This window comes from Streptomyces sp. NPDC026246, assembly GCF_055567995.1.
This window is the reverse complement of record NZ_JBVHPJ010000001.1, coordinates 837801-934119: the sequence shown is the minus strand read 5'-3', so window position 1 is coordinate 934119 and position 96319 is coordinate 837801. Positions and strand designations below refer to the sequence as shown.

At 73.9% G+C, this 96319-nt stretch carries 91 protein-coding genes, 2 pseudogenes and 1 riboswitch (1 of these 94 running past the window's edge); of the genes and pseudogenes, 48 read left to right on the top strand and 45 right to left on the bottom strand.

What is annotated here, in order from left to right:
• Both ACZ4M5_RS04085 and ACZ4M5_RS04080 read left to right on the top strand, forming a co-directional pair.
• On the top strand, positions 1–990 hold a 990-nt coding region (locus ACZ4M5_RS04085; protein WP_467732800.1), incomplete at its 5' end, for a cbb3-type cytochrome c oxidase subunit I.
• Complete coding sequence (locus tag ACZ4M5_RS04080) at positions 987–1346, top strand: hypothetical protein (protein WP_467732798.1); 360 nt, start codon at positions 987–989, stop codon at positions 1344–1346. The genes ACZ4M5_RS04085 and ACZ4M5_RS04080, both read left to right, overlap by 4 nt.
• A gap of 212 nt (positions 1347–1558) precedes the next feature.
• Here ACZ4M5_RS04080 and ACZ4M5_RS04075 read toward each other — a convergent pair whose 3' ends face one another.
• Positions 1559–2218 (bottom strand): TetR/AcrR family transcriptional regulator, encoded by a 660-nt coding sequence (locus ACZ4M5_RS04075; RefSeq protein ID WP_467732796.1) that lies wholly within the window; start codon positions 2216–2218, stop codon positions 1559–1561.
• Between the two features lie 145 nt (positions 2219–2363).
• On the opposite strand from ACZ4M5_RS04075, the gene ACZ4M5_RS04070 reads away from it, so the two are divergent.
• Positions 2364–3617: a YncE family protein gene (locus ACZ4M5_RS04070; RefSeq protein ID WP_467732794.1), complete on the top strand. Its 1254-nt coding sequence runs from the start codon at positions 2364–2366 to the stop codon at positions 3615–3617.
• A 305-nt stretch (positions 3618–3922) separates the two neighbouring features.
• Here the strand turns inward: ACZ4M5_RS04070 and ACZ4M5_RS04065 are convergent.
• A pseudogene (locus tag ACZ4M5_RS04065) lies at positions 3923–4117 on the bottom strand (GTP-binding protein); the annotation flags it as partial.
• A gap of 91 nt (positions 4118–4208) precedes the next feature.
• On the opposite strand from ACZ4M5_RS04065, the gene ACZ4M5_RS04060 reads away from it, so the two are divergent.
• Positions 4209–5315: an XdhC family protein gene (locus ACZ4M5_RS04060; protein WP_467732792.1), complete on the top strand. Its 1107-nt coding sequence runs from the start codon at positions 4209–4211 to the stop codon at positions 5313–5315.
• A gap of 54 nt (positions 5316–5369) precedes the next feature.
• Here the strand turns inward: ACZ4M5_RS04060 and ACZ4M5_RS04055 are convergent, their stop codons facing one another.
• From ACZ4M5_RS04055 to ACZ4M5_RS04030, 6 genes and pseudogenes are all read right to left on the bottom strand, one after another.
• On the bottom strand, positions 5370–5903 hold the full coding sequence (locus tag ACZ4M5_RS04055; protein WP_467732790.1) for a metallophosphoesterase family protein: 534 nt from the start codon (positions 5901–5903) through the stop codon (positions 5370–5372).
• A 106-nt stretch (positions 5904–6009) separates the two neighbouring features.
• Positions 6010–6813: a class I SAM-dependent methyltransferase gene (locus tag ACZ4M5_RS04050; RefSeq protein ID WP_467732788.1), complete on the bottom strand. Its 804-nt coding sequence runs from the start codon at positions 6811–6813 to the stop codon at positions 6010–6012.
• Positions 6800–7687 (bottom strand): dTDP-4-dehydrorhamnose reductase, encoded by an 888-nt coding sequence (gene rfbD, locus ACZ4M5_RS04045; protein WP_467732786.1) that lies wholly within the window; start codon positions 7685–7687, stop codon positions 6800–6802. Before rfbD ends, ACZ4M5_RS04050 begins: the two co-directional genes overlap by 14 nt.
• 137 nt (positions 7688–7824) lie before the next feature.
• A pseudogene (locus ACZ4M5_RS04040) lies at positions 7825–7911 on the bottom strand (sugar phosphate nucleotidyltransferase); the annotation flags it as partial.
• Positions 7912–8014: 103 nt separating this feature from the next.
• Positions 8015–8197, bottom strand: coding sequence for a hypothetical protein (locus ACZ4M5_RS04035; RefSeq protein WP_467732874.1), 183 nt, complete (start codon positions 8195–8197; stop codon positions 8015–8017).
• A 193-nt stretch (positions 8198–8390) separates the two neighbouring features.
• On the bottom strand, positions 8391–9326 hold the full coding sequence (locus tag ACZ4M5_RS04030) for a LysR family transcriptional regulator (RefSeq protein ID WP_467732784.1): 936 nt from the start codon (positions 9324–9326) through the stop codon (positions 8391–8393).
• Positions 9327–9477: 151 nt separating this feature from the next.
• Between ACZ4M5_RS04030 and ACZ4M5_RS04025 the strand changes: the two genes are divergently transcribed.
• Positions 9478–10173, top strand: coding sequence for a type 1 glutamine amidotransferase domain-containing protein (locus tag ACZ4M5_RS04025; RefSeq protein ID WP_467732782.1), 696 nt, complete (start codon positions 9478–9480; stop codon positions 10171–10173).
• An 18-nt stretch (positions 10174–10191) separates the two neighbouring features.
• Here ACZ4M5_RS04025 and ACZ4M5_RS04020 read toward each other — a convergent pair whose 3' ends face one another.
• Entirely contained in the window at positions 10192–12651 is a 2460-nt protein-coding gene (locus ACZ4M5_RS04020; RefSeq protein ID WP_467732780.1) for a SpoIIE family protein phosphatase, read from the bottom strand.
• Between the two features lie 224 nt (positions 12652–12875).
• Here ACZ4M5_RS04020 and ACZ4M5_RS04015 point away from each other — a divergent pair, with 224 nt between their 5' ends.
• The gene (locus ACZ4M5_RS04015; protein WP_467732778.1) at positions 12876–15032 is read left to right on the top strand and encodes a PP2C family protein-serine/threonine phosphatase; all 2157 of its coding nucleotides are present in this window, start codon (positions 12876–12878) and stop codon (positions 15030–15032) included.
• Positions 15033–15143: 111 nt separating this feature from the next.
• Here ACZ4M5_RS04015 and ACZ4M5_RS04010 read toward each other — a convergent pair whose 3' ends face one another.
• Positions 15144–16472 (bottom strand): S1 family peptidase, encoded by a 1329-nt coding sequence (locus ACZ4M5_RS04010; RefSeq protein WP_467732776.1) that lies wholly within the window; start codon positions 16470–16472, stop codon positions 15144–15146.
• A 651-nt stretch (positions 16473–17123) separates the two neighbouring features.
• On the opposite strand from ACZ4M5_RS04010, the gene ACZ4M5_RS04005 reads away from it, so the two are divergent.
• The 4 genes from ACZ4M5_RS04005 to ACZ4M5_RS03990 all read left to right on the top strand — a co-directional run bounded on the left by ACZ4M5_RS04005 (position 17124) and on the right by ACZ4M5_RS03990 (position 23315).
• Positions 17124–17339 carry a type A2 lantipeptide gene (locus tag ACZ4M5_RS04005; RefSeq protein WP_467732774.1) on the top strand — a complete coding sequence of 72 codons (216 nt, stop codon included), beginning with the start codon at positions 17124–17126 and terminating at the stop codon, positions 17337–17339.
• Between the two features lie 117 nt (positions 17340–17456).
• Positions 17457–18263, top strand: a complete 807-nt coding sequence (locus tag ACZ4M5_RS04000; RefSeq protein ID WP_467732772.1) for a hypothetical protein — start codon at positions 17457–17459, stop codon at positions 18261–18263.
• The gene (locus tag ACZ4M5_RS03995) at positions 18260–20488 is read left to right on the top strand and encodes an NHLP family bacteriocin export ABC transporter peptidase/permease/ATPase subunit (RefSeq protein ID WP_467732770.1); all 2229 of its coding nucleotides are present in this window, start codon (positions 18260–18262) and stop codon (positions 20486–20488) included. Before ACZ4M5_RS04000 ends, ACZ4M5_RS03995 begins: the two co-directional genes overlap by 4 nt.
• A 1-nt stretch (position 20489) precedes the next feature.
• Positions 20490–23315 carry an NHLP bacteriocin export ABC transporter permease/ATPase subunit gene (locus ACZ4M5_RS03990; RefSeq protein ID WP_467732768.1) on the top strand — a complete coding sequence of 942 codons (2826 nt, stop codon included), beginning with the start codon at positions 20490–20492 and terminating at the stop codon, positions 23313–23315.
• 14 nt (positions 23316–23329) lie between these two features.
• Here the strand turns inward: ACZ4M5_RS03990 and ACZ4M5_RS03985 are convergent, their stop codons facing one another.
• Complete coding sequence (locus ACZ4M5_RS03985; RefSeq protein ID WP_467732766.1) at positions 23330–23857, bottom strand: SRPBCC family protein; 528 nt, start codon at positions 23855–23857, stop codon at positions 23330–23332.
• Between the two features lie 6 nt (positions 23858–23863).
• Positions 23864–24205 (bottom strand): ArsR/SmtB family transcription factor, encoded by a 342-nt coding sequence (locus tag ACZ4M5_RS03980; RefSeq protein WP_467732764.1) that lies wholly within the window; start codon positions 24203–24205, stop codon positions 23864–23866.
• A 103-nt stretch (positions 24206–24308) separates the two neighbouring features.
• On the opposite strand from ACZ4M5_RS03980, the gene ACZ4M5_RS03975 reads away from it, so the two are divergent.
• The 5 genes from ACZ4M5_RS03975 (at position 24309) to ACZ4M5_RS03955 (ending at position 27740) form a co-directional block, all read left to right on the top strand.
• Positions 24309–25316 carry a Ppx/GppA family phosphatase gene (locus tag ACZ4M5_RS03975; RefSeq protein WP_467732762.1) on the top strand — a complete coding sequence of 336 codons (1008 nt, stop codon included), beginning with the start codon at positions 24309–24311 and terminating at the stop codon, positions 25314–25316.
• 31 nt (positions 25317–25347) lie between these two features.
• Positions 25348–25536 (top strand): hypothetical protein, encoded by a 189-nt coding sequence (locus tag ACZ4M5_RS03970; protein ID WP_467732760.1) that lies wholly within the window; start codon positions 25348–25350, stop codon positions 25534–25536.
• Between the two features lie 334 nt (positions 25537–25870).
• Positions 25871–26878: an iron-containing redox enzyme family protein gene (locus tag ACZ4M5_RS03965; RefSeq protein ID WP_467732758.1), complete on the top strand. Its 1008-nt coding sequence runs from the start codon at positions 25871–25873 to the stop codon at positions 26876–26878.
• Positions 26879–26899: 21 nt separating this feature from the next.
• Positions 26900–27553 (top strand): HemK2/MTQ2 family protein methyltransferase, encoded by a 654-nt coding sequence (locus ACZ4M5_RS03960; RefSeq protein ID WP_467732756.1) that lies wholly within the window; start codon positions 26900–26902, stop codon positions 27551–27553.
• Positions 27534–27740 carry a CDGSH iron-sulfur domain-containing protein gene (locus tag ACZ4M5_RS03955; RefSeq protein ID WP_467732754.1) on the top strand — a complete coding sequence of 69 codons (207 nt, stop codon included), beginning with the start codon at positions 27534–27536 and terminating at the stop codon, positions 27738–27740. The genes ACZ4M5_RS03960 and ACZ4M5_RS03955 overlap by 20 nt, the downstream gene beginning before the upstream one ends.
• A 157-nt stretch (positions 27741–27897) precedes the next feature.
• Here the strand turns inward: ACZ4M5_RS03955 and ACZ4M5_RS03950 are convergent, their stop codons facing one another.
• Positions 27898–28332: a protease inhibitor gene (locus ACZ4M5_RS03950; RefSeq protein WP_467732752.1), complete on the bottom strand. Its 435-nt coding sequence runs from the start codon at positions 28330–28332 to the stop codon at positions 27898–27900.
• A gap of 424 nt (positions 28333–28756) precedes the next feature.
• Between ACZ4M5_RS03950 and ACZ4M5_RS03945 the strand changes: the two genes are divergently transcribed.
• A complete protein-coding gene (locus ACZ4M5_RS03945; RefSeq protein ID WP_467732750.1) occupies positions 28757–29926 on the top strand; it encodes a lactate 2-monooxygenase in 1170 nt (389 codons plus the stop codon).
• 76 nt (positions 29927–30002) lie between these two features.
• On the opposite strand, the gene ACZ4M5_RS03940 is transcribed toward ACZ4M5_RS03945, so the two are convergent.
• The 3 genes from ACZ4M5_RS03940 to ACZ4M5_RS03930 form a co-directional block, all read right to left on the bottom strand.
• Positions 30003–31619: an RICIN domain-containing protein gene (locus ACZ4M5_RS03940; RefSeq protein WP_467732748.1), complete on the bottom strand. Its 1617-nt coding sequence runs from the start codon at positions 31617–31619 to the stop codon at positions 30003–30005.
• Positions 31620–31956: 337 nt separating this feature from the next.
• A complete protein-coding gene (locus ACZ4M5_RS03935; protein ID WP_467732746.1) occupies positions 31957–32334 on the bottom strand; it encodes a toxin Doc in 378 nt (125 codons plus the stop codon).
• A 3-nt stretch (positions 32335–32337) separates the two neighbouring features.
• Positions 32338–32583, bottom strand: a complete 246-nt coding sequence (locus tag ACZ4M5_RS03930; RefSeq protein ID WP_333933272.1) for a hypothetical protein — start codon at positions 32581–32583, stop codon at positions 32338–32340.
• Between the two features lie 197 nt (positions 32584–32780).
• Between ACZ4M5_RS03930 and ACZ4M5_RS03925 the strand changes: the two genes are divergently transcribed.
• Positions 32781–33713, top strand: a complete 933-nt coding sequence (locus ACZ4M5_RS03925) for a sigma-70 family RNA polymerase sigma factor (RefSeq protein WP_467732744.1) — start codon at positions 32781–32783, stop codon at positions 33711–33713.
• 97 nt (positions 33714–33810) lie between these two features.
• Here the strand turns inward: ACZ4M5_RS03925 and ACZ4M5_RS03920 are convergent, their stop codons facing one another.
• Positions 33811–34602 (bottom strand): alpha/beta fold hydrolase, encoded by a 792-nt coding sequence (locus ACZ4M5_RS03920; RefSeq protein WP_467732742.1) that lies wholly within the window; start codon positions 34600–34602, stop codon positions 33811–33813.
• Between the two features lie 64 nt (positions 34603–34666).
• A complete protein-coding gene (locus ACZ4M5_RS03915) occupies positions 34667–36922 on the bottom strand; it encodes a glycoside hydrolase family 9 protein (protein ID WP_467732740.1) in 2256 nt (751 codons plus the stop codon).
• A gap of 260 nt (positions 36923–37182) precedes the next feature.
• Here ACZ4M5_RS03915 and ACZ4M5_RS03910 point away from each other — a divergent pair, with 260 nt between their 5' ends.
• Positions 37183–39570 carry a SpoIIE family protein phosphatase gene (locus tag ACZ4M5_RS03910; RefSeq protein WP_467732738.1) on the top strand — a complete coding sequence of 796 codons (2388 nt, stop codon included), beginning with the start codon at positions 37183–37185 and terminating at the stop codon, positions 39568–39570.
• Between the two features lie 474 nt (positions 39571–40044).
• Positions 40045–41274: an SLC13 family permease gene (locus ACZ4M5_RS03905; protein ID WP_467732736.1), complete on the top strand. Its 1230-nt coding sequence runs from the start codon at positions 40045–40047 to the stop codon at positions 41272–41274.
• Positions 41275–41337: 63 nt separating this feature from the next.
• Here the strand turns inward: ACZ4M5_RS03905 and ACZ4M5_RS03900 are convergent, their stop codons facing one another.
• The 3 genes from ACZ4M5_RS03900 to ACZ4M5_RS03890 are packed head-to-tail and all read right to left on the bottom strand — an operon-like array spanning position 41338 to position 43789.
• Complete coding sequence (locus ACZ4M5_RS03900; protein WP_467732734.1) at positions 41338–42342, bottom strand: RICIN domain-containing protein; 1005 nt, start codon at positions 42340–42342, stop codon at positions 41338–41340.
• Between the two features lie 30 nt (positions 42343–42372).
• Positions 42373–42579 (bottom strand): ferredoxin, encoded by a 207-nt coding sequence (locus ACZ4M5_RS03895; RefSeq protein WP_467732732.1) that lies wholly within the window; start codon positions 42577–42579, stop codon positions 42373–42375.
• Positions 42580–42592: 13 nt separating this feature from the next.
• Positions 42593–43789: a cytochrome P450 gene (locus tag ACZ4M5_RS03890; protein WP_467732730.1), complete on the bottom strand. Its 1197-nt coding sequence runs from the start codon at positions 43787–43789 to the stop codon at positions 42593–42595.
• 350 nt (positions 43790–44139) lie between these two features.
• On the opposite strand from ACZ4M5_RS03890, the gene ACZ4M5_RS03885 reads away from it, so the two are divergent.
• Together ACZ4M5_RS03885 and ACZ4M5_RS03880 are read left to right on the top strand one after the other, a co-directional pair.
• Entirely contained in the window at positions 44140–44772 is a 633-nt protein-coding gene (locus ACZ4M5_RS03885; protein WP_467732728.1) for a LysE family transporter, read from the top strand.
• A gap of 105 nt (positions 44773–44877) precedes the next feature.
• Entirely contained in the window at positions 44878–45327 is a 450-nt protein-coding gene (locus tag ACZ4M5_RS03880; protein WP_467732726.1) for a nitroreductase family deazaflavin-dependent oxidoreductase, read from the top strand.
• Between the two features lie 123 nt (positions 45328–45450).
• Here the strand turns inward: ACZ4M5_RS03880 and ACZ4M5_RS03875 are convergent, their stop codons facing one another.
• Positions 45451–46371, bottom strand: coding sequence for a cation diffusion facilitator family transporter (locus tag ACZ4M5_RS03875; RefSeq protein ID WP_467732724.1), 921 nt, complete (start codon positions 46369–46371; stop codon positions 45451–45453).
• A gap of 140 nt (positions 46372–46511) precedes the next feature.
• On the opposite strand from ACZ4M5_RS03875, the gene ACZ4M5_RS03870 reads away from it, so the two are divergent.
• Positions 46512–47543, top strand: coding sequence for a glutathione S-transferase family protein (locus ACZ4M5_RS03870; protein WP_467732722.1), 1032 nt, complete (start codon positions 46512–46514; stop codon positions 47541–47543).
• A gap of 107 nt (positions 47544–47650) precedes the next feature.
• Complete coding sequence (locus ACZ4M5_RS03865; RefSeq protein ID WP_467732720.1) at positions 47651–47947, top strand: DUF4235 domain-containing protein; 297 nt, start codon at positions 47651–47653, stop codon at positions 47945–47947.
• 131 nt (positions 47948–48078) lie between these two features.
• Here the strand turns inward: ACZ4M5_RS03865 and ACZ4M5_RS03860 are convergent, their stop codons facing one another.
• Both ACZ4M5_RS03860 and ACZ4M5_RS03855 read right to left on the bottom strand, forming a co-directional pair.
• Positions 48079–48471 carry a VOC family protein gene (locus ACZ4M5_RS03860; protein WP_369192811.1) on the bottom strand — a complete coding sequence of 131 codons (393 nt, stop codon included), beginning with the start codon at positions 48469–48471 and terminating at the stop codon, positions 48079–48081.
• An 88-nt stretch (positions 48472–48559) separates the two neighbouring features.
• Positions 48560–49510 (bottom strand): GlxA family transcriptional regulator, encoded by a 951-nt coding sequence (locus ACZ4M5_RS03855; RefSeq protein WP_467732717.1) that lies wholly within the window; start codon positions 49508–49510, stop codon positions 48560–48562.
• A 71-nt stretch (positions 49511–49581) separates the two neighbouring features.
• Between ACZ4M5_RS03855 and ACZ4M5_RS03850 the strand changes: the two genes are divergently transcribed.
• The 4 genes from ACZ4M5_RS03850 (at position 49582) to ACZ4M5_RS03835 (ending at position 52715) form a co-directional block, all read left to right on the top strand.
• Positions 49582–50532, top strand: coding sequence for an NADP-dependent oxidoreductase (locus ACZ4M5_RS03850; protein WP_467732715.1), 951 nt, complete (start codon positions 49582–49584; stop codon positions 50530–50532).
• Positions 50533–50795: 263 nt separating this feature from the next.
• Positions 50796–51176, top strand: coding sequence for an anti-sigma factor antagonist (locus ACZ4M5_RS03845; protein ID WP_467732713.1), 381 nt, complete (start codon positions 50796–50798; stop codon positions 51174–51176).
• A gap of 93 nt (positions 51177–51269) precedes the next feature.
• Positions 51270–51932, top strand: a complete 663-nt coding sequence (locus ACZ4M5_RS03840) for a DUF4230 domain-containing protein (protein WP_467732711.1) — start codon at positions 51270–51272, stop codon at positions 51930–51932.
• 237 nt (positions 51933–52169) lie between these two features.
• Complete coding sequence (locus tag ACZ4M5_RS03835; RefSeq protein ID WP_467732709.1) at positions 52170–52715, top strand: VanZ family protein; 546 nt, start codon at positions 52170–52172, stop codon at positions 52713–52715.
• A gap of 27 nt (positions 52716–52742) precedes the next feature.
• Here ACZ4M5_RS03835 and ACZ4M5_RS03830 read toward each other — a convergent pair whose 3' ends face one another.
• Genes ACZ4M5_RS03830 through ACZ4M5_RS03820 form a run of 3 tightly spaced genes read right to left on the bottom strand, consistent with a single transcriptional unit; the run spans position 52743 to position 54858 of the window.
• Positions 52743–52979 (bottom strand): hypothetical protein, encoded by a 237-nt coding sequence (locus tag ACZ4M5_RS03830; protein WP_467732707.1) that lies wholly within the window; start codon positions 52977–52979, stop codon positions 52743–52745.
• A 41-nt stretch (positions 52980–53020) separates the two neighbouring features.
• On the bottom strand, positions 53021–54037 hold the full coding sequence (locus tag ACZ4M5_RS03825) for a DNA topoisomerase IB (protein ID WP_467732705.1): 1017 nt from the start codon (positions 54035–54037) through the stop codon (positions 53021–53023).
• A gap of 11 nt (positions 54038–54048) precedes the next feature.
• Positions 54049–54858 carry an SDR family oxidoreductase gene (locus tag ACZ4M5_RS03820; protein WP_467732703.1) on the bottom strand — a complete coding sequence of 270 codons (810 nt, stop codon included), beginning with the start codon at positions 54856–54858 and terminating at the stop codon, positions 54049–54051.
• Positions 54859–54982: 124 nt separating this feature from the next.
• On the opposite strand from ACZ4M5_RS03820, the gene ACZ4M5_RS03815 reads away from it, so the two are divergent.
• The 4 genes from ACZ4M5_RS03815 (at position 54983) to ACZ4M5_RS03800 (ending at position 59387) form a co-directional block, all read left to right on the top strand.
• A complete protein-coding gene (locus ACZ4M5_RS03815; protein WP_467732701.1) occupies positions 54983–56011 on the top strand; it encodes a PHP domain-containing protein in 1029 nt (342 codons plus the stop codon).
• Positions 56012–56049: 38 nt separating this feature from the next.
• Positions 56050–56706: an HAD family hydrolase gene (locus tag ACZ4M5_RS03810; RefSeq protein ID WP_467732699.1), complete on the top strand. Its 657-nt coding sequence runs from the start codon at positions 56050–56052 to the stop codon at positions 56704–56706.
• A gap of 250 nt (positions 56707–56956) precedes the next feature.
• Positions 56957–58057, top strand: coding sequence for an FUSC family protein (locus tag ACZ4M5_RS03805; RefSeq protein ID WP_467732870.1), 1101 nt, complete (start codon positions 56957–56959; stop codon positions 58055–58057).
• A 301-nt stretch (positions 58058–58358) separates the two neighbouring features.
• Positions 58359–59387 carry an SDR family oxidoreductase gene (locus tag ACZ4M5_RS03800; RefSeq protein WP_467732697.1) on the top strand — a complete coding sequence of 343 codons (1029 nt, stop codon included), beginning with the start codon at positions 58359–58361 and terminating at the stop codon, positions 59385–59387.
• A gap of 150 nt (positions 59388–59537) precedes the next feature.
• On the opposite strand, the gene ACZ4M5_RS03795 is transcribed toward ACZ4M5_RS03800, so the two are convergent.
• From ACZ4M5_RS03795 to ACZ4M5_RS03785, 3 genes are all read right to left on the bottom strand, one after another.
• Positions 59538–59837: a hypothetical protein gene (locus ACZ4M5_RS03795; RefSeq protein WP_467732695.1), complete on the bottom strand. Its 300-nt coding sequence runs from the start codon at positions 59835–59837 to the stop codon at positions 59538–59540.
• A gap of 94 nt (positions 59838–59931) precedes the next feature.
• Positions 59932–61221: an ROK family protein gene (locus ACZ4M5_RS03790; RefSeq protein WP_467732693.1), complete on the bottom strand. Its 1290-nt coding sequence runs from the start codon at positions 61219–61221 to the stop codon at positions 59932–59934.
• Between the two features lie 154 nt (positions 61222–61375).
• Positions 61376–64555: a cytochrome P450 gene (locus ACZ4M5_RS03785; RefSeq protein ID WP_467732691.1), complete on the bottom strand. Its 3180-nt coding sequence runs from the start codon at positions 64553–64555 to the stop codon at positions 61376–61378.
• Between the two features lie 152 nt (positions 64556–64707).
• Here ACZ4M5_RS03785 and ACZ4M5_RS03780 point away from each other — a divergent pair, with 152 nt between their 5' ends.
• From ACZ4M5_RS03780 to ACZ4M5_RS03760, 5 genes are all read left to right on the top strand, one after another.
• Complete coding sequence (locus tag ACZ4M5_RS03780; protein ID WP_467732689.1) at positions 64708–65385, top strand: helix-turn-helix transcriptional regulator; 678 nt, start codon at positions 64708–64710, stop codon at positions 65383–65385.
• Positions 65386–65489: 104 nt separating this feature from the next.
• Positions 65490–65984 carry an FBP domain-containing protein gene (locus ACZ4M5_RS03775; protein ID WP_467732687.1) on the top strand — a complete coding sequence of 165 codons (495 nt, stop codon included), beginning with the start codon at positions 65490–65492 and terminating at the stop codon, positions 65982–65984.
• 98 nt (positions 65985–66082) lie between these two features.
• On the top strand, positions 66083–67339 hold the full coding sequence (locus tag ACZ4M5_RS03770; RefSeq protein WP_467732685.1) for an FUSC family protein: 1257 nt from the start codon (positions 66083–66085) through the stop codon (positions 67337–67339).
• A 45-nt stretch (positions 67340–67384) separates the two neighbouring features.
• Entirely contained in the window at positions 67385–68521 is a 1137-nt protein-coding gene (locus tag ACZ4M5_RS03765; RefSeq protein WP_467732683.1) for a hypothetical protein, read from the top strand.
• 412 nt (positions 68522–68933) lie between these two features.
• Positions 68934–70127, top strand: a complete 1194-nt coding sequence (locus ACZ4M5_RS03760) for a lactonase family protein (protein WP_467732868.1) — start codon at positions 68934–68936, stop codon at positions 70125–70127.
• Here ACZ4M5_RS03760 and ACZ4M5_RS03755 read toward each other — a convergent pair.
• Both ACZ4M5_RS03755 and ACZ4M5_RS03750 read right to left on the bottom strand, forming a co-directional pair.
• A complete protein-coding gene (locus ACZ4M5_RS03755; RefSeq protein WP_467732681.1) occupies positions 70095–70823 on the bottom strand; it encodes a DUF2470 domain-containing protein in 729 nt (242 codons plus the stop codon). The genes ACZ4M5_RS03760 and ACZ4M5_RS03755 overlap by 33 nt on opposite strands.
• A gap of 83 nt (positions 70824–70906) precedes the next feature.
• Positions 70907–71515 (bottom strand): TetR/AcrR family transcriptional regulator, encoded by a 609-nt coding sequence (locus tag ACZ4M5_RS03750; RefSeq protein WP_467732679.1) that lies wholly within the window; start codon positions 71513–71515, stop codon positions 70907–70909.
• Positions 71516–71624: 109 nt separating this feature from the next.
• On the opposite strand from ACZ4M5_RS03750, the gene ACZ4M5_RS03745 reads away from it, so the two are divergent.
• Positions 71625–73121, top strand: a complete 1497-nt coding sequence (locus ACZ4M5_RS03745) for a cytochrome P450 (protein ID WP_467732677.1) — start codon at positions 71625–71627, stop codon at positions 73119–73121.
• Here the strand turns inward: ACZ4M5_RS03745 and ACZ4M5_RS03740 are convergent.
• The 4 genes from ACZ4M5_RS03740 to ACZ4M5_RS03725 are packed head-to-tail and all read right to left on the bottom strand — an operon-like array spanning position 73083 to position 77000.
• A complete protein-coding gene (locus tag ACZ4M5_RS03740) occupies positions 73083–73925 on the bottom strand; it encodes a pentapeptide repeat-containing protein (RefSeq protein WP_467732675.1) in 843 nt (280 codons plus the stop codon). The genes ACZ4M5_RS03745 and ACZ4M5_RS03740 overlap by 39 nt on opposite strands.
• A 13-nt stretch (positions 73926–73938) precedes the next feature.
• A complete protein-coding gene (locus tag ACZ4M5_RS03735; protein ID WP_467732673.1) occupies positions 73939–74895 on the bottom strand; it encodes a sigma-70 family RNA polymerase sigma factor in 957 nt (318 codons plus the stop codon).
• Positions 74896–74914: 19 nt separating this feature from the next.
• On the bottom strand, positions 74915–75649 hold the full coding sequence (locus ACZ4M5_RS03730) for a PIG-L deacetylase family protein (RefSeq protein ID WP_467732671.1): 735 nt from the start codon (positions 75647–75649) through the stop codon (positions 74915–74917).
• A 49-nt stretch (positions 75650–75698) separates the two neighbouring features.
• Positions 75699–77000 (bottom strand): alpha/beta fold hydrolase, encoded by a 1302-nt coding sequence (locus ACZ4M5_RS03725; RefSeq protein WP_467732669.1) that lies wholly within the window; start codon positions 76998–77000, stop codon positions 75699–75701.
• 508 nt (positions 77001–77508) lie between these two features.
• Here ACZ4M5_RS03725 and ACZ4M5_RS03720 point away from each other — a divergent pair.
• Genes ACZ4M5_RS03720 through ACZ4M5_RS03710 form a run of 3 tightly spaced genes read left to right on the top strand, consistent with a single transcriptional unit; the run spans position 77509 to position 80371 of the window.
• Complete coding sequence (locus tag ACZ4M5_RS03720; protein WP_467732667.1) at positions 77509–78264, top strand: (Fe-S)-binding protein; 756 nt, start codon at positions 77509–77511, stop codon at positions 78262–78264.
• Positions 78261–79739 carry a LutB/LldF family L-lactate oxidation iron-sulfur protein gene (locus ACZ4M5_RS03715; RefSeq protein WP_467732665.1) on the top strand — a complete coding sequence of 493 codons (1479 nt, stop codon included), beginning with the start codon at positions 78261–78263 and terminating at the stop codon, positions 79737–79739. Before ACZ4M5_RS03720 ends, ACZ4M5_RS03715 begins: the two co-directional genes overlap by 4 nt.
• A complete protein-coding gene (locus ACZ4M5_RS03710) occupies positions 79736–80371 on the top strand; it encodes a LutC/YkgG family protein (protein ID WP_467732663.1) in 636 nt (211 codons plus the stop codon). Before ACZ4M5_RS03715 ends, ACZ4M5_RS03710 begins: the two co-directional genes overlap by 4 nt.
• Before the next feature lie 18 nt (positions 80372–80389).
• Here ACZ4M5_RS03710 and ACZ4M5_RS03705 read toward each other — a convergent pair whose 3' ends face one another.
• Entirely contained in the window at positions 80390–81184 is a 795-nt protein-coding gene (locus ACZ4M5_RS03705; protein ID WP_467732661.1) for an SDR family NAD(P)-dependent oxidoreductase, read from the bottom strand.
• A gap of 157 nt (positions 81185–81341) precedes the next feature.
• On the opposite strand from ACZ4M5_RS03705, the gene ACZ4M5_RS03700 reads away from it, so the two are divergent.
• The gene (locus ACZ4M5_RS03700) at positions 81342–82127 is read left to right on the top strand and encodes an ABC transporter ATP-binding protein (RefSeq protein ID WP_467732659.1); all 786 of its coding nucleotides are present in this window, start codon (positions 81342–81344) and stop codon (positions 82125–82127) included.
• Positions 82128–82130: 3 nt separating this feature from the next.
• Entirely contained in the window at positions 82131–83441 is a 1311-nt protein-coding gene (locus ACZ4M5_RS03695) for an FtsX-like permease family protein (protein ID WP_467732657.1), read from the top strand.
• A gap of 38 nt (positions 83442–83479) precedes the next feature.
• On the opposite strand, the gene ACZ4M5_RS03690 is transcribed toward ACZ4M5_RS03695, so the two are convergent.
• Positions 83480–84055: a TetR/AcrR family transcriptional regulator gene (locus ACZ4M5_RS03690; protein WP_467732655.1), complete on the bottom strand. Its 576-nt coding sequence runs from the start codon at positions 84053–84055 to the stop codon at positions 83480–83482.
• 140 nt (positions 84056–84195) lie between these two features.
• Here ACZ4M5_RS03690 and ACZ4M5_RS03685 point away from each other — a divergent pair, with 140 nt between their 5' ends.
• Both ACZ4M5_RS03685 and ACZ4M5_RS03680 read left to right on the top strand, forming a co-directional pair.
• A complete protein-coding gene (locus tag ACZ4M5_RS03685; RefSeq protein WP_467732653.1) occupies positions 84196–85053 on the top strand; it encodes an AAA family ATPase in 858 nt (285 codons plus the stop codon).
• Positions 85050–86408 (top strand): vWA domain-containing protein, encoded by a 1359-nt coding sequence (locus ACZ4M5_RS03680; protein ID WP_467732651.1) that lies wholly within the window; start codon positions 85050–85052, stop codon positions 86406–86408. The genes ACZ4M5_RS03685 and ACZ4M5_RS03680 overlap by 4 nt, the downstream gene beginning before the upstream one ends.
• On the opposite strand, the gene ACZ4M5_RS03675 is transcribed toward ACZ4M5_RS03680, so the two are convergent.
• The 7 genes from ACZ4M5_RS03675 to ACZ4M5_RS03645 form a co-directional block, all read right to left on the bottom strand.
• Positions 86409–87110 carry an SDR family oxidoreductase gene (locus ACZ4M5_RS03675; RefSeq protein ID WP_467732649.1) on the bottom strand — a complete coding sequence of 234 codons (702 nt, stop codon included), beginning with the start codon at positions 87108–87110 and terminating at the stop codon, positions 86409–86411.
• A 157-nt stretch (positions 87111–87267) separates the two neighbouring features.
• Positions 87268–87627 (bottom strand): cupin domain-containing protein, encoded by a 360-nt coding sequence (locus tag ACZ4M5_RS03670; protein ID WP_398107621.1) that lies wholly within the window; start codon positions 87625–87627, stop codon positions 87268–87270.
• A gap of 61 nt (positions 87628–87688) precedes the next feature.
• Positions 87689–88672: a pyridoxal-phosphate dependent enzyme gene (locus ACZ4M5_RS03665; RefSeq protein ID WP_467732647.1), complete on the bottom strand. Its 984-nt coding sequence runs from the start codon at positions 88670–88672 to the stop codon at positions 87689–87691.
• Positions 88669–89346 (bottom strand): helix-turn-helix transcriptional regulator, encoded by a 678-nt coding sequence (locus ACZ4M5_RS03660; protein ID WP_467732645.1) that lies wholly within the window; start codon positions 89344–89346, stop codon positions 88669–88671. The genes ACZ4M5_RS03665 and ACZ4M5_RS03660 overlap by 4 nt, the downstream gene beginning before the upstream one ends.
• Before the next feature lie 131 nt (positions 89347–89477).
• Positions 89478–90092 (bottom strand): sigma-70 family RNA polymerase sigma factor, encoded by a 615-nt coding sequence (locus tag ACZ4M5_RS03655; RefSeq protein WP_467732643.1) that lies wholly within the window; start codon positions 90090–90092, stop codon positions 89478–89480.
• Positions 90093–90305: 213 nt separating this feature from the next.
• Positions 90306–90995 carry a hypothetical protein gene (locus ACZ4M5_RS03650; protein ID WP_467732641.1) on the bottom strand — a complete coding sequence of 230 codons (690 nt, stop codon included), beginning with the start codon at positions 90993–90995 and terminating at the stop codon, positions 90306–90308.
• Between the two features lie 164 nt (positions 90996–91159).
• Positions 91160–91681, bottom strand: a complete 522-nt coding sequence (locus ACZ4M5_RS03645; protein WP_467732639.1) for a DUF4396 domain-containing protein — start codon at positions 91679–91681, stop codon at positions 91160–91162.
• A gap of 76 nt (positions 91682–91757) precedes the next feature.
• Here ACZ4M5_RS03645 and ACZ4M5_RS03640 point away from each other — a divergent pair, with 76 nt between their 5' ends.
• The 4 genes from ACZ4M5_RS03640 to ACZ4M5_RS03625 all read left to right on the top strand — a co-directional run.
• On the top strand, positions 91758–92564 hold the full coding sequence (locus ACZ4M5_RS03640; protein WP_467732866.1) for an SDR family NAD(P)-dependent oxidoreductase: 807 nt from the start codon (positions 91758–91760) through the stop codon (positions 92562–92564).
• 137 nt (positions 92565–92701) lie between these two features.
• Complete coding sequence (locus ACZ4M5_RS03635; RefSeq protein ID WP_467732637.1) at positions 92702–93517, top strand: VOC family protein; 816 nt, start codon at positions 92702–92704, stop codon at positions 93515–93517.
• A gap of 383 nt (positions 93518–93900) precedes the next feature.
• Positions 93901–95349 (top strand): serine/threonine-protein kinase, encoded by a 1449-nt coding sequence (locus ACZ4M5_RS03630; RefSeq protein WP_467732635.1) that lies wholly within the window; start codon positions 93901–93903, stop codon positions 95347–95349.
• A gap of 104 nt (positions 95350–95453) precedes the next feature.
• Positions 95454–95638: riboswitch (cobalamin riboswitch) on the top strand.
• 30 nt (positions 95639–95668) lie between these two features.
• On the top strand, positions 95669–96319 hold the 5' portion of the coding sequence (locus ACZ4M5_RS03625; protein WP_467732633.1) for an energy-coupling factor ABC transporter permease. The gene runs 51 nt beyond the window's last position; only the first 651 of its 702 coding nucleotides appear in the window; its start codon is at positions 95669–95671; the stop codon falls past the right edge of the window.

The following is a 96319-nucleotide window of genomic DNA, read 5'->3' as shown; positions in this document are numbered from 1 at the left end:
GCGCTGGAGGCGGACCGCAAGTTCGGCGCCCACATCTTCGACTCGGCCAACGGCGGAGCGTTGTTGTGGCAGCACTTGTTCTGGTTCTTCGGGCACCCAGAGGTGTACATCATCGCGTTGCCGTTCTTCGGCATCATCAGTGAGGTCATCCCGGTCTTCTCCCGCAAGCCGATGTTCGGCTACACGGGTCTGATCGGCGCGACCATCGCGATCGCGGGTCTGTCCGTGACGGTGTGGGCCCACCACATGTACGTCACCGGTGGTGTGCTGCTGCCGTTCTTCTCCTTCATGACGTTCCTCATCGCCGTCCCCACCGGCGTGAAGTTCTTCAACTGGATCGGCACCATGTGGCGCGGGAGCCTGTCGTTCGAGACGCCGATGCTGTGGGCGACCGGCTTCCTGGTCACGTTCGTGTTCGGCGGGCTCACCGGTGTGCTGCTCGCGTCGCCGCCCCTCGACTTCCACGTCTCCGACTCGTACTTCGTGGTCGCGCACTTCCACTACGTGGTCTTCGGGACGGTCGTGTTCGCGATGTTCTCCGGCTTCCACTTCTGGTGGCCCAAGTTCACGGGCAAAATGCTGGACGAGCGCCTGGGCAAGATCACCTTCTGGACGCTGTTCACCGGCTTCCACGGCACGTTCCTGGTCCAGCACTGGCTGGGTGCCGAGGGCATGCAGCGCCGGATCCCCGACTACCTCGCCGTCGAGGGCCTGACGACCCTCAACATGGTGTCGAGCGCCTTCTCGTTCCTGCTGGGCCTGTCCCTGCTGCCGTTCTTCTACAACGTCTGGAAGACCGCCAAGTACGGCAGGCCCGTCGGCGTCGACGACCCGTGGGGCTACGGACGCTCCCTGGAGTGGGCCACCTCCTGCCCGCCGCCGCGGCACAACTTCCTCGCCCTGCCCAAGATCCGCAGCGAATCCCCGGCGTTCGACCTGCACCGGCCGGAGGTCGCGGCCGAGGCCGGACGGGAGCTGACGCTCCGGTGACCGCGCGGGACGGCACCCCGCCGGACCTGCGGGCGTTCCACAACGACGTCCAGGGTCATCTGCTCGCCGCCGCCGCGCACCGGGAGGCACGCACGGCCGCCGCCAGGTGCGCCGCGACCCTCGACTGGCTGACCACGGCGCAACGAGCGGAGGTGGAACGGTGGTTCGCACAGGAGCATCTGGCGCTCACCCGCGCCTCGTGGCAGCGCACGGCCCGCCGCGGCGAGGAACTGCGGGCCGAGTACGAGGCCGTCTACCGCGCACTTCGCACGCGGCTCCTGGCCGGTCTGCTGCTCGCCGGAGCCCTGGTGGCCGGGGTCGGCTTCGTGCTGCTGCGGGCGGGTGGGCCGCACTGACACGGGCGATACCACGGCAGTGGCAACCCGCGTCGGCACTGCGGGCATCGTGTCCGCACCCGGACCACCCCGGCGTTCGGAACAGCCGGTCCGCCGCGCTCGGCCGGTCATGCCGGGGCGGCCCCGGGCGGCGGGGACCAGGGGGCGGGCCCGGCTGGCCGAAGCGGGGTGCGCCCGGGTAGCCGGGGCGGGTCCGGAGAATGGGTACCGTCTCAGCCACGCCCCTCCCACCCCGGTGGCCTGAGGATGGCCAGGAGCTGGCGCACCAGTTCGTCGACGACCTCGTCCAGGGTCGCGTCGACCCAGCCGGCGCTCCAGTCGTGCAGCAGGCCGTTGACGCTGCCGATGAAGGCCGTCGCCGCCAGCCGGTAGTCGCGGGGCGCCGCCTCGCCGCGGGCGGCCGCCGCGTCGGCCTCGGCGCAGATGAGGTCCACCCAGCCCGCCCGGCGGGCCAGCCGCTGTTCCTCCAGGCGCCGGCTGACGCCGATGATCTCCACGAACGTGATGCGGATCCGGCGCGGGTCGGCGGTGACGCTGCGCGCGTAGGCCCGGAAGATCGCCGTGACCCGCTCGGTGAGCGGCAGGTCCGCCGCACCCGCTGCCGCCTCCAGCACCGCCGCCTCCGCCCAGCCGTTGACCTGCAGGTGGAGTGCGGCGAGCACGTCCTCCAGGGTGTGGAACTCCTCGTAGAACTGACGGGTCGACAGTCCGGCCGCCTCGCTCAGCGCGGCGACTGTGGCGGCCCGGTAGCCGGGGGCGCCGCCGAAGAGCTGGAGCGCGGCGTCGAGGAACCGCCGGCGCCGCTCCGCCTGCCGTTCCGCGGCCGTCCTGCCGCCGTAACGGCCCGTCGGCGCTTTGAGTCTGCCCGGCACCCCGCTCTCCCTTCGTGGCCCGCTCACGATTTTGTCGTGTACGCGGTCTTGTGGAGAAGGCCGCCCCCTCCTTACTTTGCAGTAAGTTCACTGTGAAAGCGCGTGTGTTCAGATTCCTCACCCCACCGCAGAGGAGGGATCAGCCATGTCCGTCTCCCGACGACGGCACCTGTGCTCCCTGACCGCCGCCCTGGCCCTGACGGCCGCCGTTCCCGCGACCGCCGCGGCGGCGCCCCCGAGTTCGCCCGCCGCACTGCGCGAGGTGATGTTCGTGGGCAACAACTGGGACGGCACCGCCGATGTCATCGCGTCCAGTGGTGACTTCGGGAAGATCGGCCGGATCGACGTCGTCCCCGACAAGGAACAGCGGATGGCGGAGATCAACGCCAACCCCATCAAGTGGATCTACTTCATGGCGATCCGCAACAGCGTCGGCGAGGGGCACGACCAGTTCGTCGACGACATGTACTCCACCCCGGACGGCACGGCGATGGTGGTCTCCCGGCCGAGCTTCGCCGACGTCGTCTCCATCGACCTCGCCTCGGGTCGCATCAACTGGCGCTTCCCTGTGTCGGGTTACCGCTCCGACCACATGGCGGTCTCCCCCGACGGCAGGCGCGTCGCGGTGTCGGCGTCGACGTCCAACACGGTGCACGTCCTGGACATCGTCTCCGGCAGGGAGCTGGGCAGGTTCGCCACCGGCGACAAGCCGCACGAGAACATCTTCACCCAGGACGGCAAGTACATCTACAACATGGCGATCGGCGACGTGAACACCCAGACCGACGCCCCGTGGCTGGACTGGACGAAGGGCGACCGCCGCATCACCGTCGTCGACGCGACCACGTACAAGCAGGTCAAGGTCATCGACATGCGCCCGCAGCTGGACGCGCTCGGGCTGAAGGACTTCTCCGATGCGGTCCGGCCCGCCGTCTTCTCGCCGGACGAGTCCAAGCTGTACTTCCAGGTGTCGTTCTTCAACGGCTTCTTCGAGTACGACGTCGCCACCGGGAAGATCACCCGCACGAAGACCCTGCCGGAGAACCCCGCGACGAGCGACGACCGCACCACGTTCGTCAACGACTCGCGCCACCACGGCATCTCGATGAGTCCCGACGGCAGCAAGCTGTGCGTGGCCGGCACGATGGACGACTACGCCACGGTCATCGACCGGACGACGCTCCAGGAGGGCCCGCTGATCACCGCCGCCAAGCCCTACTGGGCCACGGTCAGCGGCGACGGCAAGTCCTGCGTGGTGTCGGAGAGCGGCACCGACCAGGTCACGGCCATCGACTTCGCCACCGGCAAGAAGGTCGTGTCCGTGCCGGTCGGCGACCATCCCCAGCGGGTGCGGCTCGCCCGTGTCCCGGCCGACTGGACGGGCCCCGGGGCCGGTTGACCGCTTCCGCCGTCTGTCGGTCACCAGCGGGGTGCGGCACCCGGACGTCCCGCACGGTGAGCGGCAGGCGGCGGCCGGCACCGCCGGCCGCCGGCGGGGTGGGGCATGCCTGCCCCGCTCGGGGACCGTGCCGTGCGCGGCGCCAGGCGCTGTGCACCGGGTGCGGGGACCACGACCGTCTCCAACGTCGGCGGGGCGAGGACGTGCTCTTACTCCTTGCCCGTTTCGCCGACCGGGTCGCCGATGCCGATGCCGGTCAGGCCGGTGACGCGGGCGATCTGCCCGGCGTCGACACGGTCCGCGCGGGTGCCGAGGCCGGTGACGGAGCCGAGGACGGTGATGCCGCGACGGCGCTCCGGCGCGAGGGTGTCGGTGCGGGTGCTGCCGTCGTCGACGCTGCCGATCCGGTCGATGACCCCGGCCGAATGGAGCAGCCGCTCGGTCGGGCTGGTCTCACCGGCGTCGGCATGGGCGAGGATGCCGAGGTCGAGCAAGGGCACGAAGCGTCATGTCCTTCGAGACGCTCCCGCGGGGCATCGGATTTGGTCGCCGCGGGGGTACCCGGGGGGCGGCCGAGGAGAGGAGCGGTTCGTGCGTGACGTGCTGCCGGTGCTCGGCCGCTGGTACGCGGCCGGGATCCCGTTCGGTCTGGCGACGGTCGTCGAGGTCAGCCGCAGCGCACCGCGCGAGGCGGGAGCCGCGATGGCGGTCGGGCCGGACGACGAGGTCGTGGGCAGCGTGTCCGGTGGCTGCGTCGAGGGCGCGGTGTTCGAGCTGGTGCGGGAGGCGGTGGCGGACGGTGAGGCCCGGCTGGAGACGTTCGGCTACAGCGACGAGGACGCCTTCGCCGTCGGGCTGACCTGCGGCGGCGAGATCACCGTGCTGGTGCGTCCCGTCACGCCCGCGCTGGACTCGGCCCTCGGCACGGTCGCGGACTGCGTCACGGCCGGCGAGCCGGTGACGCTGGCGACGGTCACCGGGGGGCCGGCGCGACGGGGTGCGACCCTCGCCGTCCGGCCCGGCTCGGTCTCGGGCACGCTCGGCGCGAGCGGGCTGGACGCGGCCGTGACCGCCGACGCCCGCGGTGAACTGGCCCTGGGCGCGGGCGGTCTGCGGCACTACGGGCCCCAGGGGCAGCGCCGCGAGGACTCCGTCGGGGTCTTCCTGCAGTCCTTCGCGCCGCCGCCGCGCATGCTGGTCTTCGGTGCGATCGACTACGCCGCGGCCGTGGCGCGGATCGGCCTGTTCCTCGGCTACCGCGTCACCGTCTGCGACGCCCGCCCGGTCTTCGCCACGCCCCGGCGCTTCCCCGAAGGGGTCGAGGTGGTCGCCGAGTGGCCGCACCGGTACCTGCGCGCCACGGACACCGACGAGCGCACGGTGGTCTGCGTCCTCACCCACGACCCCAAGTTCGACGTGCCGCTGCTGACCGAGGCGCTGCGCCGGCCGGCCGCGTACATCGGGGCCATGGGCAGCCGCCGTACCCATGCCGAGCGGGCGGAGCGGCTGGCCGCGGCGGGGCTGACACGGCGGGAGCTGGCGCGGCTGCGCTCACCGGTCGGGCTGGACCTCGGGGCGCGTACGCCGGAGGAGGTCGCGGTGTCCGTCGCCGCGGAGATCGTGGCGGTGCGCTGGGGCGGCAGCGGCGCTCCGCTCAGTGCGACACGGGGCGCCGTGCATCCGCCGGTCGACGGCTGAACCCACCGCACCGCCTCGGGCAGCAGCTCGCGGGTTCGTGTTCGTGGGGACGGTTCACTTCCCGCGGCCGAGCCGCGGCCGGTCCGGGGTGCGGGGCGGCAGGCGGTGGAGTTCCACCTCGCCGAGCCGGCCGTCGGCGACGGCGGCGGTCATGTACGTGCAGTGCGGCTGCCGGCGGCGGTCCGTCGGCGAGCCCGGATTGAGCAGGCGCAGACCGGAGGGGGCCGTGGTGTCCCAGGGAATGTGGCTGTGGCCGAACACCAGCACGTCGATGCCGGGGAACCGGGCGGCGCAGCGGGCCTCCCGCCCCTGCTTGGCACCGGTCTCGTGGATCACCCCGAAGCGCACCCCGCCGAGCTGCGCGTACGCCACCTCGGGCAGCCGCGCGCGCAACTCCGGGCCGTCGTTGTTGCCGTACACCGCGACGAGCCGCCGGCAGCGGTCCTCCAGCAGGTCGAGGGTGTCCGCGTCGACCCAGTCCCCGGCATGGAACACGACGTCGGCCCGCGGCAGTTCGTCCAGCAGGGCGGCGGGCAGCGCTTTGGCCCGCTTGGGCAGATGGGTGTCGGACATGAGCAGCAGACGCACGTCCTCAGCGTACGGCCGCCGCTGGAAGTCCGCCGGGGGCACGGCGTCCGGACGCACCACAGGCCCGGGCGCGTACGGCGTCCGGGCCTGTGGCGTGTCGGTGCGGTCAGCGGCTGACGCCGACCTGCTCCAGCGAGCGGCGCAGCGGCTCCCAGCCGATCCTGCGCGGCAGGCCGCGGTTACGGGCCTGGGTGAGCGGACCCCAGAAGCCCGCCTCCAGCAGGGCCTCGGGGCGTACGGCACCGGCCCGCTCCAGGATCGCCTCGGGCACCTTCTGCGGGTCGGGCACCTTGTACTCGGCCATGATCTCGTCGTACTTGTCGTGCAGCACCCGGTTGGCCGGGTCGGCGCCGAAGACGAGGAGCTGTCCGGTGGGGGCGGTGTCCACCAGGACGGTGACCAGGTCGGGGCGGTAGCGCGCCAGCACCTCGGTGATCTTGTAGACGTCGCCCGTCCAGGCGTCGGTGTGCCGGTCCCGGGCCGCCTCGTCGACGCTGCGCGGCAGCATGTCGTCCAGGACGATCACGCTCGACCAGTCGGAGTGCTTCTCGACGTTCATGAAGTCGCGCAGCGCGAACTCGAAGAGGTGCATGCCGTCGATGAAGGACAGGTCGAGCGTGGTGCGGCGCCAGTAGCCGATCGGGCTGCGGCCGCGGCGCAGGTTGCGCAGTGGGTGGCGGCCGCCCTTGAGGTGCTGCAGCGGGTTGTCCCGCGCGAAGAAGTCGTCGCTGGTGGCCTTCACCAGGTGGACGTCGCAGCGCAGTTCCGAGACGACCTTGAAGGCGGGGTCGATCGCGATGCTGGGCACGCGGGACAGCGTCAGGCTGCGCCCGTCGTTGACGCCGATCTCCAGGTAGTTCCGGTTGGCGCTGACCTTGTGCAGTTCCCGGAGGAACTCATGGCGTTTCACGAGGGAGACCTTCCTTGCGGATACGGGGCAGTGCTTCGTGCAGGGCGGCGCGCCAGTCGCGCGGCCGGGGCAGGCCGATCTCCGGCCACCGGCGGTGTGCGAGGGCGCTGTACGCCGGGCGGGGCGCGGGCCGCGGGAAGGCCGCGCTGCTCGTGGGGCGCACCCGGTCGGGGTCGGCGCCGATGAGGGAGAACACCTCGCGGGCCAGCTCGTACCAGCTGGCCTCGCCGCGGTTCGTGGCGTGGAAGACGCCGTGCCCGCCGGTCGCGAGCCGGGGGCCGAGGTCGGCGATCCGCTCGGCCACGTCGGCGCTCCAGGTGGGCTGGCCGCGCTGGTCGTCGACGACGTCGAGGGTGTCGCGGCGTGACTCCAGCTCGATCATGGTCCGGACGAAGTTGCGGCCGTGGGCGCCGTAGAGCCAGGCGGTGCGCACCACCGCGCTCGCGCCGGGCAGTTCCTCCAGCACCGCCTGCTCCCCGGCCAGTTTGGTGCGGCCGTAGGCGGTGCGCGGGCCCGTCGGGTGGTCCTCCGGGTAGGGGGTGGTGCGGGCCACCCCGGAGAAGACGTAGTCCGTGGAGACGTGGATCAGGCGCGCGCCGTGCGCGGCGCAGGCCCGGGCCAGCAGCCGCGGGCCGTCACCGTTGATCTCCCGCGCCCGCGCCTCGGCGGTCTCGGCGTCGTCGACGGCCGTGTACGCGGCGCAGTTCACGACCACGCCGGGGCCGTGCTCGCGCACCGTGGCGTCGACGGCGCGAGGGTTCGTGATGTCGAGGGCGGCGCGGTCGAGCGCGGTCACCGTCCCTCCGCGCCGGGTCAGTTCCTCGACGACGTCGCGGCCGAGCATGCCGCCCGCGCCGGTGACCAGCCACCTCATGCGTGTCCTCGGGCGCCGCGCCGCTTCAGCGGCTCCCCGCAGGCCCGTTCGTCCCGGCACCGGGCGACGGTCTGGGTGAGGCGGGTGGTGAAGTCGCGGCGCGCCCGCGCTCGTCGGGGGGCGCCGAGGGTACCGGTGGACACCGGCAGGAGCTGTCCGGCCGACGTGTGGGTGATCGGCCTCAGCCGTGCACCTGCGCCACCGGACAGCACGAGAGCCTTCATTGGGCTCACCTTAGTCGCGATCCGGCGGTTGTGAACATCACTTCGGCGGGTTGCCGACGTGCGGAGTTGCCCGGATCGTCACCGTGCGTTCGTCCGGTGGGGGTCAGTCCTCACCCCGGACTATGTTCCCTTCCGGCCCGGCGTGGGCCGCTCCTGCCGTGGCCCGGTCCTCGACGGCCGGCAGGCAGGTGCGCACCGGGCTCTTGCCGTGCAGGCGGCGTGCCGTCGACCAGCCGGTCTCAGGGTGGCGGGCGGCGGGTTTTTCGGGGAGGTCCATGGACGTCACGGCTCATCATCTTCCTTCTGTTTCCGCTCTCCTTCGGGTGTCCGGTGACGAACCGGGCAAACACGGGCGGTCCCCCTGCCCGCTCCCGGGGACGGGTCGCCGCTCCGACTGCCGTGCGGTGTCCGGCCGTTGGCTCGGTTCGCTCCCCGCCCCTCCGCCGCCGGCTCATCCGTGTCGGGGTGAGCCCGCCTCCTCACCAGTCACGGGCCGCTGCCAGCAGCCGGTCGCGGACGAGGACCACGTGCGGGTTGTCGGGGGTCCCGGGCCGCTGAACGAGGAAGCCGGTGTTGATCGGCACGTCCTCGGGGGCGTCGAGCAGGACGAGTGCGCCGGAGTCCAGCTCGGCCGCGCACAGGTAGCGCGGCAGCACACTGAAGCCGGCTCCCGCGGCGACCAGCGCGAGGACGGCCCGCAGGTCGGGCGCGGAGACGGCCGCGCGCCCGTTCAGACGGCGGCCGAAGACGTGCCGCCAGTAGCGCCGCACGATCGGCAGGTCCTCGGCGTACGCGATGAGCGGCACGTCGTGGAGGGCCGCGGGCCCCTCGGCGGCCAGGCGCTCGCGGACCCGGCCGGCCCACACGGGCGCGGCGACCAGGACGAACTCCTCGTCCGTCAGCGGCACCGCGGACAGGGTGCGGCCGCGCGGCCGGGCGGTGGAGACGACGAGGTCGTGGCGTCCGGCGCGCAGCTCCTCCAGGAGCGGTTCCGTCAGGCCCGTGGTGACGCGCAGCCGCACGCCGTCGGTGACGAGCGGGGCCAGGGCCGGCAGGGCGCGGGTGGCCAGCAGTTCGGCGGGGCCGGCCAGGTGGACCGGCTCGGCGGTCGCCTCGCGTCGCCGCCCGTGACCGGTCGCCTCGGCGAGCGCGTCGAGCGGGGCGGCGACACGGGCCGCGAGTTCGTGGGCGACCGCGGTGGGGGCGACGCCGCGGTGCAGGCGTTCGAACAGCTCCCGGCGGGTCTGCCGCTCCAGCGAGCGGATCTGGGTGGTGACGGTCGGCTGGGACAGGCCGAGCAGCTGTCCCGCGGCCGTGAAGGAACCGGACCGGTAGACGGCCAGGAAGGTCCGCAGGAGGTTGAGGTCGGGCTGGGCGGGCGCACCGGCGGAGCCGACGGGGTCGAGAGGCTTCACGAGAGCCGACGGTACCGCTCGGTGCCATGAAAATTCCTATGGCAGGTATGGAAAGTTCCATTGGAAGGCTGGGGGTTCGCGGTCCTACGGTCGTCAGTGTCCGAGTCATCGCCGCGGTGTCCGACCGCGGCTCGTATCCCTGGAGTCCCCCATGTCGAAGATCCTCTTCGTCGTCACCGGCGCCGACACCTGGACCCTGGCCGACGGCACCGCCCACCCGACCGGCTTCTGGGCCGAGGAGGTCGTCGCGCCCTACGAGGCGTTCCGGGACGCCGGCCACGAGGTCGTCGTGGCCACACCCGGTGGCGTCGTGCCCACCGTCGACCGCGCGTCGCTCGCCCCGGAGGTGAACGGCGGCCGGGAGAACGCCGACCGGATCGCCGCGGCGCTCGCGTCCTTCTCCGGGCTGCGCCACCCCGTGCGGCTGGAGGACGTCCGGGTGGAGGAGTTCGCGGCCGTCTTCTACCCCGGCGGCCACGGCCCGATGGAGGACCTGGCCGTGAACAGCGACTCGGGGCGGCTGCTCGCCCGGGCCCTGGAAGCGGGGATGCCGCTCGGCGTGGTCTGCCACGGACCGGCCGCGCTGCTGGCCGCCGTCGGGCCCGACGGGGCGAACGCGTTCGCCGGACACGAGGTCGCGGCGTTCACCAACGCCGAGGAGATCCAGGGCGGTCTGGCCGACCGTGCGCCCTGGCTGCTCCAGGACCGCCTCACCGAGGCCGGCGTGCTCGTCCGCGCCGGTGAGCCCTGGGCGCCGCACGTGGTCACCGACGGCAACCTGGTCACCGGCCAGAACCCGGCGTCCTCCGCGCCGCTGGCGCAGGAGCTGCTGAAGCGGCTGGGCTGATCCGCGGGCCGGGCGCGCTCAGCGGCCCAGCGGCAGCTCCGCCCACACCTGCTTGCCGCCGCTGACCGGCAGCGTCCCCCAGGTGGCCGACAACGACTCGACGAGCAGGATCCCGCGGCCGCCGGTGGCCTCCCAGCCGATGCTCCTCGGCCGTACCGGGGTGCGCGGGGAGGCGTCGGCGACGGCGATGCGCAGGCGGTCGTCGATCAGGGTGAGGTCCATGCGGACCTGCCCGTCCGTGTGCACCAGGGCGTTGGTGACGAGTTCGGAGACCACGAGGAGGGCGGCGTCGTAGTCCTCGGTGACGCCCCAGGAGCGCAGCGTGCGCCGGGCGAAGCGGCGGGCGTGCCCGACCGCCTGGGGCACCCGCCAGACCGTCCAGCTCTCCCGCAGCGGGCGCAGGTCCATGCCGTCGTAGCGCAGCAGGAGCAGGGCCACGTCGTCGCTGCGCGGGGCGTTGCCGAGGAGGGCGTCGGCGACGAGTCCCAGGTCGGTGGGGTCGGTGCCGGCGAACTGCGCCGCCAGGTGGGCCATGCCCTCGTCGATGTCCGACTCGGGCGTCTCCACCAGCCCGTCCGTGGCCAGGGCGATGAGCGTGCCGGGCTGGAGGCGGAGCGGGCTCATCGGGTACTCGGCCTGGGTGATCACGCCGAGCGGTGGGCCGCCCTCGGCCTCCGCGATCTCGGTGCGGCCGTCCGGCTGGCGGAGCACGGGCGGCAGGTGCCCGGCGCGCACGCACCAGGCGGCGCCCTCCTCCAGGTCGAGGTCGACGTAGCAGCAGGTGGCGAACAGCTCGCTCTCCATGTCCATCAGCAGCCGGTTGGCGTGCCCGACCACCACGTCCGGCGGGTGCCCCTCGACGGCGTAGGCGCGCAGTGCCGTGCGCATCTGGCCCATGAGCGTCGCCGCCCCGGCGCTGTGCCCCTGGACGTCGCCGATGACGAGGGCGACGTGGTGGTCGGGGAGCGGGATGACGTCGTACCAGTCGCCGCCCAGTTCCAGCCCTGCCGTGCTGGGCAGGTAGCGGGCGACGGCCACCGCACCGGGCAGCCGGGGCAGGCGGCGGGGAAGCAGCTGGCGCTGCAGCATGCCGACCAGTTCGTGCTCGGCGTCGAAGGCCCGGGCCCGCATCAGGGCCTGCCCGGCGAGTCCGGCGCAGGCGGTGAGCAGGGCGCGTTCGTCGGAGCCGAAGTCGTGCGGGGTGTCCCAGCCGATCAGGCAGGCGCCGGCCATGCGGTTCCCGGCGGGCAGCGGCAGGACGGCGAGGCCGCCGGGACCGACCTCGGCAAGCGAGGGCTCGAGGGGGCTGCCCGCGGGCCAGCTGCGGGCCCGGCCCTCGCGCAGCGCGGCGGCCAGGGTCGGCATGGAACGCACGGGCGCGTCGGGCCACTCGCCGCGCCACTCCGTGCGCCACACCTCGGGCCAGGCCTCGGGTTCGGGCGGGTCGAGGACGGTGACGACCAGCCGGTCGCCCTCCAGCTCGGCGAGCGCGATCCGGTCGGCCCGCAGCGGGCGGCGCAACGCGGCGACCACGGCCCGGCCGACGTCGCGGACGGTGACGGCGGTGGCCAGGGCGGCGGCGAGGCGCTGGACGCGGGCCACGTCGGTGACGTCGGAGCGCAGCGTGGACACGTCCGCGACGGTGCCGACGAGCCGGGCGGGACGGCCGTCCCCGCCGGGCACCAGGCGCCCGCGCAGCCGCAGCCACTTCGGCGGCCCGGTGGGCTGGAGCACCCGGAACTCCAGCTCCCGGTCGCCGATGGACATGTGGTCGGCCTCCACGACCGACATCAGCGACGGAAGGTCCTCCGGCACGGCCAGCCCGAGCAGGGTCTCCACCCGGCCGTCGAACGCGGCGGGGTCCAGTCCGAACAGGGCGAGCAGATCGTCCCCGACGCGGACGCGTCCGCTGTCCATGGCGAGGCTGAACGCGCCCGGCGGCAGCTCCGCGCCCTCGGCGGGGGCCGTCGGGGCGGTGAGGCCGACCGCGTCCGCGACCCGCTCCAGGCAGGCCCGGTCCTCGGCGTCGAACCCGCCGGCGTGTTCGGTCACGGCGAGCAGGCAGCCGCCCTCGTCGGCGCCGGAGGCCGGCAGCGGCAGGGCGAGGAGGTGGAAGTCCCCGGAGGCCACGCGCCGCGCCTCGGCGTGGCCGGCCAGGTCCACCGGGTCCAGCACGACCGGCCGTCCCGTGCGATGTGCCTCGGCGACCGGGGACCGTCCGGCGCGCGGATAGCTGTCGCGCAGTCCGTACAGGGTCCGCGGCGCTCCGGCCGACTCCACCAGGCACAGCAGTTCGCCCTCGTTGCCGGGGGCGTACACGGTGGCGAGAACCGCACCCGCGTAGACCAGGGCCTGTTCGAGGACGCGACGCACCCGTTCGGGTGACTCCTGATCGGCCGCGATCGCCTGAAGGGCACCTTCGACACGCGAGGTTCGCGTTCCGCGTTCTGGGGCGCCCTGACTGACCACGTTGGCCATTACAGCGCTTATGAGACCCCTGCGCAGCCCCTGTGGGCGGTCCGTGGAAGGGCGTCGCGGACGCCGCCGCCGGGGGGCACCGGACACGTCGTCGCGCCGGGTGCGCGGCAGGAGGGTCTCGGGTGGGCCGCGAGCCGGGGCCGGCGCGGCACGGTTCGTCGTGCGGGACGGCCCGCCAGGGGGCAGATTTGTTCTGGGCCCGGCCGCCAGGCCGGTGCGAGGAGGTGGTCGGCGTGTCCGACGGTGAGGCGTCCCCGCAGGCGCCGGCAACCGCCAGGATGCCGGTCGGACGCCCCCTGCTGTCGCTCGCGCTGGCCTCGATGATGGACGAGGTGCACGCCCACTCCGGCGCGGTCTACCTGCTCGCACGGGACCAGCCGGTGCTGGAGATGGCGGTGATGGCCGGTCTGCCCCGGGCGTTCGCCGCACCCTGGGAGCGGGTGGGGCTGAGCGCGCCCATCCCGGTGGCCGACGCGGCCCGCGAGCGGCGTCTGGTCTGGGTGGGCGGCGAGGAGGAGATGGCCCGCCGCTACCCCCGCATCGCCATGGTCCTGCCCTACCCGTTCGCGCTGGCGGCCGTGCCGATCGCCACCGACTCCACCGTCTACGGCGCGGTGTTCGTGACCTGGCCGGGGGCGCACCCGCCGCAGCTGTCCGACCACGAGCGCGACCATCTGACGGCGGCGTGCGGCCGGCTGGCCGTACGGCTGCAGCGGGCCGCCGAGCACAGCGTCCCGCCGCACCCCGAGACGGATCTGGTGGCCGCTCCCCTGGTGGGCGGCATGGCGGGCTCGCTGGGCACGGTCGAGGCGGCCCGGATGGTCGGCCGGCTGCCCTACGGCCTGGTCTCCCTGGACCTGCACGGCCGGATCGGCTTCGTCAACGCGGCGGCGGCCGAGCTGCTGAACGTCCCCGTCAGCCGGTTGCTGGGCACCCAGTTGTGGGCGTCGGTGCCCTGGCTCAACGACCCGGTGTACGAGGACCGTTACCGGGCCGCCCTGATGAGCCAGCACAGCACCTCGTTCGTGGCGCTGCGCCCGCCCGGCGAATGGCTGTCCTTCCGGCTCCACCCGAGCACCACCGGTCTGAGCGTACGCATCACCCGGTCCCGGGCCGTGTCCGAGATGAACCGCACGGTGCCGCCGCCGGAGGGGACGCCCTCCCGGCTGGTCACCATCTCTCAGGTGCTGAACCTGGCGGGCGCGCTCACCGAGGCGGTCGGGGTGCAGGACGTGGTGCAGCTGGTCGCCGACGAGATCGCCCCGGCCGTCGGCAGCCAGGCCCTGGTGCTGCTGGGGTCGCGGGCGAACCGGATGCAGGTGCTCGGGCACCGCGGGTATCCGGACGCGCACGTGGTGGAACGGTTCGACGGCCTGCCCCTGACCGAGTCGACGCCCGGCACCCAGGTGCTGCGGACCGGCGTGCCCGCCTTCTTCGAGTCGCAGGAGCAGCTGGAGCGCCTGTACCCGGCGCGCCACGCCACTCCGGACGGATTCGCGGCGTGGGCCTACCTGCCGCTGATCGCGCAGGGCCGGCCCGTGGGGACCTGTGTGCTCTCCTACGCCGAGCCGCACCCCTTCCCGACCGAGGAACGGGCGATCATGACCAGCCTGGCCGGGCTGATCGCCCAGGCGCTGGAGCGCGCGCTGCTCTACGACGCCAAGCACCGGCTCGCGCACGGCCTGCAGGAGGCGCTGCTGCCGCACTCGCTGCCCGCGCTGCCCGGCATCGAGGCCACCGGCCGCTACCTGCCGGCCACCCGGGGCATGGAGATCGGCGGTGACTTCTACGACCTCGTGGGCAGCCAGGGCCTGGCCGCGGCGGTGATCGGCGACGTGCAGGGCCACAACGTCACCGCGGCCGGGCTGATGGGGCAGGTGCGTACCGCGGTGCGCGCGTACACCACCGTCGGCCAGGCGCCCGAGGAGGTCATGCGCAGCACCAACCAGCTGCTGCTGGACCTGGGTTCCGACCTGTTCGCCAGCTGCCTGTACCTGCGGCTCGACCCGGCGCACGGCCGTGCGGTGATGTCCCGGGCCGGGCACCCGCCGCCGCTGCTGAGACGCCCGGACGGCCGGGTGCGCGTCCTGGACCTGGCCGGCGGCCCGCTCCTCGGCATCGACGCCTCCGCGGTGTACCCGACGACGGAGGTCGCCCTGCCGCCCGGCTCGCTGCTCGTCCTCTACACCGACGGGCTGGTGGAGTCGCCCGGCACGGACTTCGAGGACGCCCTGGCGGACCTGGGCAGGCGGCTGACCGAGGCGGGGGACCTGCCGCTGGACGAACTGGCCGACCGTCTCGTGCGCGAGGTCCGGCACGAGGTGGACGGCGACGAACGCCTCGACGACATCGCCGTGTTGCTGATCAGGGCGGTCGGCTAGGGACGGCCCCGCCACGTCCGGGCCGGAACGCCGACGGGCCGGTCCGGTCGCCGCCGTGGGAAGGGGGCGGGTCCGGACCGGCCGTGCGGGAGGGGTGGGGGTGGGCGGCGTTTACCGGGACTCGGTCAGCTCGGAGTGGTCTCCGGCCCCCCGGCCCGCGTCCTGACCCGCGCCGGCCTCCTGGCCCGCGCCCGCCTCCTGACCGGCACCGGCGTCGTTCCCGGCGCCCGCCTCCTCGCCTGCTCCGGCTTCCTGGCCGGTACCGGCCTCGTCACCGGCCTCGTCACCGGCGCCCGCGTCGCCGCCCGCTCCGGCACCGCCGCCCGCACCGAGGGTCGCGCCGACCGCCTCCAGGGCGGTGGTCACCGGCTGGAAGAACGTCTCGCCGCCCGCCGTGCAGTCGCCGCTGCCGCCGGAGGTCAGGCCGATGGCGAGACCGTCCTGGGTGAACAGCGAGCCGCCGCTGTCGCCGGGCTCGGCGCACACGTCGGTCTGGATGAGCCCGGTGACGGTGCCCTCGGGGTAGTTCACCGTGGCGTCGAGACCGAGGACCTGGCCGTCGTTGAGCCCGGTGGTGCTGCCCATCCGGAACACCTGCTGGCCCACGGTCGCCTCGGCGGCCCCGCTGATCTGGACGGTCTGGTTCCCCGTGTCGACCTCGCTGGGCGCCTGGGTCGCCGGGTCGTCGTACTTCACGAGTGCGAAGTCGCCGTTGCCCGGGAAGGTCGACTGGTCGACCGTGGCGATCGGTGCGCCGCCCTGTGTGTCGGACCACTCGTTGCCGCCGAGCGTGCAGTGACCGGCCGTCAGGAAGGCCGGGGATCCGTCGCCCGCGGTGACGTTGAAGCCGAGGGAGCAGCGCGAGCCGCCGGCGAAGATGGCGTCGCCGCCGGAGACGAACGGCTTGAAGGTGCCGGAGGACTTCTTCAGGGTCGCCATGCCGGCGCCGAGGCCGCGCACGGTGGACTCCAGCCGGTTCCACTTGGCACCGGTCACGGTGCTGTCGGCGGTCACGAGGAGCTTGTTGGTGCGCGGGTCGATCGACCACGAGGTGCCCGCGATGGTCGCCTCGGACTTGAGCGTCGACGCCCCGTCCTTCAGCTCGGACCAGCTGTTGTCCACCTCGCGGACCTGCGCGCCGGCGGCCTTGGCCTGCACGATCACGTTGTTGTCGTCGCCCGGTACGACGTTGACGACGAGCTGCCGGCTGTCGCCGTCGTAGTAGGAGCCGCCGAACGCCTCTCCGAGGAGACCGGACAGCTGCGCGGCGAGTTCCGAGGCGTCGCCCGCCTTCAGGGTCCTGGGCGCGGCCGCCGCGTCGCCGGACGAACCGTCCTGCGAGGCGTTGGCGTTGGGGAGCAGGATCGCTGCCGCGCCGAGCGCCACCACGCTGCCCGCCGCTATCGCGGCCTTGCGCTTCGGGATTCGCTTGTGACTCAAACTTCTCTCCTCCTGGGGGACGGAGCGGTGCCGCCGTCCGGCAGCGTCTTGGGGGCGCCTGGATGGCTGTTGGTACGCAGCGGCCGCGCGGGGCGTTCAATCCCGATTGCAAGTGGTCCCCTCGGCCCCGGAATCGGCCGGCTCTCCCGTCGTGACGGCCTTTCAGCGGACCGCGCCGCCACCCCGCCGCGCGGCACGACGGTCCGTGCCCGTCCGGCAACGCTGTGTCGTGAAAGCTAAGTTGAATCCCGGCTTCCGCGAATCTGCACATCGCATGCTCAACCCGGTCACCGTGCGCCGGGTTGTCCACAGGCGGGATGGGGCGCTCACGCCTTTGGGGCGGGAGTGCCGGATTCGCCGTCGCACGGCGCAAGGGCCGGAATGCGCCGATGCCGTGGGGCATGTGAAGAAGTCGCCGTCGAGCCGTGCACGGATCTGCACGGGCGAGAGCCTCCGGTCCACAAGTTGCCTGGTGAGGCGGTTGATTGATTGGAAGCCCGCGCCTGCGGCGTGCTTTGATCCATCGCACCGCGGGGGCCGCGGAGGGCGTCCGGAAACGTGCGCCCGGCACTCGTGGTCGCGGCCGTCGTCTGTCCCCAGAGGGGGCCGCTCCCCCCTTGATGAGTTATCCATACGAAGGGAAGTTCCATCATGAACTCCACCCCCCAGGTTGAGACCGTCGAGATCGCCGACGCCGAGCTCGACGCCGTTTCCGGCGGCCTGTCCGTGAACGCCGTGAACACCGTCACCGACACGGTGAACGGCATCGCTCCGGTCGCCGGCCTCATCGACACGGCCGTCGGCACCGTCGAGGGCGTCACCGGCCTGAACACGGCCCCGGTCACCAACCTGGTCGCCGGTCTCTGATCGAGCCCCAGTGCCGTTGACTCCCGGAGCCGCAGCCGGCGGTTCCGGGATCTTCGGCTGCCGTGACCGCCCCCGTCACGGCCGCCAGTACCTCTTCTACGGGTGAGGGAAGTTCCCTTGCAGTTCCGCCAACAGGCCCTCGCCAAGCTCCAGTCGCCGGAGGAACTCGACCTGCCGGTGCGTTTCGCACGCCCGCAGGGCTGGCTCGTGCTGTCCGTGACGCTGGTGGTGATGGCCGCCGCCGCGGTGTGGGCGGTGACCGGGTCGGTGGCCTCCACCGTGTCCGCGCCCGCCGTGCTCACGCACGGGCAGGGCAGTTACGTCCTGCAGAGCCCCGTCACGGGGCAGGTCACCCAGGTGCTCACCGAGCAGGGCCGGCGGCTGCCCGCCCGCTCCCCCGTGCTCAAGGTCCGTACCGCACAAGGGGAGGCCGTGGTGCGCACCCTCGACGCCGGGCGGGTCTCGGCGCTCGCCGCGACCGCCGGGCAGATCATCCGCACCGGCGCGGACGTCGCCGCCGTGGAGAAGGTCGCCCACTCCTCGGACCCGCTCAGCGCGACCGTGTACGTCCCCGCCCAGAACGCCGCGTCCATCCCCGACGGCGCCGCCGTCGACCTCACCGTGCAGTCGGTGCCGACCCAGGAGTACGGCGTGCTGCGCGGCCACGTGAAGTCGGTGGACCGCTCGGCGCAGTCCCCCCAGCAGATCGCCGCGTTCCTCGGTGACAGCCGGCTCGGCGAGCAGCTCAGCGAGAAGGGCAGGCCGGTGGCCGTCACGGTGACGCTGGACAGGTCGTCCGCCACGAAGAGCGGCTACCGGTGGTCCTCCGCCGACGGGCCGCCCTTCCGGCTGGAGTCCATGACGCAGGCCTCCGCCTCGATCCGGTTGAGCGACCAGCGTCCCGTCGACTGGCTGCTGCCGTGAGCGCGACCGCACAGCGCAGGAAGGGCGGCGGGCGCCGCGCCGCGCCGCCCGCGCGCAAGGTGCCGAAGGCCGCGGCGAGGACCGTCCGCACCCCTACCGTGCTCCAGATGGAGGCCGTCGAGTGCGGCGCCGCCTCGCTGGCGATGGTGCTCGGCCACTACGGCAAGCACGTACCGCTGGAGGAACTGCGCATCGCCTGCGGTGTCTCCCGCGACGGCTCGCGCGCCAGCAACCTGCTGAAGGCGGCCCGTTCCTACGGCCTGACCGCCAAGGGCATGCAGATGGACCTGGCCGCCCTCGCCGAGGTGACCGCGCCCGCCGTCCTGTTCTGGGAGTTCAACCACTACGTCGTCTACGACGGCATGGGCCGGCGCTTCGGCCGCCGCGGCGTGTACATCAACGACCCCGGCAAGGGCCGCCGGTTCGTCCCCATGGAGGACTTCGACGGGAGTTTCACCGGCGTCGTGCTGGTGATGGAGCCCGGTGAGGGCTTCACCCGGGGCGGGCGCAGGCCCGGGGTCCTGGGCGCGATGCCGGCCCGGCTGCGCGGTACCGCGGGCACCCTGCCGGCCGCCGTGCTGGCGAGTCTGCTGCTGGTGGCGGTCGGCGCCGCCGTGCCCGCGCTCAGCCGCACCTACATCGACGAGTTCCTGATCGGCGGCAAGACCTCGCTGCTCGGGGTGCTGTTCACGTCGATGACGGCGTGCGTGCTGCTGACCGTGGTGCTGACCTGGTTGCAGCAGGCCAATCTGCTGCACGGCCGGATCATCTCCTCCACGCTCTCCAGCGCCCGCTTCCTGCGCCATCTGCTGCGGCTGCCGGTGACGTTCTTCTCCCAGCGCAGCCCGGCCGACCTGGTGCAGCGGCTGCAGTCCAACGACGCCGTGGCCGAGACCCTGTCCCGTGACCTGGCGGCGGCGGGCGTCGACGCGATCGTCGTCGTGCTGTACGCGGTCCTGCTGTACACCTACGACCCGCAGCTGACGTTCGTCGGCATCGGCGTGGCCCTGCTGAACATCGTCGCCATGCGGGTCGTCGTACGGCTGCGCGCCACCCGCACCGCGAAGCTGCGCGCCGACACGGCCCGGCTCACCAACACCGCCTACACCGGGCTCCAGCTCATCGAGACGATGAAGGCCACCGGCGGCGAGGACGGCTACTTCCGCAAGTGGGCCGGGCAGCACGCGACCACGCTGGAGGAGCAGCAGCGGCTGGGGGTGCCGAGCGCCTGGCTGGGCGTGGTCGCGCCGACGCTCGCCACCCTGAACAGCGCGCTGATCCTCTGGATCGGCGGCATGCGCGCCGTCGAGGGCCACATCTCGGTCGGCCTGCTGGTCGCCTTCCAGGCGCTGGTCACGCGCTTCACCGCGCCGCTGACCCGGCTGAACGGCGTGGCGGGCCGTATCCAGGACTTCGCCGCCGACGTGGCCCGGCTGAAGGACGTGGAGAACTTCCAGGCCGACCCGCTCTACGGGCGGCCCGGCGCGGGCGAGTCGACGCGGCGGCTGCAGGGCCATGTGGAGCTGGAGAACATCACCTTCGGCTACAGCCCGCTCGACAAGCCGCTGCTGAGCGGCTTCGACCTGACCGTCGGACCCGGGCAGCAGGTGGCGCTGGTCGGCGGCTCGGGCTCCGGCAAGTCCACGGTGTCCCGGCTGATCTCCGGGCTGTACGCGCCGTGGGAGGGCGTGATCCGCATCGACGGGCAGCGCATCGAGGACATCCCCCGCGGGGCGTTGGCCGCGTCCGTCTCCTTCGTCGACCAGGACGTGTTCCTGTTCGAGGGCACGGTCCGCGACAACGTGGCGCTGTGGGACCCGTCCGTCCCGGACGAGGCGGTGGAGGACGCGCTGCGCGACGCCGCCCTGGACGACGTGGTCGCACGCCGCCCGGGCGGCATCCACAGCAGGGTCGAGCAGGACGGGCGGAACTTCTCCGGCGGGCAGCGCCAGCGTCTGGAGATCGCGCGGGCGCTGGTGCGCCGCCCGAGCATCCTGGTGCTCGACGAGGTGACGAGCGCGCTGGACGCGGAGACCGAGCTGGTCGTGATGGACAACCTGCGCCGGCGCGGCTGCGCCTGCGTGGTGATCGCGCACCGGCTCAGCACCGTGCGCGACAGCGACGAGATCGTCGTCCTGGAGCACGGCACGGTCGTGGAGCGGGGACGGCACGAGGACCTGGTGGCGCGCGGCGGCGCCTACGCGGCACTGGTCAGGGAGCGGTGAGATGACGGCCGTTCACGAAGGGCACCACGGCGACCTGGTGCTGGGTGCGTTCGGGCAGCTGGGTTCGCGCGTCGACTGCGCCGGGTTCACCCGCCTGGACCTCGAGGGCCCGCAGGTGCTGTGGCTGGTCGTGTCCGGGGAGCTGGACCTGTTCGCGGTCGACGCCGGGCAGCAGGGCCACTGGCACCACCTCGGACGGCTGGAGGCCGGGTCGCTGGTGCTCGGACCGGTGGCGGGCCCGCAGCACACGCTGGTGGCCCGGCCGCTGCGGGACTGCGTGGTGCACCGCATCGGCCTGCGCGAGCTGTACCAGCCGGCGAACACCGCGACCTGGTCCTACGACGAGTACGGCACCCCGCAGTACGTGCCGCCGACGACGAGTCCGCTGGAGTACGCGCTGGCCCTCGGGGTCGGCCGCAGTCTGTCGATCCTCTTCCAGGCGCCGATGGCCACCGAGCGGGCCGCCGCGCCCACCGACGACGACGTGTTCTGGATGCAGGTCCCGCCGGGCAGCGTGCAGTACGGCTCCCTGTACGGGGCCGAGGCGGCGGCGGGCCTGCTGATGGACCCCGCGTTGTGGCAGTCCATGGTGGACCAGCAGTACCGGCTGCTGACCACGCTCGACCGCTGGATCGAGCAGCTGGAGCGCACCCACGAGACCCGCACCGCCGAGGGCATCAAGGCCGGTGAGGCGGTGCGCGCCGAGGCCGACCGGACCCTGCTCGCGTCCATCGGCGGGCGCTCCGCCCGGACGCCCACCGCCGCGGACGCCGACGCGACGTACGCGGCGTGCAGGCTGGTCGGGCGGGCGGCGGGCATCCCCCTCACCGAGCCCACCCAGAAGGGAACGGGCGGGGACCGCCTCGACCCGGTGGAGCAGATCGCCCTGGCCTCCCGCGTCCGCACCCGGGCGGTGCGGCTGGACGGCCGCTGGTGGCGGGACGACGTGGGGCCGCTGGTCGGCCGGCGGGCCCTGTCGGGTGCGCCGGTGGCACTGCTGTGGCGGCGCGGCGGCTACGTGGCGGTGCACCCGTCGACGGGCCGTGAGACGCCGGTCGAGAAGGCCAACGCCGACGAGTTCGAGCCGCGGGCGGTGATGTTCTACCGTCCCCTGCCCGAGCGGGGGCTCGGGCCGCTGGGGCTGCTGCGGTTCTGCGTGCGGGGCATGCGCGGTGATCTGACGGCCCTGCTGCTCAGCGGCCTGGTCACGGTGGCGATCGGGGCGCTGGTGCCCCTCGCCACGGGCAAGGTGCTCGGCGAGTTCGTGCCGAGGGCGCAGACCGGGCTGATCGTGCAGGTGTGTCTGGCGGTGATGCTGAGCAGCGTGGTCGCCGCCGCCTTCATGCTGCTGCAGAACCTGACCATCCTGCGGCTGGAGGGCCGGATCGAGGCCACGCTCCAGCCGGCCGTGTGGGACCGGTTGCTGAGGCTGCCGACGACGTTCTTCACCGAACGCTCCACGGGCGAACTGGCCAGCGCGGCCATGGGCATCAGCGCCATCCGCAGACTGCTGGCGGGCGTCGGGCCGACCGTCGCCCAGTCGGTGACGGTCGGGGCGATGAACCTGGGGCTGCTGTTCTGGTTCAGCGTGCCCATGGCGATGGCCGCGATCGGCGTGCTCGTCGTCGTCGCGGCCGTGTTCCTGGGGCTGGGGCTGTGGCAGGTGCGCTGGCAGCGGCGGCTGGTGGTGCTGTCGAACAAGCTGAACAACCAGGCGTTCCAGACCCTGCGGGGCCTGCCCAAGCTGCGGGTGGCGGCGGCGGAGAACTACGCCTACGCCGCGTGGGCGTCCCAGTTCGCGCGCAGCCGGGAACTCCAGCAGAAGGTGGGCCGGATCAAGAACGTCACCTCGGTGCTGGGCGCGGTGTACCTGCCGCTGTGCACCCTGCTGATGTTCATGCTGCTGGCCGGTCCGGCCCGCGGCTCGATGTCGGCGGCGGCGTTCCTGACGTTCAACACCTCGGTGACGATGCTGCTGACCTCCGTGACCCAGCTGACCGGCGCGTTCGTCTCCGCGGTGGCGGCGCTGCCGCTGTTCGAGGAGATCAGGCCGGTGCTGGACGCCACACCCGAGGTGCGGGCAGCGAGCACCCGGCCGGGTCCGCTGACCGGCGCGATCGAGGCCCGGCGGGTGTCCTTCCGGTACACGGACGACGGTCCGCTGGTGCTGGACGAGGTGTCGTTCGAGGCGCGGCCGGGCGAGTTCGTGGCGATCGTCGGCCCGAGTGGCTGCGGCAAGTCGACCCTGCTTCGCCTGCTGATCGGTTTCGACCGTCCCGTGTCCGGCAGTGTGCTGTACGACGGTCAGGACCTGGCGGCTCTGGATCAGTCGGCGGTGCGCCGCCAGTGCGGTGTGGTGCTGCAGCACGCGCAGCCGTTCACCGGCTCGATCCTGGACGTCATCTGCGGCACCGAGGCGTACACGCCGGAGGAGGCGATGGCGGCGGCCGAGATGGCGGGCCTGGCCGAGGACATCAAGCGGATGCCGATGGGCCTGCACACCATCGTCTCCGGCAGCGGAGCGGTCTCCGGCGGCCAGCGCCAGCGGCTGATGATCGCCCAGGCGCTGATCCGCCGGCCGCGCATCCTGTTCTTCGACGAGGCGACCAGCGCCCTCGACAACGAGACGCAGCGCACCGTCATCGAGAGCACCAAAGCCCTCAACGCCACGCGCGTCGTCATCGCGCACCGGCTGTCCACCGTGCTGGACGCCGACCGGGTGGTGGTGATGGAGGACGGCAAGGTCGTCCAGCAGGGCCCGCCCGCACAGCTGCTCGCCGAGACCGGCGGCCGGCTGCACGAGCTGGTGCGCCGCCAGATGGCGTGACGTCTCAGTCCTGTTCAGTCCTGCCCGGGGACCGGGGCGCCGGACGGGAGCCCGGCGGCGACGTACGCCTCGTAGAGCCCCTTCCATGGTGCCTCGGCCCCGGCGTGGGGCCCGGGGTGGTCCTCGCCGCGGGCCCGGGCGTCCAGTGCGGCCAGGCAGAGCTCCCAGCCCGCGCCGTTGCGGGCGGCGGTGTCCTCGGCCATGAGGACGTTCGTGAGGGTGAAGCGGGTGCGCCCGTCCTGTGCCGCCTCCAGGTCGAAGTGCACCTCGTCCCCGCTCCACTCGAACGACAGGTGCCGGGGCGGGTCCACGGCGATCACCCGGCCCGTGGAGTCCGCCAGGTGCGGATCGCCGCTGAAGGTCACGGCGCCCCCGGGACGCAGCTCGATCTCGGCGCGGGAGGGGAACCAGCGCTCCAGCTCGTCCGGGTCGGTGACGAACGCCCAGACAAGCTCGACGGGGTGGTCGTAGAGGCGGGTGAAGCGGACGGCGGGGCGCCCGTCGTCCAGAGTCAGGTAGGTACCGGTCACGTCGGCGGTCATGGTGGATCAGTCCTTCGGTGCGGGCGGCCCGGACGGCCGGTCCGCCCGGTCGAGGCGGCGGCCCAGGGCGTCGAGGCTCTCGTTCCAGAGCTTGCGGTAGGGGGCGAGCCAGGCGTCGAGCGCGGCGATGGGGGCCGGGTCCAGGGCGTGGACCCGGCGCTGCGCGTCCTGCCGCACCCGGACCAGGCCCGCATCGCGCAGCACCCTCAGGTGCTTGGAGGCGCTGGGCTGGCTCAGTCCGCACCGCTCGGCGATCTCCCCGACGGGCCGGGGCCCCTCCAGGAGCAGCGCGACGATGGCCCGCCGGTGGGGATCGGCGAGCGCGGTCCACAGGGCGGCGTCGGACATGGCACCGACTATGCCTCGCCGGTTATATGCCAGTCAAGGAATACAAGAGGGCTCGGCGAGGGTGACCCTGTTGGCACGCCCGGTAAGTGGGTACCCACCGGCCATGCGGATCAGCGTGGTGGACGTGGGATCGAACACGGTCAGACTCATGGTCGCGGACGCGGTGGGCGGAGTCCCGCTGCCCGTGCACACCGCCAAGTGGCGGCTGAGGCTGTCCGAGCAGGTCCCGCACGGGGGAGCCATCCCGGAGCAGGCCGTGGAGTCGCTGGTCGACGCGGTCGCCGAGGCCGGCCGGACCGCCGCCCGCTGGGGCGCGGGCGGGCCGCCGGCCTTCGCCACCGCCGTGGTGCGCAACGCGCCGAACCGGCAGGAGGTGCTGCACGCCGTGCGGTCCCGGACCGGTGTCGACCTGTGCACCCTGCCCGGCGAGGTCGAGGCCGAGCTGACGTTCCTCGGGGCGCGGCGGTGGATGGGCTGGCGGTCGGGGCCGCTCGCCCTGCTCGACATCGGTGGCGGCACCCTGGAGGTCGCCTTCGGGCGCGGCCGGCTCCCCGACTTCGTGGCGTCCCTGCCCCTGGGCGCGCGGCGGCTCACCCACGACTTCTTCGAGGACGAGGATCCGCCGTCGCCCGAGCGGGTGCGCCGGTTGCGCCGCAAGGTCCGCCACGAGCTGCGGGACGTGGCGGCCCGGATCCGCTGGGAGGGCCCGCGCACCGCGGTCGCCACCTCCCGCACCTTCCAGCAGCTGGGACGGTTGTGCGGCGCGGCCCCCGGCCGCCGGGGCCCGTTCGTCGACCGGGAGCTGAGCCGCGCGCAGCTGCGCGAGGCCATCGGCCGGCTGGCCGCCCTGCCCGCCGCCGAGCGGGCCGCCCTGCCCGGCATCTCCGCGCCGCGGGCCGCCCAGAGTCTGGCCGGCGCGGTCGTGGGGCACACGGCGATGAAGCTGAGCGGCATCAAGTCCGTGACGGTGTGCCCCTGGGCGATCCGCGAGGGCGTGCTGCTGCGGCACATCGAGGACGGGCCGTCCTGGTGGGCCGAGGTGGCACGGCGGGAGGAGGCACCGGCTCCCGCCGAGGCGGTGCCGCTGCGCATCGCCACCGCCTCGCAGTGAACGACGGAGAACGACGCAGAAAGGAGAACCCGTGTCCCACGACAAGCACGGCGACAGCTCGGGCGAGAAGCCCGAGACGGCACTCGAAGAGGTCATGAGCGAGATCGAGGACGCCGAGACGCGCACGCACGACGACGCCCGGCAGCGGCGCCACCGGGGCGAGGCCGGCGAGGCCATCACCCCGAACGCCCGCGCCCAGGAGGAGTCCGAGGGCGACTGAGCGGGATCACGGGCCCGGGCCCGGGCCGGCCGGACGCATCCGTCCGGACCGACCCGGGCCCGCGCGTGTCCGCGGGCACGGCGAGCAGGCGATCGGCGGACGTCCGCCGCTGCGCGCGGCCAGCCGGGGGCCGGGCGTGAGGCCGGTACTGCCGCTGCGGCGGACCGCCGGAAACGGGGCGCGAGCGGCACCGCCGCCCCAGGAGCCCGCCCGACCGCGGCCGGCTGCCCCCGTCGGCATCCACCGGGGCCGTGAACGCCGCGTCGGAGCCCCGGGACCGTGGGCGGGCCCGCGCCGCGGGTGACCTTGGGCCCCGGGCGGGTACCCGGAGGCCATGGAGCACGAAGGACCACGACTGCCCACCCCACGCGGCCCCCTGAGCCGGGGTGTCGAGGCATATCTGCGGGGCGCCGGCCGGCTGCCCCGCCTGGAGGAGGTCGCCCGCGCCGAGGTGTACGGCGACGACCTCCAGCTCGCCCTCTATCTGTGCTACGAGCTGCACTACCGCGGGTTCGCGGCCGTGCCGCCCGAGCGCGAGTGGGACCCGGACCTGCTGCGCGTCCGCGCGGCGATGGAGCACCGGTTCCTGTCCGCGCTGCGCTCCGACGCCCAGGTGCACGACAGCGTCGACGACGCCCTGGCCCCTCTCCTGGTCGAGCCGGTCGACGGCAAGGGCGTCAGCCACTTCCTGCGCGACGAGGGCGAACTGTGGCACCTGCGCGAGTACGCGGCCCAGCGCTCCCTGTACCACCTGAAGGAGGCCGACCCGCACGCCTGGGTGCTGCCGAGGCTGTGGGGCCGGGCGAAGGCGGCGATGGCCGCCGTCGAGTTCGACGAGTGGGGCGGCGGCCGCGCGGACCGCGTCCACGCCCGCCTGTTCGCGGACCTGATGACGGACCTCGGCCTGGACACCACCTACGGCCGCTACCTCGGTGCCGCCTCCGCCGAGGCCCTGGTCACGGTGAACATGATGTCCCTGTTCGGCCTGCACCGCAGCCTGCGGGGCGCCCTCGTGGGCCACTTCGCGGCGGTCGAGATCACCTCCTCCCCCGGCTCGCGACGGCTCGCCGAGGCCATGCGCCGGGCAGGCGCCGGATCGGCCGCCCAGCACTTCTACGACGAGCACGTGGAGGCCGACGCGGTACACGAGCAGATCGTGCGGCACGACGTCATCGGCGGGCTGCTGGAGCAGGAGCCGTACCTGGCCGCGGACATCGCCTTCGGCATCGACGCCACCGAGTTCGTCGAGGAACGCTTCGGCGCCCGCCTGCTGTCCCACTGGCGCGACTCACGCTCGTCACTGCGGGAACCGCTGGCCCGGGAAGTGACTCATATCTCCTGAGCAGGGGGGTACTCGGCGCCCGTGATTGCACTGGTACCCCCGGGCGTGTACGCCCCGCAGGAGGACACCGAGCTGCTGGCCGGTGCCCTGTCCGACGAGCCGCTCCTCGAGGGGGCGGAAGTCCTCGACGTGGGCACCGGATCCGGTGCCCTGGCCCTGGAGGCCGCACGCCGGGGCGGCCGTGTGACCGCCGTCGACGTGTCCTGGAGCGCCGTGTGGGCGGCCCGGCTGAACGCCAGGCTGGCCGGCCTCACGGTCCGCATCCGCCACGGCAACCTGTTCGACCCCGTGCGCGGACAGACCTTCGACCTCGTCCTGGCCAATCCGCCGTACGTGCCGGCGCCGCACGGCCATCACGCCCCGCGGGGCGCGGCCCGGGCCTGGGACGCGGGCGGCGACGGGCGGCTGGTCGTGGACCGGATCTGCCGGGAGGTGCCCGGACTGCTGCGACCGGGCGGGGTGCTGCTGCTGGTGCAGTCGGCGCTCGCCGACCCGGACCTCACGGTCGCGCAACTGCGCGCGGCCGGACTGAAGGCCGCGGTGACCCGCCGGCAGCGGATCGCCTTCGGCCCCGTGCTGCGCGGCCGGGAGCGCTGGCTGCGCGAGTGCGGCCTGCTGTCCGACGCGGAGAACGACGAAGAGCTGGTGGTGGTCCGTGCCGAACTCCCCGTCTGACCGGCCCGAGGCCCCGCGCCGGGTCTCGATCCAGCGCAAGGGGCCGCTGCTGATGGAAGGTCCCGTGGAGGTGGAGCTGGAGGACGGCACCGTCGTGTCCTCGGACCGCTTCCGCGTCGCCCTGTGCACCTGCCGCCGCAGCCGCCGCTACCCGTGGTGCGACACGAGCCACCGCGACCGGGCCTGACGCACCGGCCCGGGAAGAGTCCGGAGGCCGGCGGGCGGCCCCACTCCGCCCGCCGGCCTCCTTGTACGAGATCGCGGTTCCCGTGACAGCGGCCCGGCTCCCCAGCCACGGTCCGCTGCGCTTCACGGGGAGAACGCGATCCCGGTCCATGGGTCTCCTAGAAGGAGAAGACACCCGTTCCGAAGGCGTTCTTCATGCAGTCGTTGGAGAACGTGCGCTCGTACGAGACGCGCTTGCCCTGCCAGACGCCGTCGACGGTGACGACCACCGGGTCGTACTGCTTGGTGCACATGACGCCCTCCTTCGCGCTGAGGGCGTCGAAGTTGCCGCTCACGCCCTGCAGTTCCGCACAGGCGGGGCCGGCGGCCGGGTGGGTGCCCGAGGGCCTCGGGGCACATGTCAAAGTGACCGCGCGTTCCGGGGTGGTGGCGATCGCGCTCTGTCCGTGGCCGACCGTGAGAACCAGGGCCGAGGGGGCGTAGAGCGCGGTGGGGGCCTGACCCGGGTCGGCGAGCGCGGCCCCGGAGAGGGGTCCGCAGACGGCGGTGGCCGTCAGTCCGAGAGTCATGGCCCAGCGCGCGGGGGTCCGCATTGTGTGCATCCTTCCGCTCGATTACAACGTGTGCCGACCCGTGCTCGGATGGTGCCCGGAGCGGCGAGCGCGAGTCTGCCGAGTCCGCCGCCGAAACACACATCGACCCCACGGGTTTCAGTAACATTGCGTATTGAAGCAGTGGCGTGAAGTTACGGAATCTGCACGTGCGAAGCCCGTAACTGCGCGGTCCCCAGTGGTCCGAAGCGGCCAGATGGCTGATTTACCTGCGCTCCGCAATAGGCCGGAAACATTCCGATTCCGCTCTCTCGTGGCCACTTTGCAACCGCTTGCGTTCATGCTCCCGACGCCCGACCGCCATCGGCGGGCACAGGTGATCACCACCGATCCTCCGGCCGCATACCGCTCGGTATCCTCGGCCCGGCGGTCTCGACGAGGAGACGACGAGAAGGCGGGGCGTGACGTGGGCAAGCACTGGGCGGACTTCCAGTACGAGATCTACCTGAACGGCATGACGGGCGCCGTACCCCGGCTGCCCACGGACCTGACGCGCCTGGAGGAGCTGACCGAGCAGCGGCTCGGGCGCGGCCCGGTCGGCTACGTGGCGGGCTGCGCGGGCGACGGCAGCACGGCCCGGGCGAACCGGGCCGCCCTGGAGCGCCGCCGGATCGTGCCGCGCATGCTGCGGGACGTGCACGAGCGGGACCTGTCGGTGCAGGTGCTCGGCCGGGCCCTGCCCGCCCCGCTGGCGCTGGCCCCGGTCGGCGTGCTGTCGATCATGCACCCGGAGGCGGAGACCGCAGCGGCCCTGGCCGCCGCCGCGCAGGGCGTGCCGTACATCCTGTCCTCGGCGTCCAGCACCCCCATGGAACAGGTCGCCGAGGCGATGGGCGACGCCGAGCGGTGGTTCCAGCTGTACTGGCCGAAGGATCCGGAGGTCACCCGCAGCTTCCTCGGCCGCGCGAAGGCCTGCGGGTTCAGCGTGCTGGTCGTCACCCTGGACACCCCGCTGCTGTCCTGGCGCCCCCGCGACCTGGACCAGGCGTACCTGCCGTTCCTGCACGGCGTCGGCACGGCCAACTACTTCTCCGATCCGGCCTTCCGGGCGGGACTGGCCAAGCCGGTGCACGAGGACCCGAACGCGGCGGTGATGCACTTCGTCGGCATGTTCTCCGACCCGGCCAAGACCTGGCCCGATCTGGCGTTCCTCCGGGAGAACTGGGACGGCCCGATCGTGCTGAAGGGCGTGCTGCACCCGGACGACGCGCGGCGCGCCGCCGACGCCGGCATGGACGGCGTGGTCGTCTCCAACCACGGCGGACGTCAGGTGGCGGGCTCGGTCGCCGCTGCCGACGCCCTGGAGCGGGTCGCCGAAGCCGTCGGCGACCGGCTCACCGTGCTGTTCGACAGCGGCATCCGCACCGGTGACGACGTCTTCAAGGCCCTCGCCCTGGGCGCCCGGGCCGTGCTGCTGGGCCGCCCGTACGTGTACGGCCTGGGACTGGACGGCCGGCCGGGCGTCGAGCACGTGATCCGCTGCCTGCTCGCCGAACTCGACCTGACGCTCGCGCTGTCGGGCCACGCCACGCCGCACACGGTCGGCCGCGCCGACCTGATGGAGGACCCGGCCTGAGGACGGGGCCGTGCGGCGCCTGCGCCGCACGGCCCGGGACGGGCCCCGGGCGGCCCGTCAGGACGTCCGGGGCCCGTCAGGACGTCCGGCCGCCCGGCACGGCCACCTGCCGGGACGACGCCCCGTCCTGCTCCTCGATGGACAGGGCCCCGGCCGTCGTCGGCAGCGGTTCGGCCTGCCAGCGCTGGGCGTCGGTACGGTCGCGGACCTTGACCACCAGGTCGGTGCCGGGCTTGTCGCCGGCCGGGGCGAGGGCGAGCTGCTCGTCCCAGCGGGGCAGCAACTCCCCCTGCACGGTGAGGTCGTAGCGCACGTCGTCGCCCCGCTCGGCATCCTCGTCGGCGCAGGTGCCGAGGACGACCACACCGGCGTCCTTGTGCGAGTCCAGGCACAGCCCCGGGTCGGCGACGCTGCGCAGGAGCCCGTCGTCCTCGACCGTCCACTGCTGGGTCCACACCGACGAGCACGCCGCCAGCTCGGTGCCCGAGCCCTCCTTCGGCAGACCGCGGACGTCGAGGCACAGACCGGCCCCGGTGTTGCGCAGTCGTGTCACGTCCAGTGCGGCGGGCAGGCCGGCCGTGCCGGGGGGCGCGGCGGAGGTGGCGCCGTTGTCGCCGGCGCTGCCGGAGCCCGCCGGGTCGGCCCCGCCGCCGTCGTAGGAGTTGAGGCCGGCGATGAGCACGGTGGCCAGCACTCCGGCCGACACCGCGCCCAGCCCGGAGAGCAGCGTCCGCGACGACGGCAGCATCACCGCCATCCGGCGGACGGGCACCGGGAACCGGGACAGCAGCCCGTGCCGCCCGCCGCCCCGCCGCCCACCGCGCCGGCCCGCACGGGGGCCACGGGCTGTGTGCGACGCCCGGCCCGGGCGGGAGTCGAGATAGCGGCGGGCTCCCCAGCCCAGCACCGCTTCGGCGATCAGGGGGCCCAGAGGCCCGTCGAAGTGGCTGAGTTGCTCCGCGGCGTTGCGGCAGTAGCGGCACTCGCCGAGATGGTCCTGGACGTCGGGCAGCAGGGCGCCGCCCCGGCGGATCGGCACGTCGAGGAGACGGTTGTAGAAGCGGCAGTCCTGTGTCGGGGCGAGTTCGCGATGGGCGCGCACGCAGCCTTCGCGGAAAGTGTCACGCGCCTGATCGAGGGCGGCCGACGCAACCTCGGTGTCCATGCCCAGCAGTCCGGCCGGGAGGTGCAAAGGATCGGCCTCGACCTCCGAGTGCCACAGCAAACAGCGCGCGGCGGCGGGAAGCGCCTGGAATGCCCGCTCCGCGAGGACGCGGTTTTCCGGTGTCATGGACGTCGCGGCGCGAAGTCCGCGTCCGCCCGCGGGTTTCTGCAGGGCGGGCAGTACGGCGGATATTCGATCGTCGCCCGACCACTCGCGGATCGTGTCGCGCACGGTGACCAGAAGGGCCGGACGCAGCGCGACGGCGGACTCCCCGAACGCGAGGCGGTTGAGGGTCCGGTGGAAGGCCGTCCCCGTGACCATGGAGGCGACCTTCACCGAGGAGGCGAGGCAGATGACGGCGTACTCGTGCGCCGGCTGCCAGTGCCGCGCCATCAGCAGCGCGACGGAATGGGCGGCGACCCCGCCCTCCGGGCTGCCTCGCAGCGGGGCGGCGAGACTCTCGTCGGAGTCCCCCGGGTCCCCGCCGGGCGGGGGGTACGCGGGACGAGGGGGGTGGGGGGTGGGCACTGAGATGGTTCCTTCCCACGCGTGCGACACACAGAAGTCCTGTCGCCGAAAAGGAGGCCCGATGGGTGCGTCCCTTTTTGGCGCGGCGCGGGAGGTGCGAATTCGCCGGCGGCGATTCGGACCCGGTCGACTATGCGCGTGCGACTCCTGGCCATTCCCCCCGCACGCGAGGTGCACTCTTGCACAACCCCCACAGGAGCAACAAGGCGCGCGGGCCACATATGCGCCATTGACAGAAAGTCAGAAAGAAGGGAACACCCGCACGCGCCTCGCACCGGCTTTCGACATTTCCCGGTACCCCCCGGGAAAGGAGACGAGGGGCCCGGGGCGCCCCGCCTCAGATCTGCCAGGAGCGCAGCCGGTCCGCGGCGCCGTACACGTCGGCCGCGCCGGACATCAGGTCCCGGGCGAGGTCGACCAGGGCACCGTAGGGCGGGTCGATGCCGACCCCGCTGACGAACATGTACGCCACGGCCGTCGCGCAGGCGAAGCGGGCGTTGGCCGAGGGCAGCGGGCGCAGCACGGCGAGGGTGTGCAGCAGGGCGGCGGCCCGCCACGCCGGGTCGGAGTCGACGCCGAGGCGCGGCGGGTCGACGCGGTGCCGGGCGACGGCGGCGACCAGCGCGGAGAAGTCGTTGACGGTGGGCTGGTCCGGCAGGACCTCCTCATGGCGCTGCAGCAGCCAGGGCACGTCGATGTGGAGGACGGATGCCATCGGTCAGGCGGCCCGTCCTTCGCCCCTGCCGGGCGGTTCGTCCTCGGGGAACGCGGCGGCGAACTCGTCGGCATGGGTGGCGAAGAACCGCCGGAAGGCCTCCGCGCCCTCCTGCAGGGCCCGGTGCCGGGCGATGTCGGCGGCGGCCGCCTCGCGCACCAGGGCCTTCATGGACGTACCGCGCTCCTTGGCGATCTGCCGCAGGTCCTCAAGTTCACGGTCGCTGAACTCGACGTTGAGAGCTGGCATGCATTCACGGTACCGCTCGGGTACTGACGCGTAAATAGCCCCAGGTCAACGCGGGCGGGCGGTGGTACCTGGGGGGCACCTCCGGGTGCGGCCGCCGGGGCGGGGAACCGAGAGGCGGGTCACATCCGGCCGGGCGATGTCACATCCGGGCGTCCGGCGCGCCTCGCAGGGGTGAGCGCGCTTCTGGGAGGCCATACATGTCCGAGATCTCCGCACCCGGCACCGACGCCCCGCACGAGGAGGCGACCGGGGTGTTCCTCGACCACCGCGAGCTGCTGTTCGGCGTCGTCTACAACACGCTCGGCAGCGTCGCCGACACCGAGGACGTCCTGCAGGAGACGTGGCTGTCGTGGACGGCCCGCGCCGGCGGCGCCCCGCTCGCCGGTGTCGACAACCCCCGCGCCTATCTCGTCCGGGTCGCGGTCAACCACGCGCTGCGCCGGCGTGCCGTGATCAACCGCAGACGGGAGACGTACGTCGGCGAGTGGCTGCCCGAGCCCCTGGTCGCACGCGAGGACACCGCCGCCGCGGAGGAACCGGCGCTGCGCTCGGAGTCGGTGTCGCTGGCGATGCTGGTGGTGCTGGAGTCGCTGACACCGCTGGAGCGGGCGGTGTTCGTGCTCGGCGAGGTCTTCGGCTACCCGCATGCCGAGATCGCGGAGATCATCGGCCGCTCCCCCGCCGCCGTGCGCCAGCTGGCTCATCGGGCGCGGGAGCATGTGCGCGCCCGGCGGCCGCGCTACGAGGCGCATCCCCGGGTGCGGCGGGAGGCGACCGAGCGGTTCGTGCGGGCGGCACTCGGCGGGGACATCGCCGAGCTGATGGAGGTCCTCGCACCCGATGTCACGGCGTGGACGGACGCCGGCGGCAAGCGGCGTCCGGCCGGCCTCCGCCCGGTGCGCGGCCGGGACAAGGTGGTCCGGCTGATCACGTCCGGCCGGGGCGGGCCGAGCGACCCCGTCTTCCGCTACCGGCGGGTCAACGGCGACGACGCGGCCGTGCTGTTCGACGGTGACGCGCCCTACGCCGTGCTGGCACTGGACCTCACCCCGGAGGGCGACCGGGTGCGGGGCATCTACGTGCTGGCCAACCCCGACAAGCTGACGCACCTGCCCCGGGAGGCGGTGTGAGCGCGCCCGGCGCGAGCGGCTCGCCGACCGGCCGGACCGCAGGCCCGGCACCCACACGTCCGGCCGGAGACGCCCGCACTCCTCGTCGCCGGGCCCGTCACGAACGGGCGCGGCAGAACTCCCGGACCGTCCGGTTGAACGCCTCGGGCGCCTCGAGGTTGCTGAGGTGCCCCGCACCGGGGAGCACCACGAGCGTGGCCTGCGGTACGGCGTCGAGGAACCTGCGGGCGACGGGCTCCACGGGCGAGCGCGCGTCGAGCTCGCCCCACAGCAGCAGGGTCGGGACGGCGATCCGCGGGAGCAGACCGCTCAGGTCGGCGTCGGCCATGGCGGCGAGTTCCGCGCGCATGCTGCGGCGGCGCGTCTGCGCCGACATCACCGACAGCAGGCGCACCACACCCGCGGGCGGCGCCTGCGCGAACAGCCCCGGCAGGCTGGGCGCGAACGCCTCCTCCGGTACGGCGAGCGTCCGCTCCGCGCCGCGGACCCGCGAACGCACCTCCGCCGCGCTCAGCGAGCCCTTCCAGCCGGCGTAGGTGTCGGCGAGCACGAGCGTGCGCACCAGGGAGGGGTGGAGCCGGTAGAGCTCCAGGACCACCGTTCCGCCCCAGGCGAGGCCGAGGACGTGGGCCGGGCCGAGGCCCACGTCCTCGATGACGGCTGCCAGGCAGCGGGCGTAGTCGGCGAGCGGGAAGACGGCCGGTACGTCGGAGGATCGGCCGGCTCCGGGCTCGTCCCAGGCGACGACGGTGAACTCGTCGGCGAGGTCCTCGATCTGCGGCCGGAACAGCCTCGCGTCGCTCGTGGCGCCGTGCGCGAGCACGAGGGGCGGGCCGTGGCCCACCCTGTCGTACGCGACCCCGATGCCGTCGACCCGCACCGCTGGCATGATCCCAGGCTACGCGCGCGTGCCGGGGGCGGCCTGTCGTCGGCCCCCGGCACGCGCGCGGGCGTCACCCGAGGTGGCGGCCCTGGTCGGCCGCGAAGGAGGCCATGCGGGCCAGGGCGGCGTTCCAGTTGATCGTGTGTTCGTTGGTCGACCAGGACTGGATGTCGTCGATGTAGCAGAACTGCCCGGTGCAGCCCTGCAGCTTGCTCTGCGCGTAGGGGTCCTGGATGTTCGAGTTCGGTCCGCCGGCGAGGGTGCCCGGGGGCGGGTTCGGCAGGTCCGGGTCGAGCTGGCGGGCGTACCAGCGGCTGTGCTGGTTCTGCGCGCTGACCTCGCCGTAGCCGGTCACGTAGGAGATGTTGAGGGCGTTGCGGCCCAGGACGTAGTCCATGCTCTGCAGTGCCCCGGCGCGGTAGGCGGAGGCGCCGGTGAGGTCGTAGGCGGTGGCGAGGACGACGGCGTTGTTCAGGATCTGGTGGCTGGAGCCCCAGTCGTAGACGTTGCCCTCCGGCGCGTAGGGGATGCCGTAGGGGTGGTCCTTCAGGGTCGCGAGGTAGCGGTCGGCGCCCTTGATCACGGACCGGCGGACCTTGTCCCGGCCGGGCAGCTCGTTCGGCACGGTGGCGAGGTCGAGCCGGCCGGCCGCGCCGGTGCGGGCCCAGTCGAACCCGAGAGGCTGGAACAGGTCGGCGGTGTGGACCGGGGAGGTCAGCACGTACTCCTCGAACTGCCGCTCGCCCGTGGTGAGGTAGAGCTCGGCCGCCGCCCAGTAGAAGTCGTCGGTCACGTCGCGGTCGGGGTAGGCACCGCCACCGACGCCGTCACTCTCGGAGGCGTAGCGGTCGGGGTGGGCGAGCGCGGCGGCCCAGGCCGTACGGGCGGCGGACAGGGCCCGGCCGGCGAACGCCTTGTCCCAGGGGCGGTAGAGCCGGGCGGCCTGCGCGGCCGTGGCGGCCAGGTTCAAGGTCGCCGCCGTGGACGGCGGGTGCAGCTCACGCCTCTGCGGGTCGTCGTGGGGCATCAGCGGCAGTCCGGTCCACTGCTCGTCGTGCACCTTGTGGTGGGCCATGCCGGCCAGCGGCTCGCCCCGGGGCACCTGCATCCTCAGCAGGAACTCCAGCTCCCAGCGGGCCTCGTCGAGGAGGTCGGGCACCTTGTTGCCGCTCTCGGGGAGGGCGAGGGAGCCGTCGCCGAGCGGGCCGGTCCGGCCGGTGCGGGCGTGCAGGGCGCGCTCGTAGGTGCTGAGCAGCTCCCAGGTGGAGATGCCGCCGTTGACGACGTACTTGCCGTGGTCGCCGGCGTCGTACCAGCCGCCGCTCACGTCCAGCGTGTAGTCGCAGACGCCCGGCTGGCAGGGCACCTCGGTGTCGCCCTTGTTGGGGGCCACGCCCACGTGGCCCGCCGGGCGGCCGTAACCGGGGCGCAGGTCGTCGCGGATGGGGGTGCCGCTGCGCTGGGTGTAGTAGTACTTCGCCGCGTCCAGCCGGAGCCGGTCGTAGGCCCTCGCGTCGACGTCGAAGGGGCGGCTGGTCTCGCCGTCGGCGGTCAGGGTCAAGCCCGTGCCCTTCGCCCGGTACGCGCCGAAGTCGATCGAGTGGACGTTCTGCCCGGAGGAGGCGTCCACGCCGCGCGGGACGGTCGTGCCCCGGGCGACCACCGCGCCGCGCGCGTTCCTCAGCTCCCAGGGCAGTTTCGCCGTGGCGTCGGTGACGAGGGTGGCGTTCTTGGGCCCGGCGGGCAGGTAGCCGACCTGATTGACGCGGACCCGGGGACCGGTGTCGGGCTCGTAGGGCTCCGGCGCGACACCGCCCAGCAGGGAGACGTCGTCCAGGCAGAAGCGCCAGGGGTCCGCGCTGCCGCCGAGCTGGAAGCCGACCTGGCCCCGGGCGGTGTCGACGGGCGAGGTGAAGGTGTAGGAGTAGGTGTCGCCGGAGACGCTGAGCTGCGGTGTGACCTCGTGGTAGGTGTCGTACGGCTCGACGGACAGGCCCACGATCGCGCGGACGACGTGTCCGGCGGGTGTCCCGGTGGCGCTGAAGGAGAAGCGGTAGGACTCCCCCTTCACCAGGGTGATGTCGTTCTGTCCGACGGCGGCGTCCCAGCGGTTGACGGTGCCGCCGGGCACGTCGGCGCACAGCCGGCCGTCGGACGGTGCGGCGGTGACGTTCGCGGTCGTCCACCACGCTTCCGTGGAGGTGTCGAAGGTGCCGTTCCTGACCTGCTCGGTCTCCTCGGCCCCGGCCGGCGCGGCGGGCAGCGCGGTGAGCGCCGTCGCGAGCAGGGCCGTCAGGGACAGCAGGGCGGTTCTGCGTCGGTGCACGTCGGGACTCCTCGGCGCAGGGGCGGGCGGCGCTCGTGTGGGAGCGCTCCCAGAGTGCGGACGCCCGCCATGGTCGTGCCGAAGTGACGCCCCGTCAACGGTCCGGGCGGAACCGGCTGTGACCGCGGGGACCCCCGTGCCTCCGGCCGGGGCGGGCCGGGCGGCCCCGGGGTTACCGGTTCACGCCGGGCGCCCACGCACTAGTCTGGGACTCTGGTGGCGCTTCCGTTCACTGAGAGTGTCCGTATGGAGTGGCGACGATGAGCCCGGACGATCCGTTCGACGACGGTGTGACCGCCCGTGCCGTCATCGCCGTCGACGGCACGCTCACCGAGTGGAGCGAGGGCGCCCGCCGCCTGCTGGGCCACACCGCCGCGGACGTGGTGGGACGCCCGGCGACCGAGCTCCTGGCCGACGGCGCCGAACCGCCGCGGGTCGAGGCCGGCCACCGCTGGAGCGGCACCCTCGCCCTGCGCCATCGCGACGGGCACGCCGTGCCGGTGTGGGTGCTCGCCCACCGCAGGCCGCCGGACGGCCCGGAGACGACCGACTGGCTGGCCGTGTCCCCGCCGCGGGGCCCGCGTCACGGACTGCCGGACGACGACCCGCTGGTGCGCGGGGCGCTGCGCCAGTCCCCCTGCGCGACGATGATCTACGACGAGGAGCTGCGCCTTCGGGGGGTCAACGACGCCATGGCGGACCTCGTCGGCCTGCCCGCCGAGCGGCTGCTCGGCCTCCGGCCCACCGACATCGGCAGCCGCCCGCAGAACAGGGAGCTGGAGGAGCGGCTGCGCCAGGTGCTGAGCACCGGCCGGTGGCAGGACATGCAGACGTACATGAAGGCCGGGGGCGAGGCCCGCGGCGCGCACGCGTGGCTGGCCCGGATGGCGCCGCTGACCGACGCCGCCGGCCGGGTGCGGGGCGTGTGCGTGACCGCACACGACTTCTCCGACCAGTACCGCTCGCGCGAGCGGCTCCAGCTCGTCAACGAGGCGAGCGTGCGCATCGGCAGCACCCTCGACGTGACCCGCACAGCCCAGGAGCTGGCGGACGTGTGCGTCCCGGCCCTCGCCGACTTCGTCAGCGTCGACCTGCTGGACCCCCAGGAGCACGGCGACGAGTCCGCCGGCCCGCCGGCACCGCCCGTCACCCTGCGCCGGGCGGCCCACCGGTCGGTCAACCCGGGCAGTCCCGAGGCCGTCGCCGAGCCGGGGCAGACGGACCGCTACCCGGAGACCTCCCCGCAGGCCGCGTCCCTGTCGGCGGGCCGCACCGTCGTCGCCTCGGGCTCGGAGCACGACCTGCAGCGGTGGCTCGCCTGGGACCCGGCCCGGTTCCGGCGGATCCGCGAGTCCGGCATCCACTCCACGATGTCCGTCCCGCTGCAGGCCCGCGGCGCGACCCTGGGCGTCGCCGTGTTCACCCGCTTCCGGCGCCCCGAACCGTTCACGGACGACGACGTCCTGCTGGCCGAGGAGGTCACCGCCCGAGCCGCCGTCTGCATCGACAACGCGCGGCGCTACTCCCGCGAGCGCGAGACGACCCTCACCCTGCAGCGGAGTCTGCTGCCGCGGACGCTGCCGCGCACGGCGGCCGTCGAGGCGGCCTCCCGCTATCTGCCGGCCATCCGCTCCGGTGTGGGCGGCGACTGGTTCGACGTCATCCCGCTGTCCGGGATGCGGGTCGCCATGGTCGTCGGGGACGTCGTCGGCCACGGCATCCAGGCCTCGGCCACGATGGGCAGGCTGCGGACCGCCGTGCGCACCCTCGCCGACATCGACCTGGCCCCGGACGAACTGCTCACCCACCTCGACGACCTGGTCGTGCGGCTGTCGCAGGAGTCCGGCGGCGACGACGGCACCGGCGAGGTCGGCGCGACCTGTCTGTACGCGGTGTACGACCCGGTGTCGCGGCGCTGCTCGCTGGCCCGCGCCGGGCACCCGCTGCCGCTGCTGGCCCCGCCCGACGGGCCGCCGCTCCGCCTCGACCTGCCCTCGGGACCGCCGCTCGGCGTCGGAGGGCTGCCGTTCGAGAGCGTCGACGTGGAGCTGCGCGAGGGCAGCGTCCTGGTCTTCCACACGGATGGCCTGCTGGCCAGCCGGGAACGGGACGTCGACACGAGCGCGCAGATGGTGCTGGAGGCCCTGTCCGTTCCCTCCGGCTCCCTCGACGAGACGTGCGACCGGGTCCTGCACTCCCTGCTCCCGCCGGGCGGCTCCGCCGACGACGTGGCCCTGCTGCTGGCCCGTACCCGCGGACTGCCGTCCTCCCAGGTGGCGACGTGGGACATCCCGGCCGACCCGTCGCTGGTCGCGCCCATCCGCAAGCAGGTCGTGGACCAGCTCGAACGCTGGGGCCTGGTCGAGGCCACGTTCACCGCGGAGCTGGTGGTGAGCGAACTGGTCACCAACGCCATCCGCTACGGCGCCCCGCCCATACGGCTCCGGCTGATCCACGACGCCGCGACGCTGATCTGCGAGGTGTCCGACACCAACCACACGGCGCCGCACCTGCGCCGCGCCAAGACCTGGGACGAGGGCGGCCGGGGTCTGCTGCTGGTCGCCCAGCTGACCCAGCGCTGGGGCAGCAGGCACACCGCCGAGGGCAAGACGATCTGGGCGGAGCTGGCACTGGTCGAGGACCTCTGACCCGGCCGACCGAGCCGGTGTACGGCGCGAACGGGCGTACGGTCGCGGCCGGGCCCGGCGGGACGTGGGCGGACAGGGCGGCCGGGGCAGCCGAGGCCGGGCGGGCGGCGCGCAGGCGGACGGGCGGAGTCGAGCCGGGCAGCCGGAGCAGGCGACGGGGTCGGACAGGGCGCTGGACAGCCACAGCAAGCCCGGGGCAGGGTGGCCAGCCGGGCCCGCAGCCGTGCGGGGTCCGCAGGCCAGGCAGGCGGCCGATCAAGTCGCCGGGGCAGCCGCGGCGGGGCGGGCGGCGCGCAGGCGGACGGGCGGAGCAGGGTCGGGCAGGGGGTCGAGGCCGTTGCGGCGGGGGCGGGGCGGCCAGGGGGGCGGGGCTCTCGCTGGGTTCTTACCGTCGCCTGGTTTCATGGGCGGGCACGTCGCGATCTCGTCCCGGAGGACCCCGCCCTGAACACCCCGCTCGCCGCAGTCCTGTCCGTGACGCTGCTGGTCGCCGTGCTCGTCTGGGCCGTCGTCCGGCCGCGCGGGCTGCCCGAGGCCGTGCTGGCGGTGCCGGCCGCCGCGCTGGCCGTCGCGGTGGGCCTCATCTCCCCCGGTCACGCCTGGGAGGAGATCCAGCGGCTCGGACCCGTGGTGGGCTTCCTCGCGGCCGTGCTCGTGCTCGCCCACTTCTGCGACGTCGAGGGACTGTTCACGGCGTGCGGGGCGTGGATGGCCCGCCGGGCGGAAGGCCGGCCCGTCCGGCTGCTGGCCGCCGTCTTCGTCCTGGCGTCCCTGATCACGGCCGTGCTCAGCCTGGACGCCACGGTGGTCCTGCTCACCCCGGTGGTGCTCGCCACGGCGACCCGCATGGGCGTCGAGGCCCGCCCGCACCTGTACGCCTGCGCCCACCTGTCGAACACCGCCTCCCTGCTGCTGCCGGTCTCCAACCTGACCAATCTGCTGGCCTTCGCGGCGAGCGGCCTGACCTTCACCCGCTTCGCGGCCCTCATGGCACTGCCGTGGCTGGTGGCGATCGCCGCCGAGTACCTGGTGTTCCGCCGCTTCTTCGACCGGGAGCTGGCGGCGCCCCCGCCCTCTGCCGGCCCGGCCGGGCCGGAGGAGCCGCTGCCGCTGTTCGCGCTCGTCACGGTGGGCTGCACCCTCGCCGGCTTCGTCGTCGCCTCGGCCGCCGGGATCTCCCCGGCGTGGGCCGCCCTGGCCGGTGCCCTGGTGCTGGCCGGACGCTCGCTCGTACGGCGGAAGGCCACGCCGCTGACAGTGGTCCGGTCGGCGGCCCCGGCGTTCCTGGCGTTCGTGCTGGCACTCGGCGTCGTGGTCCGGGCGGTCGTCGACCACGGGCTCGCCGACGCGCTGCAGCGGGTCCTGCCCGGCGGGACGGGCCTGCCGGCGCTGCTGGCCGTGGCCGTGCTGGCCGCGGTGCTGGCCAACCTCATCAACAACCTGCCGGCCGTGCTGGTCCTGCTGCCGCTGACCGCCGGGGCGGGACCCGGGATGGTGCTGGCCGTGCTGATCGGGGTCAACATCGGTCCCAACCTGACCTACGCCGGATCCCTCGCGACGCTGCTGTGGCGGCGGATCGCGCAGCAGCAGGGACACCGGATCGGCCTCGGGGAGTTCACCCGGCTGGGCCTGCTCGCGGTGCCGGCCGCGCTGGTGCCGGCCGTCGCGGCGCTGTGGCTGTCGCTGAACGTCGTCGGACCTTGACGGTGTCCGGTGGATCCGGTGGATCCGGTGGATCCGGTACGGCCGGTACGGCCGACGTACCGGTCAGCGGCGGCCGTCGCGGTCGTGCCTGTGGCCGCCGTACCCGTAGTCCGGGTAGCCGTAATCCGGGTAGCCGTGGCCTGGCCGTCCGTAGCGGCCGTCCTCGTCGCAGTAGCCGTAGCGGTGGCAGGGCGTTTCGGTGGGCTCCTGAGCGGCCGGGGAGGGCCGGGACGTGGCCCCGGACGGCGTCGGCGCCGGTTCGGGTCCCGCCGGTGGGGTGGACGCCGGGACGGGTACGGGCGGTCTGGCCGAGGCGGGCTCGTTCCAGGTGACCGCCTTCATGCGCAGATCGGCCTTGGCCGTGTCGATCACCCAGCGCTGCACCTCGTCGTCGGCCCGGGCCTTGAGGACCAGCGCGCCCGAGCCGTCGGTCGCGGACGGGGTCAGGGCGAGGTCCTGGTCGGACCGGGGCACGAGGGCGCCCTGGAGGGTGAAGTCGTAGCGGACGTCCTCGGCGTCCGCCCCGGACGGACCCGCGCAGGGCGTGAGCCGCACCGAGTAGCCGAGACCCGAGTCGAGGCAGAGCCCCGGGTCGGCACCGCTGCGCAGCAGCCCGTCGGTCTCGTAGGTCCACTGCCCGCCGGGAGCCGAGTCGCAGTCGGTGAGCACGGCCTCGGCGCCCTCGACCGCCCTGCCGCCGTCGAGGCCGACGCACAGGCCCGAGTCGACGTTGCGCAGCCGGCCGCGCAGCGTGTCCCTCCCGGCCTCGCCCGCACCGATCCAGGACGGCTCGGTGGTCGGTGCGTCCCCGTCGGGTGCCTCTCCGGCCGGCCGTTTCCCGTCCGACGGAGCGCTGTCCCCGAGGCCGCCGACGGTCCACAGGACGAGCGGCAGCACCACGAGACCGCCGGCGGTCAGGACGCCCGCGGTGAGGTTGCGACGGCGTGCGGCACGGCGGGCCGCCTTACGGCCGGCGCGGCGGGCGGCGGTGCGGGGGCCCACGGCACGTGGGCCGGGTGCGGACGCGTCCGCCGGCGGCGGGCCCGCGGGTGCGGTCTGTTCGGTCATCCCGCACACCCTAGGTGGTGGCCGGCCCGGTCAGCCGACCGGCTGGGAGACGGTGATGGCACTGACCGGGCAGGCCCGGGCGGCCTCCCGCACCAGGGGACTGCCGCCACCGTCCTCCCGGCCGGGCAGCAGCGTGCTGTAACCCTCGTCGTCCTGGGTGAACACGTCCGGCGCGGTCAGGGCGCACTGGCCCGCGCCGATGCAGCGGTCCCGGTCGATGTCGATGTCGAGGTGCATGGGCACGAGCCCCCTACCAGGTCACGGGGAGTTCCAGCATCCCCTGGATCGTGTCGCCGGGCTTGAAGGGGATCTCCTCGGGCGGCGCGGCCAGGCGCAGCCCCGGCAGCCGCTCGAAGAGGCTGCCCAGGGCGATCTCCAGCTCCGCGCGGGCGAGGTTCTGGCCCAGGCACTGGTGGATGCCGAAGCCGAACGCGACGTGGTGCCGGGCGGAGCGGTTCCAGTCGAGGGCGTCCGGGTCCGGGTAGACGGTCTCGTCGCGGTTGATGACCGAGGTCGCGAACACCACGCCCTCGCCGCGCCGGATCGTCGTCCCGGCCACGTCGAAGTCCTCGACGGCCACGCGCAGCATGCCGTCCGCGATCGACAGCATCCGCATCAGCTCCTCGACCGCGTCCGGCAGCAGCCCCGGGTCGGCGCGCAGCTCGGCGAGCCGCTCGGGGTGCCGGAGCAGGGTGAAGGTGCCCAGCGAGATCATGTTGGCGGTGGTCTCGTGGCCCGCGACCAGCAGGATCAGAGCCATGGCGACCAGCCCCTCGCGGTCCAGGGCGCCGTCGTGCAGCCGGCGCCGCACCAGGTCGTCCAGCAGGCCGGTGCCGGGCTCGCGCTGCTTGCGCTCGATCAGCTCGCCGAAATAGGTCTCCAGCCGGTCGCGGGCGTCCATCACGTCGGCGGTCTCCGGGCCGCGCAGCAACCGGCGGGACTGGGTCTCGAAGAAGTCGTGGTCGGCGTACGGGACGCCGAGCAGGGCGCAGATCACCATGGACGGCACGGGCAGGGCGAAGGCGCCGACCAGGTCGGCCGGCGGGCCCTGGGCGATCATCGCGTCGAGCCGCTCGTCGACGATCTGCTGGATGCGTGGCCGCAGTTCGACGGCCTTCTTGAACGTGAAGTCGCCGACGACCATGCGCCGCTGGGTGCGGTGCTCGGGGTCGTCTACGCCCAGCAGTGCGGTGCGGCGGTTGCGGATCCCGGCGAAGCGCCGGGTGGTGGCGGGGAAGCCGGGGCGGTCGCGGTCGGACGACAGCCGCGGGTCGGCCAGCAGGGCGCGGGCGGTGGCGTGCCCGGTGACGAGCCAGGCCTCACGGCCGTCGTAGAGGGTGGTCCGGGTCAGGGGCCGTTCGGCGCGCAGCGCGTCGTAGGCGGCGGGCGGGTGGTAGGGGCAGGTCCGGCTCTGGGGGAAGGCGACGGGTGCGGTGATGTCCGTCATGAAGACCTCGCAGACGTGTAGTGCGTCGTGCCGATCTTCATTAGATGCCTCAGGCACCTATGAGGCGACGGGAAGTTCGGCCAGATCGCCCACGGCGGCAACATGGCCGGGGATGACCGTCCTTCCGTTCGACAGCCCGGTGCGTGCTCGGGCCGGCGGGGCCCGCCCGGGACCGGCAGCGGCGCGGGACCGCTCCCCCGGGGCGAAAACCGGTTGTCGGCAAGGTGGGACAGACCCCAGGATCCAGCCATGTCCACGTACGCTCCTGTGCTGCCGTTGTCCGTCTCCGCCTGCGCCGCGCGCCGACAGCAGCAGTCCGGCCACCGTGAAGGGCCGACCCCGCCGCGATCATGACCGCCGCGCTCGTCGCGGGGCTGCTCGCCGGTTACGGCATCGCCGTCCCCGTGGGCGCCGTCGGGACCTACCTCGTCTCCCTCACCGCCCGGACGACCCTGCGCACCGGGGTCTGCGCCGCGCTCGGCGTCGCCACCGCCGACGGGTTGTACGCCCTCGCCGCCACGCTCGGGGGCACCGCCCTGGCGACCGCGCTGCGGCCGGTCCTCGGCCCGCTGCGGTGGGTCTGCGTCGCGGTGCTGCTGGCACTGGCCGCGTGGGGCGCGGCCACCGCGCTGCGGGAGTACCGCGGCCACCGGCTCGCCACCCGGTCCGCTCCCCCTCCCCCGGGCCCGGCCCGGGCCTACCTCGGGCTGCTCGGCATCACCCTGCTCAACCCGACCACCGTGATCTACTTCGCCGCCCTGGTGCTCGGCGCCCGGGCGACCGCCCCGGCCGGTCCGGTGGAGCAGGCCGTGTTCGTGCTGGCCGCGTTCGCCGCCTCGGCGAGCTGGCAGGTGCTGCTGGCCGGTGGCGGCGCGCTGCTGGGCCGGGCGCTGACGGGCCGTCGGGGGCGGCTGGTGACGGCCTGGGTGGCGAGCGGGGTGATGACGGCCCTGGCCCTGCGGATGGCGGTCGCGCCGGGGTGAGGGCGCGGGTCCGGACACGCCCCCCGTGGTTGCGGATGATTCGCGTCCGGGGTGGTGTTGTCTTCAGGTGCAACAGCCCGGCACACGACGATGGGACGACACGCCATGCCTCTCGAGGGAGAGTACGAACCCAGTCCGACGGAGTGGGTGCGCAAGCAGGTGGAGCTGTACGAGAGCTCCGGCGGCACCGAGGGGACGACCCTGCAGGGAACGGGACTGCCGGTCGTGGTCCTGACCTCCCTGGGCGCGAGGAGCGGCAAGCTGCGCAAGACTCCCGTGATGCGCGTGGAGCACGAGGGGCGTTACGCCGCGGTCGCCTCCCTCGGCGGCTCACCCAGACATCCGGTCTGGTACTTCAACCTCAGGTCCCACCCGCACGTCGAGGTGCAGGACGGTCCGGTGAAGCGGGACATGACGGCCCGTGAGGTCACGGGCGCCGAGAAGGCCGAGTGGTGGGAGCGCGCCGTCGCGGCGTACCCCGCCTACGCCGACTACCAGAGGATGACGGACCGGGAGATCCCGGTGTTCGTCCTGGAGCCGGCCGAGGCGGGCTGAGCCCCGGCCTCGCGGAAGGGACCCCGGGGCCCGCACAAGGCGGCCGGCCGCGCCGCGAGCGCGGCCGGCCCGGGGAAGGTCCGCCCGGAGGGCGTGAACCCGCGGCGGCCGGGCATGCGTCCGTCAGGCCCCGCCGCGCTCCCCCGTCGCGGCGGGGCTTTCCGCTGCCTCACGAGCCGGCCGGTCGGTGACGTCCAGGAAGATCTGGTGGGCCTCGGGCACCGTGTTCGCGATCGAGCGCTTGATCCGTACCGAGACCTCCTCGACCCGCTCGCTGTCCATGCCCGGCACCAGGTCGATACGGGCGGCCACCAGCGCGGTGTCCAGGCCGGTCTTCATCGTGAACAGCGCCTCGACGCTGTCGATCTCCGGCTGGGCCTGCAGCAGTGCCTGGATCCGTCCGCTGGCCTCCGGGTCGGCCGCCTCGCCGATCAGCTGGTCACGCGCGTCACGGCCCAGCCGGTAGGCGACGTACACCAGCAGCCCGCCGATCGCCAGGGACGCGGACGCCTCCCAGATCACCTCGCCGGTCGCCATGTGCAGGGCCATGCCGACGATGGCCAGCGTCACGCCCAGCACCGCGGTGCCGTCCTCGGCGACGACCGTACGCAGCGCCGGGTCGCGCATCCCGGCGGCCGCCCCGCCCTGTTGGCGCACCTGGTACAGCGCCCGCAGGAGTGAACCGCCCTCCGCGAGCAGGGCGATGCCCAGCACGATCAGACCCGCCACGTATCCGCCGAGGTCCTCCTCGCCTTCGTTCAGCAGGGCCTCGATGCCCTGGAAGAACGAGAAGCAGCCTCCCATCACGAAGATCCCCACGGCTGCCAGCAGCGACCAGAAGAACCGCTCCTTGCCGTAGCCGAAGGGATGGCGGCGGTCGGCGGGCCGGCGGCTGCGGCGCAGGGCCGCGAGCAGGAACACCTCGTTGAGGCTGTCGGCGACGGAGTGCGCCGCCTCCGACAACAGTGCGGGTGAACCCGCGGCCAGGCCGCCGACGGCCTTCGCGGCCGCGATCACCAGGTTGGCCGCGAGCGCCACCAGCACGGTGACGCGTGTCCTGTGGTCAGCTCCTTCTTCAGTCACCTCCGCCGATTGCCCCGGTCGGCGGTGCTCATACCGTGCCGTCCGCGGAAAACGGGGAACGCGTTCACCAGGATCCACGTACGGCAGAGGAGGTCACCCCCATGAGCCGCGACGACGGCGACGGCGACGGCGGCAACAGCGCCTACGGGAGGAAGGCGTTCAAGCGGTCCAAGGCGCATTTCGCCGACCGGATCACGGCCGACGGCCGGGACGGCTGGCCGGTGGAGGCCGGGCGCTACCGTCTGGTCGTCAGCCGGGCCTGCCCGTGGGCGAGCCGGTCGCTGGTCTCGCGACGGCTGCTCGGACTGGAGGACGCGCTGTACCTGGGCGTGACCGATCCGATCCAGGACGACCGCAGCTGGCGGTTCACCCTGGACGCGGAGGGCCGCGACCCGGTCCTCGGCATCCGCTACCTGAGTGAGGCCTACGACGCCCGCGAGACCGGCTATCCGGGTGGTGTGAGCGTGCCGGCGATCGTGGACGTGCCCAGCGGCGAGCTGGTCACCAACGACTACCAGCAGCTCACGCTCGACCTCGCGACCGAGTGGACGGTCCTGCACCGCGAGGGCGCGCCGGACCTGTACCCGGAGGGACTGCGCGACGAGATCGACGAGGTGATGGCGGACGTCTACGAGGACGTCAACAACGGCGTCTACCGCGCCGGTTTCGCCCACACCCAGGAGGACTACGAGGCCGCCTGCACGGGCGTGTTCCGGCGTCTGGAGCGGCTCGCCGAGCGACTGGAACGGCGGCGCTACCTGGTCGGTGACACGATCACCGAGGCGGACATCCGGCTGTTCACCACGCTGGTCCGGTTCGACGCGGTGTACCACGGCCACTTCAAGTGCAACCGCTGGAAGCTGACGGAGAACCGGGTGCTCTGGGGGTACGCGCGCGACCTGTACCAGACGCCCGGGTTCGGCGACACCGTCGACTTCGACCACATCAAGCGGCACTACTACCAGGTGCACACGGGCATCAACCCGACCCGGGTGGTGCCGCTCGGACCGGACCTGTCCGGGTGGCTGACCCCGCACCACCGTGCGGAGCTCGGCGGCCGTCCCTTCGGCGACGGCACCCCGCCCGGTCCCGTCCGCGCCCAGGAGCGCGTCCCGGCGGCGCACACCCCCTGACCGACCGTCACCCTCCCCTTCCCCTGTCCGAGCGACCGAACGACCGAATTCCCGAACGACCCAACGACCGAACGACCGAACGACCGAACGACCAAGGAGACTGCCCGATGGCCAAGAAGAAGAAGATGTCCCTCGCCTACCAGCCCCTGGGGTTCGTGCTCGGCTGGTCGGGCGGCTGGCTGGCCGGCCTCGCCTTCCGCAAGACGTGGATGGCGATCCGCAACGAGGAGGACGCGCCCGACGCACTGGACAAGGACCGCGGCTGGGGCGAGGTCCTGATGGCCGCCGCGATCCAGGGCGCCATCTTCGCCGTGGTGCGCAGCGCGGTGGACCGTGCGGGTGCGAAGGCGATCGAGCGCTCGACCGGCACCTGGCCGGTCGGCGAGAAGGGCGGACGCGACTGAGGACGCCCCGGCCCCGCCGGACCCACGACAGCGCGGCCCCGCCCGGTTCCGTACCGGGCGGGGCCGCGTCGTGCGCGGACCGGCGGGGCCGGGGCGGCACCCTTCCGCGTGGGTGGGGTGACCGGCCCGGCTCAGCCCTGCTTGGGCGCCGTCGGCGGGGTGCGGCGCAGGGTGAAGGAGTGGCCTGCCGGATCGGAGTAGCCGCGCTCCTCCAGCGGGCCCGAGGCGTCCTTGGCCTCCAGGGGGCGTCCGCCGAGACTGACGACGCGGCGCTCCACCGCGTCGAGGTCGTCCACCACGAACTCCAGGTGCGCCTGGAGGGAGTTCTCGGGACGCGGCCAGCTCGGCGGAGTGGCGTTGACGTCCCGGCGCAGTGCGATCCGGAAACCGTCGGCCGTCTTGATCTCCACCCGGTTCGCCGTCGCGTCCGACTCCTCCCCTTCGAGTAGTTCCTTGTAGAACACGGCGAGCTTCTCGGGCTCGGCGCAGTCGAGCACGAGGACCCCCGCTTTCACCAGTGCCATGTCTCCTCCGCAGAATCCTGGCCGCGGAACGGTCGTGTCCCCGGCCCCTGTTGTGCGGATATCCCGGCCGGGCCGAATCAGTCGGTCCTCAACCGCGGGCGGCGGTCTGGAACGTGCGCCGGTACGCCTGCGGTGAGACCCCGATGGCCGCGTGCAGGTGCTGGCGCAGCGACGCCCCCGTCGCGAAGCCGACCCGGCCGGCGATCTGGTCCACCGTGAGGTCGCTGGACTCCAGCAGGTGGCGGGCCCGGGACACGCGCTGCTGGATCAGCCAGCGGCCGGGGCTGAGGCCCACCTCGTCGTGGAACCGGCGGGCGAAGGTGCGCAGGCTCATCCGGGCGTGGCCCGCGAGGTCGGCCAGGGTGAGCGGGTCGTCCAGCCGCTGAAGGGCCCAGGCGCGGGTGGCCGCGGTGCTCGCGGCGCCCTGCTCGGGGACGGGCTGCTCGATGTACTGGGCCTGGCCGCCGTCCCGGAACGGCGGGACGACGCAGCGCCGGGCGACGCTGTTGGCCAGCTCGCTGCCGTGGTCCTTGCGGACCAGGTGCAGGCAGATGTCCACGCCGGAGGCGGCTCCGGCCGAGGTGAGGAACGGGTGGTCGTCGACGAACAGCACGTCCGGGTCGAGGTCGACGTGGGGGAACATGCGCCGGAAGTGGTCGGCGACCTGCCAGTGGGTGGTCGCCCGGCGCCCGTCGAGGAGACCTGCGGCGGCGAGGACGAAGGCGCCCGTGCAGATGGAGACGATGCGCGTGCCGGGGCGGATGTGGGCGAGCGCGGCCAGGACCTTCGCGGGGACCTCGTCCGTCAGCCGGTCGGGCGCGACGGGCGCGATCACCACCGTGCCGGCGGTGGCCAGGGCCTCCGGACCGTGCTCCACGGTCACCCCGAAGTCCGCGTTGGTGCGTACGGGGCCGCCGTCGACCGAGCAGGTCACGACGTCGTAGCGGCCGTCGGCCGCGCCCAGGATCCGGCTGGGGATGCCCAGCTCGAAGGGATAGACCCCGTCCAGGGCCAGGACCACCACTCGCTCACGTCGCATGGCACGATCTTATCGAAGGTTGGCAATCTTGCCATTGGCGGACCGTGTGCGGACCGGCACGCTTGATCACCATGAGCACACAGAACACGATGCGAGCCATCAGCCAGGACGTCCTCGGCGGCCCCGAGGTCCTCAAGGTCGTGGAGATCGAGCGCCCGGAGCCCAAGCCGAACGAGGTACTGGTCCGGGTGCGGGCCGCCGGGGTCAACCCGACCGACTGGAAGCACCGCGCCACCGGCGGATTCCTGGGTGAGCCGCCCTTCGTCCTCGGCTGGGACGTGTCGGGCGTGGTGGAGGCCGTCGGCATCGGCGTGGTGGCGTTCGCGCCCGGGGACGAGGTCTTCGGCATGCTGCCCTACCCGTTCGGTCACGGTTCGCACGCCGAGTACGTCATCGCCCCGGTACGCGCCCTCACCCGCAAGCCGGACGGCGTCGACCACGTCCAGGCGGGCGCGCTGCCGCTGGTCTCCCTGACCGCCTGGCAGGCGCTGACCGAGCACGCCGGCCTCCAGCCGGGGCAGCGGGTGCTGATCCACGCCGCGGCGGGCGGCGTGGGGCACGTGGCGGTGCAGATCGCCAAGGCGCACGGCGCCCACGTCATCGGCACGGCGAGCGCCGGCAAGCACGACTTCCTGCGTGAGATCGGCGTGGACGAGGCGATCGACTACCGCGAGACGGACGTCACCGAGGTCGTCAAGGACGTCGACGTCGTGCTGGACACGATCGGCGGCGACAACGCCCTGCGCTCCCTGCGTGTGCTGCGGCCCGGCGGCGTCCTGGTGTCGATCCTCCCGGGCGGCTCGGACGAGCTGTACGAGGAGGCCGGGCGGCTCGGCGTGCGGGCCCTGCGCATGCTGGTGGACGCGGACCGCGGCGGCATGGAGGCGGTCGCGGACCTGGTGCGGACGGGCAGGCTGCGCGCCACGATCGCCGGCACGTTCCCGCTGTCCGCGGCGGCACAGGCGCACGAGCACGGCGACACCGGCCGGACCACCGGAAAGCTGGTCCTGCTGAACGACTGAGCGCGGCGGCGGGACGCGGCACACCGGCCGGGCGGCGCAGCCCGGCCGGTGTGCCGCGCGTTCTGCGCGCTTCCCCTGTCACGCCCGCGCTCGCGCCCGCGTACGTCCCGGAGTGAACTTCCGCCAACACGGCCTGAATTCAATGACATATGTCAATCGAACATGCTCAGATTCACTCGTTCGGGGGTAACTTGCAGGGCGGGGACGGGAAGTGATGCCGTACCCCCTTCCCACGCACGGAGCAGGCTGGAGGCGATCTCGTCGTGCGGCAGGAACCTGCACCGCTCACCCGTCACTTGCGCGTCCGCCGGGAGCGGGGGCACACGGTGCTGGAGTTCCGCGGCGAGATCGACCTCGCCGCGGCCGCCGAGGTCGCCCCGCACCTGGACCGGGAGACCGACCGGCCCGGCGCCCGGGTCGTCCTCGACCTCAGCCGGATCGAGTTCTTCGACTGCTCGGGACTGCGCCTGCTGTACCGGGCCCGCAGCCGGGTCCTCGACCGGCACGGCCACGTGCTCCTGGTCTGCGCCCACCCGCTGACCCTGCGCATCCTGCGGATCACCGGCCTGTCCCGGCTGTTGCCGCCGCATCCCACGCTGGACGCGGCACTGCAACTGCCCGAGGCGACGTCCGGCCCGGTGTGATCCCCCGCCGTCCACCGGCCCACCCCGTTCCCAACTCGGCGGTCTGACAGGGGGCGTGGCGGGCATCCGGACGGTAGGAAGGAGGGCCGTCGCATGACGACTCCCGTCAAGCGCCCCGACAGGCGCATGCCCGGCTGGGCGAAAGTGGTGGCCGCGTTCGTGCTGGTGCTCGTGGTGTTCTTCGCCGGGCTCCGGCTCAGCGTGCTGCCGGGACTGAAGGACCTGTTCGGCAGCGAGACCCACGACCGGTCCGGCCCCGCACTGCTGAAGTCGATCCAGGACATCAGCCGTTACGACGCCGCCTCCGGCAACTTCCAGGTCGTCGTGGACCTGGAGAAGGACGCGAAGCTGCTGCCCGACGCGATCCGCGGCACCCGCACCCTGTACGTCGGGGCCGGGACCGTCGACGCCTACGTCGACCTGGGCCAGGTCGGCGAGAACGACGTCCGGGTCGACGAGGACCGCACGTCCGCCACGCTCCGGCTGCCCCACGCCCGGCTGGGCAAGCCGGCGCTCGACCCCGAACGGTCCTACGCCGTGTCCAAACAGCGCGGCCTCTTCGACCGGCTCGGTGATCTCTTCTCGGACAATCCCAACGGCGAGCAGGCCGTGCAGAAGCTCGCCGTACGGCACATCGGTGACGCGGCGAAGGAGAGCGAACTGACCGCCCGCGCCGAGTCGAACACCACCGGCATGCTCGAAGGCCTGCTGCGCTCCCTGGGCTTCAAGGACGTACGCGTCACGTACGGGGACTGACCGCCGCCACCGCGACGTCCAGGGCCCGCCCGGCACGACCGTGTGCCGGGCGGGCCCCCGGCGTGCGTGGGCGGGCGCCGCCCGGCGGAGCGCTCGCAGCGGCTTGCCGGGCCTTCCGTGGAGTGCTCTGCGGAACCCGGGGCAACCGAGGTGAGGACGGCCACCGGCGGGCATCTCGCGGGTTCCCGGGGTAACCGCCGTGTCATACAAGGAAGTTGAAGACTGGAGGACGACGTCATGGCCGGTACCGCCTCACACCACCCGACCTCCGGGTCCGGGGACGAGCGACGCCCGCTCCCCCTGCCCGTCCGGCTGCTGGCCGTGCTGTGCGCCTTCGCGTTCATGGTGGCCTTCGCCGTGGTGCTGGCCCGGCTGACCCTCCAGCCCTCGCCCGCGTCGGAGGCGCTGACCCACACCAACCTCCAGCCGGGCGACTCCCTGAAGGCCTACCTGAACCAGCCCGAACTGCGGGACGCCTTCCGGCAGGTCGGCGGCAACATCCTGCTGGGTGTCCCCTTCGGCATCCTCGTCCCCGTCGTCGCCCCCCGCACCCGCGGCATCCTGCGTGTCCTGCTGCTGACCGCGATCGTGATGCTCCTGGTGGAGTTCGCCCAGGGTGCCCTGGTCACCGGCCGCGCCTTCGACATCGACGACGTCATCCTCAACACCACGGGCGCGCTGATCGGTTACCTGCTCCTCGGACGGCGGCTCAGCCGGGCGGTGCACGCGCGCAGGCCGCGCGCGGCCGCGGCGCGCAAGCGGGAAGCGGCCGGGAAGGTCTAGGGGCGTCCCGTCGCGGCGGCCGAGGCCCTAGCGCACGGTCCAGGTGAACTTGTCGCCGCCGACCCAGCGGACCACGTCCGGGTCGTCCAGGTCGTGGACCGTGATGCCGAACGCGGCGGCGGCCATCAGCACGTCGGTGACGGCCTTGGCCTCACCGACGACCTGGCCGTCGATCTCCACGATCCGGAACGGCGGCGTGCCCGGCTGTACCCCGAGCACCATGATCCGGGGGTTCGCCATGTGCGGGCTCGAGATTTCGGTCATGCATCGAGCGTAGAGCGGAACCGGCGGCGGCGCGGGTCCGGTCAGCGGCCGAGGAGCTCGAGGACGGCCCCCTCCACGGCTCCCTGCGTGGCAGGGCGCCCGAAGTCGCCGTGCTCGCCCAGCCGGGTGAGCGCGGGCGCGATGGTCTCCCCCTGTTCGAACAGCTCGAAGACGCGCGGGTCGATGTAGGAGGCCCGGCAGACGGCCGGGGTGTTGCCCAGGTAGTGGCTGACCTCGCGGACCACCCGCGCCGTCTGCCGGCGCCGCGCCGCGGCCGTCCGCCGGACGGTCTCGGTGGTGACGGCCGGCGCGACGGCGGCGAGCACGGTGGCGTGCCAGGTCCGGAAGTCCTTGGCGGTGATGTCGACCCCGGACAGCCGGCGCAGCGCCTCGTTCAGATCGCTGCTGTGCAGCTCGTGCCAGGCGCGTCCCTCCCAGTACGCCAGCAGCCGCTCCCCCTCCCGCCGACGGCGCAGCAGCGACCGGACGACGGCGTGGGCGTCGTCGACGACGAGGGCCCGCACGAGGTCGATGCCGCCCTTGGCGGGGTAGCTGAAGGCGATCTCGCCACGACCGCACCGGACGTGCTCGCGCAGCATCGTGGTCAGGCCGAAGGTCCCGTTCTGACGGGTGTGCCGGTCGCTGCCGATACGGAAGAATCCCAGGTCCAGCAGGCGCACGGCGCAGGCCGTGACCCGGGCCCGGCTCAGCCCGCGCCCGGCGAGGTCCTCGGCGACCCGGGCGCGCAGGCCGGGCAGGGTCCGCGCGACCTGGCGGACGTGCTCGTGCTTGGCCTGCTCCTGCCGGGCGCGGAACTCCTCGTGGTACAGGTACTGGCGGCGCCCGGCGTCGTCGGTGCCGACGGCCTGGAGGTGGCCGTTGGCCCGCCGGCAGATCCACACGTCGCGCCAGGCGGGTGGGATGACCAGGGCCTTGACGCGGGCGAGTTGCTCGGGGTCGGTGAGCGGCTCGCCCTCGGCGTCCAGATAGCGGAAGCCGCGCCCGTGGCGCACGCGGCGGAACCCGGGCTCGTCGCAGGACGTGGTGCGCAGTCTCACGGCGGCCCCGCTCAGGGGCGTCGCCAGTCGTGGCCCGGCAGGTGCGAGCCGGCCTGCGGGCCCATGCGGAGCATGCCGCCGTCGACGCTCCAGGAGGCGCCGGTGACGTACGAGGCGTCGGGCCCGGCCAGGAAGGCGATGACGGCGGCGACCTCGCGGGCGTCACCGGGCCGGCCGAGCGGGATGCCCGGGCGGCTCTCGGTGTGCGGGTCGGTGTCCTCCTGCCCGGTCATGGGCGTGGAGATCTCGCCGGGTGCGACGGCGTTGACGGTGATGCGGTGCTCGGCGAGTTCGAGCGCCATGACCTGGGTGAGCAGGCCCAGTCCACCCTTGGCGGCGCAGTAGGGCGCGGCGCCCACGCGCGGCTGGTGCTCGTGCACGGACGTGACGTTCACGATCCGGCCGCCGTCGCCCTGCCGGATCATGTGCCGGGCGGCCTTCTGCCCGCACAGGAACGGTCCCACGAGGTCGACGTCCAGCACCTCGCGCACGACGGGCAGTTCCAGGTCGAGGAACGGGGTCATGGTGCCGGTGCCCGCGTTGTTGACCAGGACGTCGAGGCGGCCGAGCCGCTCGCACAGGTCGTCTACGGTGTCGGCCGCCTCGGGCAGCCGGGTGAGGTCCATCCGGGCGACCTCGGCGCGCCGTCCGTGCGACCGGACCTCCTCGGCCGTCTCCCGCGCGCCCTCCTCGTCGCTGTGGAAGGTGATGCCGATGTCCAGACCCGCCTGCGCCAGCCGTACGGCGGTCGCCCGGCCGATGCCGGAGTCGGCGCCGGTGATCACGGCGACCTTGGTGGGTGGCGCGGTGGGGGCGGGCATGGCAGCTCTCCTGTCGGCTCGTGCGGGGCGAGGGCGTTGCAGTACCCGGGGGTGATCGGCGCAAACCGCGCGGTCCGTCGTGCGCGCCGCAGGGCGCTGGGGAACCCTTGAGGAGGAGGTGGCGATGGACCCCGTCGAGGCACTGGAGCGGATCGCCTTCCTGCTGGAGCGGTCCCTGGCACCGACCTACCGTGTGCGCGCCTTCCGGACGGCGGCCCGCGTGCTGAAGGACCTGGGCGGCGACGAGGTGGCCCGGCGTGCGGCGGACGGTTCCCTGGAGCGGCTGAAGGGCGTGGGCCCGAAGACCGCGCAGGTGGCCCGGGAGGCCCTGGCCGGGCAGGTGCCGGGCTATCTGGAGAAGCTGGAGGGTGAGGCGCACGAGCCGCCCGCCGTGCGGGGCGGACAGCGGCTGCGGGCGCTGCTGCGCGGGGACTGCCATCTGCACTCGGACTGGTCCGACGGCGGCAGCACCATCGAGGAGATGGGCCGCGCGGCGGCTGCGCTGGGCCACGAGTGGGCGGTGCTCACCGATCATTCGCCGCGGCTGACCGTGGCGCGTGGGCTGTCGCCGGAGCGGCTGCGCGAGCAGCTGGACGTGGTGGCGCAACTGAACGAGCGGTGGGCGCCCTTCCGCCTGCTGACGGGCATCGAGTGCGACATCCTCGAGGACGGCTCCCTCGACCAGGAGCCGGAGCTGCTGGAACGGCTCGACGTCGTGGTGGTGTCGGTCCACTCCAAGCTGCGCATGGACGCCCGTGCGATGACCCGGCGGATGGTGGCCGCCGTGCGGAACCCGCACGCGGACGTGCTCGGGCACTGCACGGGCCGGCTGGTGACCGGGCGGGGGCGGCCGGAGTCGGAGTTCGACGCGGACGAGGTCTTCGCGGCCCTCGCGGAGACGGGCACGGCCCTGGAGATCAACAGCAGGCCGGAGCGGCTGGACCCGCCGCGGCGGCTGCTGCGCCGGGCCGTGGACGCGGGGGTGCTGTTCTCCGTGGACACCGACGCGCACGCGCCCGGGCAACTGGACTGGCAGATCAACGGATGCGCCCGCGCCGAGGAGTGCGGGGTGCCGCCCGAGCGGGTGGTGACGGCGTGGTCCCTGGAGGACCTGCTGGCCTGGACGCGGGAGCGGCGAGTGCCCACGGGCTGACGTGGTACCCGCACCGCTGAGAGGAAGGAACCGCATCCATGGAACGCGCTGCCGTGTTCGACGTCGACGGCACTCTGGTCGACACCAATCATCTGCACGTCGTCGCCTGGTGGGAGGCTTTCCGGCAGGCCGGGCACGACGTGCCGATGCACGCCGTCCACCGGGCCGTGGGCCTGCCGTCCACCGACCTCGTCGCCCATCTGCTGGGCGACGAGCGGGACAAGGACCAGGACGCGGACATCAGCGCCGGTCACAAGGCCCTCTACGGGCAGTACTTCGCCCGGCTGCCGGCGCTCCCCCGGGCCGGGGATCTGCTGCGGCGCCTGCACCGCGACGGCTGGACGGTGGTCCTGGCCACGTCGGCGGGCGGCGCCGAACTGAGCGCGCTGCGCCGGGCGATCGACGCCGACGACGCGATCGCGGCCACGGCCAGCGCCGACGACGTCCAGCAGGGCAAGCCCGCCCCCGAGCCCGTCGAGCACGCGCTGGAGCTGGCCGGGGTGCCGGCCGAGCGGGCCGTGTTCGTCGGTGACACCGTCTGGGACATGCACGCGGGCAGCCGGGCCGGTGTCCGCTGCGTGGGGGTCCTGTGCGGCGGCATCCCCCGCGCGGACCTGGAGAAGGCCGGCGCGGACGCCGTCTACGCCGATCCCGCGCACCTGCTGTCCGCCCTGGACGACGGACCGTTCGCATGAGCCGGGGTGAAACCGCCGGTCAGGCGGATACCCGCGATCCATGACACGTGTGAGGAGTGCGCTCAGGCGGACGGCGGGGGCCGTCCGCCCGGGCAGGGACAGTGGTACGGCGGACGGCACGACAGGGACGGCGGGCACCGGCACCGGGGCGGCGCCGCAGGTGGGAGCGGTGGGCGACCCGCGGCGCGGGGTGGGCCCGGTGCGGCCGGTGGAAGCGGTACGGCGGGAGACCCGCAGCGCCTGGGACGCGATGCGTGCCGCCTGGCGGGGGCCGGGACGGGAACGGGACCTGGTCGTCCAGTCGCTCAAGGCCGCCCTGGCGGCGGTGATCGCCTGGCTGGTCGGCGGTGTCTGGATGGACGATCCGCTGGCCCTGATGGCGCCGTGGGTGGCGCTGGTGCTGGTGCAGGCCACTGTCTACAGCTCCCTCGTGCAGGGCGCCCGGCAGTTCGGCGCGATCGTCGTGGGCACCCTGCTGGCCTCGGCGGCGCAGGCGGTCACCGGCGACACCACGGTCGCGATAGCCGTGTCCGTGCCGGTGCTGATGCTGCTGGCGAACTGGCAGCGCTTCGGTGACCAGGGCATCTACGCGGCGACCACGGCCCTGTTCACGATCGCGGCGGGCACGGTGAGCCTGAGCGGGGCGGGCCACCGGGTCGGCCAGGCCGCCATCGGCGCCGTCATCGGCGTGGCCGTGAACGCGCTGATCCTGCCGCCGATCCATCTGCGCGACGTACGCGAGAACCTGGCGGCGCTCGCCCGTGAGGTGGGCGACGTCCTGTGCACGGTCGCCGGCGATCTGCGCGAGGGCGAGTGGGACGGGGAGACCGCCGCCGGCTGGGTCGGTGCCTCGGCTGGCCTGGACCACCGGCTGCAGGCCCTGCAGTCGGCCCGCCGCTGGAGCCAGGAGAGCCTGCGCCTGACCTCGGGGCCGCTGCGCGCCCTGCACCGCGTCCCGCACGTCGCCGCGCTGCCGCCGGTGGAGGAGGACGAGCGGCTCGGCCGGATCACCGGGCACGTCACCGCGCTCACCCGGGCGCTGGCGGTGTCCGTGGACGACAACCGGACCCCCGCCCCGCCCCAGGGTGAGGCGCTGCGCGCGTACGCGCGGCTGCTGGAGCTGATCGGGGACGCCTGCCACGCGCAGGCGGAGAGTCTGTGCGAGGGCAGCCTGGAGGGTCGTCCGGACGAGGCGACCGAGAAGGCGATGCGCGAACTGCACGAGGAGCTGCAGGACCGGTTGCGCCGGCACGCCGAGGAGGGCGCTGAGCAGACGGCGGTCCTGGGCACCTTGCTGCTCCAGGCGGAGAATTTGTGGGCGGAGACCGTTCCGGCCGCCGAAGAGCAGTGACGCAGCTCACGGCAGAGAAGGCCCGCGGGCGGAACACCCCAGGGTGGTTCGCCGTTGAACAACACGTGGGTGCGGATGGGACAGTGTCCCCGGGCCTCACCATTCGCCCACAGGGACGATCGTTCGGCTGAAGCCCTGTGGAGCCTTTCGCCGAGAGGCGACCGCCATCCGTGCCCACCTTCGTGCCGCCCCGGCCGTGATTCCCCCGTCGCGGCCGGGGCTTCCCTCTGCCCACGTGCAATCCCTCCCACCCGGGTACTCGGTGGGCTCCCGCGGATCCGCCGGGCGAGAGGAGCCAGAGGTGAGCAGGACAACGGGCATCAAGGTGGTCGTCACGGGCGCCACGGGCAACGTGGGCACGAGCGTGGTGCGTCTCCTCTCCGAGGATCCGGAGGTCGGCTCCGTGCTGGGGCTGGCCCGGCGGTTGCCCGACTGGTCCCCGCCGAAGACCGACTGGGACGCGGTCGACCTGGCCGCGGAGACGTCCGACCTCGTCGAGCGGTTCCGGGGCGCGGACGCCGTGGTCCATCTGGCCTGGGCGTTCCAGCCCACGCACGATCCGGCCCCGACCTGGCGCACCAACGTGCTCGGCAGCATGCGCGTGTTCGAGGCGGTGGCGGCGGCCGGGGTGCCGGCGCTGGTGCACGCCTCGTCGGTCGGCGCCTACTCCCCCGGGCCCAAGGACCGGACGGTGGACGAGTCCTGGCCGACGCACGGCTGGCCGGACGCCGCGTACTGCCGGGAGAAGGCGTATCTGGAGCGGGCGCTGGACATCTTCGAGCGCGACCACCCCGGTACGCGCGTGGTGCGGATGCGGCCCGCGTTCCTGTTCAAGCGGGAGTCGGCGAGCGAGCAGCGCCGGATCTTCGGCGGCAAGTTCCTGCCCGGGCCGCTGGCCCGCCCGGACCTGCTGCCCTTCCTGCCCGACGTCCCGGGGCTGCGGATGCAGGCCCTGCACACCGACGACGCGGCGCACGCCTACCGGCTGGCCGTGCGCCAGGAGGTCCGGGGCGCTTTCAACCTGGCGGCCGACCCGGCGGTCGACGCGCACCTGCTGGGCGAGATGCTCGGCGCGCGCCCGGTGCGGCTGCCGCGCACGGCGGCCCGTTCGGCGATCGCCGCCGCCTGGGGCCTGCATCTGCTGCCCGCCTCCCCCCACCTGTTCGACGCGGTGCTGCGGCTGCCCCTGATGGACTCGTCCCGGGCCCGCACCGAACTCGGCTGGGAACCGCGGCGCACGGCGACGGAGGTACTGGAGGAGTTCCTGCGCGGGATGCAGCAGGGCGGGGGCGCGCGGACGGAGCCGCTGCGGGGACGCAAGGTGGGGTGAGTCCAGGTGGGGTGCTCCCGGCCCCGGGCCCGGGTCGGGAGCAGCCCACACGCGGCCGACGGAGCAGCCCACGCGCGGCCGGAGCATGGCCGAGGGCCGCAGCCGACCCCCACAGTCGGCTGCGGCCCTCGGGGTGCGCCCTGCCCGGCCTCAGCCGGAGGGCTCGTCGGGCACCGGGTTCTCGGTCTGCTCCGTGCCCGAGCTGGGTGTCCCCTGCCGGCCGGTCCCCGCCTCGTCGGTGTCGGGGACGTCGCCGGCCGGTCCGCCGGTCTCGTCGGCCGGGTCGTCGTCGTCCGTCTCCGCGTCCGCCCCCGTGTCGGCGTCGGCGCCGGCCGAGAAGCGCGGTGCGACCTCCCACGGGTCCTCGCCCGCGTCGGCCTGCTGGTCCGGCATGTCCCGCGGAACGGGCTCACCGTTCTCGCCGGGTGCGTCGAGGCGGTGGTCGGTCACGAGGTGCTCCCTTCGGTCGTCAGGCGTCACGCGAGTACCCCGCGCCGCGCCGCGCAACCTCGGCGCGGCGCCCGCGTTCCCGGTGCCGGACGCCTCAGCGCGGTGCCCGTTCCTGCAGCGCCGTGCGCCAGGCCGGGAGCGGGTTCTCCGGTTCGGGGTCGGGACGCCGGCCGCCGCGGGCGAAGAAGTCGGCGAGCGGCAGGATGGCGGCGCCCACCGTGACCGCGTCGGGCCCGAGCCGGCCGAGGTCGACGGTCACCTTCCCGGCCGGGTGGCGCAGTGCGTAGGACACGGCGTGGCGGCGTACGGCGGGCAGGAAGCGGGAGCCGAGCGCCAGGCCCGCCCAGCCGCCGATGAGGATGCGTTCGGGCTGGAAGAGGTTGATCAGGTCGGACAGCCCGGCGCCCAGGTACTCGGCGGTCTCCTCCAGCACGGCGAGGGCGACCGGGTCGGCCTCCTCCCCCGCGGGCGGGTAGGCGGCGGCGAGCATCGCCGTGAGGGCGGTCTCCTCGTCGGTGCCGGCCGGGGCCGGGCCACCCTCCTCGCGCCAGCGGGCGAGCAGCGACTCGGCGCCCGCGTAGGCCTCCAGGCAGCCGAGCGACCCGCACCGGCAGCGGCGGCCGCGCACGCGCACCGTCAGGTGGCCCCACTCCACGGCCCGGCCCTGCTCCACGTCCGGGGTGACGAGGCTCGCGCCGACGCCGGAGCCGAACAGGACCACGACGGCGTTGCGGGCGCCGCGGCCCGCGCCGAACCACATCTCGGCCTGGCCGAGCGTCTTGGCGCCGTTGTCGATGAAGTACGGGACGGTGTCCGGCAGCGGGGAGCCGGTGCGCAGCAGCGCCTCCAGCCCGACGGCGTCCCAGCCGATGGTCTGCCCGTGCACGACGGCACCACGCTCGGGGGTGCGCTCGACGATGCCGGGGACGCCGATGCCGACGCCGAGGAGCCGCTCGGGCGCCAGCCCCGCCGCGTCGAGCACCTCGGCGATGCCGTGGCGGATGTGGTCGACGATGACCTCGACCTCGTAGCGCTGGGGGGTCAGGGGGCGCTCGGCGCGGGCGAGTTCGGTGAGCGTGAGGTCGAACAGCTCGACGCGGACCCGGGTCTCGCCCACGTCGACGCCGATCATGTGGCCGCTGCCGGGGGCGACGCGCAGCAGAGTGCGGGGGCGGCCGCCGTCGGAGTCGACGCTGCCGGCCTCCTCGACCAGCCCGTCGGCGACGAGGTCGGCGACGACGTTGCTGACGGAGCCGGAGCTCAGACCCGTCGCCGGGCCGAGTTCGAAGCGGCTGAGCGGTCCGTCGAAGTAGAGCCGCTGCAGCACGGCCGTGCGGTTGGCCCGCCTGAGATCGCGCACCGTGCGCCCGTTCCGCCCCGCCATGCGGTTCCCTCCACATCCCCGGTCCGACCTGCAACATACCGTCGGCGCGGGCCCGGCGCGACATTCCTCCACCCCTTATTTCACGGTGTGAGCGAACCGACGCGGTGCCCCGGGCCGCCCGATGCCGCCCGCGGAACCGCCCCCGGGCGGCCGGTCAGCCGGCCGCGTACACGTCCTCCACGTACCGCCCGTCCGCGATCAGCCCGTCGAGCCACTGCGCGGCGGCCGTCTCGTCGGCGTCCGGGGTGTGCTTGCGGAAGAGCGTACGGAACGCCTCCCGCACCCCGGGCGCCATGCGCGAGCCGTCCCCGCAGACGTACACCCGCGCCCCGGCGTCCAGCAAGGCCCAGACCTCCTCGGCCTCGGCGGCGATCCGGTGCTGCACGAACCGCACTTCGCCCTCGGGCTCCTCGCTGAAGGCGGGGCGCAGCGAGACGGCCCCGGCGGCCTCCGCGGCGCGCAGTTCCCCGGCGTGCAGGAAGTCGGCGCCGGGGGCGTCGCAGCCGAAGTAGCACAGCGCGGGCGCGAGTCGGGCGCCGGACGCCGCGGCCGCCGCCCGGTCGGCGACGACCCCGCGGAACGGGGCGAGGCCCGTACCCGCCGCGACCATGACGACCGGTGCGTCCGCGGCGGCGTCGATGCGGAAGGCCTCCCGGCACGGCTGCACGCGCGCGTACACCGTGTCGCCGGGTGCCACGGCGGCGAGGTGGCCGGAGCCGGTGCCCCGGTACACCCCCCGGCCGGAACGGGCGGGTGCCTCGAGCAGCGAGACCATCAGGTCGACGTGGCCGGGATCGGCCGCGGGCGAGGAGGAGATGGAGTAGTGGCGCGGGCGCAGCGGGGTGAGCAGGTCCAGCAGTCGCGGCCAGTCCAGGGCGCCGCGCAGGGCCGGGTGGTCCTCCAGGATCTCCACCAGCGTGCGGGGGTCGCCGGTGAGGGCGGCGAGGGCCGCACGCTCGGGCGGGCACGGGTTGGCGGCGGCCAGCGCGGCCAGTTGCGAGGAGCTCGGGCGTTCCTGGAGTTCGACGTGGTGGGTGAGCAGCCGGCGTACCGTCACCGGCCGGTCCACGGCGATGCCGTCGCGGCGCGGGCGCGCCGGGCGGATGTCCAGGACGGTGTCGAGGTCGGCGCCGAGGGCGGCGGCTGCGCGGGTGACGAGGTCCGGGTGGTTGGCGGGCAGCACGGTGAGATGGTCGGCCGTGCGGTAGGTGACGCCCTCGGGCAGGGCGAGACGGACGAACCGCTTGCGGCGCGGATGGCCCGGTGCGGTGAGGTCGTACGCCTCGGTCACGCGCAGGGGCTGGAGTCCGTGCCGTTCGGCGAGGGCGTCCAGGGGACCGCCCGTGAGGGTGCGGACCTCGTAGGCGGCGCCGGGCTCACCGGCGTCCGGGGCCGTGGCGTCCGGGTCGCCGTGGCGCTCCAGCAGGGCGGTGCGCAGGGACGCGGAGAAGGCGCGGACGCTTCCGGCGAGGTCGCCCGAGGCGTCGGCGGCGGCGCGCTCCAGCAGCCGCGTGGCGCCGGAGCGCGCCAGCCGTTCGTCGATCCGGGCGGGGACGTGCTGGTAGGTGGCGGCCCAGTTGCGGTCGCCGACGCCGAGGACGGCGTACGTCACGCCGGCCAGGTCGCGCTCCTCCTCCAGGCGGGCCGCGAAGGCCGCGGCGTCGTCGGTGGGCCTGCCGTTGTAGGAGGCGGCCGTGATGACGACGGGCCGGCCGGTGGGCAGGCCGTCCGCGTAGGCGTCCAGCGGGGCGACCTCGGTGGCGCAGCCGAGCGCGGCGGCCTCGTCGGCCAGCCGGGCGGCGAGGTCCCGGCAGGTGCCGTAGTTGCTGCCGTGCAGGAACAGGGCGCAGGTGCCGGGGCGGACCCGCGCGGGCAGGTGCCGCGGCCGGCCGGTCTCCGACGGGAGGGCGGGGGCGGCTCCGGGCAGCGGTGGGTGGACGCGGTCGGCGGAGGTGCGCGGGGTGAGGGTCAGGGTGAAGCCCTCGGGCTTGAGGGTGAGGGTCTCCTTGACGGTGAGCCGGTATCCGGCGTGGTCGTGCAGCCGGTAGCGGTGGACGAGCATGGCCAGCAGCATGGTCGCCTCGTGCAGCGCGAACTGCCGCCCGATGCAGGCGCGTTCCCCGGTGCCGAACGGCTTGAAGGCGTGCACCGGCCGCCGCGCCTCCGCCTCGGGGGTGAAGCGGGAGGGGTCGAACAGCTCGGGGTTGTCGCCCCACACAGGCGTGCGGTGCAGCATCGGCGTGAGCACCAGGGCGGCCTGCCCGGCGCGCAGCGGGATGCGGCCGCCGAGCAGGGTGTCCTCGCGGGCCTCGCGGCCGAAGACGGCGGCCGTGGGCCACAGCCGCAGTGCCTCGTTGAGGACCTGCCGGGTGTAGGCCAGCCTGCCGACCTCGTCGAACGTCGGCTCGGGGTCGGCCCGGTCGCCCCACAGCGCGTCGGCCTCGCGCTGCACCAGGCGGAGCGCGGTGGGGTGCTGGGCGAGGTAGTGCAGCGCGAAGGACATGGCGCCGGAGGTGGTCTCGTGACCGGCGATCAGGAAGGTGATGACCTGGTTGCGGATGTTCGCGGTGTCCAGCGTGGTGCCGTCGGCCGGGTGCTCGGTGGTGAGCATCAGGCCGAGGAGGTCGTCGGTGCCGCTCCGGTCGGCGCCGGTGCGGGCGGCGATGACGTCGTCGACGACCCGGGCGAGGTGGGCGGCGTCCTCCCGGAAGGCCGCGTCCTGTTCCGTGTAGTCCTTGCCGGGCGTCCGGGACAGGCGGGTCATGCTCCACTCCAGGCAGCGCACCATCGACGCGACGAAGGGATGCGGCTCGTCCCGCTCGAAGGAGCCGAAGTCGTAGCCGAAACCGGCGAGGCCGATGGTGTCGAGCGTCATGCGGGTCATGTCGTCGGGCACGTTCACCGGCCGCCCGTCGCGGGCGTCGCGGTCCCAGGACGCGATGAGCCGGCGGGCCACCCTCAGCATCACGGGGTGGTAGGTGCGCATCGAGCCGAGCGCGAAGGCGGGCATGAGGATGTCGTGTGCCTTGGCCCAGTTGGGCTCGTCGTCGTAGGCGGTGAACAGGCCGTCGGCGGTGAACTCGCGCACGTTCTCCAGGCCGGGACCGACGTGCTTGGCGAACCGCTCCTCGTCCGCGAGCTCGGCCACGAGGTCCGCGTCCCCCACGAACAGCGTGTCCCGCCCGTGCAGCCGCCGCACGAACACCGGACCGTGCCTGCGCATCAGGTCCATGGCCTGCTGGACGGGCGTGCCGCCGGGGCCGGTGGCGGAGACGTCGGCGACGGGGACGCCGGGGAAGTGGGCGGTGGTGGGGGGCGGTGCGGTGGGGCGCATGACGCGGCAACTGCCTTTCGCGGTACGGACGTACTGCCGTCCAGCGTGATCCACGGGACCCGGCGGGCGTGTGCGCGGGACTGCATGATTCTGTAGTGGCCGACGGATGTGCCGCTCTTGCGCGGAGCGGCCCGGCGTGGCAGGAGAGACGTGTGGACCCGGCCCGGCTCGAGGCGGTGACGTGGCGCAACCGCGCACTGCTCCTGTTCGACCGGGTCGCGATGCCGGTCGCGGTGTGCGACGTGTACGGGGCGGTCCTGCTGGCGAACCCGGCGATGGCGGCCGAGTGCGGGACGACGCCGGGGCGGCTGCGCGGTCGTGACGTGCTGGAGCTGTTCCGCCCGCGGGAGGCCACGCAGGTGGAGCGGATCGCCGAGGCACTGCGGCTGCGGCACCGCTCCCGCTACCAGGTGTCGGTGCGCTGGCACGCCCCGGACGGGGCGGAGCGGCACGGCGAGCTGACGGCGGACCCGGTGAGCGACACGGTGGAGGACACCCCGGCCCTGCTGGTGATGCTGCGGGCCGACGGCCGGCGCGAGCCCTCTGCCGGGACCGACGGCCGGCGTCCGCCCTCCACCGCCTTCCCGGGCGCGGAGGAGGCCCGGGTCTCCCCCACCGAGGCGCGGGTGCTGGCCCTCCTGGCCGGCGGCGCCACCACCGCCCGTGCGGCCCGGGAGACCGGTCTGACCGTGGACGGGGTGACGTACCACCTGCGCCGGCTGTCGTCCCGCTGGCACGCGGCCAACCGCACGGAGCTGGTGGCCCGGGCCTATGCGCTGGGGGTGCTCAGGCCGGGGGTGTGGCCGCCGGAGGCGGCGGGGACGCGGTAGGAGGAAATCCGCTGGCCCCCGCCCACGGCCGGTGCCTACCCTGGCCGTCGAAACGAAACCTAGGACCCCTAGGTTTCCCCTTGCGCAACTCCCAGGAGCCCTCCGTGCGACCACTCACCGAGCAGGACATCCGCAGCTCGTTCATCAACTGCTCGAAGGGCGAGGCGAAGCGGCTCGCCGTGCCCCGGGACCTCGCCGAGCGCCCCTGGGAGGACCTCGACTTCCTCGGCTGGCGGGATCCGGGCGCGCCCGACCGCAGTTATCTGGTCACCGAACGCGGGGCGCGGCTGGTCGGGGTGGCGATGCGGTTCCAGCCCGCGCAGCGCGGGTTCCTGCATCGCAGCATGTGCTCGCTGTGCCTGACGACCCATCCGCGCGGCGGGGTGTCGCTGATGACGGCGCGCAAGGCGGGTGCGGCGGGCCGTGAGGGGAACTCCGTCGGGGCCTACATGTGCACCGACCTGGCGTGTTCCCTCTACTTGCGGGGCAGGAAGGTGCCGGAGACCGGGGCGCGGTTCGAGGAGAGCCTCAGCCTCGAGGAGCAGATCGAGCGGACCATGGGTCATCTCGCCGCCTTCCTCGACAAGGTCCACGGCTGACCCTCCTCGGTCGCCCGCGGTTTCCCCCGGCACTAACGTCCTTCATGGACGAGTTCAGGACACCAGGGGAACACCAGGGGAAGGGGAGCAGCCCGAGCATGCGAGAGGCAGTACGGGACTGGACGGCACGCGCCACGCGGATCGTGAGGAAGCGCCGGGACCCCGTGGTGGTCCAGACGCTGCGGTCCGCCTTCGCGGCGACGATCGCGTACGTCATCGCGCTCAGACTGAGTCCCGAGGCGGCGCCGCTCACCGCTCCCCTGACGGCCCTGCTGGTCGTGCAGGTGACGCTGTACGCCACCCTCACCAACGGCTTCCGGCGGGTGAACGCCGTGGTGACCGGGGTGCTCGTCGCCATCGCGTTCAGCCTCCTGGTGGGCCTGACGTGGTGGAGCCTCGCCCTGCTCCTCGTGGCCTCGCTGGCCGTGGGACGACTGGTCCGGGTGGAGGAGTACGTACCCGAGGTGGCGATCAGCGCCATGCTCGTCCTCGGCGTCACCACCGTGGGCGACACCGCCTGGGCGCGGGTGGTGGAGACCCTGATCGGCGCGAGTGTCGGACTCGCCTGCAACCTGCTGCTGGCCCCGCCGGTGTGGGTGGAGGAGGCCGGAGAGTCGATCGACGACCTGGCGCGCCGGCTGCGGCAGCTGATGCTGCGCATGGGCGAGGAGGCCGCGGGCGGCACCCCCGTGTACCGGGCGGAGGAGCGGCTGTACGAGGCGCGCCGGCTGGACCACGACATCTCCGGGGTGGACGCGGCGCTGCGGCAGGCGGAGGACAGTCTGCGGCTCAATCCGCGGGTCCGGGAGGGGACGCTGCACCGGGTGGTGCTGCGCACCGGCCTGGACACCCTGGAGATCTGCACGGTCGTCCTGCGGGTGCTCGCCCGTTCCCTCACCGACCTGACGAAGGTGCGGCAGCCGGAGCCGCTGCTCGAACCCGAGACGGGAGCGGTGCTGCAGCAGTTGCTGTCCGAGATCGCCGACGCGGTGGTCAGCTTCTCGGTGCTGGTGACCACCCACCTCAGCGCGAGCGCCGAGTCGGCGGAGGAACGTCTCGCCGCCGAGCTGCGCACCGCGGCGGCCACCCGCGACAAGCTGGCCAAGCTGCTGCGCGAGGACGCCGACCGCGACGCGCGTCACTGGCAGCTGCTCGGGGCCGTGCTCACGGAGATCAACCGGATCCTCGACGAACTCGACACCGAGCACCGCACCCGGCGCCTGTTCGAGGAGCTGGACCGGGTGTCGGCGGAGCAGCGCGCACGCATGCCCCGTCTGACGCGGCTGCGGGAACGTCTGGGCGTCACGGAGCAGATGTGGCGGAACCGCGCCGGGTTCCACGAGCGTTCTCGCTGACGAGATGCCGGCCCGACGCCGGCACCACGGAGAGGGGGCGGGCCGATGGCCGACACGAGCGTGCGGATCGACGGGAACACGCTGCACCTGCCGGGAGGGGCTCAGGTGCGGTTCATCCGCACCCTGCGCCTTCCGGAGACCGGCACACATCCGCTGCCGCCGGGGCTGGGCGAGTTCCCCGTCCGGCGCGTCGCGGACTACGGCGACCGGGTGCCCGAGGCGATGCGGGCGCGCGGCGGTGTGATGCTGCCGGTGTACCTGCGCGAGGCGATGTGGCTGAGTTTCGCCGGCACCCCGGAGCCGGCCGCGCTCCAGGTCGGCGTCGGCAAGGTGTGCGCGGTCTCGGGGCGACCCTGGAGCGACGAGCTGGCCCGCGACCCGCAGAACTACGTGGTGCTGCCCCGGCAGCCCTGGCTGGACGGCATCAACTCCGGCACGGGCACGGTGCGTCAGTTCGTGGCCGTCCCGCTCGGCCTGGGCGCCACGGTCGAGGGGCAGGTCACGGGCGAGGAGGTGTGGGGCGGGGTGCAGCTGCAGTCCTTCCCGCTGAACGACGCGGAGCGGGCGCGCTGGCGTGAGGCCGAGCGGCGCCGGAGGGAGCGGACGCCGTGGCCGCCTCCGGGCGCGTACGGCGCGCCGATGCCGCCGGGTGCGCCGCCCGGGAGCAGTGGCTTCGGTGCCGCGATGCCGATGTCGGCCCCGCCCGCGGGCGGCGGCTTCGGTGTCCCGATGCCCATGGCGGCACCGCCCGCGCCGGGGGCGGCTCCCGCGGCCGGCGCCCCGGCGGGCCCCCCGCGTGCGGCCGCCATGGGGCTGGGTGTCGGGGGTTCCATGCGGCAGGAGGTCTACCAGGACGAGCGGCCGCTGTCGCACTGGGCGCCGCGGCCGGCGGGCCGGGTGTTCGTGCACCTGGTGACGCCGCCGGAGTGGCGCCGCATCACCGGCGAGGCCGCGCCCCCGTCCCCGGTCGACCGGGCCGCGTACACCCGGGCGGACCTGCCCTGGTTCGACTACTACGACGAGGACGCGCAGGATCTGGCCCCCACGGACACGCTCCAGGCCGTCAAGCCGGTCGGCGACTGGCTGGGCGACGACCACGCCCCGTGGCAGCAGCCGGCCCCGGGCCAGACCCACCCCCTCAAGGACGCCCCCGGCAGGCCGGTCTCCGACGGCGACTGGTGACGGCGGGGCGGAACTCGGCCGGTGTGCGGCGGCCGGGCGGGGACGACCGTGTCGTCCCCTCGCCGGTGCTCGCGGCGCTCGGCGTCCGCGCACGCAGCGGGCGGGCCGTCCCCGGCGGCGATCGGTGACGGCCCGGCGGGCCCCGGCGCGTGGCGCAACGGGGGGCTCGCCCTGTGTGCGGCGGCTCGGGCCAGGGCCACCGCGCCGTCCCTCGCCGGCGTTCGCGGACCCAGCAGGCGGGCCGTCGTCGACGGTGAGCGGGGAGGCCGGGCCCGTTCCCGCTCTGCGCCTGCCGGGGCGTGGCAGGGCACGGCCCGGCGGACGCGTCGCCGCTCGGCGTTGTTGCACCCGCCGTGCGTTCCGCGCGAGGGTGACTGTCGCGACGGCGGTGACGGACGAGTCGAGGGGTGACATGGGCAGTGGTGGCTGGAGCAGGCGCCGGTTCGCCGGGGCACTGGCGGGCGCGGCCGCCGCGGCGGTCCTGCCGTCCTGTGACGACGGGGCCCGGTCCCCGGCCGCGGACGCCGGTGGCCGGGACGCGAGCGCGAGCCCGTCCCGGGAGGTCCGGCGGCCCTCCGGGCCGCGCCCGCTCCTGATCGGCACGTACACCTCCGCCGAGGGCGGCGGCCGGGGCACCGCCCTGGCGGCGTACGACCCGTCGACCGGGCGGATCACCGGCACCGGCACCGTCACGGGCGTGGGCGACCCGTCCTACTTGGCGCTCCATCCGGACCGGCGCACGCTGTACGCGGTGAACGAGCGGGAGGACGGCGCCGTGACCGCCGTTAGGCTGGCCGACCACAAGGTCCTGGGCAGCCGGAGCACCGGCGGCGCGGCCCCCTGCCATCTGTCGGTGCACCCCTCGGGCCGGTGGCTGCTGAGCGCGAACTACGGCTCGGGCAGCGTGGCCGTCCACCCGATCGACCCGTCGGGTGCCCTCGGTGAGCGCACCGACCTGGTGACGCACTCCAGCCCGCCGCCCGGCCCCGGCCAGGACGGCCCGCACGCCCACCAGATCGTGACGAGCCCGGACGGCGGCCATGTCCTCGCCGTCGACCTCGGCACCGACACCGTGTACACGTACCGTCTCGACGAGCGGGCGGGCACGCTCGTCGAGGTCGCGCGGGCCCGGACCCGGCCGGGCGCCGGCCCGCGCCATCTGACCTTCCACCCCGGCGGCCGTCACGCCTACCTCGCCGACGAGGCCGACAACACGGTGGCGGTCTGCTCGTACGACCCGGCCTCCGGCCGGCTGCGCGTCGGCGAGGCGCAGTCCACCGGCACCGGCCCGGGCACCAGCTACCCGGCGCAGCTCCTGGTCACGGCGAACGGCCGGTACGCCTACCTCGCCAACCGGGGCGACGACAGCCTCACGCGCTACGCGATCGAGGGGGACGGCGCCCGGCTGAGGCTGCTGGACACCGTCCCCGTGGGCGGGGAGTTCCCGCGGCAGATCGCCCTCTCCCCCGAGGGCACGCTGCTGTTCGCGGCGAATCAGAAGTCGTCCACCGTGACCGTCTTCCACGTGGCCGAGGAGGACGGTGCGCTGCGCCGGGCGGGCGAGCCGTTCCCCTCAGCCGTCGCCGTCTGCGCGCTGCCGCTGTAGGGCACGCGGGCAGGACGCGGCGGCGGCCTGCCCCAGCAGGACGTGCATCCGCTCGGTGAGCTGCGCGACGTCGTCGGCGGGCGCGTGGAAGGCGAGCCGGACGTCGCCGTGGGTGCGGGCCCTTTCGATGCGCAGGGTCAGCCCGTGCCGGTCGACGGCGAGCGGCTGGACGCGGACCGCCCCGTGCAGGCTGTCGGGCTCGACGAGCCGGGTGAGGCGTTCGACCGCGTCGGCGTGGCAGTCGGCGAGGTGGGTCAGCAGCCGGGCCTCGGCCGTGGTGAGCGGATCGGGCGCGGCGGCGGCGAAGTCGCCGAGGTCCACGACCACCGCCCCGGAGGTCCGGCGCAGCACCACCCGCGTCGGCGTGAAGGCCAGGCGGCCCTCCTCCACGGCGAACCAGCCGGCGAGCCACAGCCGGGCGCGGATCCGGGTGCGTACGGGGACGGGGGCGACATCGGCGAACTCCAGCACCGCGGACGGCTCGCCGCGGGGCGCGCAGATCGCGGCGGTGAGCAGGGCGCTGTCCTCCGGCACCGCCACGAGCACCCGGCCGTCGTCCGTCACCGTGTGCGCCCCGACCAGCTCCTCGCGCGTGCTCTCGGCGGTCACCGAGCAGGACCACGCGGCGGCGAGCACCGAGCGGGCCCGTTCCGCCGCGGAGGGAGCGGCCGTCCAGCTGTGGCTGTCGTCACCCATTCCAGACCTCCTTAGGTAAGGCTCACCTAACCTATCGGAGATCAGGGCGTGAGCCAACAAGGCCACCCGTCCTGGCAGGGTCGTCAGGGGGTGAGCACACCCAGCAGAGCGCGGGCGCACACCTCGCGCACCTGCTCGCGACTCACACCCGTGTCGCGCAGCCACTCCAGGCAGACCGCCGTGGTGAAGGCCAGCCAGCCGCGCACGGCCAGACGGACCTCGGGCCGCACGCCGAACTCGGGTCCGAACTCCGGGTCGGCGGCGAGCGCGGCGAGGATCTGCCGCTCCTGCGCGGCCAGCGCCCGCCGGTAGACCCGCCGCACCGCCTGGTCGCCCGCCGCGTCGGCACGGTGGAAGGCGCGGTACCCGTGGGCGTGCTCCCGCACGTACTCCAGGAACGTGTCGAGCCCGTCCGTGAGTTGCTCGCGCACCGGCCGGCCCGGGACCGCCGCGGTCATCCGCAGCATGCGCTCGCTCTCCCGCTCGACGACCGCCGCGAAGAAGTCCCGCTTGGTCGGGAAGTAGTGGTACAGCAGCCCGCGCGAGACCCCGGCGATCTCGGCCACCTGCTCGATCCACACGTCGTCGTACGGGCTGTCCGAGAACAGCCGCGCCCCCACCGTCAGAAGCTGCTCCCGGCGCTCCTGCGTGCTGAGCCGGCGGCGCGTGCGCCCGCCCTGGTTCGCGGCCATGCCCGCACTTTACTTGACGCCGGTTCAACAACGGCAGCAGACTGAGGCGCGCTGTTGAACTCGCGTACAACACGGGCGAACAGGCCGCAGGAGCAAGGGAGATCGCGTCATGCCTCAGGCGCCGGAAGGGGCTCGGCGGTCCAAGGGTTTCCGCAGTGCCGAGCTGGACTGGCCGGAACTGGACCGCATACCCCACCCACCGCACCGCGTCCCCCTGCTCGGTGACGTGCTCGGCGTGAACCGCAGCACCCCCGTCCAGGACTCGATGCGCTACGCTCACCGGCTGGGGCCGGTCTTCCGGCGCCGGGCGTTCGGCAAGGAGTTCGTCTTCGTCTGGGGTGGCCGGCACGCGGCCGACCTCGCGGACGAGTCACGGTTCGCCAAGCACGTGGGGCTCGGGGTCGCCAACCTGCGGCCGGTCGCCGGGGACGGGCTGTTCACCGCGTACAACCACGAGCCGAACTGGCAGCTGGCGCACGACGTGCTCGCCCCGGGGTTCTCCCGCGAGGCGATGGCGGGCTACCACCCGATGATGCTGGCCGTCGCCGGGCGGCTGACGGACCACTGGGACCGGGCGGCCGCGGCCGGCCGCGCCGTGGACGTGCCGGGCGACATGACCAAACTGACGCTGGAGACGATCGCGCGCACCGGCTTCGGCCACGACTTCGGCTCGTTCGAGCGCTCACGGCCGCACCCCTTCGTCACCGCCATGGTCGGCACCCTGACCTACGCGCAGCGGCTCAACACCGTGCCCTTCCCGCTGGCCCCCCTGCTGCTGCGCGGCGCGAGCCGCCGCAACGCGGCCGACATCGCCCACCTCGACCACACGGTGGACGAGCTGATCCGGGCCCGGCGGGCCGGCGGACCGGGGGACGGGGACCTCCTCGACCGCATGCTGGAGACGGCGCATCCGCAGTCCGGTGAACGGCTCGCCCCGCAGAACGTCCGCCGTCAGGTCATCACCTTCCTGGTCGCCGGACACGAGACGACCTCCGGCGCGCTCTCCTTCGCCCTGCACTACCTCTCCCGTCACCCCGGGGCCGCCGCCCGGGCCCGCGCCGAGGTGGACCGCGTGTGGGGCGACGCGGCGCAGCCCGCCTACGACCAGGTGGCGCGCCTGCGCTACCTGCGCCGGGTGCTGGACGAGTCGCTGCGGCTGTGGCCCACCGCGCCCGCCTTCGCGCGGGAGGCCCGCGAGGACACGGTCCTGGCCGGGGAGCACCCGATGCGGCGCGGGGCGTGGGCGCTGGTGCTGACGCCCATGCTGCACCGGGATCCCGACGTGTGGGGCGCGGACGCGGACCGCTTCGACCCGGACCGCTTCGAGGCGGCGGCGGTACGGTCCCGGGCGCCGCACACCTTCAAGCCGTTCGGGACGGGTGCCCGGGCCTGCATCGGCCGCCAGTTCGCCCTGCACGAGGCCACGTTGGTGCTGGGCCTGCTGCTGCGCCGCTACGAGCTGCGGCCCGAGCCGGACTACCGGCTGCGGGTGACGGAACGGCTGACGCTGATGCCGGAGGGCCTGCGCCTGCACCCGCAACGCCGCACCGCGGCGCCTGAGCGGGCCTCAGCGCCGCGCCTCCCAGTGCCCGGGGCGGGCGACTGAGCCGGGCAGCCGGGTCCCGGCGCTCCCCCGGGCCGCGTTCAGCTGCGGCTGGGTGAGGAAGAACGCCCCGGTCAGATCGGCGTCGGTCAGGTCGGCGTCCCGCAGGTCCGCCCCGATCAGGTCGGCGTCCCTGAGGTCGGCCCCGGTGAGGTCGGCGGCGATGAGGTACGCGCCGCGCAGACTGGCCCCGCGCAGATCGGCGCCCTTGAGGCGGGCCCCCATCAGGTCCGCGCCCCAGCGGTCCTTCCGGCGGCCCCTGACCTTGGCCCGGGCCAGCTCGCTCGTCCTCAGCAGCAGGACGTTGACCTCCTGGCGGTGCGCCGCCACGTCGAGCGCGGCGAGCTGCTCAGGACTCCCGCCGGCCAGTTCCCGGGTCCTGCCCAGCGCCTTGCGCACCTCGGGGTGCACCGGCCGGGCCGCGGGCAGGGTGAGCGCCTCGGTGAGGTACCAGAGCAGTTCGTGCAGTTGCCGGACGACCGGGAACACCTCGAACATGCGGCGGGCGTGCTCCGGCGGCCCGGCCCGCCACCCCCGCCCGCCGAACGTGACCTGCGAGACCTGCTGCCCGGCGCCGAAGCAGTCGTAGACCGTGCAGCCGGTGAACCCCGTCTGCCTCAGCCGGGCGTGGATGCCGCAGCGGTGGTCCTCACCGAGGTTGCGGCAGGGCGTGCCCGCGGCCTTATCTACGGCGAAGTCGGCCGAGGCGGCGAAGGGCAGGGCGACGCAGCACAGCCCGAAGCACCGCTCGCAGTCGCCGCGCAGTTCCGCTCGCGCGGCGTGGGGATCTCGCATGCCGTTCAGCATACGAAACGACCGGTCACCGCTCGTCTCCCGGATGCCGGCCCTCCGGCAGCCGCACGCGCTCCAGCCGCTCGGGGTCGGCCAGGACGTACAAGCCGGTGATGCGTCCGCCGTCGATGGTCACGCCCATGACCGAGCGCAGCCGGCCCCCGGGCGCGTCGACCACCCCGACCGCGCCGTTGACCAGCATCAGCTCCGCGGACCGTGCGAGGCGGGCGAACAGGAGCGCCTGCTCCGCGACCGTCCTCGCCCCCCGCACCAGCTTGGAGGCGGCCGCGCCGCGCACCAGCGCGCCGGAGTCGGCGCGCAGCACCGCGTCGGGGTGCAGCAGCGCCAGCAGCGCCTCGAAGTCCCCGGCGCGTGAGGCCGCCAGGAAGGCTTCGAGCACCTCCTTCTGCCGCCCGAGGTCCGGTTCCGACGCCGGCACGGCCCCCCGCACCCGGCGGCGGGCCCGGCTCGCGAGCTGCCGGGTCGCGGCCGGGGCGCGTTCCACGATCGGGGCGATGTCGTCGAAGGGCACGGCGAACATGTCGTGCAGCACGAACGCGAGCCGCTCGTCCGGCGTCAGGTTCTCCAGGACGACGAGCAGGGCCAGGCCCACCGCGTCGTCCCGCAGGACCTCCTCCGCCGGGTCGGGACCCGGCAGCGGTCCCAGCACCGGGTCGGGGACGAAGACGGCCGTCAGGTCCCCCGAGTCGCCCATCGGGTCCTCACGGCGAGCCGCGCGCGAGCGCAGCAGGTCCAGGCAGATGCGGCCGGTGACCGTGGTGAGCCAGCCGCCCAGACGGGCGATGTCGTCGTCACCGGCCCGGCTGAGCCTCAGCCACGCCTCCTGGACGGCGTCCTCGGCCTCGGCCGGTGAGCCGAGCATGCGGTGGGCCACCGCCCTGAGCCGTCCCCGGTGCTCCTCGAAGCGGGCGGCGAGCTCCTCGCCGCCCGTCACGGTCTCCCCCGTCACGGTCTCCCCCGTCATGATGCGGACCCTCGTCAGGTCATCTGGCGAACACTTCGAACGCCACGGCCGGGCGGCCCCCGAACCGCTCCCCCATGGTCTGCGCGTGCTGCGTCAGGAAGCCGCGCACGTACGTCTCCGGGTCCTCGTCCGTCAGCACCTCGAGGTAACTGCGGTGCTCCAGCAGGGAGGCCACCGCCCGCTCCATGCCCGGCGACGCGTCGACGGCGTGGGTGGGGGTGGCGGAGCCCGCGACCGCGACCCAGCGCACCCCGTCCCAGGGGGCGAGGCCCTGCTCGGCCAGTTCCGGGAAGATCCACCGGTTGCCGGCGTCCCCGGCCGCGTCGAGCGTGGCCCGGCCGACGGCCACGTGGTCCGGGGTGTTCCAGGCGACACCGCCCCAGGTGTCCCGGTGGTTGAGAGTGATGACCAGGTCGGGGCGGTACCGGCGGATCGCGGCGGCGATGTCGCGGCGCAGAGCGGCGCCGTACTCGATCACACCGTCGCGGTGGTCGAGGAACTCCACCTCCGAGACGCCGACCACCGCCGCGCTCGCCCGCTGCTCCCGCTCGCGCAGCGGACCGCACCGCTCGGGCTCGATCGTGTCGATGCCGGCCTCGCCCCGGGTCGCGAGGACGTAGGCGACCTCGCGGCCGTCGTCGGTCCAGGCGGCGATGGCCGCCGAGCAGCCGTACTCGAGGTCGTCCGGATGGGCCACGACCGCGAGCGCGCGCCGCCAGTCGTCCGGCATGGGCTTCAGTTGATCGGTCGTCATGTCCGCAGACTAGTCCGCGCACCGCCGCCGTTCACCGTCCGGCGCGGCGTCACGCCTCGTCCCGGGCCAGGGCCAGCAGCCGGTCGAGGACGCGCGGGCCGCCGGCGCGGACGCCGTCGTGCTCGAACTCGTCCGTGACCCAGGTGCGCAGGCCCCGGATCGTCCGGGCGGTGCGCAGCGCGTGTGCCGTGTCGACGTACATGTCGTCGTGGTAGACGGCGGCGGCGACGGGGACGTCGTTGGCGGCGAGGCGGGCCGGGTCGTACAGGGGCGTCCAGTCGGTGCGGGCGGCGAGCAGGTCCGCGGTCTCGCGCAGCGGGCGCAGGGCCGGGTCGGACTCGAACATCCAGGGATGAATCGATTCTCCGGTGAACAGCAGCGGTTCGTCGCCCGCGAGCGCCTTGGCGGCGTCGAACTGCGGGAACTCGGCGCGGACCCGCTCGGCCGACCAGTCGGTGGGGCGGCTGTCCTGACCGTAGATCGACTCGTGGATCAGGGCGTAGAGCGGGTGGCGGGCGAAGGACAGCTGGGTCTGGACCTGCTCCAGGAAAGCGTCGGACAGGGCGGGTCCCTGCGGGGTACGGACGAAGGCGTCCTCCAGCAGGTGGTGCAGCCGGTGGGTGCCGTCGCCGGTGCCGAGGACGATGCCGAGCGCCTGGAAGGCCTCCACGGTGAACCGGTGGCCGTTCGGCAGGAGCACGTCGTGCGTCAGCAGGTGGTCGGCGATCCGGCGGGCCCGTTCGACGTCCTGCGGGTAACGGGCGTAGTGGGCCATGACCTTGCGTTCGACGCGCGGGTAGGCGGCCCGGTAGACGTCGTCGGCGTGGGCGTCGAGGGAGGGCAGCCCGCCGGTGACGAGGGCGGTGGCCAGTCCTTCGGGAGCCAGGGAGAGATAGCTGGTGACGCAGAACCCGCCGAAGCTCTGCCCGAGCACGGTCCAGGGCCTGCCGCCCGTGACCCCGGTGCGGATGGCCTCGCAGTCACGGACGATGGAGTCGGCCCGGAAGTGCGTGAGGTAGTCGGCCTGTTCGGCTGGACCGCCGCGCAGCGGGAGCGTCTGGCGGGTCGCGGGCGTGGAGTGACCGGTGCCGCGCTGGTCGAGGAGCAGGACGCGGTACTCCTTCAGGGCCCGGCCGAGCCAGCCGGGCCGGCCGACGGAGCGGTCCGCGCCGAAGCCGGGTCCGCCCTGGAGGTAGAGCAGCCACGGCAGGTCCTGCCCCGCCCTGTCGCTCGCGACGGCCTCGCGGGCGTACAGCTCGATCGTCTCGCCCTCGGGGCGGCCGTGGTCGAGGGGGACGGTGAAGCGGCGGTCGGTGAGGACCACTCCGGGCTGGCGGTAGCTGAGCGTCAACAGGGCTCCCGGGACGGACGGATTTTCGGACCGCGTCCCAGTTCATCACAGGCCACGTCCGGCGGGAGGCCCTTCGATCATGAAATCCTCCTGAACGGCCGTGTGGGCCGCCGGGCGGTCGGCGAGGCCCGGCAGCCGGGCCCCGGCGAGCGCGGAAGGCGCCGGTGCGCCGCCCGCCGGACGTGGCTCAGGCCCGGCGGGCCGCTGACGTGAGCGAGGGAGCGGTGCCCCGCGTCGGCGAGAGGACGCACGGCCGGGGCGAGCCGGCGCTGAAGGTCGCGTCCGCGGGAGAGCGCGGCGATACCGGCGCCGCGGGCGTCGCCGGGTCCGTGGGGGACGACGGGCGCACCGTCCAGCGGGACCTGACCGACGTCCGGCCGGTGCCCTCCGGTGCGAGCAGGTCCGGCCGGGGCGGCGGCCCCGGCGACGTCCGCCTGACGGGCTCTCCCCCGGGCCCGCCACCCGCCACTACGCTGCACACGTCCGATGATCGGCCCCGAGGAGCACGATGCGCGTCGCCCTGTTCCTGACCTGCGTGAACGACACGCTCTATCCGGACACCGGACGTGCCGTGGTGAAGCTGCTGACCCGGCTGGGCGTCGAGGTCGACTTCCCCGAGGGGCAGACCTGCTGCGGGCAGGCGCACTACAACACCGGCTACCGGCACGAGGCCGAGCCCCTAGCCCGGCGTTTCGCCGAGGTCTTCGGCGGCTACGAGGCGATCGTGACACCGTCCGGGTCGTGCGGGGCGATGGTGCGGGAGCTGTACCCGCGGATGGGCGAGCGGGCCCGGGCCGAGGGGCGGGGCGGCGCCCTCGCGGCCGGGCTGGCGCCCGTGGTGCCGAAGACGTACGAACTCACCGAGTTCCTGGTGGACGTGCTGGGCGTGACCGACGTCGGCGCGTATTACCCGCACAAGGTCACCTACCACCCGACCTGTCACGGGCTGCGCGCGCTCGGGCTCGGCGAGCGCCCGGAGCGGCTGCTGCGGGCGGTGAGGGGGCTGGAGCTGGCCGAACTGCCGGGCGCCGAGGAGTGCTGCGGCTTCGGCGGCACCTTCGCGCTGAAGAACGCGGACGTCTCGGCGGCGATGGGCGCGGACAAGGTGCGCCACGCCGAGTCGACCGGCGCCGAGGTGCTGTGCGCGGCCGACAACTCCTGCCTGATGCACCTCGGCGGGACGATGACCCGGCTGCGGACCGGCATGCGGCCGGTGCACCTCGCGGAGATCCTGGCGAGCACGGAGGAGGAACCGGCACGGTGAGCGGGACGTATCTCGGGATGCCGGCGTTTCCGCAGGCGGCGCGGGAGGCGGTGGCCGACGACCGGCTGCGCGGCAATCTGCGGCACGCCACGCACACCATCCGAGCCAAGCGGGCCAAGGCCGTGGCGGAGGTGTCCGACTGGGCCGCACTGCGTGAGGCGGGCAAGCAGATCAAGGACCACACCCTGCGCCATCTGGACCGCTACCTGGTGCAGTTGGAGGAGGCGGTCACGGCGGCCGGCGGTGTCGTGCACTGGGCCGCCGACGCCGACGAGGCCAACGAGATCGTCACGCGGCTGGTGCGGGCGACCGGCGAGTCGGAGGTCGTGAAGGTCAAGTCGATGGCCACCCAGGAGATCGGGCTCAACGAGGCGCTCGAGGCCGCCGGCATCCGCGCCTACGAGACGGATCTCGCCGAACTGATCGTGCAGTTGGGCGAGGACCGCCCCTCGCACATCCTCGTACCGGCCATCCACCGCAACCGGGGCGAGATCCGCGACATCTTCCGTGACCGGATGGCCTCCTGGGGCCGCCCGGCACCCGGCGGTCTGACCGACGCGCCCGCCGAACTCGCCGAGGCGGCCCGGCTGCACCTGAGGGAGAAGTTCCTGCGCGCCAAGGTCGGCATCTCGGGAGCCAACTTCATGGTCGCCGAGACGGGCACCCTGGTGGTCGTGGAGTCCGAGGGCAACGGGCGGATGTGCCTGACCCTGCCCGAGACGCTGATCTCGGTCGTCGGCATCGAGAAGACCGTGCCGACGTGGCAGGACCTGGAGGTGTTCCTGCAGACCCTCCCGCGCTCCTCGACGGCCGAGCGCATGAACCCGTACACCTCCACCTGGACGGGCACGGCCGACGGGGACGGCCCCCGGGCGTTCCACCTGGTGCTGCTGGACAACGGCCGCACCGACACCCTCGCCGACGAGGTCGGCCGGCAGGCCCTGCGCTGCATCCGCTGCTCGGCCTGCCTCAACGTCTGCCCGGTGTACGAACGGGCCGGCGGGCACGCCTACGGCTCGGTCTACCCGGGACCGATCGGGGCCATCCTCAGCCCCCAACTGCGCGGCACGGGAAGCGAGATCGACGCCTCCCTGCCGTACGCGTCCTCCCTGTGCGGGGCGTGCTACGAGGTGTGCCCGGTCGCCATCGACATCCCGGAGGTGCTGGTCCACCTGAGGGAGCGTGTCGTGCAGGGCGGCGAGGCGGTCCGCGGGGGCAACAAGGTGGTCCTGCGGCCGGCCAAGGGGCACGCGGCGGAACGCGCGGCGATGCGCGCGGCCCGCTGGGCGTTCACGCACCCGGATGCGCTGCGCACCGGCCAGCGGGCCGCCTCCCGCACGCGGCGCTTCCACCCGCGCACCCTGCCGGGACCGGGCCGGGCCTGGAGCGGGACGCGGGACCTGCCGCGGATGCCCGCCGAGCCGTTCCGGGACTGGTGGCGGCGGACCAACGGCGGGAAGGGCGGCGCGAAGTGAGCAGCAGGGAGCGGATTTTGGGCCGGGTGCGGCGCGCCCTGGCGGACGTGCCGGACGACGAGCCGCCGATCACGCGGGACTACCTGCGCGAGCACGGCCGGCGGGGTGTCGCGGAGACGGTGGAACTGCTGGCCGAGAACCTGGCGGACTACCGGGCGGTGGTGCACCGCACGGACGGCGACGGGCTGGCCGGGCTGGTCGCCGCGCTGCTCCGGGAGCGCGGATCGGAGTCGGTGCTGGTGCCGCCCGGGGTTCCGCCGGCGTGGCTGGCGGCGACCGGCGTGCCGCGGGTGGCGGACCGGGCGGAGAGCACCCCGCAGGAACTCGACCGGGTGGACAGCGTGGTCACCGGCTGCGCCGTCGCCGTGGCGGAGACCGGCACCATCGTGCTGGACGGCTCGCCCGACCAGGGCCGCCGGCGGATCACCCTCGTCCCGGACCACCACATCTGTGTGGTGCGCGTCCCCGGCCAGGTCGTCTCCTCCGTGCCGCAGGCGCTCGGACGCCTCGACCCGGCGCGTCCGCTGACGTGGATCTCCGGGCCGTCGGCGACCAGTGACATCGAGCTGGATCGGGTCGAGGGGGTGCACGGCCCGCGCACGCTGGAGGTGGTGCTGGTGAGCGAGGGCTGAGCGGGACACGGCCGGGCGTCAGGGCAGGATCGAGTCGACGTAGCCGCCGTCGACCCGCAGGGCGCCGCCGGTGGTCGCGGAGGCCTGGTCGGAGGCGAGGTAGACGACCATGTTGGCGATCTCCTCCGGTTCGATCAGCCGCTGCAGCAGGGACTGGGGCCGGTGCTGCTTCATGAAGGCGCGTTGGGCCTCGTCCCACGGCAGGTCGCGGTCGACGAGCTGGTAGACGAAGTCCTCGACGCCGCCGGTGTTAGTGGGGCCGGCGATGACGGAGTTCACCGTCACGCCGGTGCCGGCGGCCTGCTTGGCGAAGCCGCGGCCGACCGCGAGCAGGGCCGTCTTGGACATGCCGTAGTGGATCATCTCGGCGGGGATGACGACCGCGGAGTCGCTGGCGACGTTCTGGATCCGTCCCCAGCCGCGCTCGGTCATGCCGGGCAGGACGAGCCGGGTCAGGCGCACGGCGGACAGGACGTTCACGTCGAAGTAGCGGCGCCACTCGTCGTCGCTGATCTCCAGGGGATCGGCGGACTCGAAAACGCCGAGGTTGTTGACGAGGATGTCCACCTGCCCGAGCGCGTCCACCGCCTGCCGGGCGCCCTCGTCGCCGGTCACGTCGGCGGCCACCGGGACCAGTTCGGCGCCGGGTGCCTCGCCGCGCATCCGTTCCACCGCCTGCTGCACCCGCTCGGGTGAGCGGCCGTTGACGCCCACCCGGGCGCCCGCCCGGGCCAGGCCCGTGGCGATGGCGGCGCCGATGCCCTGCGTGGAGCCGGTGACCAGGGCGCTGCGGCCCTTCAGATCGATCTGCATGCCGTTCCAACCCTTTCGGTACGGGAGTGATCAGGTACCCCGGGGGTGTCGCTGAGTACACCCCCCGATACGGGTTCTGCGGCCAGTGTGGCCACGTCCCGTTCTCCGTAGCGTCGAGGCGGGACACAGGGCGTGTCGGACGAAGGGGGACGAGGAGATGTTCCGCACCGGGGCACGACAGGAGCAGGACCGGGAGCCCGCCGCCGAGGCACTGCGGCTGGTCAAGGTCACCAGGACGTACGGCAGCGGCGACGGTGCCGTGACCGCGCTGGACGGGGTGACGCTCGGGCTGGGGCGCGGCACGTTCACGGCGGTGATGGGGCCCTCGGGTTCGGGCAAGTCGACCCTGCTGCAGTGCGCGGCGGGTCTGGACCGGCCCGACAGCGGGATCGTGCGGGTCGACGGCACCGAACTGACGGGCGGCGGCGAGGCGGAGCTGACGACGTTCCGCCGCGGCCGGATCGGGTTCGTGTTCCAGCAGTACAACCTGCTGGAGACGCTGACGGTCGCGCAGAACACGGTGCTGCCGCTGAAGCTCGCCGGGCGGCGCGTGGACCGGCGGCGCGTGCGGGAGGTGCTGGCGGCCGTCGGTCTCGGCGACCGGCTCGGGCACCGGCCGGACCAGCTCTCCGGAGGCCAGCGCCAGCGGGTGGCGATCGCCCGGGCCCTGGTCACCGAACCGCGGCTGATCTTCGCGGACGAGCCGACGGGCGCGCTCGACTCCCGCAGTGCCCGGGACGTGCTGCGGCTGCTGCAGCAGGCCGTGCGGGTGCACGGCCGGACGGTGGTGATGGTGACGCACGACCCGGTCGCCGCCTCCTGGGCCGACACCGTGCTGTTCCTCGCGGACGGCCGGCTGGCGGGCCGGCTCCAGGCACCGACGGCGGACGCGGTCGCCGAGCGGCTGGCCCACCTGGGCGACGACGCGACGGCGGGGGTGTGAGCGATGTTCGTACTGGCGATGCGGTCGGTGCGGCAGCGGCCCGGGCGGTTCCTCGCCACGCTGCTGTCCGCGTTCCTGGGCGCCGCGATCATCATGACGTTCAACGCGCTGCACGACACCGCCGCGCAGCCCGGGGTGGACCCGGTCAGTGCCGAGACCTTGTCCACGGCGGCGGGTGTGGTGGGCGGCTACGGCACCCTCCTGGTGTTCTTCGCGATCGCCTCGACGCTGACGGTGAACGTGCGTCAGCGCGCCGCCGAGAGGGAACTGCTGCGCTGCTCGGGGGCGACGCCCGGGCAGATCAAGCGGATGGTCGTGGGTGAGGCGGTGGCCGTGGCCCTGGTGGGCGCCGCGTCGGCCGTGGGGCCGGCGATGCTCGGCGGCCGGGCGCTGCTGGAGGTGTTCCGGGACAGCGGCCAGGTCGCGCGGTCGGTGGAGTTCTCCTTCGGGCCGGTGGCCTTCCTGTCCGGGTTCGGCATCACCCTGCTCGCCGCGGCGGGAGCCGCCTTCCTGGCCGTACGGCGGGCGGCCCGCCGCGGCCGGGAGCGGGGGCGGGCGAAGTCGGTTCTCGCGTACGCGGCCCTGGCCGTGGGTGCCACGTCGGCCGGTGCGACGTTCGCGTTCCCGGCGACGGACGCCGCGCTGATGGCGCCACCGGCCTACGGGGCGATCCTGCTGTCGGTCGGCGCCGCGCTGAAGGCGCCGAGGCTGCTGACGGCGGTCCTGGACCGGCTGCCGCTCACCGGGGCGAGCGGGTGGCTGGCGGTGCGCAACCTGCGGGAACGGACCGGGCAGCTCGCCGGGATCCTGATGTCCCTGATCCTGCTCACGGCCGTCGCGACGGCGACGCTGACGATGCAGTCGGTGGAGAGCGACGCCGTCGCCGCTTCGGGGGCGGTGAAGTCGGTCGACGCGAAGAACCTGGAGACGCTCAACTTCACGGTCGTCGGCATCATCGTGGTCTTCGTCTGCGTCATGCTGGTCAACTCCCTGTACGCGGCGACCTCCTACCGTGAGCGGGAGTTCGGGCAGCAGCGGCTGGCCGGGGCGACTGTCCGGCAGGTGCTGGGCGTGGTGACAACCGAGGGGCTGGTGCTGACGGTGACCGGCGTGTGCTGCGGCACGCCGGCCGCCCTGGCGGGGATCGTGCCCTTCACCGTGGTCCGCACGGACGGTGTGCTGCCCGGCCAGGTGTTCGGCGTGTGGCTCGCGGTGGTCGCCGTCGCCGCGGCGGTGACCCTGGGGACCGGTCTGGCGACGGCCCGGCGGGTGCTGCGCACCGACGCGGTGCGGGCGGTGGCGGCCGTCGCCTGAGCAGGGGGATGCCGAGGGCGGCCGCGGCGCGCCTGCCCTCAGCGTGTCCCGGAGGCGTCCAGCAGCGCGGTCACGGTCGCGGCGGTGAGCCCGTCCAGGGTCTCGATCCCCGCTCCCGCCCGGGCGCTGGCCCCGTCGAAGACGAGCATCAACTGACGGGCCAGAAGCTCCGGGTCCCGGGCTCCGCCTTCGGCGGCCCGGGTGCGGAAGAAGGTGCGCAGCCGCTCCTTGGCCCTCCGGGCGACCGCGCTCGCCGGGTGGGCGGGGTTCTTCAGCTCGACGAGCGCCGCGAGGTAGGGGCAGCCCAGGTAGGCGGGGTCGGCGGCGGCCTTCTCCAGTCGCTGGAAGACGTCCAGGATGCTCTCGCGCGGTGTGCCGGCCGGAGCCTCCTCCGGTCCGGGGGCGAGGCGGGCCTCGTACTGCGGGAGCAGCCGGTCGAGGCTGGCGGCGAGGACCTCGTCCTTGCTCGCGAAGAGCTGGTACATGGAGCGCTTGGAGACCCCGGCGCTGCGGCACAGCGTCTCGACACCGATGGAGACGCCCTCGCGGTAGAAGAGGTCGGCCGCCGCGTCGAGCAGCCGGTCGCGGGTGGACGCCTTGTCACTGGTGGCCATGGAGGCGAGGGTACCGCGCCCGCCACCCCGGTGGAAACCGATCGGTTTTGACCTGCTGCCGACCGGCGGACTCGTGACAGCGACGGTGAACAAGCGCTTAGATAGTCGCGTTCGCCGCTCCTGCCGCCCGGAGGTCTTCGTTGTTCACATCCGTCGACGAGGTCTCCGCCCGCCTGGCCGAGGCCGGCTACCTCGCCTCCCCCGCCGTCGCCACCACCGTCTTCCTCGCCGACCGCCTGGGCAAGCCGCTGCTGGTGGAGGGCCCGGCCGGCGTCGGCAAGACGGAACTGGCCAAGGCCGTCGCCCGGGTCGCCGGCGCCCGGCTGGTCCGCCTGCAGTGCTACGAGGGCGTCGACGAGTCCCGCGCGCTGTACGAGTGGAACCACGCCAAACAGCTCCTGCGCATCAGCGCGGGCCGCGACGAGACGTGGGACGAGACCCGTACGGACATCTTCAGCGAGGAGTTCCTGCTCACGCGGCCGCTGCTGACGGCCATCCGGGGCGACGACCCGAAGGTGCTGCTGATCGACGAGACCGACAAGGCGGACGTCGAGGTGGAGGGCCTGCTCCTGGAGGTGCTCAGCGACTTCCAGGTGACCGTCCCGGAGCTGGGCACCATCACCGCGACGCGCCGCCCCTTCGTCGTCCTCACCTCCAACGCCACCCGGGAGCTGTCCGAGGCGCTGCGCCGCCGCTGCCTGTTCCTGCACATCGGCTTCCCGGACGAGGAGCTGGAGCGCCGGATCGTACGGCTGCGGGTGCCCGGGCTGGACGAGGCGCTGGCCCGCTCCGTCGTCCGGGTCGTGGGGGCGCTGCGGGCGATGGACCTGCGCAAGGCCCCGTCGGTCGCCGAGACCGTCGACTGGGCGCGCACCCTGCTGGAACTCGGCGCCGGCACCCTGGACGGGTCCGTCGTGCGGGCCACGCTCGGCGTGCTCCTCAAACACCAGGACGACGTGCTCAAGGCGTCCGCCAAGCTCGACCCGGAGGCCCTGTGAGCGCAGCGGCCGGTGTCGCGGAGCGGCTGACCTCCCTGGTGGGGGCGCTGCGCGCACACGGCGTCCGGATCGGCACCGGGGAGACGGTGGACGCCGCGCGGGCGGTGGAGGAACTCGGCCTCGCCGACCGGGAGCTGCTGCGCGAAGGCCTCGCGGCGACCCTGCTGCACGGGCCGGGACAGCGGGGGGTGTTCGACGCCGTCTTCGACCTGTACTTCCCGCGCTCGGTCGGCGCTCCCGCCGGGGAGCCTGCCGGACGGGAGGACCTGCGCGACCGGCTGGCCGGCGCGCTGGCCGCGGACGACCATGCCCTGCTGGGGCGGCTGGCGGTCGAGGCCGTCGACGGTTTCGGCGGGTACGGCTCCTCGCCCGAGTCGGACGGCTGGTCGTCGTACCAGGCCCTGGAACGGCTGCGGCCGCAGACCCTCATGGCCCGCGTACGGGACCAGGTGCGCGGGGCGGGCGGCAGCCAGGGCTTCGCGGACCGGTTGCTCGAGGACGAGGTCCGGCGGCGGATCGAGACGTTCCGCGCGCTGGTGACCGCGGAGGCCCGGCGCCGCGTCGCCGAGCGGCGGGGACGGGACGAGATCGCCCGGCGGGCGGTCGCCCCGACCGCCGACCGGGTCGACTTCCTGTTCGCGGGCAAGGACCGGCTGGCCGAGCTGCGCCGCACGGTCCAGCCGCTCGCCCGCAAGCTCGCGACCCGGCTCGCGACCCGGCGCCGCCGCGCCTCCCGCGGCGCGATCGACCTGCGGCGGACGCTGCGCGGCTCGCTCTCCACGGGCGGGGTGCCGATGCGTCCGGTGCTGCGCCGGCGCCGCCCCGCCCGGCCCGAACTGGTGCTGCTGTGCGATGTGTCCGGCTCGGTGTCGGGCTTCTCCGACTTCACCATGCTGCTGGTGCAGGCACTGCACGACCAGTTCAGCAAGGTACGGGTGTTCGCCTTCGTCAACCGGATCGACGAGGTGACGGGCCTGCTCCGGCACGGCGCCGCCGACCCGGAGGGACTCGGCGTCCGCATCCAGACGGAGGCTGCGGTCACCGGCCACCACGGCAGCAGCGACTACGGCATGGCACTGGGCGAGTTCGCGGAGCGCTGCGCCGACGCGGTCGGTTCGCGCACGACCGTGTTCGTCCTGGGGGACGCGCGCACGAACCGCAGCGATCCGAACCTGCCGGCCCTCGCCCGGATCGGCGAACGCGCCCGCCGCGTGTACTGGCTCAATCCCGAGCAGCGCGACCGCTGGGGCACCGGAGACTCGGTCGCTCCGGCGTACGCCGCGCTGGTGGAGATGCACGAGTGCCGCAACGTCCGGCAGTTGAGCGCGCTGGTGGCGCGGCTGCTGCCGGTGTGATCAGGCGGCGAGCTGTGGGTAGAGCACGGCGGGGTCGGCCGACAGCCCGGCCTTGACCTGCCGCGTGAGGTCGTCGGCCAGGACCTCGTGGGCGCCGGACGCGATGCCGTCGAGGGCCTGGGCGGCCACGCTCTCGGCCGTGGACTTGGGCGCGTCCACCCCGGCGGCCATGTCGGTGTCGACGTAGCCGACGTGCAGGCCCGTCACGTCGATGCCGCGCGGCTTGAGGTCGAGGCGCAGCGAGTTGGTCTGCGACCACAGCGCGGCCTTGGAGGCGCTGTAGGAGCCGGCGAGCCCGATCCAGGACAGCACGGAGTGGACGTTGAGGAGGTGGCCGCCGCCGTTGCGCTCGATGACCGGGACGAAGGCCCGGGTGACCAGGAGCGGACCGTAGAAATTGGTCTCGAACTCGCGCCGGACGTCCTCGACGGGCGAGTCGAGGAAGCTCGCGCTCACCGCGGCGCCCGCGTTGTTGATCAGCAGGGTGACGTCCTGGGCCTGCTCGGCCGCGGCGGCGACGGACGCGGGGTCGGTGACCTCCAGGGCGAGCGGCACGGCGTCGGGGTGGGTGACGGTGCGCGGGTCGCGGGCGGTGGCGTACACCTTCCGCGCGCCGCGTTCGTACAGGGCGGCGACCAGGGCGCGGCCGATGCCGCGGCTGCCGCCGGTGACCAGGGCGACGGAACCTTCGATGGCGGTCATGGGTATCTCCCTCATATGGCACACGAAGGGAAACCGATCGGTTTCCACTGCGAAAGCGTAAACCGATCGGTTTCCGAGGGGCAAGCGCCGACCCGCCGGGGGGCGGGAGCGCAGGGCTCCCTCCCTCCGGCGGGCCGGGGTGAGGGGATGGTGGGTGCTAGTCCGTCTTGGCGTACGCCTTCGCCATGCCGCCCGCGAAGTCGTACACCACGCACTGCTCGTCGCCGACGACCCAGGCGTCGTGGCCGGGCGAGCAGACGAACACGTCGCCGGGGCCGACCTCGCCCTCGGCACCGTCGTCCATGCGGATGTGCATACGGCCGGACACCACATAGCCGTTGTGGTGGATCCGGCAGCTGTCGGTCCCGGCGAGCGGGGCCACGGACTCCGACCAGCGCCAGCCCGGTTCGAACGTGGCCACGGCGAAGTCGAGTCCACTCATGTGGACGGCTTCCAGGTGGCCTCGGGGGTAGTCGCGCCGCTCGTCCGGCTTGTCGAGCGTCTTCATCTCCAGCATGACGCTCCTCCTCGATGAGGCTGTGCCTCCATCGTCCGTCCGCAGGACGGGCGGCGCCAGCTCAGGCGGCCCCCGTCGCGCACAGGTCGGCGAAGCGGCGCGCGTCCACGTTCCCGCCGGAGACGATCACCCCCACACGGGGCGGGAGGGGGCCTGCGCGCCCGGTGAGCAGGGCGGCCAGCGGGGTGGCGCCGCTCGGTTCGACGACGATCTTCAGGTGCTCGAAGGCGAACCGCATCGCCTCCCGGATCTCGTCGTCACCGACCAGTTCGATCGCGTCCACGAGCCGCCGGTTGACGGAGAAGGTGAGTTCCCCGGGCGTGTGCAGCGCCTGGCCGTCGGCGATGGTGCGCGGCACCGGGACGGTGACGCGCCGCCCGGCCGCCAGGGAGCGCCTGGTGTCGTCCCCCGCCTCCGGTTCGATGCCGATCATGCGGATGCGCGGGTACATCGCCTTGGCCACCGTGGCGCTGCCGGCCATCAGCCCGCCACCTCCGACGGGAGCCAGCAGCGCTCCCAACTCTCCGGCCTCTTCGAGCAGTTCCAGTGCCGCGGTGCCCTGCCCGGCCATGACGTGCGGGTGCTCGTAGGGCGGGATGAGCGTCAGCCCCCGCTCGGCGGCGAGGGCCTCGGCGATGACGACACGGTCGCCGGTGTACCGGTCGTAGGTGACGACCTCGGCGCCGTAGCCCTCGGTGGCGGCGCGCTTGGAGGGCGGGGCGTCCTCGGGCATGACGATGACGGCGGTGGTGCCGAGTTCGCGGGCGGCGAGGGCGACGGCCTGGGCGTGGTTGCCGGAGGAGTAGGCGGCGATGCCGCGGCTCAGCCGCTCGGGGGTGAGCCGCGAGGCGGCGTTGTAGGCGCCGCGGAACTTGAAGGCGCCCACCCGCTGGAAGTTCTCGCACTTGAGGTGCACCTCCGCGCCGACGAGGGCGTCGAGGGTGCGGGAGCGCAGGACGGGCGTGCGGTGGGCGACGCCCTTGAGCCGGGCTGCGGCGTCCCGGACGTCGTCGGGGGTGACCGGCGGGGTGGTCGTGGTCGTCACGCGGATCCTCCGGAGGTGTCGTGTGCGGCCCTGGCCTGGGAGAGGTAGCTGTAGGCGGAGGCGCGGGAGATGCCGAGCCGGCCGGCGACCTGCTCGACGGCTCCGCGCACGGCGAAGACCCCGCGGGCGTCCAGGCCGCCGAACAGGTCCAGGCGCTCCGCGCGGTCGAGCTCGGCCCAGCTGCCCCGCTGTCGCGACCGGTGGGCGTCGACGAGGGCGTCGACCACCGAGTCGATGTCGTTGCCGAAGGTGGTGGTGGGCACCTCCGCGGGGACGGTGTCCGCCCCGGCGAGGGCGCCGAGCAGCCGGTGCGCCGCCCCGACGGCGCCGATGTCGAGGTTGACGCAGAGCGCGCCGAAGACGGCGCCGGTCGAGTCCCGCAGCACCATCGTCGAGGACTTCACCAGGCCGCCGTCGCGGGTGCGGGTGACGTAGTTCAGTTCGTCGCCCGCCTCGTCGCCGCCGGCCAGGACGCGCATCCCGATCTCGCTCATCGCCCCGCCCATCCGCCGCCCGGTCACCGAACCGGCCACGGCGACCACCGACCTCTCCGGGTCGCGGTAGTCGTGCAGCACCACTTCGCAGACCGGGCCGAAGGTCGCGGCGATGCCGTCCACGACGGGTGTCATCGCCGCGAGGATCGCGTCCCGTTCGGCGTCCAGCGCGCGGCCCATCCCGGCTCCTCTCAGGCTTCCCACACCACCCACCTTAGACGAGCAGTCCAGGTCTTGGATAGGGCGTCCAGACCGTCGGGGCGCGGTGGTGCCCGCCGGACGGCCGGCGGGCACCGGTGGCGCCGTCGCCGTCAGGCGGCCAGGGCGGGCTCGGAGGGCGGCGCCGCCGCCTCCGTCTCGGCGAGCAGGGCCACGAGCGTGGCCCGCGCGCGGGCCACCCGGGAGCGGACCGTGCCGATCGGGCAGCGGCTCAGCGCGGCGGCCTCCGCGTACGGCAGTCCCAGCACCTGCGTGAGGACGAACGCCTCGCGCCGCTCCTCGGGCAGCCCGTCCAGCAGTTCCCGCAGCACCACACCGTCGTCGAAGCCGGGCAGGCCGCGCGGCTGGGCGAGTTCGGCCGCCAGCTCCCAGTCCGGCAGATCGGCCCGGCGGGGACGCACGGCCCCCGACCGGATGCTGTCGGCGACCGCGCGCCGGGCGATGGCCAGCAGCCAGGCGCGCGCCGAGGAGCGGCCCTCGAACCGGTGCAGGCTGCCGAGCGCCCGCAGGAACGTGTCCTGCGTGAGATCGTCCACCGCCTGCGGGTCGGCGCACAGGTGCGCGACGTACCGGATGACGTCGCGGTGCAGGGCCCGGACGAAGTGCTCGACTGCGGCGGAGTCGCCGGCGCGGGCGGCCAGCGCCCAGGCGGTTATCGACGCGTCGGCGCAGGCCGATCCGTCACGGGGCAGGGCAGGAGTGATCACCTGGTGTCCTTCTCGGAATTCCGGGACCACGGCCGCGCGCGGGCACACCGCGCCGGCGGTGAACGCACGGGCGCGTGGTCCGGTGAGTGGGGATGCGGCGCGCCCGTACGGCACCCCGGCGGCCGTGAGGGCCGGCCGGAGCGCACGAGGTACGGGCACGGAACCGCGGCCGGAGCGGCGCGAAGGGCCGCCCCGGAACCGCACCGGCTGCCGTCAGGCGGCAGCGGCCCCCACGGGTGGCCCTCGGGAGGTGATCGCGTGGACGAGAAGGAGCAGCCGCGGCCGGCGATCCGAGGACCGGCGGCGTACACGCACCGGCGGGGGCGGCGGCGCGGGCCGGGCGAACAGGAGCCGCAGCGGAGCGGAGAGCCGGGCGCCCACGGCGCGCAGCAGACGGAAGAAGGCCCGTTCCCCGTGGGCCAGCCACAGGCCGCAGAGCAGGGCGGCGAGGAGATGGGCGGCGAGCATCCCGAGGGACGAGTCGTCGCCGGGGCCGTGCGCGGCGTGGCCCATGGCTCCCGTGCCGTGGCGCATCCCGCTCGCGTCCGCACCCGCACCCGCGTCCATGCCGGCGCCCATGTTCATGTGCATGCCCATGGGCATGGGGTGGGCGCCTGCGGGGTGCGCTCCCCCGGCCGCCTCCCGGGCCCCCTGCGGGGCGAGGGAGAACGCCGAGTGCAGGGCGGTCTGCACGGCGACCGCGACGGCGACGACCACCCCCGGCCCGCGTTCACGGCCCGCCAGCGCCCAGCCGGCCGCGCCGGTGACGGCCCAGCCGGCCGCCAGCACCCACGGCGGCACATGGTCGCCGGACATCATGACGTGGCCGAGGGCGGCGAGCACCACACAGACGGCCGCGAACACCGCGGCCCGTACCGTGCGGACGCACCACCCAGCTGTCATGGCGCCTCATCCTCGCATCCGGCCCCCGTTCTGCACCCATGGGTACGCGGAACACCCGGCCCGGGCACTCAATCCCCGCCATGTGATCCAGGCCACGACGAGGGAGCGGATGCCCTCCGCCCGACCGCCCCCACCCGCGCTTCCCGCGCCAGCGCCCGCGCCCGTCAGTGGTGCGCGTGGGCCACCGCGTGACCCAGACCGCGGCCGATCATCCACTTGTTCACCGGCGTGGTGATCAGGAAGGCCACCGCGAAGCCGCCCAGGAGGGCGGTCCAGAACAGCGTGTCCGCCAGGTGGGCGTCCAGCGCACCGGGCGTGAGGGCGATGATCGCGTTGTCGACCAGCTCCATCACGGCGATGGACACCGTGTCCGCGGCCAGGGCGACCCGGACGGCGGCCCTGAGACCGAGACCGGCGCGCACCACGGCGACCAGGGTGAAGGAGTAGCCGAAGAGGAAGGCGAGGGCGATCGCCAGGACCATGGTGGGCACGTTGCCCCACCCCAGTGCCGTGCCGATCACCATGCCGAGGATCTCGCCCAGCGCGCATCCGGCCAGGCAGTGCAGCGTCGCCTTCACCGCCGTGCCCCAGGAGGCGGACCCGTGCGGACGCCGCCCGGAGTCGCCCCCCTCGTGACCGTGCTTGCCGGGGTCATGGCCATCGGAGTCGTGAACGATGCGGTCCATGCGACGACTATATACCCCCGAGGGGTATCTGGCCCGCGTCCGGCACCACCCCGCCTCCCGCTTAAAGTGGGGCGGCATGACGAACCAGCCGACGCAGAGCACCCCGACGCCACCCGCCTACCTCGCCGAACTGTTCTCCCTGGAGGGCCGCGTCGCGCTGGTCACCGGCGGCAGTTCCGGCATCGGGCGGGCCATCGCCGTGGCCCTGGCCCGCGCCGGGGCGAGCGTCGTGATCGTGGCACGGAGGAAGGGTGAACTCGCCGCTACAGTCGCGGAGTTGACGGACCTCGGCTGCCGGGCCGCCTGGGTCGCAGCGGATCTGAGCACCCGCGCGGGCGTGCGGGCCGCCGCGGACGGCGCGGTCGAGGTGTTCGGCGAACCCGACATCCTCGTCAACAGCGCGGGGATCAACCTGCGTCCGCCCATGGACGAGCTCACCGAGGACGTCTGGGACGCCACGATGGCCGTCAACCTCGAGGCCCCCTTTCTGCTGGGGCAGCGTTTCGGCCCCGGCATGGCGGAGCGCGGTTACGGGCGGATCATCCACATCAGCTCCCAGCAGGCACATCGCGCGTTCGTCCAGAGCGGGGCCTACGGCGCCTCCAAGGGCGGTCTGGAGGCGCTGGCCCGCTCCCAGGCCGAGGCGTGGTCGCCGCGCGGCGTCACCTGCAATCTGCTCGTGCCGGGCTTCGTCATGACGCCCCTCAACGCCCGCCTGCAGTCCGACACCGAGGCCGTGGCGACCCTGGCCGCCCGCACCATGATCGGGCGCAACGGTCTGCCCGGGGACTTCGCGGGCGCGGCCGTCTTCCTGGCGAGCCAGGCCTCCGCGTACGTCACCGGCCAGTCGGTGTTCGTGGACGGCGGTCTGTCCGTCCACTGAAACACCCCGGCCCCTTCGCACCGCTCGCGGCGGCTCCCCGCCCGGCCCCGGCGTCCCCCGAGTGGAGAGCGGCGGCGCGCGCCGCCGGGTGCCCGGTGTCACGCTGGGCCCACGACTCGCTGAAGGGAAGCACCGCCATGATCACCACGGAGTACGCCCCCGGCTCCCCCTGCTGGCTCGACCTCGGAGCTCCGGACGTCCGGGCCGCCGCGTCCTTCTACAGCGCCGTGCTCGGGTGGGAGTACGAGTCCATGGGCGAGAGCGAGAACGGCGAGAACGGCGACAACATCGAGGGCGGGATGTTCAAGAAGGACGGCAAGGTCGTCGGCGGCCTCGGCAAGCTGACCGAGGAGGGCGCGCGCCCGGCGTGGATGCTGTACTACAGCGTGCCCGACGCGGACGCCACGACCGAGGCCGTGCGGCAGGCGGGCGGTACCGTCCGGGTCGAGCCGATGGACCTCGACGAGTGGGGCCGCATGGCCCAGTACAGCGACCCTCTGGGCGGCCAGTTCGCCGTCTGGCAGCCGGGGACGACCGCCGGCCTGGATCTGGTGGACGAGCCGGGCTCGCTGTCCTGGGTCGAACTGTTCACGACCGACGCGGCGGCGGCCAGGGAGTTCTACGGCGGCCTGTTCGACTGGCAGTTCAGCGACATGCCGCTGCCCGGCGGCGCCGGCACGTACACCCTCATCACGCCGGCGGGCCTGCCGGAGGACCGGATGCACGGCGGGCTGATGGAGTTGGGTGCGCAGGACCTGACGCTGACGGACGGACGGCCGTACTGGCACCCGGTCTTCGCGGTCGAGGACTGCGACGCCGCGGCGGCCCGCGTCACGGAGAAGGGCGGCGAGGTGCAGATGGGACCGCAGAACATGGAGGGCGTCGGCAGGCTGGCCGTCTGCCTGGACCCTGCCGGGGCGGAGTTCGTACTGCTCGCACCGTCGGAGGACTGAACGGGCCACGCGGCCTGCTCCCTGTCCGGGGCCGTCGGGACGGGGCCACCACACTTCGCGCACCCGCCCCCCCCCCCCGGTGACCCGTGGGCCGGGCGACCGGTTCGGCCTGCGCCGGTCTCCGGCCGCCGGGCTGCCGCCGATCGCGGCGGGCTTCCGCCGCGGCGCCGCGGCCCGGGCCGTGGGGCGGACCGGCCCGGCCCGCCCTGCAGGGCTCTGCGGGTCGCGCGGGGCGGGCCGTCCGCCCCGTCGTGGAGGGGGCCCGCCGCCGGGGGACCGCGGGGGCGCGCGGCGCCAGTATCCTGGGGCGGCTGCGGCAGCCCTCAGCAATCCCCGCGCATGCGCGGGGAGTTCGGCCTGCGGCGACGGACCTTCCCCTGAGCGTGAGACGAGGACGAGTGCTGCTAGCGGGCCGCTACCGGCTGGATGTGGAGATCGGGCGCGGTGGAATGGGAGAGGTCTGGCGCGCGTACGACGAGACGCTCGCCAGAGCGGTGGCCGTCAAGCTGCTGCTGCCCCAGGACACCGACGCCACGGCGACCTCGCGGTTCCGGCTGGAGGCCCAGACCGCCGGGCGCCTGAACCACCCCCACGTGGTCGGCGTGCTGGACTTCGGCGAGTTCGACAACCGGCTCTACCTGGTGATGGAGCTGGTCGACGGCGACAGTCTCTCCCAGGTGCTCGCCACGTCGGGCGCGCTGCCCGCCGAGCGCGTGGCCGTCCTGGCGGCACAGGCCTCCGCCGGCCTCGCCGCCGCGCACGCCCAGGGCATCGTGCACCGGGACGTGAAGCCCGCCAACCTGCTGCTCGACGCCCGCGGCACCCTGAAGATCGGCGACTTCGGCATCGCGCGCTTCCTCGACGACCCCGGCGCCGCGCTCACCGCCACCGGCCAGATCGTCGGTACGGGGATGTACCTCGCCCCCGAGCGCGCCCTGGGCAAACCCGCCGGCCCCGCCTCGGACATGTACTCGCTGGGCTGCGTGCTCTACCAGCTCCTCAGCGGCCGCCCCCCGTTCGAGGCGGACAGCGCCGTCGCCCTGCTCCACCAGCACCTCGACGCCGTTCCGGTGCCGCCCCGCGAGCTGGGCGTCTCCGGTCTGCCGCCGGCGTTCGAGAACTACCTGCTGGGCCTGCTGGCCAAGCAGCCCGAGGACCGGCCCACCGCGCAGCAGGCGGCCGAGTGGTTCGCGGGCGGCGCCTGGCGGGGGCTGCCCGAGCCGCTGCCGGAGATGTCATCGCCCGTACGGCCCCGGCCCCGGCCCGCGCCGGCCGCTCACGGCACCTATCAGGGCGCGGAGACGAGCAGCCCGACCACGTACGCGCTGCCCGCGGCACCCGGGTCCCGCAGCGCGGCCCGCGCGGCGCAGGCGGGGCGTCCCGGGCGCGGCGGGCGGCGCGGCGGCGGGAGCGGAAACCGTTCCAAGGCCGTCGCCGCGGTCGCGGCCGCGGCGCTGTTCGTCGCCGCGATGCTCATCGGCATGCAGTGGTTCTCGCCGGACGACACCGCCACGGAGGGCACCGACCCGGGCCCCTCGCCCACCGCGAGCACCCCCGCCGCCGGGACGGGTTCCGGCTCGGCGTCCGGATCGCGGCCGGACTCCGGCCCGGCCGCCGCCACGCCGGCCACCGGGACGGTGGCCGATGTCACCCCGCCCGGCACGGCGCCGGCCGAGCAGGTTCCCGCCTCTCCGACTGCCGCGGGCACCGCAGCCCCACCGGACGCGGGCGCCGAGCCACCGGCGGAGGCGGAGCAGCCGGAGCAGGAGCAACTGCCCGGGCCGCAAGGGGACGGTGAGGGCGAGGACGGCGGGGACGAGGGCGACGACTGAACCCTCCAGGCGTTCCCTCGGCGGAGCCCCAGGTGCGCCGGTGTGCGAGGGGGCGCCCCTCGCGCGCCCCCCGGGTGCGGGTTGTGCTCGTCCTGATCCGGGCCTTATTGTCACCTGGCCTTGGTGAACGGGAAATCCGGTGTGATGCCGGTGCGGCCCTCGCCACTGTGAATCGGGAAGTCCGGCTCCGGCCCTCGCGGGCAGCCACTGGGTCCTTGTGACCCGGGAAGGCGGAGTCCGGGCGGTGGTACCCGTCAGCCAGGAGACCGGCCAAGGCGCGTCAACCATCCACGAGGTGCTGGAGAGGGTCTGCTGAGCCATGCACATAGCCGAGGGTTTCCTTCCTCCGGCGCACGCGGTCGCCTGGGGCGTCGCGTCGGCGCCGTTCGTCGTCCACGGGGTCCGGTCACTCACCCGTGAGGTGCGCGAGCACCCGGAGAGCACGCTGCTCCTCGGCGCCTCCGGCGCCTTCACGTTCGTCCTGTCCGCGCTGAAACTGCCGTCCGTCACGGGCAGTTGCTCCCACCCGACCGGCACGGGCCTGGGGGCCATCCTGTTCCGGCCGCCCGTCATGGCCGTGCTCGGCACCATCACCCTGCTGTTCCAGGCGCTGCTGCTCGCCCACGGCGGTCTGACCACGCTGGGCGCCAACGTCTTCTCCATGGCGATCGTCGGGCCCTGGGCCGGGTACGCCGTGTACAAGCTGCTGCGGCGGTTGGACGTGCCGCTGATGGTGACGGTGTTCTGCGGCGCGTTCGTCGCCGACCTGTCCACCTACTGCGTCACCAGCGTGCAGCTGGCGCTCGCCTTCCCCGACCCGGGCAGCGGTTTCCTGGGCGCGCTCGGCAAGTTCGGCTCCATCTTCGCGGTCACCCAGATCCCGCTCGCGGTGAGCGAGGGACTGCTGACGGTCCTCGTGATGCGGCTGCTGGTGCAGTCCAGCAAGGGCGAGCTGACCCGGCTCGGCGTG

Bases quoted from the DNA above. Each gene is read 5' to 3' on its own strand.
- ACZ4M5_RS03810 (WP_467732699.1), top strand. From the start codon at position 56,050: ATGGAACGCGCTGCCGTGTTCGACGTCGACGGCACTCTGGTCGACACC.
- ACZ4M5_RS03885 (WP_467732728.1), top strand. From the start codon at position 44,140: ATGACCGCCGCGCTCGTCGCGGGGCTGCTCGCCGGTTACGGCATCGCC.
- ACZ4M5_RS04025 (WP_467732782.1), top strand. From the start codon at position 9,478: ATGTCGAAGATCCTCTTCGTCGTCACCGGCGCCGACACCTGGACCCTG.
- ACZ4M5_RS03860 (WP_369192811.1), bottom strand. From the start codon at position 48,471: ATGGCACTGGTGAAAGCGGGGGTCCTCGTGCTCGACTGCGCCGAGCCC.
- ACZ4M5_RS03985 (WP_467732766.1), bottom strand. From the start codon at position 23,857: ATGACCGCCGACGTGACCGGTACCTACCTGACTCTGGACGACGGGCGC.
- ACZ4M5_RS03850 (WP_467732715.1), top strand. From the start codon at position 49,582: ATGAGCACACAGAACACGATGCGAGCCATCAGCCAGGACGTCCTCGGC.
- ACZ4M5_RS03745 (WP_467732677.1), top strand. From the start codon at position 71,625: ATGCCTCAGGCGCCGGAAGGGGCTCGGCGGTCCAAGGGTTTCCGCAGT.
- ACZ4M5_RS03670 (WP_398107621.1), bottom strand. From the start codon at position 87,627: ATGCTGGAGATGAAGACGCTCGACAAGCCGGACGAGCGGCGCGACTAC.
- ACZ4M5_RS03990 (WP_467732768.1), top strand. From the start codon at position 20,490: ATGACGGCCGTTCACGAAGGGCACCACGGCGACCTGGTGCTGGGTGCG.
- ACZ4M5_RS03730 (WP_467732671.1), bottom strand. From the start codon at position 75,649: ATGACGACCGATCAACTGAAGCCCATGCCGGACGACTGGCGGCGCGCG.
- ACZ4M5_RS03640 (WP_467732866.1), top strand. From the start codon at position 91,758: ATGACGAACCAGCCGACGCAGAGCACCCCGACGCCACCCGCCTACCTC.
- ACZ4M5_RS03695 (WP_467732657.1), top strand. From the start codon at position 82,131: ATGTTCGTACTGGCGATGCGGTCGGTGCGGCAGCGGCCCGGGCGGTTC.
- ACZ4M5_RS03650 (WP_467732641.1), bottom strand. From the start codon at position 90,995: ATGACAGCTGGGTGGTGCGTCCGCACGGTACGGGCCGCGGTGTTCGCG.
- ACZ4M5_RS03675 (WP_467732649.1), bottom strand. From the start codon at position 87,110: ATGACCGCCATCGAAGGTTCCGTCGCCCTGGTCACCGGCGGCAGCCGC.
- ACZ4M5_RS03840 (WP_467732711.1), top strand. From the start codon at position 51,270: ATGACGACTCCCGTCAAGCGCCCCGACAGGCGCATGCCCGGCTGGGCG.
- ACZ4M5_RS03870 (WP_467732722.1), top strand. From the start codon at position 46,512: ATGAGCCGCGACGACGGCGACGGCGACGGCGGCAACAGCGCCTACGGG.
- ACZ4M5_RS04070 (WP_467732794.1), top strand. From the start codon at position 2,364: ATGTCCGTCTCCCGACGACGGCACCTGTGCTCCCTGACCGCCGCCCTG.
- ACZ4M5_RS03930 (WP_333933272.1), bottom strand. From the start codon at position 32,583: ATGCCAGCTCTCAACGTCGAGTTCAGCGACCGTGAACTTGAGGACCTG.
- ACZ4M5_RS03815 (WP_467732701.1), top strand. From the start codon at position 54,983: ATGGACCCCGTCGAGGCACTGGAGCGGATCGCCTTCCTGCTGGAGCGG.
- ACZ4M5_RS03770 (WP_467732685.1), top strand. From the start codon at position 66,083: ATGCGAGAGGCAGTACGGGACTGGACGGCACGCGCCACGCGGATCGTG.
- ACZ4M5_RS03805 (WP_467732870.1), top strand. From the start codon at position 56,957: ATGCGTGCCGCCTGGCGGGGGCCGGGACGGGAACGGGACCTGGTCGTC.
- ACZ4M5_RS03700 (WP_467732659.1), top strand. From the start codon at position 81,342: ATGTTCCGCACCGGGGCACGACAGGAGCAGGACCGGGAGCCCGCCGCC.
- ACZ4M5_RS04005 (WP_467732774.1), top strand. From the start codon at position 17,124: ATGAACTCCACCCCCCAGGTTGAGACCGTCGAGATCGCCGACGCCGAG.
- ACZ4M5_RS03740 (WP_467732675.1), bottom strand. From the start codon at position 73,925: ATGCTGAACGGCATGCGAGATCCCCACGCCGCGCGAGCGGAACTGCGC.
- ACZ4M5_RS03690 (WP_467732655.1), bottom strand. From the start codon at position 84,055: ATGGCCACCAGTGACAAGGCGTCCACCCGCGACCGGCTGCTCGACGCG.
- ACZ4M5_RS03890 (WP_467732730.1), bottom strand. From the start codon at position 43,789: ATGACGGACATCACCGCACCCGTCGCCTTCCCCCAGAGCCGGACCTGC.
- ACZ4M5_RS03855 (WP_467732717.1), bottom strand. From the start codon at position 49,510: ATGCGACGTGAGCGAGTGGTGGTCCTGGCCCTGGACGGGGTCTATCCC.
- ACZ4M5_RS03820 (WP_467732703.1), bottom strand. From the start codon at position 54,858: ATGCCCGCCCCCACCGCGCCACCCACCAAGGTCGCCGTGATCACCGGC.
- ACZ4M5_RS03910 (WP_467732738.1), top strand. From the start codon at position 37,183: ATGAGCCCGGACGATCCGTTCGACGACGGTGTGACCGCCCGTGCCGTC.
- ACZ4M5_RS03880 (WP_467732726.1), top strand. From the start codon at position 44,878: ATGCCTCTCGAGGGAGAGTACGAACCCAGTCCGACGGAGTGGGTGCGC.
- ACZ4M5_RS03920 (WP_467732742.1), bottom strand. From the start codon at position 34,602: ATGCCAGCGGTGCGGGTCGACGGCATCGGGGTCGCGTACGACAGGGTG.
- ACZ4M5_RS03635 (WP_467732637.1), top strand. From the start codon at position 92,702: ATGATCACCACGGAGTACGCCCCCGGCTCCCCCTGCTGGCTCGACCTC.
- ACZ4M5_RS03900 (WP_467732734.1), bottom strand. From the start codon at position 42,342: ATGACCGAACAGACCGCACCCGCGGGCCCGCCGCCGGCGGACGCGTCC.
- ACZ4M5_RS03925 (WP_467732744.1), top strand. From the start codon at position 32,781: ATGTCCGAGATCTCCGCACCCGGCACCGACGCCCCGCACGAGGAGGCG.
- ACZ4M5_RS03790 (WP_467732693.1), bottom strand. From the start codon at position 61,221: ATGGCGGGGCGGAACGGGCGCACGGTGCGCGATCTCAGGCGGGCCAAC.
- ACZ4M5_RS03895 (WP_467732732.1), bottom strand. From the start codon at position 42,579: ATGCACCTCGACATCGACATCGACCGGGACCGCTGCATCGGCGCGGGC.
- ACZ4M5_RS03705 (WP_467732661.1), bottom strand. From the start codon at position 81,184: ATGCAGATCGATCTGAAGGGCCGCAGCGCCCTGGTCACCGGCTCCACG.
- ACZ4M5_RS03950 (WP_467732752.1), bottom strand. From the start codon at position 28,332: ATGCGGACCCCCGCGCGCTGGGCCATGACTCTCGGACTGACGGCCACC.
- ACZ4M5_RS03980 (WP_467732764.1), bottom strand. From the start codon at position 24,205: ATGTCCGACGCCGCCCTGTGGACCGCGCTCGCCGATCCCCACCGGCGG.
- ACZ4M5_RS03760 (WP_467732868.1), top strand. From the start codon at position 68,934: ATGGGCAGTGGTGGCTGGAGCAGGCGCCGGTTCGCCGGGGCACTGGCG.
- ACZ4M5_RS03975 (WP_467732762.1), top strand. From the start codon at position 24,309: ATGCGGATCAGCGTGGTGGACGTGGGATCGAACACGGTCAGACTCATG.
- ACZ4M5_RS03965 (WP_467732758.1), top strand. From the start codon at position 25,871: ATGGAGCACGAAGGACCACGACTGCCCACCCCACGCGGCCCCCTGAGC.
- ACZ4M5_RS03765 (WP_467732683.1), top strand. From the start codon at position 67,385: ATGGCCGACACGAGCGTGCGGATCGACGGGAACACGCTGCACCTGCCG.
- ACZ4M5_RS04020 (WP_467732780.1), bottom strand. From the start codon at position 12,651: ATGGCCAACGTGGTCAGTCAGGGCGCCCCAGAACGCGGAACGCGAACC.
- ACZ4M5_RS03720 (WP_467732667.1), top strand. From the start codon at position 77,509: ATGCGCGTCGCCCTGTTCCTGACCTGCGTGAACGACACGCTCTATCCG.
- ACZ4M5_RS03645 (WP_467732639.1), bottom strand. From the start codon at position 91,681: ATGGACCGCATCGTTCACGACTCCGATGGCCATGACCCCGGCAAGCAC.
- ACZ4M5_RS03785 (WP_467732691.1), bottom strand. From the start codon at position 64,555: ATGCGCCCCACCGCACCGCCCCCCACCACCGCCCACTTCCCCGGCGTC.
- rfbD (WP_467732786.1), bottom strand. From the start codon at position 7,687: ATGAGGTGGCTGGTCACCGGCGCGGGCGGCATGCTCGGCCGCGACGTC.
- ACZ4M5_RS03865 (WP_467732720.1), top strand. From the start codon at position 47,651: ATGGCCAAGAAGAAGAAGATGTCCCTCGCCTACCAGCCCCTGGGGTTC.
- ACZ4M5_RS03750 (WP_467732679.1), bottom strand. From the start codon at position 71,515: ATGGCCGCGAACCAGGGCGGGCGCACGCGCCGCCGGCTCAGCACGCAG.
- ACZ4M5_RS03835 (WP_467732709.1), top strand. From the start codon at position 52,170: ATGGCCGGTACCGCCTCACACCACCCGACCTCCGGGTCCGGGGACGAG.
- ACZ4M5_RS03660 (WP_467732645.1), bottom strand. From the start codon at position 89,346: ATGGGCCGCGCGCTGGACGCCGAACGGGACGCGATCCTCGCGGCGATG.
- ACZ4M5_RS03735 (WP_467732673.1), bottom strand. From the start codon at position 74,895: ATGACGGGGGAGACCGTGACGGGGGAGACCGTGACGGGCGGCGAGGAG.
- ACZ4M5_RS03935 (WP_467732746.1), bottom strand. From the start codon at position 32,334: ATGGCATCCGTCCTCCACATCGACGTGCCCTGGCTGCTGCAGCGCCAT.
- ACZ4M5_RS03830 (WP_467732707.1), bottom strand. From the start codon at position 52,979: ATGACCGAAATCTCGAGCCCGCACATGGCGAACCCCCGGATCATGGTG.
- ACZ4M5_RS03755 (WP_467732681.1), bottom strand. From the start codon at position 70,823: ATGGGTGACGACAGCCACAGCTGGACGGCCGCTCCCTCCGCGGCGGAA.